Source organism: Nonomuraea sp. NPDC049655 (assembly GCF_044465465.1).
Taxonomy (GTDB): Bacteria; Actinomycetota; Actinomycetes; order Streptosporangiales; family Streptosporangiaceae; genus Nonomuraea.
Genome location: NZ_JBITLS010000017.1, coordinates 1 through 109,471 on the forward strand (window position 1 = coordinate 1; position 109,471 = coordinate 109,471).

Genomic DNA, 109,471 nt, shown 5'->3' on the forward strand with positions numbered 1-109,471 from the left:
GTCCGACCCCCGGCCCGAGCTGGCGTTCTTGTTGGTGGGGGGCATCGCCCGGGCGGGGGCCACGGCAACGGAACTGGCGGGTCGCTGACCCCCCTCGGGTCGCGGCCGGGGGGGCACACCCCGGCCCGCTACCTGATCGGAAAGGAACCTGACGAAGTGGCGAAGCTACGCGTAGGGGTTGTCTCACCCGAGCGTGAGATCTGGTCGGGCGAGGCCGACATGGTGATTGCCAAGACCGTTGACGGCGAGATCGGTATTATGCCGCAACACGCACCCGTGCTCGGCGTCCTCGTCGAGGGCGGCGTGCTGCGCGTCAAGCGGGAAGGTGAGCCCGAGCTCGTCGCGGCCGTTCACGGGGGGTTCATCTCCGTGGCCGATGATGAGGTGTCGGTGCTCGCCGAGGTCGCCGAGCTCGGTTCCGAGGTCGACGTCGCGGCCGCCCGAGACGCTCTCGACCGGGCTCAGGCCTCGATCGAGGCCAACCAGGAGGACGCCGACGCGGCGATCGAGGCGAAGCGGGCCAGGGCCCGGCTGCGCGCGGCGGGCGAAGAGGTTTAATACATACAACGGGATTCAGGGGGGCGGCCATGGTGGCGACGGTTTCGGTGTTGTTGTTGCTGCTGGTCGCCCTCGTGGTCCTTCGAGGGGTGACGCTCGCCCGTTCGCGCGGCAGCGTACCCTGCCGGCTGAAAGTGGGCAGCCGAGGGTGGCAGAGCGGGGTGGCCCGCTACGCCGACGGTGAGCTCCACTGGATTCCGCTCATGGGCGTCCGACTGAGGCCGCGCCACGCGATCGCGAGGCGCGGCCTCGTCGTTTCCGCCCGGCGTGAGATCGACGGCGGCCTCTACGCCGTCGACTGCGGCGGCACGACGCGCGGGTTGTCGCTGGCGATGAGCGCCGACGCCCTCACCGGCTTCCTCGCCTGGCTGGAGTCGGCGCCGCCCAGCGCGTACCTCGACGTCGCCTAACGGGTGCCGCCGGGCTTCCAGAGGATCTCGTTGCCGCCGTGGGCGATCCGGCAGGCGATGAAGAGCAGGTCGGAGAGCCTGTTGAGGTATTTGGCGGTCAGCGGGTTGACGTCGTCGTGGGCCTCTAGCGCCGCCCACGTGGTGCGCTCGGCCCGGCGTACCGTCACCCGGGCCAGGTGCAGCGCGGCCGTGGCCGGGTCGCCGCCGGGCAGGATGAAGCTGCGCAGCGGCTGGAGCTCGGCGTTGAGCCGGTCGCACTGCTCCTCCAGCCGGTCGATGTAGGACTGCTCCACCCGCAGCGGCGGGAACTCCGGCTCGTCCACCACCGGTGTGGCCAGGTCGGCCCCCACGTCGAACAGCTCGTTCTGGATGCGCACGAGGAGCGCCACGAGGTCGGCGGACAGGGTGCCGTGGGACAGGGCCAGGCCCAGGCAGGCGTTGGCCTCCTCGACGTCGGCGTAGGCGGCCAGCCGGGTGTCGGTCTTGGCCGCGCGGCTCATGTCGCTCAGGTTCGTGGTGCCGTCGTCGCCCGTACGGGTGTAGATGCGGGAGAGGACGACGGGCTTGTCCTTGTCGGCACGCGTCATGAGCCCAGCGTAATGACAAATGTCATCCGAACGGGACGCGCTTTCCATGTCGCGTCCATGATTTCCACGACTACCAGGGCGAACGCCGCCAAAGCCACAATCTACCCATGACGAGAGAGAGGACCTGATGCTCGAGATCAGCGAGCTGCGCAAGCGCTTCGCGGGCGGTCCCGACAACCCCGGCGGCAAGGTCGCCCTGGACGGGATCAGCTTCACGGTACGTCCGGGCGAGATGTACGGCTTCGTGGGCGCGAACGGTGCGGGCAAGACGACGACGATGCGCATCGTCATGGGCGTGCTCCAGGCCGACTCCGGTTCGGTGCGCTGGCGGGACCGCGCGCTGGGCTACGACGACCGCACGCGGTTCGGTTACATGCCCGAGGAGCGCGGGCTGTACCAGAAGATGCGGGTCAGCGAGCAGATCGAGTACTTCGGCCGGCTGCACGGGCTCGCCCCGGCGGCGGCGAAGAAGGCCGCCGACGAGCTCATCGAGCGGCTGGGGCTGACCGAGCGCAGAGGCGACGCGGTGCAGACGCTGTCGCTGGGCAACCAGCAGCGCGTGCAGCTCGCCGTGGCGCTGGTGCACGACCCGGAGGCGCTGGTCCTGGACGAGCCGTTCTCGGGGCTCGACCCGCTCGCCGTGGACGCCTTGGCCGGGGCGCTCCAGGAACGCTGCAGGAGCGGCGTGCCGGTGATCTTCTCCAGCCATCAGCTCGACCTGGTGGAGCGGCTGTGCGACTCGGTGGGCATCGTCTCCGGCGGCCGGATGGTCGCGACGGGCACGGTGGCCGAGCTGCGCGCCGCCGAGGGCGACACGTTGCGCGTGGAGGTCCGCGACCCCGCCCCGGGCTGGGCCGACGGCCTGCCGGGCACGGTGACCGTCCACGGCGACCTGCACACCCTGCGGACGACCGAGGGCGACGACCAGGAGATCCTGCGCCGCGCCATGAAGGCGGGCCGCGTCGAGCACTTCGGGGTCGAGCAGCCGACCCTCACCGAGATCTTCAAGGAGGCCGTGGCGTGAACGGACTGATGCTGGTCGCCCGCCGCGAGATCGTCACGCAGGTGCGCACGAAGACGTTCCTGGTCGGCCTGCTGGTGACCGCGCTGCTGGTGGCGGCCGTCTCCTTCGCGCCGAAGATCATGGGCGGGAACGACTCGTACACGCTGGGCACGGTCAACTCCCAGCAGCTCCCGCTGAAGGCCGCTGCGCCGGACGCCGAGTTCGAGTGGCGCTCCTTCCCCGACGAGGCCGCGGCCAAGAAGGCCGTGCTGGCCGGTGACGTGGACGCGGTGCTGGTCAACGGCGACAAGGTGCTCACCGACGGCGAGATCGACAGCAAGCTCGGCGTGCTCATGCAGAGCACCAACCGGGAGATGCGGCTCGGCGCGGCCGGGGTGACGATCCCGCCGCTGCAGATGGTCTCCGTGGGCGTGGACACCCGCTACCAGGCGGCCAGGACCGGCATCGCCGTGGTGCTGGTGCTCGTCCTGTTCATGCTGCTCATGGGCCAGGTCATGATGGTGGCGATGGGCGTGGTGGAGGAGAAGGGCAGCAGGATCGTGGAGATCCTGCTCGCGGCGGTGCGCCCGTGGCAGCTGCTCGGCGGCAAGATCGTCGGGCTGGGCGTGCTCGGGCTGATCAACCTGCTCACCATCCTCGCCGTCGGCCTGGTCGCCACGTCGGTGTCGGGGTTCGCCGCGGACTTCCCGCCGGGCGTGCCGGGGCTGGTGGTCGCCGTCCTGGTCTGGTTCGTGCTCGGGTACGCCTTCTTCGCCACGCTCGCGGCCGCGTTCGCCTCGCTGGTCTCCCGCCAGGAGGAGGTGAGCAGCGTGATGTCGCCGCTGACCATGCTCATCATGGTCACCTACTTCGTGGCCTTCTACGCCACCAACGATCCCACGGGCACGCTGGCCACGGTGATGTCCTACATCCCGCCGTTCTCCTCGATGATCATGCCGGTCCGGATGGCGGCGGCCGACGTGCCGATGTGGCAGGTGGCGGCGTCCATGGCGGCGATGGCCGTGGCCGTGCTGGCGGTGTTGTCGTTCGGCGCCAAGGTCTACGAGCGGGCGGTGCTGCGCACGGGCGCCCGGCTGAAGCTCGGCGACGTGCTGCGCGCGGGCTAGATGGACGCGATCACGCGGGCGCGGCGGCTGGCCCGCCGGATGCTGAACTCGACGCTCGTGATCATGTGGATTTTCCTGATCGCGTCGACCGTGTTCAGCCTCGGCTCGGGGGCGGCCGGCTGGCCGCGCCTGCTGCTCGCGACGATCGCGGCGCTCGCCTTCACCTGGCTCTACGTACGCGTCGTCGCCGCGGTCATGGAGCGCCGGTATCCCACGAGGGAGGTCGTGTGGACCGGCGCTCTGGCGTTCCTGGCGGCGGTGCTCGGCGGGGCCGACCCGATGGGCTGGGGGTTCGTGCCCATGGTCTGGCTGTCCGTGGTGGTGATCGGGCTGCCCGCGCGCCGGGCGCTGGCGCTGGGCGCGGCGACGTGCGCGGCCTGCGTCGGGCTCGGCGCACTGTCCGTGCTGGGCGGGACGGGCCTGCTGGCGCTGAGCGGTGACTCCTTCCTCGTCTCGTTGCTCGTCATCACCGCCCTCGACGTCGTGTGGGCCACGGCGCTGCCCTGCACCAACAGGATGTGGGCCTGGATCTGGTCGCTGGCCGTGCAGGCACACGACGGCCGCGAGGCGCACACCCGGCTGGCGCTGGCCGAGGAGCGGCTGCGCTTCGCCAGGGACCTGCACGACCTCGTCGGCCACCAGCTGTCCGCCATCGCCGTCAAGACCGAGCTGGCCGTACGCCTGGCCGACGCCGACGGCAGGGCCGCCAGGGACGAGATGGCGGAGGTGAACACGCTGACCCGCAAGGCCCTGCGCGAGCTGCGCCAGGCCGTGCGCGGCTACCGCGAACTTGACTTGACCGCTGAGCTGAATAGCGTGAAGGGAGTGCTCGAAGCGGCCGGCGTCCGCTGCGAGGTGCGCCTGCCGCACCGCGAGCTGCCCCACGGGGTCGCGCCGGTGTTCGCCTACGCGGTGCGTGAGGCGGTCACGAACGTGCTGAAGCACAGCGCCGCGACCTTCTGCGACATCACCCTGCGCTTCACCGACCAGGAGGCGGAACTGGCGGTGCGCAACGACGGCGTGGCCCGCAGGCAGGCCGACGACCTGGGCAGCGGGCTGACCGGCATGGGCGAGCGGGTGGCCGCCGTGGGCGGGCGCATGACGGCCCGTCCCACCGGCGACGGACAGTTCCTGCTGACGGCTGTCGTGTCACTCCCGATAGATGGGTAGGGGAGGAGAGCGGGGGTTTCGATCCCGGCGACCACGCCGTGTGCGTGATTGAGGAGGTGGCATGCGCGTCCGGCGCAATCCACGAGGCCAGACGGTGCGGATCGGTGCCCGGCTCGACGCCGGCACGTCGGCCGGCGTGCGTGAGCGGCTGCACGCCGCGCTCGACGCCGGCGAGGGCGACCTCATCCTCGACCTCTCCAAGCTGGAGATGATCGACGCCACCGGGCTCGGGGTGCTGGTCGGAGCGCATCGGCGCGCGATCAGCGTGCAACGCCGCCTCGTTCTTCGGGGGGTGCCCCCGCGGATCATGCGGATCCTGGCGGTGACCCGGCTGAATCGGGTCCTGCTCGTCGAGGTTCCCGCGGCCGCGGTGGCCTGAGGTCACATATCGGGGCCGGGCGCCGATCAGCCGTCGCCCGTGCCCTTTCACGAGCCGAATATAGAGGGAATGTAGATTTCGGCTGGCCCGCTATCACGGGCGTGGGCACTCGGAAAGAACTGTGAAAGTGATTATTCTGTGACCCCATCACTGCGGGTAATCGGCGGGTCACGACGGACTGAGGCTGCGGATGAAGATGTGCACCGCCACCTCGACCAGATCGTCGATGGCCGGCTGCTGGTCGGCCAGTATCCATTCGATCAGCAGCTCTTGCAGCGCGCCAATTACGCCAAGTGCAACCAGGCGCCGTTTCAGCGAGCGGGCCTGCAGGAAATCCGCCGACGCCTCCTCCACGAGCCGGGCGAAGGAGTCCACTGCCCGCTGACGCGAGGCTGTCAGGACGTCACCCGACCTGCGCACCTCCAGGTGCATGATGCGGGCCCGCCGCCAGTCGGCGGCGGCGAACTCGATATAGGCGCGAATCCCCGCCTTGACTCTTCCGTCAAGCGTGCCCGGCGCCTCCTGTAACGCTTTGGCCACAACCGCGAGGCTTTCCTCCACGCACCGCTCGTGCAGCGCCTGGAGCAACTCCTCGCGGCCGCCGAAACATTCGTAGAAGGCGCGGTTGGAGATCCGCGCCTCCGAGCACAATCTTTCGATGGTCGTCGCCGCGAAACCTGGTTTCGCGTATAGCGTGTAGGCGGCCGTCATCAGCCGCTCGCGTCTGTCCGCCAGCCTTTGCTCAGCCGACATTCCCCGGTAAGACCGGTTCACATTCCACCCGTCCAACATGATCGTGGCCCCCAGAGCACACAATTATGGACGGATGATCGGATTTGGGAAAGAGCGCGATGATTATCTTTTACGTCGTCCGTGCAAGAACGTGACAAGCCTGATCAGTCGCTCAAGCTCGTCGGGGCCTCTCCTGAAGGAGGTCAGGTTCATGCCGGGCAGGGCGAAGCGCTGGCGGGAGACCGCCTTCGGCCTGGTGAACTCGCGTAGGCCGTCGGCTCCGTGGATGCGGCCGAAGCCCGAGTCGCCGACCCCGCCGAACGGCAGGGCGGGCACCCCGGCGAAGGAGATGACCGAGTTGACGGCGGTCATCCCGGTACGCATCGCCCGCGCGAGCCGCGTCGCCCGGCGGGCGTCCCGCGAGAAGATCGTGCCCGCCAGCCCGTACGCCGAGGCGTTGGCCAGTTCCAGGGCCTCCTGCGCGTCGCGGGTGCGCCGGACGGTGATCGTCGGCCCGAACGTCTCCTCGCGCACGGCCGGGGAGTCCTCGGGCACGTCCGCCACGATGACCGGGTCGACGAACGGCGCCCGGACCGAGCCTGGGCCGCCGGTCACCACTTTTCCGGACTTGGTGGCGTCGTCGATGTGCCGCCGGATGATGTCGATCTGGGCGGGCATGGTGATCGGGCCGTAGTCCTGGCCGGCCTTGACCTCGGCGGCCCGCTCCGACAGCTCCCGCATGAACGGCTCGTACACCGCGTCGACCACGTAGACCCGCTCGACGCCCGCGCAGGTCTGGCCCGCGTTCGACATCGCGCCCCACAGGCAGGCGTCGGCCGCGGCGGGCAGGTCGGCGTCGGCGTCCACGATGAAGGCGTCCTTGCCGCCGCACTCGGCCACGAGGGGCGTGAGGTTCTCCGCGCACGCCGCCATGACCCGCTTGGCGGTGGCGGTCGAGCCGGTGAAGGCCACCTTCCGCACCCGGGGGTCGGCGGCCAGCGCCGCGCCGGTCTCGCCGAGCCCGGTCACCGTCTGCAACACCGGCTGCTCGGGCACCGACTCGGCGAACAGCTCCGCCAGTCGCACGCCCACGCCCGGGGTGAGCTCGCTGGGCTTGAACACGACCGCGTTGCCGGCGGCCAGCGCGTACGCGATGGACCCCATGGGGGTGAACACCGGGTAGTTCCACGGGCCGATCACGCCGACCACGCCGAGCGGCAGGTATTCCAGGGTGGCGGCCAGGTTGAGCCCCAGCATGCCGGTCGCCACGCGGCGGCGGCCCAGCACCTTGGCGGCGTTGCGGGCCGCCCAGTCGAGGTGCGTGACGGCCAGCACGATCTCCAGCGTGGCGTCGCCCACCGGCTTGCCGGTCTCCTCGTGCACCAGCGCGGCCAGTTCCCGCAGGCGCCGCGTGAGGACCGCCTTGTAGTCGAGCAGGCGGCGCCTGCGCTCGCCCGCGGGCAGGGCCGCCCACCACTCCGCGGCCGTCTCGGCCCTGGTCACGGCCTCGCGCACGGCCTGGGCGTCGTTCTTGGGGTGACTGCCGACGACCTCGCCGGTAGCCGGGTTCAGTGAGTCGAACGTCAGCGTGGTCATGGCGTCACGATAAACCGGTAAGCCGTCGCTTACTAGCTCCGGGGCGGACGCAGCATCCCCCACACCGGCGGCCCGTCCGGCAGCGTGAACCGCTCGGTGACCGCGAACCCGAACCGCTCGTAGAAGGGCACGTTCGACTCCTTGCTGCTCTCCAGGTAGACGGGCAGGCCGCCGCACCTGGCCAGGCCCGCGCGCAGCAGCGCGCCGCCCACGCCGGTGCCCTGGAGCTCGGGCACGGTGCCGAGCTGGGCCAGGTACCAGTAGGGGCCTTCCGGCTTGTGCCGGGCGAACTCCTCCTCCAGCAGCAGGCCCTGGCGCACCCGGTCGCCCATGGCCGCCACCAGGCCGGGCACGCCCGCCTCCGCGTCGGGCCGGTGGCCCGGCGGGTCCCACAGCGCGACCCCCGCCACGGCGCCGCCCCCGCTGAGCGCCGTATCGGTGAACGCGTGCATGTGACGGGCGATCGTGGTGAACATCCCCGCCGCGCCGCGACCGCCGGGCAGCAGCCAGCCGACCACCGGATCGTCGTGGAAGGCCCTGGCCAGCGCGTCGCCGGCGGCGTCGAAGTCGTCGGACTGCCTGATCTCCACCGGTCAGCCCTCCGCGAACCACGAGCCGTGGAAGCCCGCCGGCACCCGCCTGGGCAGCCGCACCGACGCGACGCCGGACAGGTCGCTCGCGTCCAGCACCAGCAGCTCGGACGACTCCCCGGAGGTGACGATCGACAGCAGCCACCCCTCGTCCTCGCCCGCGGCCCCCTCGGCCGGCACGAACACCGCCTCGCCGGTGGCGCCGCCGGTCTTCCTGACCTGGGCGGAACCGTCGCGCAGGTCGTACTTGACGACGGCGTCGGCGCCCACCGTGTACAGGTGGCGGCTGGGCCGGCCGAGCAGGTCCTCGTTGAACGTGGGGAACTCCACGCCGCGGTCGTCCAGCGCCTCCTCCGTGGCCGTGCCGGTGGCCGGGTCGAGGATCCAGCGGTGCAGGGCGGCCGCGCCGGCGGCGCCCGCGTGCCGGGCCGGGTCGGCGGCGCCGCCGATCTGCTTCCAGACGGCCGACCACGCGCCGGGGGAGTAGCGGGCGGCGTTCAGGACGACGCGCCCCCGCTCGTCCTCCCAGGCGTTGCCGACGTGGAAGACGTAGCAGGGGTCGACGTCGAACCAGCGGGTCGGGCCGCCCGTCCGGGGGGTGACGCCGATCCTGGCGCCGTAGTCGTCCTCCCACGCGTACGGCATGCCGCCGCGGTTCAGGTCGAACACCACCGGCAGGTCCAGCCAGATCAGGTGGTGCTCGGTGACGGCGAAGTCGTGCATCATCGTCGGCCCCGGCACCTCGATCTCCCTGCTCTCCACCAGCTCGCCGGCGGCCGAGAGCCGGTGGTAGGTGAGGAACGGCGGGAAGTACCCGTAGCCGAAGAAGTGCAGCTCGCCGGTGAGCGGGTCGTGCTTGGGGTGGGCGGTCATCGCGGTGGTCAGCCGTCCGCCGAAGTCGCACGGGCCCACGGTGGCCAGCTCGGGCGTCACCTCGTGCGGCAGGCCGTTCTCCACGAGCGCCAGGATGCGCCCGGCGTGCCGGACGACGTGCGTGTTGGCGGTCACCGCGGCGAGATCGACGCCGGTGTCGGAGACGAACGGCGCGTCGTCGGTGAACTTGCTGGTCCGCACCCACCGGTTGCGGTACCACTCGGCCCGCCCGTCCCGCAGGCGGACGCCGTGCAGCATGCCGTGCCCGGCGAACCAGTGGCCGGGATCCTCGCCCGGCCGCGGGTTGGGCCCGTTGCGGAAGTAGCGCCCGGTCAGCTCGGCGGGCAGCGCGCCCGTGACCTCCAGGTCGTGCGCCTCGATCTCGTCGGGGACCGGCGCCAGGTCGCCGCTGAGATACGCGGGAACGTCCATGAACACTCCAATCTCGATAGGTCGAAACTAGAACGTCCATGAGAGACGTGTCAACACAGGAATGTCAGACCATGGGAAGTCCCGGCCCGCTACGAGGCCGGGAGGAGCTAGAAGAGGGTCGGGTTCTCCGGCTCGATGCCGCGCAGGGCGGCGTAGTCGAGGGTGACGCAGTCGATGCCCCGGTCGGCGGCCAGCACGCGCGCCTGCGGCTTGATCTCCTGCGCGGCGAACACCCCGCGCACCGGCGCGAGCAGCGGATCGCGGTTGAGCAGCTCCAGGTAGCGGGTGAGCTGCTCGACGCCGTCGATCTCGCCGCGCCGCTTGATCTCGATGGCCACCGTCGCGCCCAGCGCGTCGCGGCACAGGATGTCGACCGGCCCGATGGCCGTCATGTACTCGCGGCGGATCAGCGAGTAGCCCTCGCCCAGGGTCGTGATGTGCTCGGCCAGCAGCTCCTGGAGGTGGGCCTCCACGCCGTCCTTGATCAGGCCGGGGTCGACGCCCAGCTCGTGGCTGGAGTCGTGGATGATCTCCGCCATGGTCAGGACCAGCTTCTCGCCGGTCTTGCCGTGGGTGACCGTCCAGGTCTCGCCGTCCTCCTTGAGCTTGCACGGAGGATTCATCCAGTTGAGCGGTTTGAAGGCGCGGTCGTCGGCGTGGATGCTGACGCTCCCGTCCGCCTTGATGAGGACGAGCCTCGGCGCCATCGGCAGATGCGCCGTGAGCCGTCCGATGTAATCCACGCTGCACCGCGCGATGACCAGCCGCATGACGGTCCACCTTAGCGGCTCTGGAAAACTGGTCGCATGGCGTTTGAAACGGTGGGAGTTGTCGGGCTCGGCACGATGGGCGCCGGGATCGCCGAGGTCTTCGCGCGTGCCGGGCTCCGGGTGATCGGCGTCGAGGCCGACGTCGAGGCGCTGGCCAGAGGGCGCGGGCACGTCGAGCGCTCCACGGCCAGGGCGGCCGACCGGGGCAAGCTGACGGACGGCCAGCGGGCCGAGATCCTGGGGCGCGTCACGCTGACCACCTCGCGCGAGGACCTGCGCGAGGCCGACCTCGTGATCGAGGCGATCCCCGAGGTGCTCGACCTGAAGATCTCGCTGTTCCAGGACCTCGACCGGATCTGCAAGCCCGAGACGGTGCTGGCCACCAACACCTCCTCGCTGCCGGTCACCGCCGTCGCCGCCGCCACGGGCCGGCCCGGGCGCGTGGTCGGCATGCACTTCTTCAACCCGGCGCCGGTGATGCGGCTGGTCGAGGTGGTGGGCACGGTGGTGACCGCGCCCGGAGTGGTCTCCGAGATCTGCGAGCTGGCCGGGCGGCTGGGCAAGACCGCCGTACCTGCGGGCGACCGGGCCGGGTTCGTGGTCAACCGGCTGCTGCTGCCCTATCTGAACCACGCCGCCGTCCTGCTGGAGCTGGGCATCGCCACGCGCGACGGCATCGACGACGCGATGCGGCTGGGCGTGGGGCTGCCGATGGGGCCGTTCGCGCTGCTCGACCTGATCGGGCTCGACACCGCGTACGAGGTGATGGAGGTGCTGTTCGACGAGACGCGCGACCGCCGGCACGCGCCCTCGCCGCTGCTGCGCGAGCTGGTCACCGCCGGGCGGCTCGGCCGCAAGAGCGGCCACGGCTTCTACGGGCCGCAGGAGCCGCCCAAGGAGCCGGAGAAGTCCACGGTCATCACGTTCGGCATCGACGGGCCCGACGTCCACGGGCTCGGTGAGCGGTTGCGGGCCTCCGGGTTCGGGCCGTCCGACGCGCCCGACACCGTGCTGCGCTGCACCGACCGTCCGGTGATCGAGCACGCCGTGCGCCTGTCCGACCCCACCAGGATGGTCGGCGTGCACGTCGTCGGCGACAAGGTGGCCGAGCTGGCCGGCACCGCGCTCACCTCGCCGGGGGCCGCCAAGGCGGCGCGCGACCTGATGCGGGTCGCCGGTCTGGTGCCCGTCTCGTGCAAGGACCGGGCCGGGTTCGTGGCCGACGCGCTGCTGTTCCCCTACCTCAACGACGCCGTCCGCATGTACGACTCCGGCTACGCCTCCATCGCCGACATCGACGCCGCCATGCGGCTGGGCTGCGGCTACCCGGCCGGCCCGTTCGAGATGCTGGGCTACCTCGGCCTGGCCAGGGTCCGCGACGGCCTCAGGGCCCTGTACGCCGAGTACCGCGAGCCCGCCTTCGCCCCCGCCCCCCTGCTCGACCAGCTCGTCACGGCCGGTGTGAGCGAGTTCCCCCGCTCATGAGCCCCCGCCGCGCCCGCCGGAGGGACGACTCCCGCCCGCTCGGCCTTCCCACCGGCAACGACAAGGTGGAGCAATGGCCGGACGGCGACTGGAAGGTGCGCATGCTCACGGGCGCGTCCTCGACCAAGACCTACCGCTGCCCCGGCTGCGACCAGGAGATCCTGGGCGGCAGGCCGCACCTGGTCGCCTGGCCCGACTGGCCGGGCGGCGACGAGGAGCGCCGCCACTGGCATCCGGCCTGCTGGCGCAAGAGACTCGACCGCGGCCCCGGCCGCAGCCGCTACTAGGAGGACCCCCGTGGAGATTCGCGCGGCCACCGTGCTGCCCGCCAGGCGTGAGCCGATCGAACTGCAGACGGCCGACGGCCTGACCCTGGTCGGCGAGCTGGCCCAGCCCCTCGACCGGCCGCCAGTGGCGACCCTGGTGACCCTGCACCCGTTGCCCACCCACGGCGGGTTCATGGACAGCCACGTCTACAAGAAGGCCGCCAACCGGCTGCCCGCGCTCGCCGACCTCGCCGTGCTGCGCTTCAACACGCGCGGCACCAGCTCCGAGCGCGGCACCTCCGGGGGCGCGTTCGACGGCGGCGAGGGCGAGCGGTTCGACGTGGCGGCGGCGCTGGAGTACGCCGAGTTCAACGACCTGCCGCGGGTGTGGGTGGTGGGCTGGTCCTTCGGCACCGAGCTGACCCTGAAGTGGGCCCACGACCCCCTGGTCGAGGGGGCGATCCTGCTCTCGCCGCCGCTCCACAGGGCCACCGACGACGACCTCGACGCCTGGGCCCGGTTCGGCCGGCCGCTGGTGGCGATGGTGCCCGAGTTCGACGACTACCTGCGTCCGGAGGAGGCCCGGCGGCGCTTCGCCAGGGTGCCGCAGGCCGAGGTCATCGGGGTCGACGGCGCCAAGCACCTGTGGGTGGGCGAGCCCTATGTCCGGATCGTGCTGAACGAGATCGTCCGGCGGGTCAATCCGGAGACGTACCCGCTGCCGACGGACATCTGACGGTCACCTCCAGCCCGCCCTGCGGCCGCGCGACCACCTCCAGCGTGCCGCGATGGGCCTGGACGACGGCGGCGACGATCGACAGGCCGAGCCCCAGCCCGTCGCCGACCGCCCGGCGGCCGCCCGCCAGCCGCTGGAACGGCTGGAGCAGCGTCGCGACCCGGTCGGGCGGGATCACCGGGCCGCTGTTGGCGACGCTGAGCGTGGCCAGGCCCGCCCGCACACCGGTGGCCACCGCTTGGGCAGGTAGTCGTCGGCCCCGATGCCCAGCCCGCTCACCCGGTCGTCGATGGTCCCGGCGGCGGTGAGCATCAGCACGCGCGCCGGATGGCCGCCGGCGGCCAGGCTGCGGCACACGTCGTCGCCGTGCAGGCCGGGCAGGTCGCGGTCGAGCACGACCACGTCGTAGTCGTTGACGGACGTGCGTTCCAGCCCGGCGGGCCCGTCCAGCGCCACGTCGACGGCCATGCCCTCGCGGCGCAGGCCGGCGGCGACGGTGTGGGCGGGCTCCTCGTGGTCTTCGACGATCAGCACCCTCATGGTCCGCCCAGCATGCCCAGAGCGGGGTTACAGCGGGGTAACCGCCGTCGTTCCCGGGCGGTAACCGGGGGCGGGGTTCGCTGGGAGCGTCGGACGAAACGGAGGAGTCATCATGAAGGGTTCGACCATCAGGCGGGTGGCCCTGGCCGCCCTGGGCTTCGCCGCCGTGGCGGGCGGGGCGGCGGCGTCGTACGGGGAGAGCGGGCCGGGCGACGGCGGGAAGGCGTTCACCGCCTGCGTGCGCGCGCACGGGCTGCCGGACTTTCCCGGGGTCACCGTCTCCGAGGACGGGCTGATCAACCTCAGCGTCGACGGCGAGTGGGTGGACGCGCTGTCGGCGACGTACGGGGCGGCGGTCAGGGCGTGCGAGTCGCTGCTGCCGCGAGGGGCGAGGCTGCCCGCCGCGCCGCAGGCTCCGGCCGCGCCAGCGGCGCCCGTCCTGTCGTGATTTGGGGCGGTACGGGCATAGCGCGGGCCGGGCAAGATTTGTAGAATCTTGTTCGGTTCCGAGCGAGGAGGCAGTGTGGGCGCGTTCGACCTGTCCGGCAGGACGGCTCTGGTCACCGGGGCGTCGAAGGGCATCGGGCGGGCCATCGCGCTCGCCTACGCCGCGGCGGGCGCCGACGTCGCCCTGGTCAGCAGGTCGGCCGAGCCCCTCGCCGAGGTGGCCAAGGAGGTCCAGGCGCTCGGCAGGCGGGCCGTCGTGATCCCGGCCGACCTCACCGACCGCGAGGCGGCCGCCGCGGCCGTCGCCGCCTCGATCGACGGGCTCGGGCACCTCGACGTCGTCGTCAACAACGCCGGCGGCTCGAACTTCCTGGTCGAGTTCAAGGACCTGCGCCTGTCCGGCTGGGACAAGCTGATGCGGCTCAACCTCGACTCCGCCATGGCCGTCTGCCACGCCGTCGCGCCCCACCTGCTGGGCCGCGGCTCCGGCTCGATGATCAACGTGGCCTCGGTGGCGGCGCGCGGCGCTCCGCTGCTCGCCCCGTACGCCGCCGCCAAGGCCGGGCTGGTGGCCCTGACCAAGACGCTCGCGGCCGAGTGGGCGCCGGCGGGCGTCCGGGTCAACGCCCTGTGCCCCGGCTGGACGGCCACCGACCTCAACCGCAACCTGTGGCAGGACGAGGCCGCCGCCGCGGCCACGGTCGCTGGCGTGCCCATGCGGCGCTGGGGCACGCCGGAGGAGATGGCCCAGCCGGCCGTGTTCCTGGCCGGGGAGGCGTCGGCGTACATGACCGGGCAGGTGCTGTTCGTCGACGGCGGGGCCACCGCGATCGGCTGAGCCCTCGTGCGCCGGGGGCCTCAGACGGCCCCGGGCTCGCCCGGTGGCTCGAACACGAAGACGACGTACGTCTCGAACGACCGGCCGCCGTTGCCCGCCACGCGGCCGGCGCCCATCCTGGTGGTGCCCGCCCGGACGAGCCGGCCGAAGTCGCCGGCGGCCTCCGCCCGGCCGTCACCGGCCGCCCGGTCGTGCCAGGCGGCGACCGCGTCCCCGGCGGTGGCGTCACCGGGGTGCCAGAAGAGGCTCTCGCCGGTGCCCGCGCGCAGGCCGTCGTGCCCGGCGCTCAGGCCCTCGTGCTCGGAGCGCGAGGCGGCCCTGGACCTGGCGTACCCGACCAGCAGCGGGTCCATCGTGAGCGGGGGCGCGTGGTGCTTGGCCCGGTGGGCGTTGACCTCGTTCAGCGCCTCCTGCAGGAAGGCGTTGTTGGTGGCGTCGGGGAGGGCGGGACGAATTCCGGCCATCGCTATCACCTCGCCTGGATTGTGCGTGCTGGGACCGCCGCAGGGCAACGTCCGGAAGCGGTCGGGCTTATCCCGGTATACCGGCATAGGTCAATAAGTGAATGTCTCCGTGAACCCGGCTACCGTGTGGTCCGTGCAGCTCTACACGAGATCGGCCGGGAGCGGACTCCCGGTTGTGCTGCTTCACGCGTTCCCGCTGTCGTCGGCGATGTGGCTGGCCCAGCGCGAAGGGCTGTCGACGGTCTGCCGGGTCATCACCCCCGACCTGCGCGGGTTCGGCGGCTCCAGGCTGGGCGACGACGAGCCCTCCCTCGATCTGATGGCCGACGACGTCGCCCGGCTGCTCGACGACGAGGGCATCGACCGGGCGGTGGTCGGCGGGTTGTCGATGGGCGGCTACGTGACCATGGCGTTCTGCCGCCGGCATCCCGACCGGGTGCTGGGCGTGGTCCTGGCCGACACCAAGGCCGGCACCGACCCGCCCGCCGCCAGGGACAACCGGGAACGCATCGCCCGCGCCGTGCTGGACGAGGGGAGCGAGGTGCTGGTCAGCGAGGTGCTGCCGGCGCTCATCGGGCCCACGACCAAGGAACGCAGGGCCATGGTGTTCGGCCGGGTCAAGGGTCTGGTGCAGTCGGCCCCGCCGGGGGCCGTGGCCTGGGCGCAACGGGCCATGGCCGCGCGTCCCGACTCCTTCGGCACGCTGGGCGAGCTGAAGGTGCCCCTGCTGATCGTCGTGGGGGAGGAGGACGAGCTGTCACCGCCCGCCGACGCCGAGGCCATGGCACGGGCCGCGCCCGAGGGCAGGCTGGAGGTCATCCCCAAGGCCGGTCACCTGAGCGCGGTCGAGCAGCCGGAGGCGTTCAACGCGACGGTGGCCGAGTTCCTCAGGACCGAGCTTGGCGGGGCAGCACGATCTCCCGGATGATCAGCGCGATGGCGGCGGCCACCGGGATCGCCAGCAACGCTCCGACGATGCCGAGCAGGGCGCCGCCGAACAGCGCGGCGATCACCGTCACGGCGGGCGTCACGTCCACCGAGCGCTTCATCACCCTGGGGTAGATGAAGTAGTTCTCGATCTGCTGGTAGACCACGAAGAAGATGGCGCAGGCGATGCCGGCGGGCAGCGACTGCAGCAGCGCGACCCCGGTGACCAGCACCGCGCCGATCGTGGCGCCCACCAGCGGGATCAGGTCGGTCAGGGCCACGACGAGGGCGAGCGCGAGCGCGTACTGCACCCCGGCGATCGACAGGAAGATCCAGGTCAGCACGCCCGCGATGACCGAGATGAGCACGTTGCCCGCGACGTAGCCGCCGATGCCGGTGAGGATCTGCTCGGTGATGGCCGTCGTACGCGGCCGGCGCGAGGCCGGGACGAGCTTGAGCAGGTACTCCTTGATCGTGTGCAGCGAGCCGAGGAAGTACAGCATGAGCACCAGCAGCGTCACGGTGGTGAACACGCCGTTGAGCACCACCAGGCCCGCGCCCATGATGCCGCTGGCCAGCGCGGGCCCGAGCGTGCTGGTCACGAACTGGCGCACCTGCGCCAGCACGTGGTACTCGGCCTCGATCTGGCGGACCGTCGGATGGTTGCTCAGATCGGTGATGTAGCCGGGCACGGCCGCGATGAACTCCGACAACTGCTGGCTGACCGGCGGCACCACGGCCAGGCCGAACAGCGCGAACGCCACGACCACCCCGGTGAACACGATCGAGATCGCCGGCCGCCTGCCCAGGCCGCGCCGCTGCAACGCCTCGACCGCCGGGTTGAGGCCCACGGCCAGGAACATCGCCACGACGATGAGGATGATCGTGCTGAGCGACTTCTCGATCATCTGCGCGAGCGCGATGGCGGTCAGCACGCCCAGCCCGCCCACCAGCCCGAACAGGAACGGCCCGCGGGCGAACGGCTTGCCCGGCAGCCCGTACGGCGCCGGCTCCTCGGCGGGCCCCTGCTCCTCGGCGGGACCGGGCTCCCGGGGCGCCTCGGCCTCCTCGGCGGTCCTGGGCTCGGCTTCTGCGGACACGGGGGGCTCCTAGGGGGACGGGAGGTGTCGGGAAACAGAAAGAGAGCCTAGCGACCCAAGGTCACCAGGCTCTCTCTCCAGCCGTTCGCTGCCCCCGTGTGCGGTCTCCCGTCTAGCCCGCCGTCACTCCTGCCACCACTCCGCGTCGTCCTCGCTCTTGGCCTCGACCTTGGGAGCGGGCGTCGTGGGCGGCGCGACCGGCTCGGCGGCCGGCGCGGCGATGGCCGGCTTGGCCGGGGCCGCGGCGACCGCGGGCTCCGGCTCCAGGCCCGGCAGGGCGGCGCCGCCGAGCAGCTGGCGCAGCTGGGCCAGGTGGCTGGTGATGCTGTCTCGCTGCCTGGTCAGCTCGTCGACCTGACGCTGCATCGTGGTGCGGGTGCGCTCGGCGTCGTTCTTCGCCTCGGTGACGATCGTCTCGGCGCTGGTCTTGGCCTCCGACATGATCGTCTCGGCGCTCTTGCGGGCGTTGGCGACGAGCTGCTTGGCGTGCAGGTCGGCCTCGCGGCGCGTCTGCTCGGCCTGCTGGGTGGCCTTCGTGGCGCGCGACTCGGCCGTGGCGGCCCGCTGCTCGGCCTCGGCGACCATCTTCTGCGTGTTGGCCTGGGCGGTGGCGTGGCGCTCGGCCTCCTGGCGCTCGGCCTCCTCCCGGCGGGAGGCGAGCTGGATCTCGAACTCCGCCTCGTCCTGGGCCCGCTTGGCCTCCGACTCCTCCAGCACCCGCTGAGCCTGCGCGCGCATCTCGTCGGCCTGCCGCTTGGCGGTGGTCAGCACCTCGTCGCGCTCGCGCTTGGTCGAGGCGCGCAGCTGCGCCACCTCGCGCTCGGTGGTGGTGCGCAGCTTGGCGATCTCGCGCTCGGCGTCGGCCCGCTTCTCGGCCACCTCGTGGTCGGCGGTGGCCCGCAGCTTGGCGGCCTCGCGCTCGGTGGTGTTGGTCAGCTCGTCGGCCTCGCGGCGGGCGGTGGAGCGGATCTCCTCGGCGTCCCGCTCGGCGGTGGAGCGCATGTCGTCGCTCTCCCGCGTGGCCTGGGCCCGCTTCTCGGCTGCCTCGGCCTCGGCGGCGGCCCGCAGGTCGGCGGCCTCGACCTTGGCGGCGGCCTTGATCTCGTTGGCCTCGGTCCGGGCGGCCTGCACGAGCTCGGTGGCCTGCTCCTCGGCCAGGCGCAGCAACTGCTCGATGCGGGCGCCGAGACCGGAGTACGTCGGACGCTCCTGCTCCTGCAGCTGGCGCTGGGAGTCGGACAGATCGCGCTGCAGGTTGGTGACCTGCTCCCTGGACTGGCGTAGCTCCAGGTCGAGCTGCTTGAGGTGGTCGTGCACCTGGTGCCGGTCGTAGCCCCTGAGCACGACGTCGAACTCGCGTGCCGGGGCGTCCTCGAAGAAGTTGTTGAGCTGGGCGTCGATGTCGGACTGCATGGAGGCTCGATCCTGGGTTGTCGAGACGGCTACACGGGCCGGACGGGGGGTTCGGGGCAGCCGAGCCAGGAGCCTGTGCCTCGCGGCAGGCTCCCTGTCCGGTGGGAAGCCAGCGTACTCCGCTGGTGCCACCTTCGGGCCCCGTCCAGCTTTCTGCGTGACTAGTTACTTATGTACGAAATTTCCGTTTGCTAGCGCGAGGCCGCTTGGACCAACTCGGTGAGCATTCCTCCCACATCTTTGGGGTGCAGGAACGCGATCTGTGACCCCATCGAACCGTGCCGCGGACGTTCGTCCAGCACCCTCACGCCCTTCTCGTTGATCTTAGTCATGGCCTCGGCGACGTCGGAAACCCCAAATGCCACATGGTGGACACCTTCGCCCCGTTTGGCGAGGAATTTCCCCACGGGCGAGTCGTCGGAAAGCGGTTCCAGCAGCTGGATGTAGGAGCCCCCGCCCTCGCCGTCGGCGATGTGCAGCATCGCCTCCTTGACGCCCTGCGCCTCGTTGACCTCGCGGGCCACGACGGTCAGCTCGAACGTCTCCGAGAAGAACGCGATCTTCTCCTCCAGGTCGTGGCAGGCGATCCCGATGTGGTCGATGCGCATGAACATTGTGTGGCCTACCTCCATAGCGGGCGAGCTCCTACTCGTGGGTATGGTGTCAAAGAACCCCTCGTGAGCACAGGAGGCCGCCGCCAATGTCCAGTTCCGTCATCGTCGCCGGAGCTCGTACCCCCATCGGCAAGTTGCTCGGCGCCCTGTCCGGGCTGTCCGGCGTGGAACTGGGTGGCATCGCCATCAAGGCCGCCCTGGAACGTGCCGGAGTGGCCCCCGAGGCCGTCGAGTACGTGATCATGGGTCAGGTGCTCCAGGCGGGCGCGGGCCAGATCCCCTCCCGCCAGGCCGCCGTCAAGGCCGGCATCCCGATGACCGTGCCCTCGCTGACGGTCAACAAGGTCTGCCTGTCGGGCCTCGACGCCATCGCCCTGGCCGACCAGCTCATCCGCGCCGGCGAGTTCGACATCGTGGTCGCGGGCGGCATGGAGTCCATGACCAACGCCCCCCACCTGCTGCCGGGGCTGCGCAAGGGCGTCAAGTACGGCGGCTCCGAGGTGGTCGACTCCATGGCCCACGACGGCCTGTTCTGCGCCTTCGACCAGTGCGCGATGGGCGAGTCGACCGAGCGGCACAACGCCCGGCTCGGCATCGCCCGCGACGAGCAGGACGCCCTGTCGGCCCGCTCCCACCAGCTCGCCGCCGCCGCCACCAAGAACGGCGTCTTCGAGGAGGAGATCGTCCCGGTCGAGATCCCGCAGCGCCGCGGCGAGCCGGTGATCGTCCGCGAGGACGAGGGCATCCGCGGCGACACCACCGCCGAGACGCTGGCCAAGCTGCGCCCGGCCTTCGCCGCCGACGGCACCATCACGGCCGGGTCGGCCTCGCAGATCTCCGACGGCGCCTGCGCCGTGGTGGTCATGTCGAAGGCCAAGGCCGAGGAGCTCGGGCTGCCGTGGCTGGCGGAGATCGGCCGGCACGGCAACGTGGCCGGGCCCGACGCGTCCCTGCAGTCGCAGCCGGCCAACGCCATCAAGCACGCGCTGTCCAAGCAGGGGCTGACCGCCGACGACCTCGACCTGATCGAGATCAACGAGGCGTTCGCGAGCGTGGTCCTGCAGTCGGCCAAGGAGCTCGGCGTGCCGCTGGACAAGGTGAACGTCAACGGCGGCGGCATCGCGCTCGGGCACCCGATCGGGGCCTCGGGGGCGCGGATCGTGCTGACGCTGGCGTACGAGCTGAAGCGGCGGGGCGGCGGCCTCGGGGCGGCCGGCCTGTGCGGCGGCGGCGGGCAGGGCGACGCGCTGATCATCCGCGTGCCCTGACCCGTCCAGGCCCCACCCCGTCGCTGTCGTCGGGTGGGCCTGTCTCCTGCCCCCTGTGCGCGGTCGCCGGTCAGGGCGCGGTCAATGAGCCGCGCCCTTGCCCGTGTGCCGCCCGCCCGCCGGGACCAGCTCGCACACGCCGTCGGTGCACTGGCGCTGCATGCGTCCCATCGAGACGAGCTGCACCAGCGCCATCACCCAGCACGCCGGGCACCCGCGCAGGGCGATCGCGCCGGGGACGGCGAGCACCAGGCTGACCGGCCCGGTCCACGGGATCAGCGCGATCGAGGCGATCAGCGCGCCGAAGCCCAGCGCGCCGCGGGCCAGGTGACGGGGCAGTGACGTCCCCGCGGTGGGCTCAGTCATGGAGGGCTCCTTGGGACAGCAGGCCGTGCACGGTCGCACGGGCGCGGTGCAGGCGGGACTTCATCGCCGGGACGCTCAGCCCGAGGGCGTCGGCGACCATGCGGCCGCTGAGTCCCTGGACGTCCCGCATGATGAGCACCCGCCGCTGGTCGGCGGGGAGTGCCGCGATGGCCTCGGCCACCCGCGCGGCCTCCAGCCGTTCGAACATCTCCTCCTCGGCCGACTGCGCGGCGGCCGAGGTGGGCGCGGGCGGTTCAGGACGCAGCATCAGGCGGGCCCGCCTGATGCACTCGTTGCGGATGATCCGGAACATCCACGAGGCCAGCGCTCCGGACGCGCGCAGGGTGCCGATCTTGCGGTACAGGACGATCAGCGCCTCCTGGGCGGCGTCCTCGGCGTCCTCCGGCGTGGCGCACAGCGTGTGGGCGAAGCGCCGCACGTGCGGGTGGGCGCCCGACACCAGCGCGGCGATCGAGTCGGCGTCGCCGGCCCGGGCCGCGTTGATCAGCTGCTCGTCCGACCAGGCGCGCCCGCCGCCGGCCGGCGCCGGCGCCGGGGCGCCGGGCGCGGCGGCCGTGCCGAGGCGCTGCGGGTCAGCCACGTTCCTTGCTCCTTCGCCGCAGTACGACGACGCACGTGCAGATCAGTACGGCCGCAGCGCCGGCCGCGATGGCGATCACCATGATGGTCTCCCATTGTCTCGTTCCGTTGTACGGACATGAGAGGCGCCGACCCCCGAAAAGGATTCAGGAGGCGCGGGTGAAGTCCGCCGTCCAGTTGGTCTCCCAGGTCGTCCCGCCGTCGGGGGAGAAGCGCTGCTCCCATCGGCACGACTCGGCGGTGATGTCCGACCAGACGTAGGCGACCTTGATCGGCCTGCCGTCGTACACGTCGTCGCAGGTGAACAAGCCGACTCCGGTGTCGTCGAAGCGGCCCACGACGGGCGGCAGGGACATGCCGGTGGCGCTGCCGGCCCAGTAGAGCGACCAGGTGCCGGCCGCCTTGTCGTACAGGCGCAGGGTGACCCCGGCCGAGCCCTCGCTGGGGAAGGTGACCTCGTCGATGTTGCCCGCGCCGTCCAGGACGCTCCAGCACCTGGTGCGGCCGGTGAACTCGTACCATTCGTCGCTGCCGGCCAGCGCCTTGCGCAGCCGTCGCTGCCGTGAGGTCCAGGTGCCGACGAAGAAGTCGAAGCTGTTGTCCATGCCCGGACGGTATGCGCCGATCCCTGACATCTTCCGTCAGTGTCCTGCCCACGCCGTACGAGCCCCCGCGACGTACGGCGTGAACGCGCGAAACCCCGGTCCGACCAGGAACGGGACCGGGGTGTCGCTGACGCTGCGCTCGCGCCGGCCAGGAATCCGGCGCCGGACGCGCCCCCTAAGGGGGCATCTCAGCCCGGCCGCGAGGGAGGTTGCGGCCGGGCTGCTTGTGGACGGTCATGAAGCCAGGAACTTGGCGAAGACCGAGCGGTGGCGACGCTCGGAACGCTGTCCCTTCAGCGCTTCCCGTACGCGCCGCTGCTCGGCGGCGGCCCGACGGAGTTCGGCGGCGTGGTGCTGCATGACGGAGTACTCGAGTTCGGCGTTCATCCGATGCTCCCGCTGTTCGTGTTTCCTTGTTCCCTGCACTCTTAAGACTCCTCCTAAGGCCCCTCCCGCCACATCGGGCGGATGTCCTATCTGCCGGGGTTCGGGCAGGTAGGGAGGTACTTAGGCAGACACGCCCATGGACTAAGGACGCCTCGGCATACCTAGGCGGGAACGCGGACGGGCCGCCCCACCCGAGGTGGAGCGGCCCGCAGGCAGGGTAAGGAGGCGCGTCAGGGCGCGTCGGTGAACTTCACGGTCACCTTGGCGAACCCGAGCGACTTGAGCATGCCGGTGAGCATCGCTCTGGTGTTGGCGTCGGCCCGCGCCCGCAGGTCGCTGGCCACGGCCGCCTCGGTGATCTTCTTCTCCGCCAGCAGGTAGAGCTCGCGCTGGTCGCCCGGGGAGCCCGACAGGAAGTCCTGGACGCGGTCGAGCAGGCCGCGCTGCTGGGCGAACACGTACGAGCGGCTGTTGTCCAGGTTGGGCTTCTCCAACTGGGCGCGCGGGAGGCGGACGGTGGCCTCGGTGCGCTCCTTGTTCACGGTCACCGCGCCCGCCCCCATGGCCGAGAAGTCGACGTAGGCGTCGACGCCGCCCGCGCCCACGAACAGCGTGCGGGTGCCCTTGACCGCGTCGGGCAGGAAGTTGGCGTCCTTCTCCAGGTCGACGACGACCTGGAAGGTGCCCGTGGCCGCCTCGAACCGGCTGAGGTCCTTGATGGACTGCAGCAGCACCGGCTGGCTGCGGTCGACGGTCTGCTCTCCGAACGGGTTGAGCCAGGTCCAGGCCAGCCGGCCGCCCACCACGAGCAGGACCGCCAGGACGAGGAACCCCGCCGCGTATCGCCACCTGCGCCGCCGCCGGGGAGCCAGGTCCGGCGACGTCGTCTGGGAAGTCGTCATGGGGCATGACTACCCGCTCGGCGATCATCAGTGCCACCCGCGGGGTGACATCTTCGTCCTCAGCCGGTGGTGCCCGCCGTGCCGGGGTCGGGATAGACCGGGTAGACGTGGCTGCTCTCGGGCGTGGCGCCGGTGGGGGGCGTGATGACGGCGGTGGGGGCCGGACCGCCGCCGAAGTGCGTGCTGGACAGGCGGCACGCCTGGAAGTCGCTGTAGAACATGCGCAGCCACTCCCTGCGCTGGTGCTCGTCGAGACCGGAGAACCAGGACGCGGCGTACTGGTGCTCGGGCAGCGGGCCACCGGGCAGCGGCTCGCCGCGCAGCCAGGCCATCACGATCTCCCGGTAGCCGTCGGCCGGCGTGCCGGGGCAGCGGGCGGCCAGCGCGTCGATGTACTCGTAGGCCGCCTCCTCGGCGAACCCCGCTGACAGGTCGGGCACGTGGATCGGCGCCAGGCCGTTGGAGGGCTTCAGCGGCTCGTCCAGCGGCCGCTGCTCCACCCGCGTGAACGCGGCCGGCGTGCCGGCCAGGCGCGAGGCGATCTGCGTGAACACCGCGCCCAGCTCGGTCTGCCCGGCCCGCATCCCGGGGTGCAGGCAGACCGTGATCGGCCACTCCTGGCAGGCGTAGGCGATGTCCTCGGCCGCGGCCGGCTTGGGATGGGCCAGCATCCGCGACACGCCCATGCCCGCGGCCAGCACGGCCAGCAGCGCGCACGCCAGCACCAGGGCCTGCCTGGTCACCAGCGCCGCCCAGCCGAGCAGCAGCGCGCAGGTGATGCCGAGCAGCCAGATCGTCTGGTCGAAGAACGGCGCCCCGCCCAGCCCCTGGAACAGGTCGTACGGCTCGCCCGTGCCCGGCACCAGCCGGTCGGCCAGCCCCCGGTCGTCGGCCAGCCAGGAGAAGGCGACGTAGCAGGCCAGCCCCGTGATCGGCGGCGTGAGCGCCTTGGGCACGACCCAGCCGGCCACCCACCCGATCACCGCGTAGAGCGCCAGGCCCGCCATGCCCATGCCCAGGCCGGACAGGCTGAGCCGCCCCGCCTGGTCGGTGAGCACGGTCTTGACCGCCAGCACCAGCACCGTCGCGCCGAACGAGCCCAGCACCACCACCACGATCGCCAGCGGCGCCTTGAGCGCCCGCCACGTCGTGAGCGACCGCCCGCGCAGGGCGCGCCGCTTGCGCAACGCCACCCACGCGGCGAACGCGGCCGCCACCGGCCCGGTCATCCGCAGCGAGCCGATGACCGCGGCCAGGATGTTCTCCCACGCGTCGACGCCGGGTATCAGGACGTTCCACGCCGCGACCAGGCCGAGAGCGAGCAGCACCGCCACTGTCACGGCCGCGCTGTGCTTCAGCTCCTCGCGTGTAACGCCCGAGTGCTCACGCACCCTGTATCCCGTTGATGTTCACCAAGCACCCCCCGTGCCCTCGGCAAAGCGGAAGAATGCCAGCCCAGACCCGTCCCCACGGCAGATGGACTTGGCTTCCGCGTCACCTTACGTGAGAGAACCATAACGGAGCGTGATGATTGACGGTCGGATTCTTGGTCAAGCGGTGAAGCCTGTCGCTCCAGGTAGCCCGACGAAACCGGGACGAGAGGCACGCTACCGTAGCGCTGTGTCCCAGCCGAAGCCGCTCAATCTGCCGTTCGATCCCATCGACCGCGCCGCGGAGAGCTGGCGTGCCCGCTTCGGGCCTTCCTCCGCGATGGCCGCGGTCACCTCGATCATGAGAGCGCAGCAGATCCTGCTGTCGCAGCTCGACTCGCTGCTGAAACCCCACGACCTCACCTTCGCCCGCTACGAGGCCCTGGTCCTGCTGACCTTCAGCCACACCGGCTCGCTGCCGCTGTGGAAGATCGGCGAACGGCTCATGGTCCACCCCACCAGCGTCACGAACACGGTGGACAGGCTGGAGAAGTCCGGGTTCGTCTGCCGCCTGCCCAATCCCCGCGACGGACGCGGCGTGCTGGCCGAGATCACCGGCAAGGGCAGGGAGGTCGTGCGCCGGGCCACCGACGACCTGATGGCCGCCGAGTTCGGCCTCACGATGTACGCCGAGGACGAACTCCGCCAGATCTTCGACCAGCTCCGCACGCTGAGGGTGGCGGCGGGTGACTTCGCGGGCCCGTCCATGCGGCAAGATGAGGAGCATGGCGGACTTCTCTAGGCCCGGGTCGCTCTACGGAGCTGTGGACCTGGGCGCGCGCAAACAGGCACTGGAGGCCCAGGCCCGGCGGGAGGCCGCCGGTCCCCAGGGGGCCACCTCGGCCTCGGTCGTCGACGTGACCGAGGAGACGTTCACGACGGACGTCATCGACCGGTCGATGACCGTGCCGGTGGTGCTCGACCTGTGGTCGCCGAGGGCGCCCGGCAGCGCCCAGCTCAGCCCGGTGCTGGAGAAGGTGATCGGCGACCTGGGCGGCCGGGCCGTGCTGGCCAAGGTCAACGTCGACGCCAGCCCCCAGATCGCGCAGGCGCTGCGGGTGCAGGCCGTGCCGACCGTGCTGGCCATCTTCCAGGGGCAGGCCGTCACCGGCTTCCAGCAGGTGCTGCCCGAGCAGGAGGTGCGCCGCTGGCTCGACGAGCTGATGGGCGCGGTCGAGCAGTTCTACCAGGCCAACCCCGACGCCCGGCCGCCGGCGGCCGAGGAGGGGCCGCAGGAGCCCGCCGGGCCGCCCGCCGACCCCGACCTGGTGGCGGCCGAGCAGGCCATCGACGCGGGCGACCTCGACGCGGCCGAGGCGGCCTACCAGCGCCTGCTGGCCCGCGTCCCCGGCGACGAGGACGCCAAGATGGGCCTGGCGGGCGTCGGCCTGATCAAGCGCACCTCCGCGGCCGACCCGGCCGACGTGCAGCGGCGCCTCCAGGACCCGTCCGACATCGACGCGCAGCTGCTGGCCGCCGACCTGGAGATGCTCTCCGGCGCGGTCGACGAGGCGTTCGAGCGTGTCGTGGCCGTGGTCAAGCGCACGTCGGGCGACGACCGCGACCGGGCCAGAAAGCACTTGCTCGGACTTTTCGACGCGTTGCCGTCAGACGACCCATCTTTGGCGAAAGCGCGTAGAGCATTGGCGAGCGCCCTGTTCTAACCTGGGGGTATGCGGGTCGTCACGATCTCCGCGACCTACGGCACGGCCGGCAGCCACATCGGCCCGGCCGTCGCCGAACGGCTCGGCGTGCCCTTCGTCGACCGTGCCATCCCCAGCGCCGTGGCCAAGGAGCTCGGCTGCACGCTGGAGGAGGCGCTGGCCCACGACGACCGCGCCGAGCACGGCCTGGGCAGGCTGCTGTCGGGCGCCATCCGGCTGCCCACGGTCACCTTCGGCGGCGTGGACATGTACGTGCCCGGCGCGATGCCGCTGCCGCCCGAGGAGTTCGTCCGGCGCACCGAGCGCATGATGAAGGAGATGGCCCTGGCCCAGGGAGGCGTCTTCCTGGGCCGCGCCGGCGCCCTGGTGCTGGCCGACCATCCCGGCGCCCTCCACGTCAGGCTCGACGCGCCGCTGAAGCGCCGGGTCCGCCAGACGGCCACGCTGAGCGGCACGAGCGAGCGGGAGGCGCGGGCCGTCGTCGAGGACAACGACCGGGCCAGGACGGCCTACGTCCGCCACTTCTACCGGGCGGATCCGGGTGATCCGTGCCACTATCACCTTGTGCTCGACAGCACGACGATTCCCGTCCCCGCGTGTGTCGATCTCATCGTCACCGCAGCGACGGCACTGGGTTGACCTGATGCCCCCTATCCTTGGATGACTTCTTGGTCAGTCCCGAAGGAGCGATTGACGTGGCGACCGTCCCGAGTGTGTCGTACTCCATAACCGTGCGTCTCGAGGTGCCCGCAGGCGGCAAGGCCGTGAGCCAGCTCACCCACGCCGTAGAGTCGGCCGGAGGCGTGGTGACCGCCCTCGACGTCACCAACGCGGGCCACGAGAAGCTCCGCATCGACGTCACCTGCGCCGCGCGTGACACCGACCACGCGCAGGCCATCGTCGACCAGCTGGAGGCGGTCGAGGGCGTCGTCATCCACAAGGTCTCCGACCGCACGTTCCTCATGCACCTCGGCGGCAAGATCGAGATGAAGTCGAAGGTGCCGCTGCGCAACCGCGACGAGCTGTCCATGGCCTACACCCCGGGCGTGGCGCGCGTGTCGATGGCCATCGCCAGGAACAAGGAGGACGCGCGGCGCCTGACGATCAAGCGCAACTCGGTGGCCGTGGTCACCGACGGGTCGGCGGTGCTGGGCCTGGGCAACATCGGGCCGGAGGCCGCGCTGCCGGTCATGGAGGGCAAGGCGGCCCTGTTCAAGCGGTTCGCGGGCATCGACGCCTGGCCGATCTGCCTCGACACCCAGGACGTCGACGAGATCGTCCGCACGGTGCAGCTGATCGCGCCCGGGTTCGGCGGCATCAACCTGGAGGACATCGGCGCGCCGCGCTGCTTCGAGGTCGAGCGCCGGCTGCGCGAGCTGCTGGACATCCCGGTCTTCCACGACGACCAGCACGGCACGGCGATCTGCGTGCTGGCGGCGCTGACCAACGCGCTGCGCGTGGTGAACAAGTCCATCGAGAACGTCAGGATCACGATGGCCGGCGCCGGCGCGGCCGGGAACGCGGTGCTGCGGCTGCTGCTGGCCGCCGGCGCCCGCAACGTGGTGGTCTGCGACTACCTGGGCGCCGTGCACAAGGGCCGCGACGACCTCGACGACTCGCTGCGCTGGATCGCCGAGCACACCAACGCCGACGGCTACGCGGGCGACCTGCGCGGCGCGGTCAAGGACGCCGACGTGTTCGTGGGCGTGTCCGCGCCCGGCATCCTGACCGGCGACGACATCGCGACGATGGCCAAGGACTCCGTGGTCTTCGCGCTGGCCAACCCCGAGCCCGAGGTCTCGCCCGACGACGCGCGCGAGCACGCCGCCGTGGTGGCGACCGGCCGCTCCGACTACCCCAACCAGATCAACAACGTGCTGGCCTTCCCGGGCGTGTTCCGCGGCCTGCTCGACGCGCAGGCCGGCGGGGTGACGCAGGAGATGCTGCTGGCCGCGGCGGGCGCGCTGGCGGCCGTGGTGACCCCGGAGGAGCTGGGCCCCAACTACATCGTGCCCAGCGTCTTCCACCCCGACGTGGCGACGGCGGTGGCCGCCGCGGTCCGCGAGAGCGCCGGCGGCCGGGCAAGAGGCTTCACCGAGGCGTGACGCGCAGGGGCCGACCCGGCAGGCTCGGCCCCGCACCCGGACGGCCCACAGAGCGAGCCGTCACGGCGGCGCGCCGGTGAAGGGTCAGCGGGCGTGACATGGAGGGCCACCAGCCGGAGTACGGCGGGTGGCTCGACCACGCGAAGCCGTGAAGACGGAAAGCGTGCAAGGGCCGTGAAGACGGAAAGCGTGCAAGGGCCGTGAAGACGGGAAAGCTCCCGCCTACCGGGTGACGGCGGGGATGAGGCGGTAGCTTTCCTGGAAGACCAGGTTGTGGGCGTCGGCGGCGGCGATGGCGCGCAGGGTGGTGAGCTGGCCCGCCGCGTCCGAGTGGTCGAAGACGTTCAGCGGCCAGTCGCCGACCGTGTTGCCGCGCAGGTGCGGGTGGTGGAAATCGGCGCCGTAGTGGGCCACGATCGCGATCGGCAGGATGTCCTTGTCGCGCTGCTCCGGCCACGTGAGCGACCACATGGCGTTGAGCCCGCCCTCCTGAGACCTGGTGAGCCCGCTGGCCACCACCTGCCCCGTGCCGAGGAGCAGGTCGGCGTTGAACTCGTCCAGCGTCGCCCGCGCCACCGGGTCGAGCAGCTCGACCGCTGTGGCGAACAGGCGTTCCTTGTCCTCCCGCGCGGTGACGCCGCCGTGGACGCCGTCGCGCAGGTCGGTGAAATGCCTGATCAGAGCCTCGTTCATGGCAGTGCGCATGCCTACCCCCTTCCCCCGGGACGGGGGCGACACCCCGTGCGGCGGCGATCCGCCGCACGGGACGCGCGGGTCAGGCGGCGAACGGCGCCGGACGCCGGTCGCGGATGCTCAGCTCGTAGATCTTCTCGTAGCCCATGGCCATGCCGAGCGCGTCGAAGTTGCGCTTGACGTGCATGCGGCAGTCGGCCGGGTTCAGGCCGCCCGCGGCCTCGACCGCCTCGGCCAGGTCGGCGGGGTCGTCGCAGACGTAACCGGTGATGCCGTCGACGAGGACCTCGCCCACGGCGCCGCCCCGCAGCGCGACCACCGGGGTGCCGCTCGCCATGGCCTCGATCATGACCATGCCGAACGCCTCCTCCCGGCGGCTGGGGAAGAGCAGGCAGTGGGCGTCGGCCAGCAGCTCGCGCTTGCGCGCTCCGTCGGCCTCGCCGACGTAGACGGCGTCGTCGCCGAGCCGGGGGCGGATGTGGCGGTCGAAGTACTCGTGCTCGGACGGCTCGTTCAACCGGCCGGCGAGCACGATGCGCCGGCCGGCCCGCCGGGCGGCGTCGATGGCCAGGTGGGCGCCCTTGCCGGGGCTGAACCGGCCGAGGAAGAGCGCGTAGTCCTCCTTGCGCTCGCGGAAGGGGAAGCTCTTCAGGTCCACGCCGTTGTGCACGGTGCCCAGCCAGTTGAGGTCGGGGGCCTGCATACGCTGGAACGTCGAGGTGGACACCAGGCCGATGGAGTCGCCGAGCCGGCGGTAGCGCTCGGCCTGCTCGCCCGAGGCCGGGCCGTGCACGGTCGTCACCGTCGGGATCCGGGGGTTCAGGGCGGTCACCGAGCCGGCCGGGGAGTGGTCGTGGACGACGTCCACGTCCAGGTCCGCCGGCCGGACGTCGGGGACCGCCGCCCTAGGGGCGGGTTCGTCGAGCGGGTGGGAAGGCGGCTCGGTGTAGGCGGCCAGGACGTGCGGGGACGTGCCCGAGCGGCCCGCGCCGATCAGGGTGACCTGGTGGCCCAGTCTGAGCAGGGACCGCGCGAGGTCGTCCATCATGACCTTGACACCGCCGTACGAGCGGGGCGGGTTCTCGAACCGCGGGGGAGCCACCATCGCGATGTGCAGCCGGGACTTGGCGGACATGACGTCACCTCCGTAGGGGCGGCAGAAGAGGGTTCGGCCGGTAGGCGGCCCGCCGCCTCGTCGGGAGGCGGCGGATGCGCCATCTCGGATTCCCCGTACCGGCCGCTTCGAACCTGTGAACTGCGGTGACGTTCGTCGCAGCCGCGGCGGCGGGGCGCCGCCGCGGCCCGGGTGACGGTCAGGAGAGGAGCTGCTCGATGCGGGTGCGGACGTCGGGCGTGTCGAGGCCGCGCACGGTGAGCGTGGTACGGCGGCGCACGACGTCGTCGACGGTGGCCGCCCACTCGTGGTCGCGGGCGTAGACGGCCTGGGCCCAGATGTCGGGCCCGTCGGGGTGGATGCGCTCGCCGAGCGAGGGGTCGTCGCGGATGAGCCGGGCCACGTCGAAGGCGATCGTGCCGTAGTGGGTGGCCAGGTTGCGGGCGACCAGCGGGTCCATGCGGGCGCCCGGCTCGCGTTCGGTCCACAGGCGCATGGCGACGGCGTCCGGGCTGGCCAGGCCCGGCAGCGGCACGGCGGGCAGGATGTCGGCCAGGTCGTCGCCGAGCGGCCGGCCCGGCAGGCGGGAGAGGGTCTCCAGGACGTGCCTGCCGATGTGCCGATAGGTGGTCCACTTGCCGCCCGCGACCGACAACATGCCGCCCGCGCCCCTGGTCACCACGGTCTCCCGCTTGGCGGCCGACACCTGCCCGGGGCCGCCGGGCAGCACGCGCAGCCCGGCGAAGGCGTAGGTGATGTCCTCACGGCGGAGCTGGCAGTCGCGTACGGCGTGACCGGCCTCGTCGAGGATCTGGGCGATGTCGGCGTCGGTGGCGCGCACGTCGGCCGGGTCGCCCTCGTAGGCCTCGTCGGTGGTGCCGAGCAGCAGGTGGTCCTCCCACGGGATGGCGAAGGAGACCCGGTACTTGTCGATCGGCGTGGTGAGCGCGGCCTTCCACGGGTCGTGGCGGCGCATGACCAGGTGGGCGCCCTTGGAGAGCCTGATGCTCGGCGCCGCGTGCGGGTCCTCCATCCGGCGCAGGTGGTCCACCCACGGGCCGGTGGCGTTGAGGACGAGCCGGGCGTCCACCCCGAACTCGGTGCCGTCGAGGCGGTCGCGCAGCTCGGCCCCGGTCACGTTGCCGGTCGCGTTGCCGCCCGACTTGCGCAGTCCGACGACCTCGGCGTGGTTGAGCACGACCGCCCCCGCGTCGACGGCCGCGCGCACGGTCATGACGGCGACGCGGCTGTCGTTCATCTGGTGGTCGCCGTAGACGGCGGCGGCGCGCAGACCCTCGCTGCGCAGCGCGGGGACGCGGGTCATGGCCTGGTGCGGCGTGATGACCTTGCCCATGCCGTCGCCGAACACCGACAGCGCGGAGTACAGGAAGACGCCGGCGCCGAGCTTGGCCGCGCCGTGCGGGCCGCCCTTGTAGATCGGCACCAGGAAGCTGAGCGGTTTGACCAGGTGGGGCGCGATGTCGGCGGCCAGGGCGCGGCGTTCGCGGTGGTTCTCGGCGACCAGCTTGACGTTGCCGGTCTGCAGGTAGCGCAGGCCGCCGTGGACCAGCTTGGACGACGCGCTGGAGGTGGCCCCGGCGAAGTCGCCCGCCTCGACCATCGCCACCCGCAGCCCGGCCTGCGCGGCCATCCAGGTGACGGAGGTGCCGAGGATGCCGCCGCCGATCACCAGCAGGTCGTACGTGGCGCGGGAGAGCTCGTGCCGGATCTCGGCCCGGTCGGCGCCGATGGCGATGTTCATGACGTGCTCCAGTCCTACTGTTCGACCCAGTCGAGGGTGCGGGCCACGGCCTTCTTCCAATTGCGGTACTCCCGCGCCCGGACCTGTTCGTCGATCTCCGGCCGCCACTCCGACGCCTTGTGCCAGTTGGCGCGCAGGCTGTCGAGGTCGGGCCAGTAGCCGGTGGCCAGGCCGGCGGCGTACGCGGCGCCGAGCGCGGTGGTCTCGGCGACCATCGGCCTGATCACGGGAACGGCCAGCACGTCGGCCAGCGTCTGCATGAGCAGGTTGTCGGCCGTCATGCCGCCGTCGGCGCGCAGCGTGGTCAGGTCGAGGCCGGAGTCGGCGTTCATCGCGTCGACGACCTCGCGGGTCTGCCAGGCGGTGGCCTCCAGGACGGCCCGTGCGATGTGGCCCTTGGTGACGAACCCGGTCAGCCCGGCGATCACGCCGCGCGCGTCGGAGCGCCAGTGGGGCGCGAACAGCCCCGAGAAGGCCGGGACGAAGTAGCAGCCGCCGTTGTCGTCGACGGTCTTGGCCAGCGTCTCGATCTCGGCGGCGCTGGAGATCAGGCCCAGGTTGTCGCGCAGCCACTGCACCAGCGAGCCGGTGACGGCGATCGCGCCCTCCAGCGCGTACGTGGCCGGGCCGTCGCCGATCTGGTAGCCGACGGTGGTCAGCAGGCCGTGCCGGGAGACGACGGGGTCCTGGCCGGTGTTCATCAGCAGGAAGCTGCCCGAGCCGTAGGTGCTCTTGGTCTCGCCGGGCTCGAAGCAGGTCTGGCCGAACAGCGCCGCCTGCTGGTCGCCGAGCGCGGAGGCCACCGGCACGCCGGCCGCGGTGTGGCCGTAGACCTCGGCGGACGGGCGGATCTCCGGCAGCATCGCGCGCGGCACGCCGAGGGCGGCGAGCAGGTCGTCGTCCCAGCTCAGCGTGTGGATGTTCATCAGCATCGTGCGGCTGGCGTTGGTCACGTCGGTCAGGTGGCGGCCGGTCAGGTTCCACAGCAGCCAGCTGTCCATCGTGCCGAACAGCACCTCGCCGCGCTCGGCCCGCTCGCGCAGGTCGTACGCGTCGAGCAGCCAGCGGATCTTGGGCCCGGAGAAGTACGTGGTCAGCGGCAGGCCGGCCTTCTCCTTGAACAGCCCCTCGTGCTCGGCGAGCGCGCGGGTGAGCGCGTCGGTCCTGGTGTCCTGCCACACGATCGCGGGGCAGACGGGACGCCCGGTCTCCCGGTCCCACAGGACGGTGGTCTCGCGCTGGTTGGTGATGCCCAGCGCGGCGATGTCGAGCCCCTCGGTGGCCTCGGCCATGACGGTCCGGACCGACTGCCAGATCTCCTCGGCGTCGTGCTCGACCCAGCCCGGCTTGGGGAAGATCTGGCGGTGCTCGCGCTGGGCGACGGTGACGATGTTGCCGGCCTGGTCGAAGACGATGCACCGGCTGGACGTGGTGCCCTGGTCGATGGCTGCGATGTAGTGCGGTCGAGGCACGAGGTTCCTCGCTTGGGAGTCGGGGTTCGACATTGTCGAACGATGTGAGCGATGTTACGTGTTTGCCCCGGTGTTGTTCAACCGGTCATCTGGCCAGATCGCGGGTGATCGCGCGGGCGGCGTCGCGGACGTAGGAGACGTACTCCATGGTCAGGGCGCCGTCGGAGGTCAGCCGTTCGACCGCGCCGCGGATGCCGATGGCGCCCACCACGAGGCCGCGCGGGTCCTTGATCGGGGCGGCGATGGCGACCTCGCCCTCGGTGAGCTCCTCCATCTCGGCCGCCCACCCCCTGGCCCGGACCTGCTCCAGGTCCTCCTCCAGCTTGGCGGCGTCGACCAGCGTCCGGTCGGTGTACGCCGGCAGCGGCGGGGCCGCGAGCGACTCCCCGTACGGGTCGTAGGCGAGCAGCACCTTGCCGAGCGCGCTGGCGTGCGTCGGCAGGTAAGTGCCGACCTGGAGGGTCTGCATGCTGTCGTCCGGGCGGAACACGTGGTGGATCACCAGCACGTGCCCCTCGTGCAGGGTGCCGATCCAGGCGCTCTCCCTGCTCCGCCCGGCCAGGGCGTCGGCCCAGTTGATCGAGCGGGTGCGCAGCTCGTTGACGTCGAGGTAGCTGCTGCCCAGGTGGAGCAGGGTGGCCCCGAGCCGGTACTTGCCGGTCGCGGCGTCCTGCTCGACGAAGCCGACGCGGACCAGCGTGCGCAGGATGCCGTGGAGCGTGCCCTTGGGCAGGCCCAGCGCCCTGGCCAGCTCCGCCACGCCGAGCTGGCGGGGGCCGGATGCGAGCAGCCGCAGGATCGCGGCCGCCCGTTCCACCGATTGAATCGTCTCTCCCACGGCGGCCACCCTAGCGCAGATCAGTTCGACATTGCCGAACGCTTGCGGGAAATCAGTGCTCCGCCGACCGTGAGTGCGGCGTTGACGAGCACCGCCACGATCACCCCCTGGAGCACGGTGCCCATCGCGGCCGTGGCCACGGCGCTCATGACCGGGATGCCCATGGTGATGCCGACCTGCTGCGTCATCGTCGCCAGGCCGGTGGCCAGACCCTGCTCGGAGTCCGGCAGACCGGACGTGGCCGTCACCATGAACCCGACGATCGCCACCATGTTCCCGATCCCGCCCGCGAACGTGGCCGCCAGCAGCAGCCAGATCCATCCGGGACCGGTGCCCAGCAGCGCAAGCGACGCCGTCGCGACGGCCTGAAGCCCGAACCCGGCCGCCAGCGCCCGCCCCCTGCCGAGCCGGCCGAGGACCCGGGGCGCGAGCACGCCGCCGAGCACGGTGCCGAGCCCCAGCACCCCGAACGCCAGCCCGGTCGCCAGGGCCGAGTAGCCGAGCACCTTCTGCAGGTAGAGGGTCATCAGGAAGACGAGGGACGTCTCCGTGGCGAAGGCGATCAGCCCGGCCAGGTTGCCCCAGGTGACGTTGGGCCGGGCCAGGATCGGGACGGGCACCAGGGGCGCGGCGGCCCGGCGCTCGACGTACCAGAAGGCGACGAGCAGGGCGGCGCCGGCGGCGAGCGCGCCCAGGCCGAGGAGGTCGGCGAAGCCGTGCTCGCCGGCCCTGGTCAGGCCGAAGACCAGCGCGAGCAGGCCGGCGGTCACGCTCACCGCGCCGGGCAGGTCCATCCCGGGCCGCTCGGCGGGACGGCTCTCCTTCAGCACCACGGGCGCGGCGACGACCACGGCCAGCGCGACGGGCACGTTGACGAAGAACGCCCACCGCCAGCTCAGCAACTCGGTCAGCAGCCCGCCCAGGATCGCGCCCGAGGTGAACCCGGCCGACATCAGCGCGCCGTTCAGGCCGAGCGCCCTGGCCCGCAGCGGCCCCTCGGGGAACGACGTGGTCAGCAGCGCGAGCCCGGCGGGCGTGACGACGGCCGTGGCCAGGCCCTGGGCGACCCGGGCGACCAGCAGCATGCCGGGTGAGACGGCCAGGCCGCCGGCCAGCGAGGAGACCCCCAGCAGCACCATGCCCGCCAGGAACAGCCGGCGCCGCCCGAACAGGTCGGCGATCCTGCCGAAGAGCAACGTGAACCCGGCGGCGGCCAACGCGAACGCCGTGGCCACCCACTGGAGGTCGGACAGCGCGAAGCCGAGACCTGAACCGATCACCGGCAGCGCCACGTTCAGAATGGAGAAGTCCACGGCGAGCATGAACTGGGACCCCAGCAGGAGCACCAGAACCAGCCGCTGCGCGGACGTCATGCGATCGGATCGGGGCCGATCGGCGAGCACGGTCATGCCATCCCCCTAATGGGACACTAGTTCCGTTAAGATGCGGCACGACGATAGCACGAAAGGGGCATTAATGGAACAAGAGTCCCGTTTGGCGGGGACTGTGCGGCCAGGGGGCCGCACCGCGCGCGTGCGCGCGGCCGTGCTGGAGGCCACTCAGGACGAGCTGGTCGAGCACGGTTTCCATGGGCTGACCATGGACCAGGTGGCGGCCAGGGCCGGCGTGGGCAAGACCACGGTCTACCGGCGCTGGGGCAGCAGGGCCGGGCTGGTGACGGACCTGATGACCGAGCTGGCCGAGCAGTCGTCACCGCACGCCGACACGGGATCCATCGAGGGCGACCTGCTGGCCAACGCCGGGGCCGTCGTGGGCGCGGTCACCGACCACCGGCTCGGGGCCACGTTCCAGGCGGTGATCGCGGCGGGCACCTCCGACGCGCAGGCCGTCCAGGCGTTGCGCGCGTTCTATCTGCGGCGCATCGAGGAGTGGGCGAAGGTCGTCGACCTCGCGGTGAAACGGGGTGAGCTGCCCGAGGGCACCGACGGCATGGAGGTGATCCGGGCGATCTCCGCGCCGCTCTACTACCGCCTGCTGGTCACCAAGGAGCCGGTGGACCTGGAGGTCGCCCGGGACGCGGCGCTGCGCACGCTGGCCGCGGCGCGGGCGGGCGCGTTCGTCCCGCGGGACGCCTGACGCGGCACGACGGGGCCTCTCGCGCCGGCGGGGGCACGGGCGGGGTCACAGGGGGCCGTCGGGGACCGAACGGGGCCAGACGGAGCCGTACCACCACATGATCCCGCCCATCACCACGAGCCCGGCCGCCGTCGCCAGCTTGCCCCACAGGTCGGACGGCGGCCCGGTGTACGGCAGGCGGCCGTGCCTGCGCTCCCGCCCCCAGGCGCAGTCGTTGCGCACCCGGGTGGAGTCGAGCAGCGTGTCGGGATGGGTGTCGGTGACCGAGAACGCCTCGATCTCGCGGGTGGTGCCCCGGTCGATCCGGACCGTCCTGACCACCTGCTTGCGGGCCGGGATCGAGCCGGTCGCCACGCTCCGCGCGTCCACCCGCAGGTCGAACCGGGCGAGCTGGGGGGTCTGGTTGCGCAGCGTGACCCGTACGGACCCCGAACCGCACGCGATCCGGTCGGTCGTCATCGTGAACGGATCACCCCGGTCGGGCAGCGGCCACGCCTGCGCGGACGACGGGAGCAGCACGGCCGCGCCCACGGGAAGGGCGGCCAGGACGAGGCGTGTACCGATGCGCATGTGCTCCTCCCGAGCCCCGCAAGCGTGATCTTTGCCACAGATCGTGCCCATAAGCGCACAGAAAGTAACATGGCCGAGCCGGGGGAGCGGAAGCCCGTCACACCCCTCATGATGGAGGTATGGCGGAAGCGATCTACGTCGGCGGTTTGTTGGTGGCGACGCCGCTTCTTGACGATCCCAACTTCCGGCGTAGCGTCGTGCTGATCCTGGAACACGACCACGACGGCGGCACGCTCGGCGTGGTGCTCAACCGGCCCAGCGACATCTCGGTCACGCAGGTGCTGCCGGTCTGGGACCCGCTGGTGACCGGGCCGCCGGTGCTGTTCGAGGGCGGTCCCGTGCAGACCGACAGCGCCCTCGCCCTCGCGGCGGTCCCGAGCGGGGAGGAGCCGCTCGGCTGGCGCAGGCTCCACGCCGGCACCCCGGCCGTCTCCCGCCTGGGCACGGTCGACCTCGACGCGCCCCCCGAGATCCTCCAGGGCGAGATCGCGCAGATGCGGATCTTCGCCGGGTACGCCGGCTGGACCTCCGGCCAGCTGGAGAGCGAGATCGCCGAAGGCGCCTGGTATGTCGTCGACTCCGAGGACGGCGACACCTTCCATGGCGACCCCGGCTCGCTCTGGCGGCACGTGCTGCGGCGCCAGCCGGGCGAGCTGGCCTTCGTGGCGACCTGCCCCGACGACCCCACGATGAACTAGGCCGCCGGGCGGGTGTCCCAGCCGGGCCGCAGCGACGCCTCGGCCAGCGCGACCGCCTCGGAGATGCGCGAGACGATCTCCGGCATGGTGGTCTCCCTGCGGGGGCACTCGAAGCCGATGCGCATGGTGGACATCGCGAACGCCACGATCAGGTACGTCAGCTGATCGTCCTCGGGGGCGACCCCTCTGCGGGCGGCGACGGCCTCGGCCAGCCGGGTCTCCGTCATGGCGCCCCGGGCCACCGACTGTCCCACCAGATGTGGATATTTATCGAATAGTTGCCGCAGCTTCAGGAACCTCTCGGTGTCCTCCGGCGTTGACCCCTGCATGTCGTCCACCATGGCCCGCAGGCCGTGCATGAGCGACGTGAACGGGGGCTCGTCCGCGGGACGAGCGGCGAACTCCTCCAGCAGGATCTCCTCGCCGTGGTCGTGGAACCACAGAACGAGATGGTCCTTGCTGGTGAAGTAGCGGAAGAAGGTGCGGGGAGAGACTTCGACGACCCCCGCTATCTGCTCGATCGTGGTGGACTCGTATCCTTGTTCGAGGAACAGGTCGAGCGCCGCGTCGAGGAGCGCGAGGCGCGTCTTCTCCTTCTTGCGTTCCCGTAGACCCACAGCGGACACCCCTTCGCCACCTTTCTGTCACAGTGTGCCAGAAGTCATGCGGCGTCTTTTTAAAATCGTTTGTCATAAGTCATCGCCTGACATACCCTACCTGAGGCTTACGAGACCTATGCCGCAGTTGAGCGGTATGTGACTGAGGGGGACCTTATGGCTAACGCGAAGGCGGTCGTCGAACCGTCGTCGCCCGGCCTCGGTAAGACGGGGACAGGTGGCGGAAACCCGTGGCTGGTGCTGTTGGCGGTCAGCCTCGGCGTCATCATGGTGATGCTGGACGGCACGGTGGTGGGCATCGCCAACCCCGTCATCCAGATGGAGTTGAAGGCGTCGTTGTCCGACCTGCAGTGGGTGACCAGCGGTTACCTGCTCGCGCTGGCCGTGTTCCTGATCACGGCGGGCAAGCTCGGCGACCTGTTCGGGCACAAGCGCGTCTTCCTGATCGGCGTGACCGGCTTCGCTCTGTCCTCGATCGGCATCGGTCTCAGCCAGGAACTGGCCGACATCGTTCCCGGCGTGTCGCCGGTCGGCGCGCTGATCGGCCTGCGGGTGCTGCAGGGCCTCTTCGGCGCCCTGCTCCAGCCGGCCGCCCTGGCCCTGCTGCGTGGCGCCTTCCCCGGTGAGAAGCTGAACCAGGCCATGGGGGCCTGGGGTGCGATCATCGGCCTGTCCAGCGCCGCCGGCCCGATCGTGGGCGGCGTGCTGGTGGAGAAGGTGAGCTGGGAGTCGGTCTTCTTCATCAACGCCCCGGTGGGCATCGTCGCGCTGATCATGGGCATTTTCCTGATCAAGGAGAACCGCGTCCAGACGTTCGCCAGGATCGACTGGCTCGGCGTGCTGCTGCTGTCGGGCGCGATGTTCTCGCTGGTCTGGACGATCATCAAGGCCCCCGAGTGGGGCTGGGGCGACTCGACGACGCTGACCTTCATCGGCGCGTTCGTGGTGCTCATCGCCGCGTTCATCTTCTGGCAGAGCAGGGCCAAGCAGCCGCTGGTGCCGCTGTCGCTGTTCAAGAACGCCTCGATCTCGATCGGCACCCTGCTGATGATGATGGTCGCGTTCGCCATGTTCGGCGCGATGTTCTTCCTGGGCTTCTTCTTCCAGGGCGTGCACGGCCTGACCCCGCTGGAGGCGGGTCTGCGGATGTTGCCGATGAGCGCGGGCATGATCGTGGCCTCGCCGCTGGCCGGCATGGCGATCGGCAAGCTGGGGCCGAAGATCACGATGGCCGCCGGTCTGCTGATCACCGCCTGCTCGATGTTCCTCATGTCGCGTCTCAGCATCGACGCCTCGTTCATCGAGAGCGGCCTGCCGTTCGTGCTGCTGGCCTTCGGTCTCTCGCCGGTGTTCGTTGGCGCGACCGAGATCATCGTGGGCAACGCGCCGGTCGAGCTGAGCGGTGTCGCGGGCGGCGTGCAGCAGTCGGCCATGCAGGTCGGCGGCGCGCTCGGCACCGCGATCCTGGGCGCCGTGATGGCCGGCGAGATCGCCGACACCCTGCCCGGCTACCTCGGCCCGGCGGCGCAGGCGATCCCGCCCGCGCAGCTCCCGCTGCTGGAGAAGGCAGCCGCGTTCGGCGCGGCGCCTCCCGGGCTGCCGCAGGTGGTCACCGACGCCGTGCACCACTCGTTCATGGACGGCATGCACCTCGCCTTCCTGGTCAGCACCGGTGTCGCGGTGCTGACGGCCCTGCTGACGCTGTTCGTCAAGGCCGGGCGGAAGAGCGAGGGCGCGCCGGTCCACATGGGCTGACCGCGTCCCGCCGGAACGGCCCCCGCCTGCGTGGCGGGGGCCGTTCCGCTGTCCGGGCCCAGTTGTGCGGGGTGACGGTTGTCCGGGTCCGGTTGTGCGGGGGTGACGGTTGTCCGGGTCCGGTTTATGCGGGGGTGACGGTCAGGACGACGCGGCCCGAGGTCTTGGTGGTGACGGTCAGGATGCGCCTGGCGGCGTTCCAGGCGGCGGTGCCGCCGTCCACCCGGGCGCCGTTCGGGAAGCCGCGCTCGGGCAGGTAGATCTCGGTGGGGCCGGTCTCGTTGGCGTCGAAGACCACCTGGAGGCGGTTCTCGCCGTAGCTCACGCCGACCGGGACGCCGCCGATCGCCCTCGGGTACGCCCTGACGTACGCGCCCGGCAACGCGGTGGCCTTCCCCTTCACGTCGTACGGCCCCCAGGCGTCGGCGTCCCGCGACCAGTAGGCCATGCCGGTGCCCACCTCGTCGCTCAGCCCCTGGACCTTCCGCACCAGGTCGGACGCGCCGGGCCGGGTCATGTCCAGCCCGAACTCGCCCAGCAGGACCGGCGCCCCCATGCGCTCGGCCGTCCGCGCGATGTTGTCGCGCCACCAGCCCAGCGTGCGGTCGGTCCACTCCTTGGAGCCCGCGGCGTAGTCGTCCCCGAGGTCCAGCGGCAGCGGGTAGACGTGCGGGGCGAAGGCGATGCGCGGCGGTCCGCCGCGCGGGTCGTCGAAGCGCGGCAGCGACGACGGCAGCCCCCAGTTGACGCCCACGGCCTGCGGCTCCAGGAAGATCCAGCTGTCCTGGTCGACCGCCCTGATCCGGTCGATGCTCTTGCGGTAGAGGGTGGCCAGGGGGCCGGTCTCGAACGCCGCGCCCTGGACCGAGCCGCCCCACGGCTCGTTCATCAGGTCGTACCCGAGAACGCCCGGCACGTCCTTGAAGCGGGCCGCGACCGCCGCCCACGCCTTGGCGTAGTGGTCCATCAGCTCGGGGTGCTCGCCGGTGGTGTTCCAGAAGTGGTCGAAGGCCCGGATGACGCCGGGTTCCAGGTAGTACATCTCCCAGGTGAAGTGGTCGGTGGCCACCGGCAGGCCGTCGGTGTGGGTGGCCCAGCCGGGCGCGCCGTTGCCGGCGACGCCGGTGGGGGTGATGCCGTTGCCCCACAGGTCCTGGTGCATGTCGAGCATGACCTGGTAGCCGCGGTCGGAGTACCACCGCACCCGCTCAGCCACCTTGTCCAGATATTTCGTGTCATAGGTGCCGGGGGAGGGCTCCACGGCCCGCCACTGGATGAGGAACCGCACGAAGTTGGTGCCCATGTCCCGGTACTCGCGGTCGATGTCGTCCGGGGTCAGCTCGGGCAGGGCGTCGGGGGCGCCCTTGGCGCTGCTCGCCGTGTTGAAGCCGTGCAGGATCAGCGCCCGTCCCCGGTCGTCGGTGACATAGCGGGGCGTGGACGGGGGAGCGTCCCTGGTCGCGGCGGCGACGGCGCCTCCGGCCAGCAGGACGAGCACGGCTGTCGTCGCGAGCAACCTGGCACGCTTCATCTGATCTCCGCGGATGCCGGGAAATGGGGTCTTCCATCAGAATCATGGACGCGGCTAGCCTGCCGAACATGAGCCTTGTTCGCAATAGCCTGCCGGCGATCGTCGCCTTCTTGATCGTCCTGGGGTTCGGTCTGTTCGGCGCGGCCCTGGTCACGAGGGTCGGCTACCTGGCCGTGCCGTCCGCGGTCGGGGCCCCGTACGCGCTGCCGGGCCTGCGCGTCGTCCCCCTCGGCGAGACGACGTGGCTGCTCACGCTCGCCGACACGGTCCTGGCGCTCGCCCTGGTCGGCGCGCTGGCGGCCACGCGCGGCGGCTTCTGGCGCACCTGGGGCAGGTTCCTGGCCGCCGCGGTCGTGGTGAACCTGCTGCGCGCGGCCCTGCTCGCCACGGTCGCGCAGGCCGGGATCGGCGCCTATCTGGGCTATCTCGGCGGCGGCCTGGCCGTGGGGCTGATCTGGGGAATCGTGCTCGGCTGGCTCCCCGGGCTCGCCGCGCTGCCACGCCGGCGCGGTACGCGGGACCGCTCGCCGGCGGGCATAAACTCGATGGGGTGAGCACGAAGATCCTCCCAGAGCAGGAGACCACGCCGCGCACCTCTCACGGTGACGGCGACCACGAGCGCTTCGCCCACTACGCGGACAAGCACAAGATCACCGAGAGCATGGTGACGGGCACACCCATCCGCGCCCTGTGCGGCAAGGTCTGGGTGCCCAGCCGGGACCCGAAGAAATACCCGGTCTGCCCCGAGTGCAAGGAGATCTACGAAGGTCTTCCGTCGGGCGGCGGGGGTGACGACAAGAAGCAGTGAGTGTTGCTGAAGCCCAATCCCCTCGGGTAAGGCTACGGTCGGTAATCTGACCAGCCCATACCGTCACGGGGGGATTGCATGGCCCGGCGCGCGACCGCCGTCTCGTTGGCATGCCTGCTGGCGGCCGGGCTCGCCCCGCCGCTCCCGCTCGACGCCACCCCGACGTCGCCCTGCCAATCGTCGGCCGCGCGCCTGAGCACGCGTCCGACTGCGCGCCCGACTGCGCGTCCGACCGCGCGCCCGACCGCGCGCCCGACCGCGCGCCCGACTGCGGGCGTGTCGAAGGCGACCGGCCCGCGCTCGCCGCTCCCCGAGGACGTCGCCAAGGTCATGGCCGAGCTGAAGGTGCGGCTGCGCGGGGTGGCCGTGCCTGCGCACATCACCGTGCCTACCCGGGTGGTCGTCCTCACCGACGGCCGCCGCAAGGTCTCCGAGCAGGCGGTCAAGGCCCAGATCGACGTGCTCAACGCCGCCTACGCCGGCCGCAACGGAGGCGTCGACACCGGCGTGCGCTTCAAGCTGGAGTCGGTCTCCGTCAAGGAGAACGCCGGCTGGTTCACCGACCCCGTCGGCGGCGAGAAGGACATGAAGACCCGCCTGCACCAGGGCGGCGCCCAGACGCTCAACCTCTACATCGCCCAGCTCAGCGAGCTCATGCTGGGCTTCGCCAGCTACCCCTACTGGTACGCCGGCGCCCCCGCCCTCGACGGCGTCGTGATCGACTGGCGCAGCCTGCCCGGCGGCCCGATGACCAACTACGACAAGGGCTACACCGGCGTCCACGAGATCGGCCACTGGCTCGGCCTGTTCCACACCTTCGAGAACGGCTGCGACGAGCCGGGCGACGGCATCGCCGACACCGCCCCCGAGGCCCGCGCGACCGAGGGCTGCCCCGAGGGCAAGGACACCTGCGCCCACGCCGGCTCCGACCCGATGCGCAACTACATGGACTACACCCACGACCGGTGCATGTCGGAGTTCACCCAGGGCCAGGCCGACCGCATGCACGAGATGTGGACGGCCTACCGACGCAGCGCAGATGCGTAGTTTGGGGGCAATTACGATGTGCAGGTGACAGCACCGAAGGCAATCGACGCTCCCGACACCTCACCCCCGATCCTCGGGCCCCAGTACCGCACCGCCACCTTGGGGATCCTTCTGGTGGTCACGCTGATCGCCTTCGAGGGCATGTCGGTCGGCGTCGTCATGCCGGCGGTCTCGGCCGACCTCGACGCGCTCAACCTCTACGGCATCAGCTTCTCGGCCTTCCTCATCGCCAGCCTGTTCGCCAACGTGGTCGCCGGGCTCTGGTCGGACCGGCGCGGCTACCCGCTGCCGTTCCTCGTCGGGGTGGTGCTGTTCGTCGCCGGGATGGCGCTGGCCGGCGCGGCGGACGCCAAGGAGCTGTTCCTGGTGGCGCGGGCCGTCCAGGGGCTGGGCGCCGGTTCCTCGATCGTGGCGCTGTACGTGATGATCGCCCGGGTCTACCCGGCGGTCGTGCGGCCCAAGGTCTTCGCGGCGCTGTCGGCCGCCTGGGTCGTGCCCTCGATGGTCGGGCCCGCCGTGGCGGGGGCCGTCGCGAAGGAGTGGGGCTGGCGTTTCGTCTTCTACGGGATCATCCCGCTGGTGGTGCCCGCGCTGGTGATGCTCGTCCCGGCGCTCCGGATGGCCTCGCCGGGGGAGGCCGACGAGAGCCCGCGCGGGCCGCGTTCGCAGCCGCTGGCGATGACGCTGGCCGCCACGTCCGCCGCCGGCGGCGCGGGCGTGCTGCTGTGGGGCGTGGACGAGCTGCACAAGCAGCCGGTGATCGGCGCGGCCACCACGCTCGGCGGGCTGGGCTTCCTCGTCTACGGCCTGCACCGGCTGCTGCCGCCGGGCGCGCTGCGGTTCGGGCGCGGGCTGCCCACCACCGTGCTGCTGCGCGGGTTCTTCTCGGCCGCCTTCTTCGGGGTCAACTCCTTCATCCCGCTGGTGCTCACGTCGGTCAAGCTCTTCGACGCCAGGGCCGCCGGGATCGCGCTGACCACGGGCGCGCTCGGCTGGTCGGCGGGCTCGTTCCTGCAGAGCAGGCGGACCGCCGAGCCGCACCGGCGGATCAGGCTCGGGGCGGTGTGCGTCACGGCCGGGATCGTGATCGCGCTGTTCGCGGCGCTGCCCGCGGTGAGCGGCTGGATCGCGGTGCCGGCCTGGATCGCGGCCGGGTTCGGCATGGGTCTCGGCATGACCACGGTCAGCGTGACCGCGCTCAGGCAGTCGCCGGTCAGCGAGCAGGGCGCCAACTCCGCCGCGCTGTCGGTCACCGACATGCTGGGCTCGGCCCTGACCGTGGGCCTGGGCGGCGCGGTGATCAACTTCATCGGGCACGGCTCCGGTCAGATCGCCGCCGGATTCGTGGTGATCTCGGTCCTCATGGCGCTCATCGGGCTGGCCGCCACGTTCCTGGCCGCGCGCACCCGCTGATCGTGTGATTCTGCCCCTCCCGCCACAGCGATCACGGATCGCCAGATCTTCGTCCCGAGGAGTGATAGGACAACGGGACGAGGAGGTGTCATGGAGGATGATCACCGGGTCTGGCCCCCCGCTTCCGGGCCCCGGCACCGCCGCACTCCTCCCCAGGACGCGGACTTCCCGGACGACCCCGACACCGACGACAGCGACAGCGACGACGACAGCGACGACGACAGCGGCGGCGGCGACGAGGAGGCCCCCTGGCCGCCGCGCCGGGGGCGCGACCCGTACGAGCGGACGGCGTGGAACCCGCGGATCCGCAGGACCGTCCCGTTCGACCCGCCGGCCGAGCCGCTGCCGCCCTCGGCCCGCCGCCACGCCACCCCCTCCGAGCCGCTGCCGCCCTCGGCCCGCCTCTACGGAACCCCCGCCGACCCCGGCCCGCTGGAGCAGGCGCCGCGGCGCGGACGGCGTCTGGCCGGCGTCCTGGTCGTGCTGGTGGCGGTGGCGGGGCTGGTCGCCGGGGTGAGCGCGGCGGCGTCCCGGCTGACCGCGCCGCCGCCGCGGCCCGACCGGCTGAGCGACGCCGTGGCCGGCGTGACGCTGCGGCTGCCGCCCGGCTGGAGCGCCGGGACGGTCCCGCCGGTCACCGGCTTCACCTCGGTCGCCAGGGACGGCAACGGCGCGCTGGTCATGGCCAGGCGGGTCGCCGAGCCCGTGCCGAACGCCAAGAAGGCCGCGGGGGAGGCCGCCGAGCTGTACTCCAGGCTGCTGCTCAAGGGCGACAAGGTCACGGTCGTCGACGACCGTGACATCCCGCAGGGACACACCCGGGCCCTGCGGGCCGAGTACCAGGACGTCGTCAACCGGCCCGCGTTCCTGCGCGTGATGCTTCTCACTCGCGCGGGCCGCGCCGTGCTGCTCGTCGGCCTGCTCCAGCCCGAGGCGGCCACCGGCAGACAGGCGCTCGACGCGGTGATGACGAGCTTCAGATAAGCCACATAGCACGTAGGGAAGACCTTGGCCAGAATCCTCGGTGCACGGCACGTCTTGTCGGTGAGCCCGATTACTCTTGGGTCACTGTGAGAGAGCGAAGCACACGAACCCCAGAGGTGATGCGGTGAGCACCTTCGCCGCGTCCCACCTTTCGCCTTCCTATCCAGACCGCGCCGCGTGGGGCACCGCGCCCAAACTGCGCGCCTGGCAGCAGCAGGCGTTCGACCTGTACTTCAGGCGCGAGCCGCGTGACTTCCTCACCGTGGCCACCCCCGGCGCGGGCAAGACGACCTACGCCCTGCGCATCGCCAGCGAGCTGCTGGCCAACGGGGTGATCAGGGCCGTCACCATCGTCACGCCCACCGAGCACCTCAAACGCCAGTGGGCCGACGCAGCCGCCCGGGTCGGCATCGGCATCGACCCGGAGTTCAAGAACAGCCAGGGCACGACCTCGCGCGACTACACCGGGGTGGCGGTGACCTACGCGCAGGTCGCGATGCACCCCGCGCTCCACCGGGCGCGCACCGAGGCCCGCAAGACGCTGGTCATCTTCGACGAGATCCACCACGCGGGCGACGCCAAGTCGTGGGGCGACGGCGTGCGCGAGGCGTTCGAGCCCGCCACCCGCCGGCTCCAGCTCACCGGCACGCCGTTCAGGTCCGACGACAACCCGATCCCGTTCGTCGGCTACGAGGAGGACGCCGAGGGCGTCAAGCGCAGCGTCTCCGACTTCTCCTACGGCTACGGCCCGGCGCTCGACGACGGCGTCGTCCGTCCGGTGATCTTCCTGGCCTACTCCGGCGAGATGAAGTGGCGCACCCGCGCGGGCGACGAGATCGCCGCGACGCTCGGCACCCCGCTCACCAAGGATCAGCTGTCCCAGGCGTGGCGGGCCGCGCTCGACCCCAAGGGCGACTGGATCCGCCAGGTCATGCAGGCCGCCGACCGCCGCCTGACCGAGATCCGCCGGGGCGTGCCCGACGCGGGCGGCCTGGTGATCGCCACCGACCACGAGACCGCCCGCGCCTACGCCCGCCACCTGCGTAACATCACCGGCGAGGGCGCGACCGTGGTCCTGTCCGACGACCCGGGGGCGTCCAAGAAGATCAAGCAGTTCGCCGCCTCCCACGACCGGTGGCTGGTGGCCGTCCGCATGGTCTCCGAGGGGGTCGACATCCCGCGCCTGTGCGTGGGCGTCTACGCCACCTCGACCTCCACCCCGCTCTTCTTCGCCCAGGCCGTGGGCCGGTTCGTGCGCGCCCGCAAGCGCGGCGAGACCGCCTCGGTCTTCCTCCCCTCGGTGCCCACCCTCATGGGGCTGGCCAACGAGATGGAGGTCGAGCGCGACCACGTGCTCAACAGGAAGCCCCCGGAGGACGGCCTCGACGACAGCCTGCTGGAGCAGGCCAACCGGCAGAAGGACAACCCCGACGTCCTGGGCGACGAGCTGCCGTTCGAGACGATGGAGACCTCGGCCACCTTCGACCGGGTGCTCTTCGACGGCGGCGAGTTCGGCACCGGCGCGGAGATCGGCTCGGCCGAGGAGGAGGACTTCCTCGGCCTGCCCGGCCTCCTGGAGCCCGACCAGGTGGCCACCCTGCTCCGCAAGCGCCAGTCCGACCAGCAGGCCGCCAAGCGCAGGCAGAGCCCGGCCGAGCAGCCCAAGGAGACGCTCGCCCCGCACGAGCAGATCGCCGAGCTCCGGCGCGAGCTCAACGGCCTGGTCGGCGCCTGGAACCACCGCACGGGCCAGCCCCACGGCGTCATCCACGCCGAGCTGCGCCGCACGTGCGGCGGCCCGCCGATCGCGCAGGCCACGGCCGAGCAGATCCAGGAGCGCATCGACGCCATCCGCCGCTGGGCCACCCAGCGGCGCTAGCCGCGCCCCCTTCGCCGGTTCCCCGCGAACCGGCGAAGGGGTCCGACGGGGGTTCGGCAGGGGACCCTGCACATTTGGACACAGAGCAGTGACCTTCCGTTAGAAGGCCGGCCAGAACGGCAACAACCCTCTTGGCTGTCTTGGGATACCAGAAGGATCTTGCCCATGTCGTCTGAGGCCCCCGGCAGGTCGACGCTCACCGTCGCTTCCGGCCTCTCCCGAAACGCCGTCATCATCCGGCTCGAAGGCGAGCTCGACGTCTACGCGATCCCGGTCCTGCGCGAGCACATGCAGCGCGTGTGGGAGCTGCCGGCCAAGCCGTTCCTGATCCTCGACCTCGGCGCGGTCGCCTTCTGCGACTCGATGGGCATGAACGAGCTCGTCGAGGTCATGCAGCGGTGCGAGTCGAGGGGCACCAGGCTGCTGCTCGCGGGGGTGCACGGGGTGATGGCGCGAGTGTTGTCGATCACGGGGCTGCGGCACGCGTTCGAGGTGTTCACCCGGTTCGACGACGCCCTGCGGCTGGCCGTGGCGACCCTCTAGGAGGCTCTAGAGGCCGGCGGGGGCCGGGATCCTCTTCCCGGAGCGGCCGTCCACCGGTATGTAGCGCTCGTCGCCCGGCAGCGGGACGGTCAGCGCGGCCCGGCCGTCCTTGACCCGGACGGGAAGGGTGCGCACACCCTGATGGTCACCGTTCAGCGGCCCCTCGTGCACCCACACCAGCAGCCGGCGGCCCTCCGGACGGGCGATCACCTTGGCCGTCGCGCACTCGCGCGGCGCGGCCGACCACGACAGCACGAGCTGCCGCCCGACCTTGGCCCACTGGGGGATCGGGGTGCGCTCGTCGCAGGCGGGCAGCGCGGGCGCCGGCGGCATGTCGTGGGCCACGACGGCGGGGCCGCGGCCGGAGGGCACGTCGCCCATCGCGACCGTCGCGACCTCCAGCAGCGCCAGCGTCACGACCGCCCCCACCCGCGCCCCCGGACGGCCCTTGACGAGCACCCAGAGGGCGAGAGGGGTGAGCAGCAGCCAGGCCACGCCCAGGGAGATGGCAAGCATGAGAAACCTCGCACAGGATGAAGAGTTATGACTCTACGTACTACTTCGACTGCGGAGAGGTTAGGTCATCCTTGAATATCACATGACCGCAGGGTTGCGCACTGTGTACCGTCCGTGATCCGGCTCGGTCGCGGCACAACCGCGGGTGGCCCCCGGGCGGGGCCGGTCAGCCCGCCTTGGGCGTGCCCTCCAGCGTCACGCCCGCGGCCTCCATCTGGGCCATGGCCGACTGCGTGGTCGCCGGGGAGACGCCCGCCGTGAGGTCGAGCAGCACGCGCACGGCCAGCCCGTTGGCCGCCGCGTCGAGCGCGGTCGCCCGCACGCAGTGGTCGGTGGCGATGCCCACCACGTCGACCTCGGTCACCCCGCGCTCGCGCAGCCAGTCGGCCAGCGGCGCGCCGTCGCCCGAGGCGCCCTCGAAGCCGCTGTAGGCCGCCGCGTGGGCGCCCTTGCTGAAGACCTCCTCCACCTCCGACACGTCGAAGGAGGGATGGAAGTCGGCGCCGGGGGTGCCGGCCACGCAGTGGGCGGGCCAGGACGTGACGTAGTCGGGGGTGTCCGAGAAGTGGGTGCCGGGGTCGACGTGGTGGTCACGGGTGGCCACGACGTGGTCGTAGCCGTGGTCGCCGAGATGGCGGGTGATCGCGGCGGCCACCTCCGAGCCGCCTGCCACGGCCAGGCTGCCACCCTCGCAGAAGTCGTTCTGCACATCGACGATGATCAACGCGGTGCCCATAAGAGCACGATACGTCAGACGAACTCCGTGGGGATCGCCGCGTACCCCCTCCCGAGGTGCAGCGCCTCCTGGGGGAGCAGCGCGACGGCCGCGGCGTGGCGGTCACGGGCGGCGGACAGGGGCTCCCGGCCGACGACCTCGCCGTCGCGCACCAGCTCGTGCAGCAGGGGGATGCCGCCGTCTGGGACGACGCCGCCGGTCGTGATCAGCTCGGTCTCGACGTGCCCGCCGTCGTCGAGCAGCCGGTACGCCTCCTTGCGCCCCCCGCGCGACGGCTTGCCCACCGACCGCTTGGCCACGGCCTCCAGCCGGCCCGCCCCGGTCTCCCGCGCCACCAGCTTGTACACCAGGGCCGCCGTGGGGACGCCGGACCCGGTCACCAGGGAGGTGCCCACGCCGTAGCCGTCCACCGGGGCGGCGGCGAGCGCGGCGATGGCGTACTCGTCGAGGTCGGAGGTGACCACGATGCGGGTGTCGAAGGCGCCGAGCGAGTCGAGCAGCTCGCGCACCTCCTGGGCGGCGGCGGCCAGGTCGCCGGAGTCGATGCGGACCGCGCCCAGCTTGTTGCCGGCCAGCTCGACCGCCGTGCGCACCGCCTGCTCGACGTCGTAGGTGTCCACCAGCAGCGTCGTGCCCACGCCGAGGGAGGCGATCTGGGCCTCGAACGCGTCCCGCTCGGAGTCGTGCAGCAGGGTGAACGCGTGCGCGGCCGTGCCCGCCGTGGGGACGCCGTACATGTGGCCGGCCATGAGGTTGGAGGTGGAGGCGAACCCGGCGATGTAGGCGGCGCGGGCGGCGGCGACGGCGGCGTACTCGTGCGTGCGGCGCGAGCCCATCTCGATGAGCGGGCGCTTGCCGGCGGCGTTGGCCATGCGGGAGGCCGCCGAGGCGATGGCGCAGTCGTGGTTGAGTATCGACAGCGTCAGCGTCTCCAGCAGCACGGCCTCGGCGAAGGTGCCCTCGACGATCATGATCGGGGAGGCGGGGAAGTACAGGTCGCCCTCGCGGTAGCCGTAGACGTTCCCGGAAAACCGGTAATCGGCGAGAAACGCCAGAGTCGATTCGTCGACCACCTCCTGCTCGCGGAGAAAGGTGAGTTCTTCGTCACCGAAACGGAAGCGTTCGAGCTCGTCCAGGACGCGTCCGATGCCGGCCACGACCCCGTACCGGCGGCCGCCCGGCAGGTGTCTGGCGAACACCTCGAAGACCGCGCGCCGGTGCGCCGCGCCGCTGCGCAGTGCCGCCTGGAGCATCGTCAGCTCATAGTGATCTGTGAGCAACGCAGTGCTCATGGTCATTCTCACGACTCGAAGACTACGACCCAGATAGGGCAGACTCGGGGATGTGGGTAGCACCGCTCCAATCACCGTCGAGCGTCCGTCATCGGACGTCCGGCCCGATCTGCCATGGGTGACCATCGTCTGGAACGACCCGGTCAACCTCATGTCCTACGTGACCTATGTCTTCCAAACCGTCTTCGGCTACACCAAGGAGAAGGCGGAGAAACTGATGCTGGACGTCCACCAAAAGGGCAAGGCGGTCGTGTCCAGTGGCACGCGCGAAGAGATGGAACGCGATGTGCAGATTCTTCACTCCTACGGCCTGTGGGCGACGGTCCAGCCGGATTCGGTCAAGTGAGGCGGCGGCAGTGAGTTCGGGGTTCTCGGCCGGGCGGAACGGCTCGGTCATCGCGCAGTTCGAGGCCGCGGAGGTCTCGCTGTTGCGCTCGCTCGTCTCGATGCTGCTCGGCCTGGTCGCGCCGGGGGAGACCAGCGACGATCCGCTGGAGCGGGCGCTCGGCATCGGGGCGGCCCAGGCGCCCACCGACCCGGTGCTGGCCCGGCTGTTCCCCTCGGCCTACGAGGACGAGCAGGAGGCCTCGGAGTTCCGCCGCTACACCGAGGCCACGCTGCGCGACGGCAAGCGCGCCGACGCCCAGACCGTCCTGGACACCGCGCGGCCGGGCGGCGCCGAGCTGACGCCGGAGCAGGCCCAGGCGTGGCTGCGCTCGCTCAACGACGTGCGCCTGACGCTCGGCACCAAGCTCGACGTGACCGAGGAGGTCCACGACGAGATCGCCATGATGTCCGAGGACGACCCCCGCTACCCGGCCTACGTCACCTACGACTGGCTGACCTACCTCCAAGACAGCCTGGTCCGCGCCCTCTGGTAGCTTCCGGGCATGCTCACGATCTCGCAGGAACTGGTGGACAAGATCGTCGCGCACGCGCGGGCCGACCATCCCGACGAGGCGTGCGGGGTGATCGCGGGCCGCGACGGCGTGCCCGAGCGGTTCGTCCCGATGGAGAACGCCGAGCGTTCGCCCACCTTCTACCGGTTCGACTCCATGGAGCAACTGCGCGTCTGGCGGGAGATGGACGACCGCGACGAGGAGCCCGTCGTGATCTACCACTCCCACACCGCCACCGAGGCGTACCCGTCGCGCACCGACGTGTCCTACGCCTCCGAGCCGCAGGCCCACTACGTCCTGGTCTCCACCAGGGACGAGAACGAGGTCGAGTTCCGCTCCTACCGGATCCTCGACGGAGTGATCGAGGAGGAAGAGGTAAGATTCCTCCCATGATGGTCCGGCCGGTGCAGAGCTACCTCTTCGCGCACACCCCGGCCGTCGTCGTCTACGACTGTCGCTGATCTGGAATCCGTACCAAGCCATCGGTGTTGCCGCCGATGGGACGACGACCAGATAAGAGGAGAATGACCGCGATGGCCATCGAGGTTCGCATTCCCACCATCCTGCGCACCTACACCGACGGCGCCAAGGCCGTCGACGCCGAGGGCGCCACCCTCGACGAGCTGATCAGCAACCTTGAGTCGCGCCACCCCGGCATCAAGGACCGCCTGGTCGACCAGGGCAGCCTGCGCCGATTCGTCAACGTCTACCTCAACGACGAAGACGTGCGCTTCCTCGGCGGCCTCGGCACCCCGGTGTCCGACGGCGACACGGTGACCGTGCTGCCCGCCGTCGCCGGCGGGTGACATGCGGTTCGACTCGCTGATCGACTCGGTCGGGCGCACGCCGCTCGTCGGGCTGCCCCGGCTGTCGCCCTCGCCCGAGGTGCGCGTCTGGGCCAAGCTTGAGGACCGCAACCCGACCGGGTCGATCAAGGACCGGCCGGCGCTGTGGATGATCGAGCAGGCCGAGAAGGACGGCCTGCTCACGCCCGGCTGCACGATCCTGGAGCCCACCAGCGGCAACACCGGCATCTCGCTCGCGATGTCGGCCAAGCTGAAGGGCTACCGGCTGATCTGCGTGATGCCGGAGAACACCTCCGAGGAACGCCGCCAGCTCCTGCGCATGTGGGGCGCGGAGATCATCTCCTCGCCCGCCGCGGGCGGCTCCAACGAGGCCGTCCGCGTGGCCAAGGGCCTGGCCGCGGAGAACCCGTCCTGGGTGATGCTCTACCAGTACGGGAACCCGGCCAACTGGCGCTCCCACTACGAGACCACCGGCCCGGAGATCCTGGCCGACCTGCCCACGGTCACCCACTTCGTGGCCGGGCTCGGCACGACGGGCACGCTCATGGGCGTCGGCCGCTTCCTGCGGGAACGGGTGCCCGGCGTGCAGATCGTCGCCGCCGAGCCGCGCTACGGCGAGCTGGTCTACGGCCTGCGCAACGTCGACGAGGGCTTCATCCCCGAGTTGTACGACGAGTCCGTGCTGACCACCCGGTTCTCCGTCGGCTCGGCCGACGCGCTGCGGCGCACCCGCGAGCTGCTGGCCGCCGAGGGCATCTTCGCCGGCGTCTCGACCGGCGCCGCGCTGCACGCCGCGCTGGGCGTGGCCGGGAAGGCCGTCAAGGCGGGCGAACGGGCCGACGTCGTCTTCGTGGTGGCCGACGGCGGCTGGAAATACCTGTCCACGGGCGCCTACGAAGGCACCCTGGAGGAGGCGGAAGACCGCCTCGAAGGCCAGCTCTGGGCCTGAGGACATGAAGAAGGGGGCGGCCGTCCCGGCCGCCCCCTTCTTTTCTTGCCTGGTCAGTTGAACAGGACCCGCAGCGAGAAGTCCGCCTCGGTGGCGCTCTGCTTGCCGCTCAGCCCGACGGCCCGCAGGACCTGCACGTTGGCCTTCTCGTCGCCCTCCATGCTCTGCAGGTACAGGTGCTCGACCTTGTCGAGGTCCACGAAGAGCGCGAAGGTGGCCTCGCCGGCGTCGGGGATGGCGGTCTGGAACGTCTCGGAGTCGCCCAGCGTGCCCTCCTCGGCCAGCTTCTTGGCGTACTCCTCGCTCGTCGCCGCCGTGAAGACGCCGTCACCGGGCACCTTGGCGAGCTGCGGAGCGGGCTGCCCACTGGCCGCCAGCGCCTTCTCGATCTTGCCGACGACCGCCTGGGCCTTGGCCGGGTCGGTGACCACGCGGACGCCCGCCTTGATCTGGTCGCCGTCCAGGCCCTGGCTGTCCACCGCGACCGTGAAGTTCTTGCCGAGCACCGTGGCGAGGTCGCCGGGCAGGTCGAGGCCGAACTTGGTCTTGGCCTGGTCGAGGAGCTGCTGCACCTCGGCGCCGCCGCCGGCCGCGGCCGACTTCTGGATCTGGGCCCACTGGCTGGTGATCAGCTGGTCCAGGCCGGAGACCGACAGGGCCCCGGCGGTGCCGGCGGGCAGCGTGCCCAAGGTGGCGGGCTGGAGGTCGTCCGAGGTCACGCCCTTGGCGCCCCTGACCAGGCCGGCCAGCTCGACGTAGGCGCTGTCGAAGCGCAGCGCGCCGGCGAACCGGGCGTCCTTGATGGGCTCGATGCTCGCGGCCTGCTCGGCGGGGATGGGGGTGAGCTTGGCCAGCCCGCCCATGTCCGCCCAGAACGACAACACGCCCTGCTCGCCGACGTCGCCCATGTCGTCGTTGAACTCGCTGTTGTCGGCGAGGGTGGCCTCGCCCTTCGCGAACTTGTCGGCCAGCGCCTGGGTCGAGGACAGCAGCGCGTAGTCGTCGCGGAAGGCGATGCCGTACTTGTCGCCGTCCATGAGCTTGGCGATGCCCGCCTTGGCCTGCGCCTGGTCCTTGACCTGCACGGCCACCGCGAAGTCGGGCTCGGACTTGCCGGAGGGCACGGCGGCGAAGCCGACCCTGCTGCCCAGCCACGGGTCCACGTCCTTGGCGAAGTCGACCTTCTTCTCGCCGCTGTCGTTGACCAGGTTGAACAGGGCCTGACGCGGGTCCTCGCCGGTGAAGGAGCCCTTGGTGACCGTGAACTTCCTGGCGAGCTGGAACAGCGCCAGCTTCTGGTTCGCGGCCGGGTCGAGGTCGAGGCGGGCGTAGGCGATCGCGTTGGCGGGCAGGACCTCGTCCGGCTGCGTGCCGCCCCCGCCGATCGCGCCCACGGCCCACACCGCGCCGCCGCCGAGCAGCACCACCGCGAGCGCGGCCGCGCCGGCGATCAGCCAGCCCTTGCGGCCGCCCTTCTTCGCCGGCTGGGGCGGGCCGAAGCCCTCGGGGCCCTGCTGCTGCCAACCTTGCTGCCCGTACTGGTCCTGCTGCTGCCAGCCCTGCTGCTGGTGCTGCTGCGCGTAGGGGTCCTGCTGCGGCCAGCCCTGTTGCTGGGCGTGCTGGTCCTGCGGCGGCCAGGTCGGCTGTTGTTGTTGCTGCTGTTGCCAGCCCTGCTGGGCCTGGCCGCCGTACGGGGCGCCGTAGGCGGGCTGCTGGCCGTAGGCGGATTGAGGGCTGTAAGCCGGCTGCCCGTACGAAGCTCCCTGCCCCGGCTGCGGGGCCTGCTGACCATACGGCTGCTGGTACGGCTGCTGCTGTTCCTGCGGCTGGTCCCAGCCTCCTCGGTACGCCGTCGTGCGCTCAGGATCCTGGCCAGGTGGGGGATTATTCGCAGACATCACTCAACTCACAATGTGGACTTTTGACCACAGAGAAGGTAGCTGATGTTGCTAGATGGCCGCTTGCAATGTGCTGAAGTCGGGATCAGGCCCGATTCAGCTCCTTTTTCAGCACATCGAGGTGGACTTCGCCATCTGTCCAGTCCGTCACGCAGGCCCAGGGCACGAACGTGCACCCGGCGTACACCGTCCGCGCCAGCGTCTTGGACAGCCAGGGCGAGCGGCCCTGACGGTCGCGGGTGAGCCCGAGCAGGACGGGTGCCCGCCGTCCCGAGACGACCAGGCCGTAGACCGTCTGGCTCTGCTGGAGGCCGCCCCTGTGCTTGTGGGCGCGGATGTCGACCACGTGGCCGACCCAGATCCCGTTGGAGTCCCACACCGACTGACCGATGAGTTCGGTGACAGTTGCCATGATCGAACTGTCCCATCCGGGTGGTGTTTCCGCAGGTAGGCGCGCTGATGTCGGAACGGCGTGGTGCGAACGCCGCAGCCCCGCGTAAAGTGGGGGACTACTAGAATATAGTTCCGTACGGTGAAGGCAGGGCGGGATGACCAAGTTCGACGAGGCCACACAGGCGATCAGGGTCGACGAGACCACCTATGACGTGTGCCTCGACCCCGGATACTCCATCGGCGGCCCGCTCAACGGCGGCTACCTGATGGCCGTGGTCCTGCGCGCCGCCGTGGACGCCTCGCCGTTCGAGCACCCGGTGAGCACCACCTCGCAGTTCCTCAAGTCGCCGGTCGCCGGGCCCGCCCAGGTCCGGGTCGAGCCGCTGAAGTCGGGCCGCACGGCCGCCTTCGCCAGGGCCACGCTCGTCCAGGACGGCGTGCCGCAGATCGAGAGCCTGATCACCACCGCCACCCTGACCGGCGCCGACCCCGTCTACACCGACGCGCCCTCGGTCGTCATGCCGTCCGTCGAGGAGTGCGTCAAGCTGCCCGACCCCAAGCCCGAGAACAACATGACCCTCAACGCCCAGATGGACATGCGCTTCGACCCGCCCACCATCGCCTGGCTGGCCGGCGAACCGAAGGGCAGGCCGGAGTCGCGGGCGTACTTCAGGATGGCCGAGCCGCAGGACGCCGACCCGTACGTGCTGGCCCTGGCCGTGGACGCGCTGCCGCCCGTGGTGTTCTCCGCCGGCGCCCGCGGCTGGGCGCCCACCGTCGAGCTCACCTGGCACCTGCGGGCCCTGCCCGCCCCCGGCTGGCTCACCCTGATCGGGAGCGGCCGCCTCATTTCGGACGGCTGGTTCGACGAGGAGGTCGAGGTCTGGGACTCCGCGGGCCGGCTCGTCGCCCAGTCGCGCCAGCTCGCCAGGGTCGGACGGGGCTGATGTGAGCAACCCGACAGTCGCGCCTTCATCAGGTGTGAGCATTCTTACGCGGTGTTGATCGAGCAGGTCGCCTACCCTCTAGAACGTGCCGGACGAGAGTATTGGGATCTTCGACAGCGGGGTGGGCGGCCTGACGGTCGCGCGCGCGATCATCGACCAGCTCCCCCACGAGTCGATCACCTACGTGGCCGACACGGCCCGCCAGCCGTACGGGCCGAAACCCATCGCGGAGCTGCGCGCCTACGCCCTTGAGGTGATGGACCACCTCGTCGAGCAGGACGTCAAGATGCTCGTCATCGCGTGCAACAGCGCCAGCGCCGCCGTGCTGCGCGACGCCCGCGAACGCTACGACGTGCCGGTCGTCGAGGTGATCCAGCCCGCCACCAGGCGCGCGGTGCGCGCCACCCGCACCGGCCGGGTCGGCGTGATCGCCACCCAGGCCACCATCACGTCGCTGGCCTACCACGACGCCTTCACCGCGGCCCCCGACGTGCAGCTCACCGGCGTGGCCGCACCCCGGCTGGTGGAGTACGTCGAGCGCGGGGAGACGATGAGCAAGGAGCTCATCGACGTCCTGCGCGACTACCTGGAGCCGATCAGGGCGGCCTGCTGCGACACGCTCATCCTCGGCTGCACCCACTACCCGCTGCTCACCGGCGCGATCTCCTACGTCGTCGGCGACGGGGTCACGCTGGTCTCCAGCGCCGACGAGACGGCCAAGGACGTCTACCGGATCCTGCACGACCGCGGACTGGCGGCGGGAGGCGAGGCCACCCCCCGGCACCGCTTCCGCGCCACCGGCGACTCCCAGCTCTTCGCCCGCCTCGGCAGGCGGTTCCTGGGCCCGGAGATCGACGTGGTCGAAGTCGCGCCAGTGGGGGGTACTACCTTGAGCGGGAGGCCCACATGAAGGTGACCATCGTCGGATGCTCGGGCAGCTACCCCGGCCCCGACAGCCCCGCGTCCTGCTATCTCGTCGAGGCCGAGGGGTTCAGGATGCTGCTCGACCTCGGCAACGGGTCGCTCGGCGCGCTCCAGCGCCACATCGGCCTCTACGACGTGGACGCCATCTGCCTGTCCCATCTGCACGCCGACCACTGCCTCGACGTCTGCGGCTACCACGTGGCCCGCACGTACGGGCCCGACGCGCCGTACCCGCCCGTGCCGGTCTACGCGCCCGAGGGGGCGCCGGCCCGGCTCGCGGCCGCGTACGGGATGCCGGACGAGCCCGGCCTGGAGACCGCCTTCGACTTCACGCCGCTGTCGCCCGGCTCGTTCGAGGTGGGGCCGTTCGTCGTCACCGCCGGCCTGGTGAACCATCCGGTCGAGGCGTACGGGTTCCGGGTGGCCAGCGACGACGTGTGCATGGCGTACTCGGGGGACACCGGGGAGTCGGCGGAGCTGGTCAAGCTGGCCGCGGGGGCCGACCTCATGTTGTGCGAGGCGTCGTTCGTCGAGGGGCCCGACCTGCCGCCCGACCTGCACCTGACGGGCCGTCAGGCGGCCGAGCACGCGGCCAAGGCCAACGCGGGCAAGCTGGTGCTCACCCACCTGGTGCCGTGGAACGACAACGCGAGAGTGCTGCAGGACGCGTCGAGGGGCGGCTACGCCGGGCCGATCGAGCTGGCCCGCAGCGGCGCGGTCTACGACCTGGCCTGAACGTCGTCGAAGTCGCGTAATCGGGGCAGCGGCGAGAACAGCAGCGGCACGAACGACACGACCCGGCCGATCATGAACACCCATAAGGCCGTCCGCACGCCGAACTGCTGGGCGACGATCCCGCCGAGCAGCGCGCCCAGCGGGACCGAGCTCCACATCAACGACCGGAACGAGGCGTTGACCCGGCCCAGCAGCTGCTCGGGGACCGTCGTCTGCCGGTAGGTGATCTGGCCGACCGTGCTCAGCGCCGCGCTCCACGACAGCGCGATCGAGGTGACGGCGAAGAACGCCACCCGCCAGTCGGCCTGGGTCATCGGCAGCAACAGGGCGAAGGGCGCCGGCACGGTGAGGGAGAGCCAGGTGATCCTGGCCGTGCCGACCTTCCTGGCCAGCAGCGCGCCGAGCAGGCCCGCGGCCACGCCGCCGAACCCGCCGGACATGAGCAGCACGCCGATGAGACCGGGCGCCAGCCCCACCTCATCGGCCAGGAACAACACCGACAGGCCGAGCACCGCGCCGACCGTCAGGTTCGTCAGCACCGAGGACGCGGCGAACATGCGCAGCAGGCGGTCGCGCCACACGTAGCGCAGCCCCACGCCGATGCCGCGCAGCAACGGCTCGGGCTCGCTCGCGGCCGGTGGCTTGTCCGGGGTCTTGATGGTGCTGAGGAACAGCGCCGACGTCAGCGAGCCCAGCGCGGTGGCGAACATCGTGAACGGCGCGCCGACGAGCTGCACCAGCAGGCCGCCGATGCCCGGCCCGGCCAGGAAGCCGCCGGAGCGCACCACCTCCAGCTTGGAGTTGCCGTCGCTGAGCTGCCGCGTGCTCACCAGGCTGGGCAGGTACGTCTGGTCCGCGACGTCGTTGAACACCTGCGCAGCACCCGCCAGGAAGGCGACCGCGAACATCATCCCGATCGACAGCAGGCCCAGGTGCGCCGCCAGCGGAATGCTCGCCAGCAGCACGAACCTGGCCAGGTCGGTGACCATCATCACGCGGCGCCGGCGCATCCGGTCGACCCACACCCCCGCGGGCAGGCCGAGCACGAGGAACGCGGCGGTCTGCAGCGCGGACAGCAGAGCCACCTGGGCCGGCTGCGCGTGCAGCGTGACGACCGCCACCAGCGGGAGGGCCACGCGCGAGATATTCGCTCCCAGTTCGTTCCCCACGTGCGACGTCAGGAACCGGAGGAAGTCAGGGTTTCGCAACACCCCCGTTGTCATTGCGTAAGGATCCATGTGTCGGACACATTTGGTCAAGAGTGTCGTGCCGCGGAGATAGGGTGATCTGCATGTCCCGACAGGATGGCCGCAACCCCGACCAGCTACGCCCCATCACCATCACCCGGCAGTGGCTGGCGCATGCCGAGGGTTCGGTCCTCGTCGAGTTCGGCGGCACGCGGGTGCTCTGCGCGGCCTCGGTGCAGGACAGCGTGCCGCGCTGGCGCAGGGGCAGCGGCCAGGGCTGGGTCACGGCCGAATACGCGATGCTGCCGCGGGCGACCAATACCCGTAATGATCGGGAATCGGTCCGCGGCAAAATCGGCGGGCGCACGCACGAGATTTCCCGGTTGATCGGAAGATCACTTCGCGCGTGCGTCGATTACAAGGCTCTGGGCGAAAACTCCATTGTGCTCGACTGCGACGTTCTCCAGGCCGACGGCGGCACCAGGACCGCCGCGATCACCGGCGCCTACGTCGCGCTCGCCGACGCCGTCGCCTGGATGAAGGCGCGCAAGATGTGCCCCGGAGACCCGCTGATCGGCTCGGTCGCGGCCGTCTCCGTCGGGGTCGTCGGCTCGGTCCCCATGCTCGACCTGTGCTACACCGAAGACGTCGCCGCCGAGACCGACATGAACGTCGTGATGACCGGCGAGGGCGCCTTCGTCGAGGTGCAGGGCACCGCCGAGGGCGTGCCCTTCGACCGCGCGGCCCTCGACCAGCTGCTCGACCTGGCCGCCGCCGGGTGCGAGGAGCTCACCCTGATCCAGCAGGAGGCGCTGAGCGCATGAAGATCGTGCTCGCCACCCGCAACCCGGGCAAGATCGCGGAGCTGCGGCGCATCCTCGCCGGGTTCGAGATCGTCGGCCTGGAGGAGTTCCCCGAGATCGGCGAGGTCGCCGAGACCGGCGTCACCTTCGAGGAGAACGCGCTGCTCAAGGCGCACGCCGTCGCCAATGGCTCCGGGCTGCCGGCCGTGGCCGACGACTCCGGGCTCTGCGTCGACGTGCTCAACGGCATGCCCGGCGTCTTCTCGGCCCGCTGGTCCGGCCGCCACGGCGACGACCAGGCCAACCTCGACCTGCTGCTCGCGCAGCTCTCCGACGTGCCCGCCGAGAAGCTGTCGGCGCACTTCGCCTGCGCCGCCGCGCTCGCGCTGCCGTCCGGTGAGCACCGGGTGGTGGAGGGCACGCTGCCCGGCCACCTGATCACCACCCCGCGGGGCACCAACGGCTTCGGCTACGACCCGATCCTGGTCCCGCTCGGCCACGACCGCACCACCGCCGAGCTGTCCCCTGACGAGAAGGACGCCATCAGCCACCGGGGCCGCGCCTTCCGCGCGCTGGCGCCGATCGTGCGCGACATCGTCGGCTCGTAACCACCGCGTAAGAACCTGCTGACCACGGGCGACGTAACGTCGTACCGTGCAGAAGAACGAGACGGCGCCCGCCTGGGCCGGCGCCCTGGCAGGGCTCACGGCGGGCGCGCTGGCGCTGGGGATCGCGCAGCTCGTCGCCGGGCTCGCCGGTCCTGAGACCTTTCCGGTGGTGGCGGTGGGGGACGCCGCGGTCGACCTGACGCCGGCGCCGGTCAAGGATTTCGCGATCAACACGTTCGGGGAGAACGACAAGACCGTCCTCATCGGGGGCGTGCTCGTGGTGCTCGCCGGGATCGCGGCCCTCATCGGCGTGCTGGCGCGGCGGCGGCTCGCGTACGGGTACGCGGGGCTGGCCCTGTTCGGGGTGGTCGGGGTGGCCGCGGTGCTCACCCGTCCTGGGGCGGCGGCGGCGGACGTGCTGCCCACGGTGGCCGGGGTCCTGTGCGGGGGGCTGGCGCTGGGGTGGCTGCTGCGGCGCGCGGGCGGTGGTCGCGGCACGGCCACGGCGGGCCCCGAGGTCGGTGGCGCGGTCGCGGGCGCTGAGGCCGGTGGCGAGGCGGCGCCTGGGGGCGGTGGCGAGGGGGCTGTGGAGCGGCCTGCCGTCATGCGGGCCGGGGCGGGGGAGCGCGGGTTCGACCGGCGGCGGCTGATCACCGGGGTGGCGGGCGGGATCGTGGTGGCGGGGGCGTCGGCCGCGCTGGGCCGGCAGCTCGGCGGGCGGCGGGAGCTGGCCGCGACGCGGGTGAACCTGGCGCTGCCCAGGCCCGCGACGCCCGCCCGCCCCCTTCCCCCCGGTACGGACTTCCGCATCCCCGGCCTGTCACCCTTCATCACGAAAAATCAGGACTTCTATAGGGTTGATACGGCGCTCGTCGTCCCCCAGGTGGACCCGCGCGCCTGGCGGCTTCGCATCCACGGCATGGTGGACAGACCGGTCGAGATCACCTACGCCGAGCTGCTGAACCTGCCGCTCACCGAGGCCGACATCACCCTGACCTGCGTCTCCAACGAGGTGGGCGGCCCGTACGTCGGCAACGCCCGCTGGCTCGGCGTGCGCATGGCCGACCTGCTGCGCCGTGCCGGGCTCCAGCCGGGCGCCGACATGCTGCTGTCCACCTCCGACGACGGCTTCACCTGCGGCACGCCCGTGGACGTCGTGATGGACGGCCGCGACGCCCTCTTCGCCATCGCCATGAACGGCGAGGCGCTCCCGTTCGAGCACGGTTTCCCCGTCCGCCAGGTGGTGCCCGGCCTGTACGGGTACGTGTCGGCCACCAAGTGGGTGGTGGACGTGAAGGTGACCCGGTTCGACCAGGACCAGGCGTACTGGACGCCACGCGGCTGGGCCGCCAAGGGGCCGATCAAGACGGAGTCGCGCATCGACGTCCCGAAGAACGGCGCCTCGCTCAAGGCCGGGCGCACGACCATCGCCGGGGTGGCGTGGGCCCAGCACACCGGGGTGGACGCCGTCGAGGTGCGGGTCGATCGCGGCGAGTGGCGGCAGGCGCGGCTGGCCGCCGTGCCGGGGCCCGACACCTGGCGGCAGTGGGCGCTCGACTGGGACGCCACTCCCGGGGAGCACACGATCGAGGCGCGGGCCACGGACGCGGCGGGTCACACCCAGACCGAACGGCAGGCGCCGCCCGCGCCCGACGGCGCCAGCGGGTGGCCGGCCGTGACGGTCCAGGTGGCCTGATTCGCGGACGTTTGTGCAGGTAAAGCCGTTCCCCCTGACGGATAATCTTCCCCACTTCCCCCTCTCGGACGCGACGGCGGCCCTACGATCGGTCGTCCAAGCAGGACAGGAGGCAGGACGTGGTCCGCGAACGCAAGTCGAGCGTCCGAGGGGTCCTTCCGGAGGGGCAGTACAACCCGGTGGTGGGGGAGGGGGTCCGGTGGCTCGACTACGAACGTGCCGCCGAGGACGTGCCCGGCGAAGCGCCCGCCACGACCGAGGTCCCCTCCTCCCGTGAGGGCTCGGCCCCCTTAACGCCCGCCGCCTCCAGCGCCCCCGACGAGGAGCCGCCGCCGCCACCCGGCCTCCGTACGCAGGCCCCTCCTCCTTCCCGCCCGTCCCCCCAGCCCGCCGCAGCCCCCGCCCCTGGCGTGGCCTCCGCCCTGGACGTGCTCACCGGTCTCGCCACGCGCCCGGCCCCGGCCCGCGCCGGCACGCCGTACGGCCTGACGTTCAGCCTGAACACCCTCAGCCGCCTCGCCCTCCCGGACGAACGGGAGGACGCACGTCCCGGCCTGCCGCCGACGGATGTGCCGGACGGTCCGGCGCCGCCTTCCACCGAGCCGACCGGCTGCGACGCCGACGCCGGCGCGGCGACCGACGGCCAGACCGCCACAGAAGTGCCGAACGCCGGGGAGACGCCGACCGGCACGTCCGGACATCGGGAGGGACGTCCTGACGCGCCCGACGCCCAGGAGCTCCCGGAGGAGGCGGCCGGTCGGGACATGGGCGGCCCGCCTGGGGCCGGTCCGGACGTGCGGGAGCCGGGGGAGTTCCCAGGGGGCGGGACCGGTGGGCCGGAGAGACCCGGGGGAGGGGTGACGCGGGGGTTCGGGGCGGCGGTCAGCGGGATGCGGCGGCTGGAGTTCGGGGAGAGGGACGGGGCTTGTGGCGCGGACGGACGGCATCCGCTGGAGGCCCGGATCGACCGGGCGAGGAACCGTGCCGCCGTCGACTGGTTCGAGGGCGAGCGGCGGCCGCCGAGGCTGGCCGACAGCCGGCCGTACGGGCTGCCCGGTGGGCTGGCACAGCCCGACCCGCAGGTGGAACGGGAGCTGAGGCAGGCGCTGGAGCTCGGCACCCGGTTCCCCGACCCGCGCGGCACCTGGGTCCGGCTGATCAACGGCGGCGGCCCGGCGGACGACCCGTTCCGGGCCTCCAACGCCGCCGACTGCGCCCTGGCCGTGCTGTCCACCTGGCACGGCGAGCCCGCCACCGCCGCCCCCAGGCTCCCCGAGTACGACGGGATCGGCCGTCCGCTGCTCACCGGCGAGAAGGGCGGAGCGGCCCGGATCGAGCGGTGGACCGGCCAGCGGTTCCAGTACGCGGGCCAGGGGCGGCACGCCTATCCCATGATCGCCCGGCGGCTGCTGGAGGCCGGGCACGGCGCGAGCGCGGTCATCGTGGTGCGCTGGCCGGGCGGCGGGTCGCACGTCTGGAACGCGGTCAACTCCGGCAGCGAGGTGATCTGGATCGACGCCCAGCGCGGGCACATGTCGGTCGAGCCGCCGTACGCGACGGTGACGGGGGTGTTCTGCATGATCCTCGACCGGCAGGGGCGGCCGCGATGAACATGGACCAGGCCAGGGCGCTGGCGGAGGAGTACGTCAACGGGACGCGTCCGCCGGACGAGCCGCTGTCGGTGGGCCTGTACGGCTTCCACGACGGCTACGTCGCCTGGATCCGGGAGCTCGACCCCGACGACCCCACCACCCTGCCGGACACGGTCGGCGGGGCGTGCATCGTGATCGACAAGGCGTCCGGGGAGGTCGTGGTGCGGCCGCTGCTGGACCCCGAGACCGTCGCCGAGCTCTGGCCAGGTCGCACCCCGCGCTGACCGCGTGGCACACGCGGGGCCGGGCGCCGCCCCCATGGGGCGCCCGACCTGGCGGCACGTACGCGGCCGCGCCCCCATGGGGCGTCCGACCCGGCGTCCGACCTGGCTTCTGGTCCGGCGGCACGCATGTGGCCGCGCGGCCTCGGCGTCCCCCACGACACCCGTCCCATGAGGCCGCGCAGCCCCTGCGCGTACCCTCTATCCTGATTTTTCGCTTTTATTCGCTTTTATCAGGGATTAGCCCGTAGCCAGCGAGCCGACGATCGACGCCCTGGCCGCCCGCCGGGCCGGCACCACGGCGGCCAGCACGCCCGCCAGCCCCGAGAGCGCCACGAACAGCGCGATCTGCCCGAGCGGCGCGGAGAACACCGCACCGGGCAACATCGCCCGTACCGCGGCCCAGCCGAACACGCCGCCGAGCACCACGCCGACCAGCGCCCCGATCAGGCCGAGCAGCAGCGCCTCGACCGAGAGCATCCGCCGCAGCTGCGGCCGGGTCAGCCCGAGCGCCCGCAGCAGCGCCGACTCCCTGGTGCGCTCGTGCACCGACAACGACAGGGTGTTGGCGATGCCGAGCAGCGAGATCAGGATCGCCAGCCCGAGCAGCCCGGTCACGATCATGAGCAGCATGTCCAGGGTCTCGTCGAACTGCCCGCGTACCTCGGTCGAGCTGGCCATCTGGACGGTGGGATGGGCCGCGATCGCGGCCTTGACCACCTGGCGGGCCTGGTCGGTGGCGACGCCGTCGCGGATGTTGATCATCACGCGGGAGTCGGGCACCCGGTCGTAGTAGGTGTCGAACGGCCGCTCGGCGACGGTGAGCGGCGGCAGGGTGGAGTTCGTCCCGGCGAGGACGGCGACCACCTTCAGTGGCACGGACCCGGCCAGCTCGGTCTTCACCGTGACCGTGTCGCCGACCTTGACGCCCAGCGCGGAGGCCGCGTAGTCGAGCAGCGCGACCTGCCCGGCCGACAGGCCCGCCATCGAGCCGGACAGCACCTCGGGGGTGACGGTCCCGTGGTAGGTGCCGATGTCGAAGCGCCGGTCGCCCACCTTGCCCGGGGTCTCGCGGATCTGCAGCACCGAGGCCAGCTCGGGACGGCCGCGCAGCTTCTCGGCCACCGACCTGGGCACCCCGCTGTCCTGCACCTGGCCGGCCAGCATGTAGTCGACCGGGAACTGCTCGTCGAGCTTGTTCCACACGGTCAGCCGGGTGGAGGCGCTGAGCACCGAGATCAGCGTCATCAGCGTGACGCCGATGGTGAGCGCGACCGTGGTGGTCGCGGCGCGCCGGGGGTTGCGGGCCGAGTTGTCCAGGGCCAGGCGTCCGGGCACGCCGAACAGCTTGGCCGGGACCCAGCCCACCACCGCGCTCAGCGGGCCGACCAGCACCGGCCCGAGGATCAGCACGGCCAGGAAGACCAGCGCGCCGCCGGCCATCACGACGAACAGCGTGCTCGTCTCGCCCGCCGGCAGCCCCGCCACGCCGTACGCGGTCAGGCCCGCCCCGGCCAGCAGGAACAGCCCCGCGAACACCGAGCGCAGCAGGCCGGTGCGGAAGGCCTGCTCCTCCGGCTGGGCGCGCAGCGCCGCGACCGGCGGCACGCGCGTGGCCGCGCGCGCGGGCAGCAGGGCCGCGAACAGGGTGACCACCAGGCCGACGGCCAGGCCGATCCCGACGGTGGCCGGCGTCAGCGCGACCGCCGCGTCCGTGGGCATGGGGGCGTCGAACGCGGCCAGCAGCGTCAGGGCGAGCATGGCCAGCCCGTAACCGGCCAGCAGGCCGAGCGCGGAGGCGAGCAGTCCGACCGCGACCGACTCCAGCACGATCGAGCCGAACACCTGCCCGCGGGTCGCGCCGATGCAGCGCAGCAGCGCCATCTCCCGGGTGCGCTGCGCGACCAGGATGGTGAAGGTGTTGTAGATGACCAGCGCGGCCACCATCATCGCCACCGCCCCGAACAGCAGCAGGCCGATGGTCAGCGTGCGCATCGACAGCCCGGCTGCGGCCGCCAGGTCGTCGGCCAGTTCCGCGCCGGACTTGACCTCGTACGCGTCGCCGAGCGCCGCGGCCACGGCCTGCTTCAGCCCTGGGGCCGAGCCGGCGACGTCGATCTCGCGGTAGCCCTTGGCGCCGGTCATGCGCTGCGCGGTGGCCGCGGTGAAGCCGACCGCGCCGGTGAAGGACAGCTCCTGGTCGACCCCGGGGTCGAGCAGGCCGACCAGCCGGAACTGGTGGCGGGCCTGCTTGCGGTCGAGCACGGTGATCGTGTCGCCGAGCCGCAGGCCCTGCGACTTCGCGGTGTTCTTGTCCAGCACGGCCGCCTGGTCGTCGGTGCCCGGCCCGGTGCCCGCGACGATCGCGGTGCGGTCCAGCGCGCCGGGGACGATGGACAGGGCCGTGGTCGGGCTGCTGCCGACCGCCCTGCCGTCCTTGCCGAGCAGCGGCGCGGGGTCGCGGATCAGGCCCTGCGCCTCGGTCACGCCGGCCAGGGCGCGCACCCGTTCCAGGGCCTTCTCCGGCAGCACGCCGTCGCGCTCCTTGGGCAGGACGGCCACGTCCACCTTGTCGGCGTCGGCGGTGACGCGCTGGGAGAAGCCCGCCTGGATGGTGTCGTTCAGCACGAACGTGCCCGCGATGAAGCCCACCCCGAGCGTGATCGCCAGCGAGGTGAGCAGCAGCCTGAGCTTGTGCGCGCGCAGCCCGGCCAGCGCCGTCTTCAGCACCTCAGCCCTCCAGCTTCACGAGCGTGTCCAGGACGGCCTGCGGCGACGGCGAGGTGATCTCGGTGACCAGCTCGCCGTCGCGCAGGAACACCACCCGGTCGGCGTAGGCCGCCGCGACCGGGTCGTGGGTGACCATGACGATGGTCTGGCCGAGCTCGCGGACCGAGGTGCGCAGGAAGGACAGGATCTCCGAGCCGCTGCGCGAGTCCAGGTTGCCCGTGGGCTCGTCGGCGAAGATCACCTGCGGCTTGCTGATCAGGGCCCTGGCCACGGCCACGCGCTGCTGCTGGCCGCCGGACAGCTCGGCCGGCCGGTGCCCGAGCCGGTTTCGCAGCCCGACGGTGTCGATGACCCGGGCGAACAGCTCCTCGTCCGCCTGCCGGGCGGCGATGTCCAGGGGCAGCCTGATGTTCTGCTCGGCGGTCAGCGTGGGCAGCAGGTTGAACGCCTGGAAGATGAAGCCGATCCGCTCCCGGCGCAGCAGCGTGAGCTGCCGGTCGGCCAGGCCGGTCAGCTCGACGTCGCCGATGTGCACCGTGCCCGAGGTGGCGGTGTCCAGGCCGGCCAGGCAGTGCATGAGCGTCGACTTCCCGGAGCCGGACGGGCCCATGATCGCCGTGAAGGCGCCGGTGGCGAAGGCCACGTCCACGCCGCGGAGGGCGTGGACCTGGGCGTCGCCCTGGCCGTACACCTTGGTCAGGGCCTTGGCCACCACCGCGGGCGGTGCCGCGCGCCAGGACTCGGTGAGGGTCACTTTCACTCCTTGTCGCAATTTCTCGTCGCGACCAACGTTAGGAGTGGAAATTTCAGGAATTGTGGGCCCTGAGGAGGGACTTCGTGTAGAACCTCAGACGACCCCCGTCAGCCTTTCGGCCGATGCGCGGGCACGACGAGCCCTGCCTCATAGGCGTACACGACCACCTGGGCCCGGTCCCGCAGCCCCAGCTTGGCCAGCACCCGGCCGAGATGCGTCTTCACGGTGGCCTCGGCGACCTCCAGGCGGCCCGCGATCTCCATGTTCGACAGGCCGCGGGCCACCATGAGCAGCACCTCCCGCTCGCGCGGGGTCAGCTCGGTCGCCGCCGGCAGCTCCTCCACCGGCAACTGGGCGGCGAAGCGGTCCAGCATCCGGCGCAGCGTGCGCGGCGAGACCACGGCGTCGCCCGCGTGCACCTGCCTGATGGCGTTGACCAGGTCGGCCGGCGGCACGTCCTTCAGCAGGAACCCGGCCGCGCCCGCCTTGATCGCGGCCAGGGCGTACTCGTCGAGGTCGAACGTGGTCAGGATCAGCACCTTCGGCCCGTCGATGCGCCTGGTCGCCTCGACGCCGTCCATGCGCGGCATGCGGACGTCCATCAGCACGACGTCCACCTCGACGCGGTCCAGCAGCTCCAGGGCCGTGACGCCGTCGGCGGCCTCGGCCACCACGTCGATGTCGGGCTGGGCGCCGAGCACCATCCGGAACCCGGCCCGCAGCAGCTCCTGGTCGTCGACCAGCATCACCCTGATCATCATGCCGCCCTGGCCGTCGGGAGGCGGGCCAGCACCTCGAAGCCGCCACCGGTCAGGGGACCGGCCGAGACCGCGCCGCCGTACATGCCGACGCGTTCGCGCATGCCGATCAGGCCGTGCCCGTCCGGGCTGCGCGGCGCGGCGGCCCCCCGGCCGTCGTCGGTCACCCGGACGACCAGCTCCGGCCCGCCGTAGTCGATCTCGACCCGCGCCTGGACGTGCGGGCCGCCGTGCTTGAGCGCGTTCGTCAGCGCTTCCTGGACGATGCGGTAGACGGCGAGCTGCTGCCCTTCGGGAAGCTCGCCGGGCACGCCGCCGATCCGCAGGCTGGCGGGCACGCCGGCGCCGCGTACCAGCTCTTCGAGCTGGCCCAGGCCGGGCTGCGGGGTGTAGTCGGTGCCGTCGTCCTCGTTCTCGCGCAGCACGCCGACCATCCTGCGCATCTCGGCCAGGGCCGCCCGCCCGGTCTTGGAGATGTTCCGTACGGCCAGCCGGGCCTGCTCGGGGTCGCTGTCGAGGGCGAAGCCCGCGCCGTCGGCCTGCACCACCATCACGCTGACATTGTGCGCCACCACGTCGTGCAGCTCCCTGGCGATCCTCGTGCGCTCGGCCGCCGCGGCCATCCTGGCCTGCTGGTCGCGTTCGCGCTCGGCCCGCTCGGCGCGTTCCTCCAGCCCTTCGAGGTAGCGCCGGCGGGTGTTGGCGTACAGGCCGGCCAGCCAGATGGTGACGACGAAGATCGAGCCGCTGAAGAACATGCCGAAGGTGGCGACGGACCAGTTCACCAGCGCCAGGAAGATCCCCAGCTCGGCCACCAGCCCGGCGGCCAGCGCCCACCGGAACGCGCACTCGGAGGCGACCGTCCACAGCGCCACCATGACCGCGAGGTTGGCGGGCAGCGGGTCGACGTGGGCCAGCCACTGCCCGAAGGAGGCCAGCGAGATCACCGCGTAGGCCGCCAGCGGCCTGCGCCGCCACAACAGCGGCGCGATCAGCAGCACCGAGAGCGCGACGTAGCCCGCCACGCCCAGGTACCGGCTGCCCCCCGCCGGGGTGAGCGAGGCGTAGGGGATCGCCAGAAGCAAGCTGAAGACGGCGAGGGGGGCGACCCGCAGGACGCTCACCAGCCCGCCGTGGCGCCTCGACCACGCCCGTACCCTGCCGAACACATCATCACGATATGTAAGCCACGCCGCGGGTTTGTCCGCCTGGAGGGGGAAGTCCGCCTACGACCCAGGTCTTACATGGGTCTTACGGGGGACCAGGCATGGTGGTACCTGGGAGCGCCCCTCGCGGGCGAGTAAAGGGAGATCGTGATGGCGGATCATGATCGAGACGCGGGTCGCGCGGTGAAGAGGAAGCACCGCGCGACCCGGCCTCCCGGACGGCGCGGCCCGCGCGGCCACTGCGTGTGCGGGCGGGGGGACTCGAACCCCCACAGTGTCTCCACCAACAGGACCTAAACCTGCCGCGTATGCCATTTCGCCACGCCCGCGATCCCGCCGAGGCGGGGTGGGAACAGCTTAGCGCTCCGGCCGTGGCCGGGCAGCCTTCCGCGACGACCGCGGGCCCCCTGTCGGCGGGGCCCGCGAGCCGGGGTCAGGCCAGGCCGAGCTTCTTCTTGAGCGAGGCCACGTGGCCGGTGGCCTTCACGTTGTAGAGCGCCTGCTCGATCTTGCCGTCGGCGTCGATGACGAACGTCGAGCGGATCACGCCGATCATCTCCTTGCCGTAGAGCTTCTTCGGGCCGTACGCGCCGTACGCCTGGTGGACGGCGAGCTCCGGGTCCGACAACAAGGGGAAGGTCAGGGCGTCGCGGGCGACGAACTTGGCCAGCTTCTCCGGCTTGTCCTTCGACACGCCGAGGACGACGAAACCCTCGCCGGTCAACTGGCTGAGGTTGTCGCGGAAGTCGCAGGCCTGTTTGGTGCAGCCGGGCGTCATGGCGGCGGGGTAGAAATAGAGGATCACCCTCTTGCCGCGCAGGCTGTCGAGGGAGACGGTGCCGCCGTCGGCGGTGGGTAGCGTGAACTCGGGCGCGGCGTCGCCGGGCGCGAGCTTGGTCTCTGTCATGGGCCCTCCTGAGTTCCTCCGGCAAACCTACCGGCCCGGCCGCTGTGCCGTACGGCACGCCGACCTGACAGACTGATCACGACCAGAACGGACGGAGCTCGCGACGGACAACGTAGCGGGCGCGACCACGCGTACGGTCGAAAGGAGAGCCATGGCTGACACCGATCCCGACGAGTTGGAGCGGCGGATCGCGCGCACGCGCGCGGAGTTGGCGCAGACGGTCGACGCCATCGCCGACCGGGTGAGCCCCAAGCGGGTCGCCGAGCGTACGGTCGCCGATGTCAAGAGCCGGGCGGGCCACTTCGTGGCGTCCGTGGGGGACGCCCTCGGGGTGACCGCCCGCCTGGTCGACTACGGCGACAAGCCCGAAGGGGTGTGGGAGAACGAGCAGCCCAACCTGGCGCCGGTGCTCATCGGCGTCGGCGCGGTGCTGGTCGTCGGCGCCGCGATCGTGCTGTTCCGGCGCAGGCGCCGCCGGCGCTGAGCGCGTGTGCCGGGGCGGGGGCCGGGGTCACAGGAACGTCCGGCCCTCGCCCCGGTACGTCGGCACCGACTCGGCCAGGGTGTCGCCGTCCACGAGGTGGAGGGTGTCGAAGCGCTCGCACATCTCGCCCGCCTTGGCGTGCCGGAACCACACCCGGTCCCCGACCCGCAGCTCCTGGGCCGCCTGGCCCAGCAGCGGGGTCTGCACCTCGCCCGCGCCCTCGTCCTGCGCGTACCGCAGGCCGGCGGGCAGGTACGGCTGCGGCAGCCGGCTCGGCCCGGGAGGGCCGGAGGCGAGGTAGCCGCCGCCCAGCACCGTCACCGTGTCCGGTCCGGGCCGCCGGACGACCGGCAGCGCGAACAGGGCCGCCGGACGGCCGGTGAAACGCCGGTAGAAGTCGAACAGCCGCGGGTGGAAGAAGCCCGATCCGGCGGCGACCTCCGTGATCGCCTTCTCCCTGACCGTCGTCTCGATCGAGCCCGTGCCGCCGCCGTTGACGAACTCCAGGTCGGCGACCTGGCGCACGGCGTTCACGACGCGGCCGCGGCGGAGGATCAGCTCGCGGGCCGAGCGGGCCTGCATGACCCGGACGACGCGGGCGAAGGCGGCGTTGCCCGGCGGGGCGTCGCCCACCCCGGCGATCTGCGCCTCGTAGGCCATGAGCCCCACCAGGCGCAGCCCCGGGCGCTTGGCGATGGCCGTGGCCAGGTCGGCGGCCTCGTGGGGCTCGCGCACGGGGGAGCGGAGCGCGCCGGCCCTGAACTTGCCGCCGAGGGCGACGTAGCCGGCGTCCAGGTCGAGGGAGAGCCGCAGCTCGGCCCTCGGATGCACGTCCGACACGGCCTGCTCGACGAAGTCGAGCTGCTCGCGGGAGTCGACGGTGATCGCGATCTCGGCGGCGGCCCGCGGGTCGGCGGCCAGGGCGGCGAGCGCGTGCCGGTCGGCCGTGGGGTAGGCGACCAGGATGTCGGTGAAACCCTGCCCGGCCAGCCACAGGGCCTCGGGGAGGGTGAAGGCCATGATGCCGCGGAAGCCGTCCATGGCCAGGATGCGTTCGAGGACCGCGCGGCTGCGCACGGACTTGCTCGCCACCCGGATCGGCTTGCCGGCGGCGCGGCGCACCAGGTCGGCCGCGTTGGCCCGCATGGCCGCCAGGTCGACGATCGCGAAGGGCGGTTCGAGCGCGGCGGTGGCGCGGTCGTAGCGCCGGCGGTCATCCATGTCAGCAGGGTAACGGCATATCGGGCGAATGAATATGAGTGGGGTTCATATTCCTTTCCGGAGCGCGGGAGAGGTTCACTTTCCTTGGTGCGGCCGTAATGATCGGGCAAATGGGCGGCGAGGGCGCGGTCGCGGCCCCCGCGCACCCATGTACGTCTGTCGTTGTGATGACCACGCTTCAGCAGATGGTGCCCGCAGCCATCACCGCCCAGCACCACACCGGGCTGCGCAGGGCGAGACGGGCGCTCAGACCGGCGCGCACGCTGCCCGGCGCGCTCGTCGCGCTCGTCCTGGCCGCCGTGCTCGGCGCGACGACCGCCGAGGTGGTGACGTCGCTGCTCGGCAAGCCGCTGGGCTGGGTCCCGGTGAACGAGGCGGTCGAGCTGGCCGGCGCGCGGACCTGGCCGCAGGTCTCCTCGGCCGCGCTGCTCACCGCCGGGGCCGGGCTGCTGATGCTGCTGCTCGCGATCGTGCCGGGACGGTCCAGGACGGTCCCGGTCGAGACGTCCGACCCACTGATCGTCATCGGCATCACCCGCGCCGGGCTGCGGCGCACCCTGCGCGCGGCCGCCCAGAAGGTCAGCGGCGTGGAGCGGGCCCGGGTACGGCTGCGCCGGCGCACCATCGAGGTCACCGTCGTGACCGGGCCGGAGAGCTCGGGCGCGATGCTCCGGCAGGTCGGCACGGCGGTCGGCGACCGGCTGGCCGGCGTCGGCACGCTCGGCACCGGCGAGGTCGTCGTCCGGCTGCGCAGGAAGGGCGTGTGATGCGGCAGTACACGGGCAACCGCGTCGGCCTGGCCCTGGTCGGCCTCGCCCTGCTCGCCGTGGGCGGCTACGGCTGGCTGCGCGGCCGGGGCCTGCTGTTCGACCTGCCGCGCAACGCCAAGGTGCTGCCCGCCGAGTTCGCCCGCACGCTGGCCGCCGACCCCTGGACGTTGTGGCTGCTGGCCTTCGCCATGCTGATCCTGGCCATGCTCGCCGTGCGCTGGCTGCTGCTGAGCCTGGGCTGGGGCCGCCGGGGCGCGGCCAGCGGCACCGGCACGGCCATGCTGTGCGTGGGCCTCAAGGGCGTGGACGGCCTGGGCCGGGCGGCCGTACGGGTCGCCGACAACGGCCTGCGCGTCGCCCTGACCTGCCCCTCCGACGCGGACGTCGGCGCGGTGGTGACCAAGCTCGACCAGGACATCGTCGGCCGCATCCGCCGTGAGGTGCGCGACGACGAGACGCCTGCGGTCGTCCGCGTGCACGTCCGCCGCCAACCGGCCGAGCGCCGCTGACCAGTCAACCGGCTGCTCGTAGCTGAAGGAAGAAGGCGCGACTCGGCGCCTTCGTCGTCGAATCCCATCGGGAGGTCGTCATTCACCGCATCATCGGCGCGTTCGCCGCCGCAACCCTCGCCCTCGCGCTAGCCGCGCCCGCCGCCCACGCGGCGACGGGCGACGGCTTTCCGCTGATCCCCTGCAAGATCGGGGAAGACGGCCAGATGCACTGCGTGGGGGACCACCTGCCCGGCCTGCTGGCCCAGGCGCTCAGCCCCGCGGTCGGCCTGATCTGCGTGGACAGCCACACCACCACGGTCATCTGCCGCTCATCCGCCTGAACCCCGGCCCCCCGGCCCTCTCCCACGCGGAGGGGGCCGGGCGGGTCAGCACTCGATGACGTTGACGGCCAGGCCGCCGCGGGAGGTCTCCTTGTACTTGTCGAGCATGTCGCGGCCGGTGTCGCGCATGGTCTTGATGGCCTTGTCCAGCGCCACGTAGTGGCGGCCGTCGCCGCGCAGGGCGATCCTGGCGGCCGTGATGGCCTTGTTGGAGGCCACCGCGTTGCGCTCGATGCACGGGATCTGCACCAGGCCGCCGATCGGGTCGCAGGTCAGCCCGAGGTTGTGCTCGATGCCGATCTCGGCGGCGTTCTCCACCTGCTCGGGGGTGCCGCCCATGACCTCGGTCAGCCCGGCCGAGGCCATCGAGCAGGCCGAGCCCACCTCGCCCTGGCAGCCGACCTCGGCGCCGGAGATCGAGGCGTTCTCCTTGAACAGCACGCCGATCGCGGCCGCCGTGAGCAGGAAGCGCACCACGCCGTCGTCGTCGGCGCTCGGGACGAACTTGGTGTAGTACGTCAGCACGGCCGGGATGATGCCCGCGGCGCCGTTGGTGGGGGCGGTGACGATGCGGCCGCCGGCGGCGTTCTCCTCGTTGACGGCCAGGGCGAACAGCGCCACCCAGTCCATCGCCTGCAGCGGGTCCTTCTCGGCCGACTCGGCCTGCAGCCGCCGGTGGAGCTGGTTGGCCCGGCGCTTGACCTTCAGGCCGCCGGGCAGCACGCCCTCCTTGCCGATGCCGCGCCGCACGCACTCCGACATCACCCGCCACAGGTTGAGGATGCCCGCGCGGATCTCCTCCTCGGTGCGCCCGAACGCCTTCTCGTTCTCCAGCATCAGGGCGGAGATCGACAGGCCGGTGTTCGAGCAGTGCTTGAGCAACTCCTCGCCCGAGGCGAACGGGTAGGGCAGGACGGTGTCGTCGGGCTTGATGCGGTCGGCTCCGGTGGCCTTCTCGTCCACGACGAAGCCGCCGCCGACGGAGAAGTAGACCTTCTCGCGCACGGTCTCGCCCTGCTCGTCGCGGGCGGTGAAGCGCATGCCGTTGGGGTGCTCGGGCAGGGAGATCTTGCGCTCGAAGACGAGGTCCTGACCCACGACGAAGGGGATCTCGTGCTCGCCGTAGAGCTTGACCGTGCCCGCGGCGCGCATCTCGGCCAGGCGGGCGTCGACGGAGTCGACGTCGACCAGTTCCGGCTTCTCACCGGACAGGCCGAGCAGCACCGCCTTGTCGCTGCCGTGGCCCTTGCCGGTCAGGCCGAGCGAGCCGTACAGGATGACCTCGACGCGGGCCACGCGGGGGAGCAGGCCGTCGTCGTGCAGCCCGCGGGCGAACTTGTGCGCGGCGGCCATCGGGCCGCCCGTGTGGGAGCTGGACGGTCCGATGCCGATCTTGAAGAGGTCGAAGACGCTGATCGCCATTGATGGCGCCCTTCAGTTCAGGAAGTGCCGGGGCCCGCGGCGGGCCCCGGCGTTGGTGTCAGGACTCGCCTGAGGTGAGCGCCGTGTACTCCTCGGCGGACAGCAGGTCCTCCGCGTCGCCCTCCATGCGGACGCGGAACATCCAGCCGTCGCCGTACGGGTCGCTGTTGGCCAGCGACGGGTCGTCGGCCACGGCCGAGTTCACCTCGACGATCTCGCCGCCGACGGGCGCGTAGATCTCGCTCACCGACTTGGTGGACTCGACCTCGCCGACCGAGTCACCCGCCTCGACGGTCGAACCGACCTCGGGGAGCTGCACGAAGACGACGTCACCAAGAGCCTCGGCGGCGAAGGCCGTGATGCCGACGGTCACGGTGATGCCGTCGTCCACGCCCGACACCCACTCGTGCTCCTTGGTGTAGTTCAGGTCGTCAGGGATGTTGCTCACTTGTTCCTCCTGTAGAAGGGCAGCTCGACCAGGTCCATAGGTTCATGGCTGCCCCGGATGTCCACGGCCAGACCTGTGTCGGCCCCGGCGTCCACGTAGGCCATCGCGATGGGCTTGCCCAGGGTCTGGGAGGGCGCACCGCTGGTGACCTCGCCGACGACGGCGCCGTCGCGGGTGACCGGGTAGCCGTGACGCGGCACCCGGCGGCCCTGGGCGACCAGGCCGACGAGGCGGCGGCGGGGCTGGTCGTCCTTGACCGCCTCCAGTGCCGCCCTGCCGACGAAGTCACCGGGCTTGTCGAATTTCACCACTCTGCCCAGCCCCGCGTCGAACGGGGTCAGGTCGGAGCTCAGCTCGTTGCCGTAGAGCGGCATGCCGGCCTCCAGCCTGAGGGTGTCGCGGCTGGACAGACCGGCGGCGCGCAGCCCGTGCGGCTCGCCCGCGGCCTCCAGGGCGCGCCAGAGCGGCACGGCGTCCTGGTTGGCGACGAACAGCTCGAAGCCGTCCTCGCCGGTGTAGCCGGTACGGGCGATGAGCGCCTGGCGGCCGTCGACCACGCCGGGCAGGCCCGCGTAGTACTTGAGACCGTCGAGGTCGGCGTCGGTGAGCGTGGCCAGGATCTCCTGGGCCTTCGGGCCCTGGATCGCGATGAGGGCGTACTGCTGGGAGCGGTCATCGACCGCCGCGTCATACGACTTAGTGCGATTTTTCAGCTCATCCGCGACCTTGTCAGAGTTCGAGGCGTTGGCCACCACCATGAACTCCTCGTCCGCCAGCCGGTAGACGATGAGGTCGTCGAGCACCCCGCCGCGCTCGTCCACGATCATCGTGTACCTGGCCCGGCCGGGCGCGAGCGCCGACAGGTGGCCGACCAGCGCGTAGTCGAGGGCCTCTCCGGCCTGCGGACCGGTCAGGAAGATCTCGCCCATGTGCGAGAGGTCGAACAGCCCGGCCGCCTCGCGGACGGCTTTGTGCTCCGCCGACTCGCTGCCGTACCGGAGCGGCATGAGCCAGCCGGCGAAGTCGGTCAGCGTGGCGCCTAGGGCCTCGTGGACGTCTCGTAGCGGCGTAGGTCGGGACATTTGTCGCACCTCAGGACAGGGTTGGATGCCAGCATCCTCCCCCTCTGTCATGGATGCCTGAGAGCTTCGCCCGAGTTTTACCGGACTTTCACCTTCGGCGAGGCCCCGAGGGCCTGCTTTCCAGAGGTCACCTCCCCGTAAGAACGCCTTACAGGGCTGCCGCGCGGTCCTTTGCCTTGAGAGGTTCGCGGGGAGGGCTTGCTCCTTCAGGGACCCTGACCGGCTGTCAGGGTGCTCTCCCGCACGGTTTCGCCGGTGATGTCCGTCAGCCTAGTGCCGTCATGGGGGTGTTGTCGCGCTTCGCCCCCCGCCATCCGCGGCATCCGCGACATCCCGCACGCAGCGAAAAGCGGCCGCGGCCCCGGAGAGGCGGGGTCGCGGCCGCGTTGGTGGCCGCGCGCGAGCCGGTCATGGCAGGTCAGCTCGCACGCGGCAGCTCGGGGCGGGCCGGCGGTGACCGGCCCGCGCGGGATCGAACCCGGAGATCAGGTCCGAGGGTCAGGCCCGCGCCCAGAGGGCGGGCACGTTCGGCGGCTCCCAGCCCGGCAGGCTGGTGTGCGCCTGGAGGCAGCGGTAGCTGACCCCCTGGTAGGTGACGACGTCTCCGGCCGTGTACGACTTGTAAGCCGTCCAGGTGGTGCCCTGGCCGTCCCCTCCGACGGTCAGGGTGAAGGACGCGGAGTGGTCCGCCGTCGTCCCGTCGCCGTTGATCCCTATGGTGTACGTCCCCGCCGCGACGCCGCTGGCGGTGGCGATCGTGACGGTGGACGACTGGCCCGCCTGAACCGTGGACGGGCTGAAGGAGACGGTGACCCCGCTCGGCACGTTCCCGGCGGAGAGCGCGACGCTCTGCGCCTGGCCGGACGTGACCTGGGTACTGACCGCCGCGGTAGCCGACTGACCGGCCTGGACCGATGCCGACGACGGGGTCACCGAGATCGAGTAGTCGTTCTCCGTGGGCGTGCTGGTGCCCACGGCGAGCTTCCATATGGCGTAGGCGATGGCGTCGGAGTTGCGGTCGAGCGCCGTGGTGTTGATGGCGCTCGGGTAGCTGTCGCACGCGCTGTGGTAGCAGCGGTCGAACGCCTGCCCGGCCGAGCCGCCCCACTTGGCGGCCTGGGCCGAGCTCTTGACCGCCCCGGCCCCCGTGGCCAGGCCGCCGACCCGGACGCCCGCGCTCTTGAACGAGGCATGGTCGCTGCGGCCGTCGCCCTCCCTGTCACCCTCGGTCTGCAGGCCGATGGTGGCGAAGTAGTCGTTGAAGGTGCGCTGGATCGCCGCGTCGTCGTCGTAGACGAAGTAGCCGGCGTTGGTCGAGGCGATCATGTCGAAGTTCAGGTACACCTCGACGCCGCTCGCGCCGCCGTTCTGCACGTAGTACCTGGACCCGACCATGCCCGCCTCTTCGGCGCCCCACCAGCCGAAGCGCACGTGCTTGGTGAGGGTGGGCTTGCGGGCGGCCAGGGTGAGGGCGTTCTCCAGGAGCGCGGCCGAGCCGGAACCGTTGTCGTTGATCCCGGGGCCGGCCGCGACGCTGTCGAGGTGGGCGCCGAGCATCACGGTCTGGTTGGCCGGGCCGCCCGGCCAGTCGGCGATCAGGTTGCTGCCGCCGCTGAAGTTCTGCACGCGGGTGGTGAAGCCGGCCGCGTCCAGCTTGCCCTTGATGTAGTTCATCGAGGCGGTGAAGCCCGGCCTGCCCGAGGCGCGGTTGCCGCCGTTGCTCGTGGCGATGGACTGCAACTGGCTCAGATGCGCCGTCACGTTCGCGACGGGGATGTCGGGCGCGGGGTCGGCGGCGGCGCCGGCCGGTCCGGCCGGCGTGGTGAGGGTCAGGGCCAACGCGGCGGTGGCCGCGGCGCCCAGCCTGAGCATGGCGTTCACGATCTGTGGCTCCTCAAGGGGGTTGGGCGGCCACCCCGGCGTGGCCGCCCAGGTCGTGCGACTTAGACCGGCTGCCAGAGGGCAGGGGTGTTGGGCGGCTCCCAGCCCGGCAGGCTGGTGTGCGCCTGGAGGCAGCGGTAGCTGGTGCCCTGGTAGGTGACGGTCTGTCCGGCCGTGTAGGCCGTGTACGTCTGCCACGTGGTGCCCTGGCCGCCGCCCACCGTCAGGCTGAAGGAGGCCGAGTGGTCGGCGCTCGCGCCGTCGGCGTTCAGGCTGATCGTGTACGTGCTGGGCGTCACGCCGCTCGTGGTCGCGAACGTCACCGTGGACGACTGCCCGGCGGTGATCGTGGACGGGCTGAAGCTGACCGTCACGCCCGCGGGCACGTTGCTCGCCGCCAGGGCGATGCTCTGCGCCTGACCGGCGGTGACCTGCGTGCTGACCGTGGCGGTGGCCGACTGACCGGCCTGCACCGAGGCCGACGACGGCGTCACGCCGAAGGAGTAGTCGTTCGGCGAGCTCTGCCCGATCTGCAGGTTGTAGGTGGCCTGGCGGTCCACGTCGGCGCCGTCGGCTGTGATGGCGATCGAGTGGCTGCCCTGCGGGCTGCTCGCCGAGGTGTTGATCGTCAGCGTCGAGCTCTGCCCCGCGGTGATGGTGGCCGGGCTGAACGAGGCGGTCACGCCGGCCGGCAGGGTGCCGGTCCGCAGGGTGATCGACTGCGCCGAGCCGCCGGTCACGGTGGTGCTCACCGTGGTCGTGGTGCTCTGGCCGGGAGTCACGCTGCCGGAGGCGGGGTTCAGGTTGACCGAGAAGTCGTTGCTGCCCTGGGTGCAGGTCGGCTCGCCGGACTGGGCCCGTACGCTGACGCCGTCCCAGGCGTTCTTGACCACGTTGAACTCGGTGCAGCTGCCCGGGTACAGGGTCTTGGCGGCCTGGAGGGTGGCGACCCTGGCCTTGGCGTGCGTCCACGGCTGGGTCTTCATGTTCAGCGCGGACATGAACACCTCACCGGCCTTGCGGATGCCGATGCCGGTGATCGCGGCGCCGTTGTCGCAGCGGGTGCTGGCGGGCTTGCCCGAGGGGTTGGTGCCCTCGGCCACCAGGTAGAACCAGTGGTTCTGCGGGCCGGCCGCCGCGTGCACCTCGGTGTTGGGGATGGAGGCGCTGTAGCAGTTCGGGTGGCTGAGGGCCGACGGGTTGTACATGTTGCGGATCGGCCCGGCCCCGGAGAGGTTGACCTCCTCGCCGACCAGGTAGTCCGGCGGGTCGTTCGGGTTGTTGGCGTACGCCTCGGTGAGCGCGCCGAAGATGTCGCCGGTGGACTCGTTCATGCCGCCGGTCTCGTTGCCGCTGCCCGAGCCGCCGCTGGTGAACTGGAAGATGCCGTGGCCGAACTCGTGGCCGACCACGTCCATCGACGTGAGCTGCTGGGAGTTGGCGGAGTTGTGGCCGAAGGAGCCGTACTGGCCGTTCCAGTAGGCGTTGACGTCGGCCAGGCCGACGCGGGCCGGGTAGCCGCCGCCCTGGCCGTTGATGCCGTTGCGGCCGAGCCAGGCGCTCAGCATGTCCCATTCCCGCTGCGCGGCGTAGAGCGCGTCGACGCAGGCGGTCTCCAGGTTCGTGCCCGAGCCGTTGCCCCAGGTGTCGGTGGTCTTCGTGTACGGCGAGCCGTTCTGGCCGCCGCACGCCACGCCGCTCCTGCGGGGGTCGCGCATCGTGTACGAGGGGCTGGTGTCGATGGTGACGGTGCCGACGTAGTAGCTGTTGCCGGTGCCGTCGCGCACCTCGTCCCAGTCGTCGATGACCTTGCCGGTCAGGGCGTCCACGTAGACGTGGAGCTTGGTCTCGTGACCGGCGGCGGTGGCGCCGGTGACGAGCACCTCCCAGGCCAGCCGCGGGGTCGTCGTGGTGGCGTGCACGGACAGCACGGGCGTGGCGACGGTCTCGACCCTGGCCACCTTGGCCCTGGCCGTCACGGCGGCCTGGGCCGCGGTGACCTTCGCCTTCGTGCCGATCCCGATCTTCGTGCGCTGCCCGGTGGCGACCGTGTCGACCACCGCGCCGGAGGCGTCCGTGGCGACGACCACTTCGCCGCCGTAGACGGGCAGGCCCGCGTGCTTACGGGCGTAGGTCAGGTACTGCAGGCCGCGGACGCCTTCGACGGTCGACGTCAGCGTGAACGTGTCCTGCTCGGATGCCAGCAATGCCGCCGAGTCGGCCAGGATCGCGTTGTGTGCGGTGGCGATCGCGTTCCTGCGCTCGTCGGGGCTGGGAGGATCGGCCGCCTGCGACGCTTGGGCTGTGGCGCTCGTGGCGCCCACCAGCGAGCTGGTGGTCAGGGCTAGCGCGAGCATTGCGGCAGCCCCCAACCTGAGTTTGGGGTTCACTCTCTGGCTCCTCAGGGGGGTGTGGAGTGGAAGAGCCCCGGCCGGCTGGGGATGAACACAGGGTGACACCGGGATGGCGCGACCCGGTACCCAACAAGTTTCCTATAACGCGGTGGTATGGCCCCTTGAGCTGGGATTTCGCGGGTTTTTAGGGCGCAGAAAAGGTAAAGAAGCTTTCCAGTAACGGTCTCAGCAGGCCGCCGTGAACGCCTCGAAGAGCGTCAGTCCGTCGCCCGCCTCCGGGTGCCACTGGACCGCCACCGCGAACCCGCCGGAGTCGAGCTCCACCGCCTCGATCGTCCCGTCGCCGGCCGTGGCGGTGACCGTGAGGCCCCGGCCGAGCCGGTCGATGGCCTGGTGATGGTAGTGCGGGACCGCCACCGGGTCCGTGCCGAGCACCTTCGCCAGGCGGCTGCCGGGGACGGGCGTGACCGGCAGGTGGCCGAACTCGCCGGGCGCGGGGGAGTGGCCGGTGTGCCCGGTCACGTCGGGCAGGTGCTGGTGCAGGGTGCCGCCGAGCAGCACGTTGAGCACCTGCAGGCCGCGGCAGATGCCCAGGAACGGCAGCCCGGCCTCCAGGGCCGCCGCCAGGAGGGCGAACTCGGCCTCGTCCCGGAACTCCCGGACGTAGCCGGTGCGCTCGTGCGCCGCCCGGCCGTACCTGGCCGGGTCGACGTCGCCGCCGCCGGCCAGGACGAGACCGTCGAGCCGGCCCACGACCTGGGCGGGATCGCCGGCCGGCGGCAGCAGCACGGGCTGCCCGCCGGCCTGGACGATCTTCTCGACGTACATGTACGGCAGCAGCGCGACGGGCAGGTCCCACACGGTGAACCGGGCGGGCTCGACGTACGTCGTGACGCCGATGACCGGACGGGTCACAGCGGCGTCACGTACGCGCCGGAGATGCCGCCGTCCACCAGGAACTCGGCCCCCGTGATGAAGGAGGCGTCGTCGCTGGCCAGGAACGCCACGGCGGCGGCGATCTCCGACGCCTCGGCGAAGCGGCCCACCGGAATGTGCACCAGGCGCCGCTGGGCCCGCTCGGGGTCCTTGGCGAACAGCTCCTGCAGCAGCGGCGTGTTCACCGGCCCCGGGCACAGCGCGTTGACCCGGATGCCCTCGCGGGCGAACTGCACGCCCAGCTCGCGCGACATCGCCAGCACGCCGCCCTTGGAGGCCGTGTACGAGATCTGCGACGTGGCCGACCCCATCACCGCCACGAACGACGCGGTGTTGATGATCGAACCCTTGCCCTGCCGCCGCATGTACGGGATGGCGTGCTTGCAGCACAGGTACACGCTGGTCAGGTTCACCTCCTGGACGCGGCGCCAGGCGTCCAGGCCGGTCTCCAGGATCGAGTCGTCGTCGGGCGGCGAGATGCCGGCGTTGTTGAAGGCGACGTCCACGCTGCCGTAGGTCTCGTGGGCCGTGGCGAACATCCGGGCGACGTCGTCCTCGCTGGTCACGTCGGCCTTGACGAAGAGGCCGCCGACCTCGCCCGCGGCCTTGGCCCCGGCCTCCTCGTCGATGTCGACGCAGACGACCTTCGCGCCCTCCTGCGCGAACCTGCGCGCCGTGGCCAGCCCGATGCCGCTGCCCGCGCCGGTGATCACGGCCACCCGGTCCTGCAATCGCTGCACTGTCACTCCCTGTCCGATTGGTCGTTCACCTTCCTCATTCGCTTCGCGAAGGGCTTCGTTCCTCAGCCCTTCACTCCGCTCACTGCGTCAGGTTCACTCCCATGAAATGAAGACGTTCTTGGTCTCGGTGAAGGCCGTCAAGGCGTCGGGGCCGAGCTCCCGGCCGAGGCCGGACTGCTTGAAGCCGCCGAACGGGGTCCAGTAGCGCACCGAGGAGTGCGAGTTCACCGACAGGGCGCCCGACTCCACCGCGCGGGCCACCCGCAGCGCCCGCCCGACGTCGCGCGTCCAGATGGAGCCGCTCAGCCCGTACGGGGTGTCGTTGGCGATGCGCACGGCCTCGGCCTCGTCGGTGAACGGCACCACCGACACGACCGGGCCGAAGATCTCCTCGGTGAAGGCGCGATCGGTGACCTTGGAGGTGAGCACCGTCGGCGGGAACCAGAAGCCCTTGCCCTGGGGGCAGTCGCCCTGGAGGTAGGGCGTGCCCTCGACGAAGCCGCGGACGCGTTCCAGGTGCTCGGCGCTGATCAGCGGGCCCATCTCGGTGGACTCGTCGAGCGGGTCGCCGACCTTGACGCCGCGCACCGCCGCCGACAGGCGTTCCAGGAACTCGTCGTACACCTCGGCCTGGACGAGGATGCGCGAGCGGGCGCAGCAGTCCTGGCCGGAGTTGTCGAAGACCGCGTAGGGAGCGGTCCGCGCCGCCTTGTCGAGATCGGAGTCGGCGAAGACGATGTTCGCCGACTTGCCGCCCAGCTCCAGCGTCACCCGCTTGACCTGCGCCGCCGCCTTGGCGGCGATCTCCTTGCCCACCTCCGTCGAGCCGGTGAACACGATCTTGGCCACGCCGGGATGCTCGACCAGCCGGGCCCCCGCGACCTCCCCTGCCCCAGGCAGCACCTGGAGCACCCCCTCGGGGAGGCCCGCCGCCAGGGCCAGCTCGGCCAGCCGCAGCGCCGTGAGCGGAGTCCATTCCGCCGGTTTGACGATCACCGTGTTGCCCGCCGCCAGCGCCGGGGCGACGCCCCACGACATGATCAGCATCGGGAAGTTCCACGGCACGATGACGCCCACCACGCCCAGCGGTTCCTGGAACGTGATGTCCACGCCGCCGGGCACCGGGATCTGCTTGCCGTGGTTGCGCTCGGGGGCGGCGGCGTAGAAGTGCAGCACGTCGCGGACGGCCCCGGCCGCCCAGCGCGCGTTGCCGATCGGGTGCCCGGCGTTGTCCAGCTCCAGCCGGGCCAGTTCCTCGCCGTGGGCGTCCACCAGGTCGGCGAAGCGGCGCAGCAGCCGCGCCCGGTCGCCCGGCGCCAACTCCCGCCAGCTCCGGTACGCCTTCGCGGCCCGCTCCACCGCCCGGTCGACCTCGGCCGCGTCGGCCATCTCGACCTCGGCGACGACCTCTTCCGTCGCCGGATTAACGATCCTCATGCCTACCGTCACATTCGCTCGAAACCACGGAACAGCTCCCAGTCCGTCACCGCCGCGTCGAAGGCGGCCAGCTCCACGCGCGCGTTGTTCGCGTAGTGCTCGACCACGTCGTCGCCGAACGCCTCCCTGGCCAGCTTCGACCCCTCGAACAGGGCGAGCGCGTCCCGCAGCGTGTGGGGCACGGTCTCGGCGCCGGAGTCGTAGGCGTTGCCCCCGAAGGCGTCCTCCAGCGGCAGCTCCCGGTCGATGCCGTCCAGCCCGGCCGCGATCAGCGCCGACACCGCCAGGTAGGGGTTGACGTCCCCGCCCGGCACCCGGTTCTCCACCCGCAGCGACGGCCCGTGGCCCACCAGCCGCAGGGAGCAGGTGCGGTTGTCCACGCCCCACTTGACGGCGGTGGGCGCGAAACTGCCGGGCACGTAACGCTTGTAGGAGTTGACGTTGGGCGCGTACAGCAAAGTGAGCTCGCGCATGCGGGCGAGCTGCCCGGCGATGAACCGCGCGCCGAGCTGTGAGAGCCCGTACGGCCCCTCGCCCGCCATCGCCAGGCCGCCGTCGAGGCCGCGCAGCGAGATGTGGATGTGGCAGGAGTTGCCCTCGCGCTGGTTCGGCTTGGCCATGAAGGTGATCGAGCGGCCCTCCTGGGCGGCGATCTCCTTGGCGCCGTTCTTGTAGATCGAGTGGTTGTCGCAGGTGCGCAGGGCCTCGTCGTAGCGGAAGGCGATCTCGTGCTGGCCGAGGTTGCACTCGCCCTTGGCCGACTCGACGTACATGCCGGCGCCCTCCATGTCGCGCCTGATGCGCCGGAGCAGCGGCTCGACGCGGGCGGTGCCGAGGAGGGAGTAGTCGACGTTGTAGAGGTTGGCGGGGGTCAGGTCGCGGTAGGCGCGCCGCCAGGCGTCCTCGTAACTGTCGTCGTAGACGACGAACTCCAGCTCGGTGCCCACGTACGCGGCCAGGCCCCGCTCGGTCAGGCGGGCGAGCTGGCGGCGCAGGATCTGCCGCGGCGAGGCGGTGACCTCGCCGCCCTCCTCCCAGGCCAGGTCGGCCATGACCAGGGCGGTGCCGTCCTGCCAGGGGACCCGGCGCAGGGTGGACAGGTCGGGCTTCATCGCGAAGTCGCCGTAGCCCCGGTCCCAGGAGGACATGTCGTAGCCGGCGACGGTGTTCATGTCCACGTCGACCGCGAGCAGGTAGTTGCAGCCCTCGGAGCCGTGGTGCAGCACCTCGTCCAGGAAGTAGCGGGCGGAGAGCCGTTTGCCCTGCAACCTGCCCTGCATGTCGGCGACGGCGAGCAGCACCGTGTCGATCCGGCCGGAGGCGACCTCGCCCCGCAGTTCCTCGACGGACAGGAATCCGTTGCCCGCTGGTTCGCTCACCCTAGGTCGCTCCGATCTGCTCTGAAGCGCTTTCCCGTTGATTGGGCTAGTCTCAGACCATTGATGTGCATGCCGGGATCGCTTGTCAAGACCTGAGGACACCTTGGACGATTCGGCGCGTTTGATGACAGTGCTGCGCCCGGTGAAGGCGGGAAACGCCTTCGAGGAGACCGTGGAACGGCTGCTCCAGGCGATCAAACTGGGCGTGGTGGCGTACGGCGACAAGCTGCCGCCCGAGCGCGAGCTCGCCGTGCGGCTGGGCATCAGCAGGGTCACCCTGCGCGAGGCCATCCGCGCCCTTCAGGACGCGGGCTACCTCGACGTGCGGCGCGGCCGGTACGGCGGCGCGTTCGTCACCTATGTCCCCCCGCGGCCCGACGCGGGCGACCTGCGGCAGGCGGTGGCCGACATGGGCATGGCCGAGCTGTCGGACGCGCTGACGTTCCGGCTGGCGGTCGAGTGCGGGGCGGCGCAGGTGCTGGCCGCGGCCGAGCTCACCCCCGCCCAGCGGGAGGTGCTGCTGCGCCGGCTGGCCGAGCTGGACGCGGCGCCCCTGGAGGACTACCGGCGCCTGGACACGGCCTTCCACCTGTCGATCGCCGAGCTGACCGGCTCGACGCTGCTCGCGGCGACGTGCGCCGACGCCCGCTCCCGGGTGAGCGACCTGCTGAACGCGATCCCGATGCTCCAGGTGAACATCGAGCACGCGGCCGCCCAGCACCGGGCCATCGTGGACGCCATCCTGGCCGGCGACCCGGACGCGGCGCGCCGGGCGATGGCCGAGCACCTGGAGGGCACGGCAGCCCTCCTGCGCGCCTTCCTGGCCTGAGCGTGGGCCGGGGCTGTCAGGCGGCGGTGTCCGGGGTGCGGACCTGGAAGGTGCTGCGGGTGCCGTCGGGCCAGGTCAGCGTGATCTCGTCAGCCGTCACCGCCGCCGACGGCACCGTCAGCGTGATGTCGGCCGCCGACGGCGTCCCGGCCTGGTCGCCGTCCAGGACGGCCGCGCTGACCGCCCAGCCGTCCGCCGCCACCCCCTCCAGCACCGGCACGGCCGCCGGAGCTCCGAAGGCGCTGCCCTCCGGCTCGTCGGCGACGTGGGCCCGGCTGTAGCCGCGCATCGCGACCAGCTCGGAGACCAGCCCGTCGCCGTCCCGGACCCCGACCCGGACGCCGGGCCCGCCGGCCTGGTGGGCGGCTGCGACGAGCGCCCAGCCGCTCTGCCGGACCGCCGAGCCGGGCGCGACCCGATGGACGCGCACCTCGACGGCCCCCCTGATCACGCTCAGGCTCTCCACACCGGCGCCCGCCGACGCGGCCCACGCCAGGTCGCCCGCCGAGCCCGTCCCCCGAGGGGTGATCGTGCCGCGCCCGGCGACCGTGCCGTCCGGGCCGACCACGCCGAAGTGGTTGTCGGGGACGCCCGTCGTCGGCGCGGTGCGGGTGGAGTAGGCGTAGCGGTCGTACAGGGGGTCGCCGGGGTGGTGCTGGCTGCCGTGGTTGAGCAGCCGGGCGACGTCGCCGGTGTGCTGGACGACCAGTCCTGGGCCGGGCAGCGCGGCCAGGCCGGTGGGTCCGGGCTCCTCGGGCGCGGTCCACACCGGATGGCCGGCCGGCAGCAGCAGCCCGAGGAACGCCTTCGACGCCCAGTACGGCGACGCCGAGCCGGAGTAGGACTGCAGCGAGGGCTCGTGGGGGCCGTGCCAGCCCAGCGTGAGCAGCCCCTCGGGGGAGAGCGCGCCCTCGTCGAGGAAGCGGCGCAGGACGCCGGAGGCGATGCGGCGGGTCTGGCCGGGGGAGAGCGGGGTGGCCTCCAGCAGGGCGCCGGCGAAGAGTGAGGTCGCCGCGGCGAAGCGGTAGGTGAGGGAGCGGCCGTGGTAGAGCATGCGGCCGTCCTGGTCGAAGGTGAGGGCGTAGCTCTCCAGGAAGCGGCGCAGGCGGGGGCCGGGGGAGCCCTGGCCCGCCAGGTGGGCCAGCAGGGCCGGGTAGAGGTGCATGGCCCAGCCGTTGTAGTGGTCGAAGGAGCGGTTGTCGCCGTCGGCGTACCAGCCGTCGCCGGCGTACCAGGGCTCGATGCGGGCCAGGCCGCGCTCCACCGCCGCGCCGGCCTCCTCGGCGTGCAGGCCGGCGGCCGACAGGAAGCCGCCCACCATGGCGGGGAACAGCCACCAGTTGTTGTCCACCGGCTCGTGGCGCAGGGCCCCGGCCAGGTAGGCGGCGACGCGTTCACGGGTGGCGGGGGACAGGCGGTCCCACAGGCGCTCGCGGGTCAGCCAGAGCGACAGGGCGATCGAGGCCGCCTCGACCATGGGCTGGGTGCGGTCCTCGATCGGCTGCCAGACGCCGGGGCCGGACTCCAGGCCGCGCGCGTACGGGGCCAGCAGCTCCTCGGGGCCGCCGCCGGCCACGCGGAAGGCGGCCAGCAGGAAGGTGCGCGCGTACCCCTCCAGGCCGTCGCAGCGCGACCAGCTCTCGCGTCCCGGCAACGTGATCACGGCGCCGTCCGCGGAGCGGTACGGTTCCACCGCGGCCAGCAGCCCGTCGGCCACCGCCTCCCAATGGGCGCGGGTCCAGCCGGTGTACGGGCTGAGCGTTCGATCCTCCGGCGGAAGCGGGAACATGCGGCACTCCAAAGGGACGTCCGGTCTCGGCCGGGACCTTAGCATCCTGATCGAACGAAAGCATCCGTTCAAAAACGAAAGCACTTCCCGCTAGGATCGTAGGGTCGAGTCAGAAGGAGTCGCGGTGTTCGCCGAACAACGTCATGAGCTGATCCTGCGCGAGGTGCGCGAGCGCGGTTCCGTACGCCTGGCCGAGCTGGTCGACCGGCTCAACGTCTCGATGGTCACCCTGCGCAGGGACGTCGAGCACCTGGCCGGCCAGGGCCTGGTCAACCGCGTGCACGGCGGCATCACCCGGCCCGAGTCCGTGCCAGCCCCGGCCAGGGAGCGCTCCCTGACCCTCGGCATGCTGGTGCCCTCGGCCACCTACTACTACCCCGCGGTCATCAGGGGCGCCCGCGAGCAGGCCGAACGGCTGGGCGCGCGGCTCGTTCTCGGCGTCTCGCGCTACGACGACGAAGAGGACCGCACCCAGGTCAGGCAGCTCGTGGACGGCGGCATCGAGGGCCTGCTGCTCACCCCGAGCAGGCAGCCGGACGCCTCGCACGAGGACTGGCTGGCCGAGCTGGGCGTGCCGGCGGTGCTCGTCGAACGGCGGGCCGAGCTGGGCGGGCCCGCCTCGCTGCTGGACGCGGCGGCCTCCCACCACGCCCACGGGGCCTTCCTCGGCACGCGGCACCTGGCCGAGCTCGGGCACCGGCGCCTGGCGATGGTCTCGCGGGACAGCCCGACGGCCCCCCGGGTGCGGCACGGGTTCCTCGCCGCCGTCCGCGACCTGGGGCTGGCCGAGCCCGTCCACCTCGACGTCGCGCAGGAGGGGCCCTCGCGCGAGCAGGTGGCCGACGTGGTCGCGGCGATCAGGGGCGGGGTCACCGCCATGCTCGTGCACAACGACGAGGACACGTTGCTGCTGGTCCAGCACCTGCGGACGGCCGGGGTGCGCATTCCCGAAGAGGTGTCGCTGGTCGCCTACGATGACGAGGTGGCGGCGCTCAGCGACCCCCCGCTCACGGCCGTCGCGCCCCCCAAGGCCGCGGTCGGCCGCTGTGCCGTCGACCTGCTGGTGAGCCGGATCCAGGAGGGCCCGCGGCGCCCTGCCCAGCACGTGGCGCTGCTGCCCGAGCTGAGGGTCCGGGAATCCACGGTCGCGCCACGTCCGTGACGTTACGCATCCATTTCGTTATTGATCGATTTGTGGCCTCTCTCTAGACAACCGATCGAGTATGAGCGAATGATGCCTTATCGATCGAAAGCGATGAGGAGCCATCGATGGGACGCAAGAGCGCCGGCATTGCCGGACTGCTGGCCGGTATGAGCCTGCTCGCCGCCGCGTGCGGCAGCACGGAGCCGGCGCAGCCCGCGGGCGAGGCGGGCAAGCCCGCCGAGGTCACCTTCTGGGGCTGGGCCAAGGGCACCCAGCAGGTCGTGGACGCCTTCAACAAGTCACACAAGGACGTCCAGATCAAGTACGAGGAGATCCCCTCGGGCAACGCGGGCGGCTACGCCAAGTTCTCCAACGCCGTCAAGGCCGGCAACGCCCCCGACGTCATGTCCGTGGAGTACCCGCAGCTGCCCGACTTCGTGAACCAGGGCGCCCTCCAGGACATCTCGGCCGACGTGGCCGACGTCAAGTCCAAGTACCCGGCCGAGGTCTTCGGCCTGGTCGAGCTGGGCGGCAAGGCGTGGGCGCTGCCCATGGACGCCGCGCCGCAGGTGTTCTTCTACCGCAAGGACCTGTTCGAGAAGAACAAGATCGAGGTCCCCAAGACCTGGGACGACTTCCGCGCCGCCGCCGAGAAGGTCAAGAAGGCCGACGGCAAGTCGCGCATCGCCACCTTCTTCCCCGACGACCCGAGCGTGCTGGCCGCGCTGTCGTGGCAGGCGGGCGGCAAGTGGTTCGGCACCGAGGGCGACGCCTGGAAGGTGACGATCAACGACGAGCCCAGCAAGAAGGTCGCCGAGTACTGGCAGGGCCTGGTCAAGGACGACCTGCTGAAGGTCCAGCCGTCCTTCAGCCAGGAGTGGAACGCCGCCTTCGAGGACGACACCCTCTGGGGCTACGTCGGCGCCAACTGGGGCGCGGGCGTCATGAAGGGCAACCACGCCGGCCAGGCCGGCAAGTGGGCCATCGCGCCGATCCCGAACTGGGGCACCCCGGCCAGCGGCATGCTCGGCGGCACCACGTTCGGCGTGAGCAAGGGGTCGAAGAACGCCAAGGCCGCCGTCGAGGTCGTCAAGTGGCTGACCGGCTCGGAGGAGGCGTGGACCGCCCGCCTGTCCTCGGGCACCTCCAGCGGCTTCCCGGCCATCGCCGACCTCGTGCCGGTCGCGGCCAAGAGCTTCGACGCCTCCTTCTACGGCGGCCAGGACATCTACGCGCTGTTCGCGGAGTCGTACAAGACGGTCCAGCCCGGCTGGACGTGGGGTCCGAGCATGGTCCAGACGCTGACCACCTTCAAGGACGCCCTCGGCAAGGTCTCCAGCGGCGGCACCACCATCCCCGGCGTGCTGGACGCCGCTCAGACGGCCACCGTCGGCGAGATCAAGAGCCGCGGCCTCAACGTCGCCCAGCAGTAGCACGACGCGCGCGGCGGAGCGCCGGCTCCGCCGCGACCCACTGAAAGGCAGCTTGTGACTTCTCCCCTAGGAAGCGGTCGCGGCGGCGAGGGGTGGCGGCGGCGGGGGGCGATCCTGCTGTTCGTCGGGCCGTTCTTCGCGCTGTTCGCGGCCGTGATCGTGGCCCCGCTGGCCTACGCGGTCTACCTCAGCCTGTTCAGCGAGAAGTCGTCGGGGCTCGGCTTCGGCGGCGCGGAGACCGTGTTCGTCGGGCTCGGCAACTACCTGGACACGCTGAAGGACTCCGCCTTCACCGACGGTTTCCTGGTCATCCTCGGCTACTGCGTGCTGTACATCCCGCTGATGATCGGCGGCGCGCTCACGCTGGCGCTGCTGCTGGACTCCGGGCTGGCCAGGCTGGGCAAGTTCTTCCAGCTCGCGCTGTTCATGCCGCACATCGTGCCGGGCGTGATCGCCGGGCTGATCTGGCTCTACCTGTACCTGCCCGGCATCAGCCCCATCGTGGACCTGCTCGGCGACGTCGACTTCCTCGGCGGCGACCACGTGCTCGGCTCGGTGGTCAACATCGCGCTGTGGGAGTGGGTGGGCTACAACATGATCATCTACTTCGCGGCGCTCCAGGCCATCCCGGCCGAGGTCGTCGAGGCGGCCAGGATGGACGGCGCGGGCCCGCTGCGCGTCGCCCTCCAGGTCAAGGTGCCGCTGATCCGCGGCGCCGTGGTCACCACCGTGCTGTTCACGATCATCGGCTCGCTGCAGCTGTTCACCGAGCCGATGGTGCTCGACAACGTCAGCGACGGCGTCGTCAGCACCTGGACGCCCAACATGTACGCCTACAACGAGGCGTTCGGCAACAACGACTACGGCCAGGCCGGCGCGGCCTCCATCCTGCTCGCGCTGCTCGCCGCCGTGCTGTCCTACGCCGTCACGAAGTGGGGGAACCGCCGGTGAAGTGGATGTCCCGCGCCACGGTCAACGTGCTGCTGATCATCTCCGCGCTCTACACGCTGCTGCCGCTGACGTGGCTGCTGTTCGCCTCCACCAAGTCGCTGTCCGACCTGTACTCGACGCCCGGCTTCTCCTTCGCCGGCTTCAACCTGTTCGAGAACATCAGGGCGGTCGCGCAGGAGGGCGACGGCGTCTTCTTCCGCTGGTACCTCAACAGCGTCCTGTACGCCGGGGTCGGCGCGGCGGTCAGCTCGTTCGTCACCGTGATGTGCGGTTACGCCTTCGACAAGTACTCCTGGTTCGCCAAGGAGAAGATGTTCGGGCTGGTGCTGCTCGGCGTGCTGGTGCCGACCACCGCCACCGCCGTGCCGCTCTACCTGCTGGCCTCCAAGATCGGCGTGGTGAACACGTTCTGGTCGGTGTTCGTGCCGGTGCTGGTCCATCCGTTCGGCGTCTACCTGGCGCGGGTGCTCTCCTCCGGGTACGTGCCCGGCGAGGTGCTGGAGGCGGCCAGGTCCGACGGGGCCGGCGAGCTGCGCACGTTCGTGTCCGTGGCGCTGCCCATGCTGCTGCCCGCGTACGTGACGATCTTCCTGTTCCAGTTCACCGCCATCTGGAACAACTTCTTCCTGCCCCTGGTCATGCTGAGCGACCAGCGGCTCTACCCGCTCAGCCTCGGCCTGTACGGCTGGGAGAAGCAGGGCAACGCCTTCCCCGAGTTCCACAGCCTCGTGATCACCGGGTCGCTGCTGTCCGTGGTGCCCCTGCTGCTGGTGTTCGTGTCCCTGCAGCGGTTCTGGAAGGCCGGGATGACGGCGGGCAGCGTCAAGTGAACGAGCTCTCGGGGGAGAACATGAACAAGCCGGTGACGGTCGTCGCCATGGCCGCCGAGGTCGCCGGGCGCATGCTCACCGGCGAGGTGCGCGCCCGGCTGGCCCGGGTGGCCGACGTCCGGGCCGAGGTCGCCGCCTTCGACGGCGCCGACCTGTCGCAGGCCGAGGTGCTGCTCACCTCGTGGGGCTGCCCGCCGGTGACGGCCGAGGTGCTGGCCCGCGCGCCCCGGCTGCGGGCGATCGTGCACGCGGCCGGCTCGGTCAAGCACCACGTCACCGACGCCTGCTGGGAGCGCGGCATCGTGGTCTCCTCGGCCGCCTCGGCCAACGCCGAGCCGGTGGCCGAGTTCACGCTCGCGGCGATCCTGTTCGCGAACAAGCGGGTGATCGACATCGCCCGCGCCTACCGGGCGCGGCGGGCCAACGACGACTGGGACGCCCGCTTCCCCGGCTTCGGCAACTACCGGCGGGTGGTCGGCGTCGTCGGGGCCTCCAGGATCGGGCGGCGGGTGATCGAGCTGCTGCGGCCGTTCGACTTCGAGGTGCTGGTCAGCGATCCGTACCTGGCGGAGGACCTGGGCGCGCGCCGGGTCGGGCTGGACGAGCTGGTCGCCCGCTCCGACGTGGTCAGCCTGCACGCGCCCGACCTGCCCGAGACCCGCCACCTGATCGACGCGGGCCGGCTGGCCGCCATGCGCGACGGCGCCACGCTGATCAACACGGCCCGCGCCGCCCTGGTCGACCAGGACGCGCTGATCGCCGAGCTGACCTCCGGACGGCTGTACGCGGTGCTCGACCACACCGAGCCGGAGTTCCTGCCCGCCGACTCGCCCCTCTACGACCTGCCGAACGTGCTCGTCACGCCGCACGTCGCCGGCTCGCTGGGCGGCGAGCTGGCCAGGATGGCCGACCTCGCGCTCGACGAGCTGGCCCGGCACGCCCAGGGCCTGCCCTTCGAGCACGGCGTCGAGCCCGGCACGCTGTCCCGGTCCGCCTGAAGCCCCCTCTGAACCGCTCTGAACCGCTCTGAACTGCTCTGAACTGCTCAGAGTTCGCCTGAAACACCCCCGGAGAGGAAACATGCGCCTTCAGTTAGTCGCGGCCCTGGTCGTGGCGGCCGGACTGGTCGCCACCCCCGCGGAAGCGGCCGCCGCCCGGAACATCTTCGTCGACTGTCAGGCGCCGGACGGCGGCTCGGGGCGCAATGCCGCCGGGCCGCTGAACAGCCTGGACGCCGTCAACGCCATCACCTTCCGCGAGAAGGACACGATCAAGTTCAGGGCGGGGACCGTCTGCGCCGGCCGGCTCGAACCGGTCGGCTCCGGCACGGCCGCGCACCCCGTCGTCTTCACCTCCTACGGCGAGGGCCCCAAGCCGATCATCCAGGGCGACGGCGGCGAGTGGGCCGTGCACCTGGTGGACAACAGCCACGTGACGCTGGAGAAGCTGCACATCACCAACCCGGCGGCCACCACGGCCAAGCGGACCGGCGTGCAGTACAACTCCACCACCCCCGAGCCGAAGGCCGGGCTGGTCCTGCGGGACCTGGAGATCTCCGACGTCGCCGGATGGGGCAACAAGACCGGGGCGAACGGCTCCTGGTTCGCCTACTCGGCGGGCATCAGCATCCAGGCGCTGCCCGAGGGCAAGGTCGGCTACCTCGACGGCATCACGATCACCGGCAACTACGTGCACGACACGGGCGGCGGCGGCATCAAGATCAGCCGCAAGGGCACCGACTACCACCGGAACGTGCTCATCGCCCGCAACACCATCCGCGCGGTCGGCGGCGACGGCATCGTGGTGCACGCCTCGGACCGGCCGCTGGTGGAGCAGAACCTGTTCGACGAGGGCGGCGCCGGTAAATACCCGTACGTAGACGGAAATTTCGCGGGAATGTGGCCGATCAACTCTGTTGACCCGGTATTTCAGTTCAACGAGGTGACCCGGCAGCGGCCCACCATCTTCGACTCCACCGCCTGGGACTGCGACGGCGGCATCAAGGGCTCGTGCGTCTACCAGTACAACTACTCGCACGACAACGCCGGCGGCTTCTACCTCGGCTGCCAGAGCTGCACCGAGTTCCCCAACTACAAGGCCACCGCCATCCTGCGGTTCAACATCGCCCAGGACGACTGCCGCATCGCGGGCAACGCCTCCGGCGACAACACGAGCCCGCTGTGGCTGTACAACAACACGTTCTTCTGCCCGTCGCAGAAGCTCGACGTGGCCGTGCCCACCGGGAACTCGAAGATCGTCAACAACATCTTCTACGCGCCGTCCGGCACGCTGCCCGCGGCCCCCGGCATCGGCTACGACTCCAACGTCTACCACGGCGGCGTGGCCGTGCCGGCGGCCGACGCCCGCGCGGTGACCGCCGACCCCGGACTCGCCGCCCCCGGCACCGCCGACGGGGCCGCCGACGTGAACGGCTACAAGCTGCTCGAAGGCTCGCCCGCGCTCGCGTCCGGCGCGGTCGTGGACGGTCTCGGCGACCGCGACTACTTCGGCAACCCGGTCGCCGGCACGGTCTCGCGCGGGGCCTACAACGGGCCGGCCACCGCGCCGGTCGTGGCGGGCTCGGTCGAGGAGGCGTACAACAACGTCGCGGTCAGCTCCGACCTCAACCCCAACGTCGGCGGCTTCTCCACCAGCGGCCGTAGCTACTCCGGCCAGGCGCTGGAGAAGGCGGGCCTGACGCCGGGCCGGACCGTGAACGTGCTCGGCGCCGACTTCGTCTGGCACCCGCGCCCGTACGGCATGACCGACAACGTCAAGGCCGCCGGGCAGACGGTCGCGCTGCCGGGGCAGGGCGCCAGGCTGGTCCTGCTCGGAGCCGGCGGCCTGAAGGCGCGCGAGGGCGTGTTCAAGGTCACCTACACCGACGGGACGACCGAGGACAAGACCGTCAGGTTCGGCGACCAGTGGGACGCGACCGCGCCCGCCGGTGGCGTGCTCGTGGCCCGCGCCGACTACCACAACATGACGCAGACCAGCTACAAGAACCCGGCCACCGGGCAGACGCGCGAGTCGGGCGTGTCGGTGTTCGGCTACGCGGTGCCGCTCGACGCGTCCAGGACGGTCGCCACGGTGACCTTCCCGGCGGGCAGCCCGCTGGCGAACGCGGGGTTCCACGTCTTCGACATGAAGATCGCGAGCTGACGCCGTGCCGAGCACCCCGGCCACCGGCCGGTCGCGCCGGGCGTCCGGCCCGCGTCCGGGGTTCCCGGCGCGCGGGCGGGTCCTGTGGGCGGCTCTCGCCCTGGCCGGGGTGCTCGTCGTCGGCATCGCGGTGTCGGGGAAGGAGACCGGGGGCGGGGTTCCGGCGCGGGCGGCGTCCGCGGGCGTGGCGGAGGTGCTCGGGATGCGTCCCGGGGACACGGTCGTCACGTTCGAGGGGGAGCCGGTGAGCGGGGCCGAGGTGCTCAGGGCGGCCGAGACCGTGCGCGCCGAGGTGATCTCCGAGTTCGCCGCCCAGGGGCTCGGCCCTGGCTTCTGGGACCGTCCCCGCGACGGCGTCACCCCGGCGCGGCGGCTCAGGGAGCGGGCGGTGCGGGCCGCCGTGCTGGACAAGGCGCGGCGGATCTGGGCCCGCGAGGCGGGCCTGCTCACCGACGTCAGCGAGCAGGGGTTCCAGCGCGAGCTGGCCGCCGAGAACGCCCGCCGCGCGCAGGCCGCGCGCTCCGGCCGCCCGATCCCGGGCGTGCCCTCCTACGACCAGTACACCTACGCGCAGGTGCGGGCCGCCGAGCTGGACTCGGCGCTCGGCAAGCTGCACGCGGCCACCCTCGACCTGTCCGAACGCCGCCTGCGCGACCGGTACGCCCGCACCGCGGCCCCCGGCGCGCCCCCTTTCGACCAGGTACGCGACAACATCAGGCGGCAGCTCGTCATCGAGGGCTACGAACGGGCCCTCCAGGCGAGAGCCGCCTCATGAGCCCTCCCGCAGCGGACATACAAGGCTGTTCCGGCTCGTACCATCGACTTCTAAGGTCATGGGGAACTGGTTCCAGAGCAACATCGTCACCACGGGACGGCTGCCGCTGTTCTGTTACTTCGTCACGCTCATCGTGGCGTTCATCGCCACCCGCATCAACGTCCGCCTGATCAGGGCCAAGGTCGGCTGGTTCCGCAACGTGAACGTGGGCGAGATGCACATCCACCACGTCGTGTTCGGCGTCGTGCTCATGCTCATCGGCGGCGTGACCGGGCTCATCGTCAACGGCGCCGCGCAGGCCGGGCAGGTGGTCGCCGCCTGCGTGTTCGGCGTCGGCTCCGCCCTCGTGCTGGACGAGTTCGCGCTGATCCTCCACCTTCACGACGTCTACTGGGAGGAGGAGGGGCGCACCTCGGTGGACGCGGTCTTCATCGCCGTCGCCGTGACCGGCCTGCTCCTCATCGGCCTGCGCCCCCTGACCTGGGACTACGGCACGCCGGTCAACCCGGCGGCGCTGATCGTGGCCAACCTCGCGCTGGCGGTGATCACGCTGCTCAAGGGCAAGATCTGGACCGGGATGGCGGGGCTGTTCCTGCCTTTGCTGCTCGTGGTGGGCGCCGTGCGCCTGGCCCGTCCCGGCTCGCCGTGGGCCCGCTGGTTCTTCCGCGGCGGACGCTCGCCCCGCAAGCTGGCCACCGCCGTCCACCGTGAGGAACGCTGGCGGCGGCCGGTCATCAGGGCCAAGATCGCGTTCCAGGAGTTCCTGTCGGGGCGGCACGACCTGCCCTCCAGCCGGCGCGGCCGTCGGCATACTTGACCCATGACACCGCTCGCGCCCCCCGCCGCGCTCTGATGCGCTTACCGCCGTTCCCCGAGCGCCTGCTGCGGGCCCTGTCCCCGGCCGGCGAGCGGCACGGGCTGCTGCTGGCGGGCGGCCACGCCCTGCGGGCCCACGGCTTCACCGACCGCCTGGTCGATGGCCTCGACCTGGTGACCGCCGCGGAAGGGCCCCTGCCGTCCGCCGCCGACGACGTCGTGGCCGCGTTGCGCGCCGGCGGGCTGGTCGCGCAGGTCGCCGAGAGCGCCGCGTGGGCGGCCCGCCTGACCGTCACGGACCCGTCCATCGGGCGCGACGCCGAGATCGTCCTCACCCGCGAGGCGCTGCGCGAGCCACCGGTCGTGTGCGACGGCCTGCCGGTGGCGGCCCCGGCGGACGTGATCGGGCTGCGGGTGCGCGACCTGCACGAGAGGGGGCTGCCGGCCGACGTCGCGGACGCGGCCTCGGCGGCGCACGTGTTCTCCTTCCGCGACCTCGAACGCCTCGCCGCCGTCCACCTCGACGACTTCTCGCCGCAGGAACTGCTCATGCGGCTGGAGTTCGTCGAGCTCATGAGCGACGAACGCTTCGAGGCCCACGGCCTGGACGAACGGCACATCGTGGATATCCGCGCCTTCGCCCGGGAGTGGGCCGAGGACATCAAGCTGCGCAGGGCCGACGACGGCGACGCCGACTACGACGACCCGGACCTGCCCGAGGTCGACTGATCCGGCAGGCCCAGAAGCACCGGCGCGAGCGCCGGGCGCTTGCACACCCGGCCGTCGCCGGAGGAGCGGCCCCGCAGGCGCCGGGCGATCCACGGCCCGGCGAACGAGCCCAGCCAGCGGGCCTCGGCCGCCGCCGTGCGCAGGCGGCCGGGCGGCGGCAGCACGGGCAGCGGCAGGTTCCAGCTGTCGTCGCTGCCGGGCAGCTCCAGCGCGTACGCCACCGACGCGGCGAACCTGGCGTGCCCGGCCGGGCTGGCGTGCAGCCGGTCGGGGCTCCACAACCGCGCGTCGGTCACCGCCGTGTCGGGGAAGGTGTCCACCAGCGTCACGCCGTGCCGGGCGGCGGACTCGCGGACGCGGGCGTTGAGGTCGAGCACGCGCGGCAGCAGCGGCCTGGCCAGCGGCGCGATCCGGCCGATGTCGGGGAAGGTCACGGTCACCACCCGCGCGCCCGCTCCGGTCAGCGCCGCGAACATGTGCTCCAGGTCGGCCGCGACGGCGGCGGCGTCGAAGCCGGGACGGATGACGTCGTTCATGCCCGCCATCACCGTGGCCAGGTCGGGACGGAGCTCCAGCGCGGCGGGCAGCTGCTCGGCGCGGATCTGGGCGGCCACCCGGCCGCGCACCGCGAGGTTGGCGTAGAGCAGGCCGGGATTGCCGCGGGCCAGGTGCTCGGCGAGCCGGTCGGCCCAGCCGCGGTGGCCGAGGACGTCGTCGCCGTCGCCGAGGCCCTCGGTCTGGCTGTCGCCGAGCGCGACGTAACGGGTGTAGGTCACGGGTTCTCCTCCGAGGTCCGGGCGGCGCGCTCGCCGAGCGTCCGGGCGGTGCTCAGGCACCAGTCGCGCATCTCCCGCTCCAGGCGGCAGCCCGCCAGGCAGGACAGGTACGGGCCGACCCGCTCGCCCTCGCGCAGGAACGACTCCTCGTCGCGGTCGCCGCGCAGGCGCAGCAGGGTCTGCTCGAAGAACTCGAGCTTGGCGGCGGCCTCCCCGGCGCGGTCGAGGAGCTGGGCGATCAGCGGCGCCGGGTCGAGCCGGTCGGCCGCGTGGACCTTGACGGCCAGGTCGTCGCGGAGCAGCAACGGCTTGGCCGGGGCCGCGGCGAAGGCGGCCAGCTCGTCCAGGCCGGCCGGGGTGACCGAGAACAGGCGCTTGTTCGGACGGCCGCGCTGGACCACCTCCCGGCCGGTGACCAGGCCGTCGGCCTCCAGCCTGGTGAGCTCGGCGTAGAGCTGCTGGGGGGCGGCGTACCAGAAGTTGGAGACGCCCACGTCGAAGATCTTGGTGAGTTGGTAGCCGCTGTACTCGCCGTCGAGCAGCGCCGCCAGCACGGCATGCCGCAACGCCATCAGCGACGCTCAAGAGCATGACTACTCATGGACATGACTATAGGGCCGCCGCCGATCCCGGTGCCAGGGGGCGGCGATCGCCCGTGCGTCTCCTTCTCAAGGAGGAGGCGTCAACGAAAGTTGACATACTTTGGTCGTCAATCTAAGTTGACCCTGGCGTGGCGGTGCGGATCGCGTTGCGCCATTCGTTGGGCAATTTCGAGAAATGTCGTGAGAGGAGTTGGGGTGCTCAAAGAGCTGCTGGCCTACCTCAGGCCGCATCGGAAAGTTCTGATCGCGGGCGGTCTGCTCGGGTTGATCGGCTCGGTGGCGGGGCTGGCGATGCCCCTGCTGGCCAAGTACGTCGTGGACGCCTTCGGAGAAGACCAGTCGCTGGCCGCGCCGCTGTTAGGACTGACCGTGGCGGTGCTCGTCGGAGCCGTCGTCTCGGCCGGGGGCACCTACCTGATGGAACGCACCGGCGAGGGCGTCGTGCTGGGCGCCCGGCGCAGGCTCGTCGACCGGATGCTCCGGCTCAGGGTCGCCGACGTCGACCGGCTCAAGCCCGGCGACCTGATGTCGCGGGTGACGAGTGACACGACGCTGCTGCGCGCGGTGCTGACCAACGGGATCGTGGAGTCGGTCAGCGCGGTCTTCATGCTGATCGGCGCGATCGTCATGATGGCCACCATGGACGGCGTGCTGCTGCTGGTCACGCTGCTCGTCGTGGTGGTGATCGGCGGCCTGGTCGCGCTCATCATGCCGCGCATCCAGCGGGCGCAGACGCAGGCCCAGGAGGCCGTCGGCGAGATGGGGGCCGTGCTGGACCGGGCGCTGCAGGCGTACCGGACGGTCAAGGCCAGCGGCGCGGAGGAGCGGGAGATCGCGGTCGTCGGGGAGGCGGCCGAGCGCGCCCGTGACCGCGGGCTGCAGGTGGCCGGCTGGACGTCGCTGGCCGGCGTGGCGACCTGGATGGCCGTGCAGATCGCCTTCCTGTGCGTGCTGGCCGTCGGCGGGTCGCGGGTGGCGTCGGGCGTGCTGGAGGTCTCGTCCCTGATCGCGTTCCTGCTCTACCTGTTCTACCTGGTGCCGCCGATCGGGCAGCTCGTCCAGGGCGCCGTCCAGCTCCAGAACGGGCTGGCCGCGATGCGGCGCATCAAGGAGATCGAGGACCTGCCCGGCGAGCCGGTCAGCACCGCCGTCCCGGTCGCGGGCACGCCGGTGGGCCTGCGGTTCCAGGACGTCGTCTTCCGGTACGGCGACGACCGTCCCGCCGTGCACGACGGCGTCACCTTCGAGGTGCCCGCGGGCGGGCTCACGGCGCTGGTCGGGCCGTCCGGCGCGGGCAAGTCCACGGTGTTCGCCCTGCTCGAACGCTTCTACGAGCACCAGGACGGCCTGATCTCCATCGGCGGCCGGGACATCCGCGACTGGCCGCTCGGCGAGCTGCGGGCCGCGCTCGGCTACGTCGAGCAGGACGCCCCCGTCCTGGCCGGCACGCTGCGCGAGAACCTGCTCTTCGCCGCCCAGGACGCCACCGAGGACGAGCTGCGCCGCGCCGTCACCCGCACCCGGCTCGACGACCTGGTCGCCCGGCTGCCCGAAGGGCTCGACACGGCGGTTGGCCACCGCGGCGTGCTGCTGTCCGGCGGCGAGCGGCAGCGCGTCGCCATCGCCAGGGCCCTGCTGCGCAGGCCCAGGCTGCTGCTGCTCGACGAGGCCACGTCCCAGCTCGACGCGGTCAACGAGCTGCGGCTGCGCGAGGTCATCGCCGAGGTGGCGGCCGAGACGACCGTGCTGGTCATCGCCCACCGGCTGTCCACCGTGACGAACGCCGACCGGATCGTGGTGATGGAGGCGGGCGGCGTACGGGCGGTCGGCACCCACGCCGAACTCGTCGCGGACGACGACCTCTACCGCGAACTCGCCGCCACCCAGTTCCTCACGAGCTAGAGGAAAAACAGTGGACCGCTGGACGCTTCGGGGACCGTAGGCGCGGGCTTCGCCTGCTGCCTACGGTGGACCGCCGGACGCTTCGGGGACCGTAGGCGCAGGCTTCGCCTGCTGCCTGCGGTGGACCGCTGGACGCGGTCCACCGTAGTCTTCGGGTGACAAAGGTGAATGTGTTCATTCAGGAGGGTCACCATGAGCCGCAGCGTGCGCGCACCGCGAGGCACCACGATCACCGCGAAGGGGTGGCCGCAGGAGGCGGCGCTCCGCATGCTCCAGAACAACCTGGACCCCGAGGTCGCCGAGCACCCCGAGCAGCTGGTCGTCTACGGCGGCTCCGGCCGGGCCGCCCGCGACTGGCCCTCCTTCGACGCCATGGTCAGGACCCTGACCACGCTGGAGGGCGACGAGACGCTGCTGGTCCAGTCGGGCCGCCCGGTGGGCGTCTTCCGCACCCACGAATGGGCCCCCCGGGTGCTCATCGCCAACTCCAACCTGGTCCCCGACTGGGCCAACTGGGAGGAGTTCCGCCGCCTGGAGGCGGCCGGCCTCACCATGTACGGCCAGATGACCGCCGGTTCGTGGATCTACATCGGCACCCAGGGCATCCTCCAGGGCACGTACGAGACGTTCGCCGCGGTCGCCGCGAAGCGGTTCGGCGGCTCGCTGGCCGGCACGATCACCCTCACGGCCGGCCTCGGCGGCATGGGCGGCGCCCAGCCGCTGGCCGTCACCATGAACGGCGGCGTCGCGATCTGCATCGACTGCGACCCCCGCTCGGTCACCCGCCGCATCGAGCACCGCTACCTCGACGTGCAGGCGGCCTCCCTGGAGGAGGCGCTGCGGCTGGCCTACGAGGCCCGCGACGCGCGCCGCCCGCTGTCCATCGGCGTCGTGGCCAACGCCGCCGAGGCCCTGCCCGAGCTGCTGGCCGGGGGCGCCGAGATCGACATCGTCACCGACCAGACCTCCGCGCACGACCCGCTGATGTACCTGCCGGTCGGCGTCGCCTTCGAGGACATGGGCGCCGAACGCGACAAGGACCCGGCCGGCTTCACCGAGCGGGCGCGCACGTCGATGGCCCGGCACGTCGAGGCCATGGTCGGCTTCAAGGACGCCGGCGCCGAGGTGTTCGACTACGGCAACTCCATCCGCGGGGAGGCCCAGCTCGCCGGGTACACGCGGGCCTTCGACTTCCCCGGGTTCGTGCCGGCGTACATCAGGCCGCTGTTCTGCGAGGGCAAGGGGCCGTTCCGGTGGGCCGCGCTGAGCGGCGACCCGGCCGACATCGCCGCGACCGACCGCGCGATCCTGGAGCTGTTCCCCGACAACGAGCCGCTGGCCAGGTGGATCGCGCAGGCCGGCGAGAAGGTGCACTTCCAGGGGCTGCCCGCGCGCATCTGCTGGCTCGGCTACGGCGAGCGCAACGTCGCGGGCGAGCGGTTCAACGACATGGTGGCCTCCGGCGCGCTCCAGGCGCCGATCGTGATCGGCCGCGACCACCTGGACAGCGGATCGGTGGCCTCGCCGTACCGGGAGACCGAGGCCATGGCCGACGGCTCGGACGCCATCGCCGACTGGCCGCTGCTCAACGCCATGCTCAACACCGCCTCCGGCGCGGCCTGGGTGTCCATCCACCACGGCGGCGGCGTGGGGATCGGCCGGTCCATCCACGCCGGGCAGGTCACGGTCGCCGACGGCACCGCGCTGGCCGGGGAGAAGCTCAACCGCGTCCTGACCAACGACCCCGGCACGGGCGTGATGCGCCACGTCGACGCGGGGTACGAGGAGGCCGCCGAGGTGGCCGAGGCCCGTGGCGTGCGCATCCCCATGCGCGAGTCCTGACCTCGCCGTCGCCGTCCCCCGCGCGGCGCGGGGGATGAGAATGCCGGTGGCGGAGTGTTGGAGGTGGCGTGGCTGACGGATATCACGGTGGGCTCGGCGTGCTGCTCGACGGCCGGAGGTTGTCGCCGGTGCAGCGCAGGATCGCCCATTACCTGGGCGAGCACCTCGACGAGGCGATCTTCCTGTCCAGCGTCGAGCTGGCCGAGCGGGCCGGGGTCAGCCAGCCGTCGGTGACCAGGTTCGCCATGGTGCTCGGCTTCGCCGGCTATCCCGAGCTGCGCCAGGCGCTGCGCCCGCTGGTGCTCGGCGGCGGCGTGGTCGCGCCCCAGGAGAGCCTGCTGCGCAACGCGATCGACAGCGAGATCCGCAACCTCGCCGCGGTCCGCGAGCGGCTGGCCGCCCTCCCGCTCAAGGAGCTGGGCGAGCAGCTCGCCGCCACCGAGCCGCTGCCGGTGCTGGGCCTGCGGGTCTCCTGCGGCCTGGCCACCACCTTCGCCTACTACGCCAGGCGCATCCACCCCGACGTGCGCCTGCTCACCCACGGCGGCTCCGAGCTGGTCGAGGGGCTGCACGCGGCGCGGCGGGCGGGCGCGGAGTGGGTGGTGGCGGTGGTGCTCCCGCGTTATCCCGCCGAGGTCGTGCAGGCGCTGGAGTACGCCGGGAAGCTCGGCCTGCGCGTCGCCGCCATCACCGACAAAGCGGACTTCCCGGCCGAGGTCGTGCTCGACGGCCCGGTCGGGGACCGCCTGGTGTTCGACTCCCACGCGGCCCCCCTGGCCCTGGCCATGGCCCTGGTCGAGGCCATGGCCGACGCCGCGCCGCTGCGTACCAGGGCCAGGCTGGAGGAGTACGAGCGGATGACCGACGAGGCCGGCACGTTCCTACCCGGCGATCCTGCGTAGCGACCGCGTCGACCAGAGCGTCGTGAGCACCGCGAGCACGATGAACAGCGCGAAGGCGATCGGGATCGACGAGTCGTCCAGCCGTCCGGCGAACAGCGCCCGCCCGGCCTCGACCGCGTGGTAGAGCGGGTTGACCGGCGCGATCGCCCGCATCCAGCCGGGCGCGAACGCGATCGGGATGAACAGCCCGGCCAGCAGCATGATCGGCAGCATGAACAGGTTGAGCGTCTGCGACATGCCGTTCTCGTCGCGCACGGTCAGCGCCAGCCCCTGCGACAGCCCGGAGGCGAACAGCCCGGTGGCCGCCATGAGCGCCAGCACCAGCACCAGCTCGACGCCGCCGATGCGCACGCCCATGGCCACGGCCACGACCAGCACCAGGACCGCCTGGCACACCAGCACGACCATGTCCTTGGCCACCCGCCCGAGCACGATGGCCGGCCGCCAGGCGGGGCTGACGGCGTACCGTTCGAGCGAGCCGTTGCGCAGCTCGGCGATCAGGCCGAACCCGGAGAACAGCGAGCCGAACACGGCGATCATCATCATCGACGCGGGCGTGAACATGCGCAGGGCGTCGACCGTGCTGCGGCCCGGCGTCAGGTCCTTGAGCAGCGGCGCGAACATCAGCAGGTAGAGCACCGGCTGCAGGATGCCGAACAGCGGCCAGACGGGGTTGCTGAAGGACTTCTTCAGCTCGTAGCCGGTGAACAGGGCGATGTGGCGGATCATGCGGCGGCTCCGGTGTCGCGCAGGGACCGGCCGGTCTTGGCCAGGAAGACGTCGTCGAGGGTGGAGCGGTCGAGCGCGATCGAGCGCAGGCCGATGCCCTGCTCCTCAAGGACGCGCAGCAGCGCGGGCAGGGTGTGCTCGCCGTCGTCGACGTAGACGCGCAGGGCGTCCTCGTCCAGGCGGACCTCGCGGGCCAGGGGCCGCAGCGCCTCGGCGGCCCGCTCGGGCTCGGCCAGCCGCAGCGTGACGACGTCGCCGGAGACCTCGCGCTTGAGCTCGCCGGGCGTGCCCTCGGCCACGATCCGCCCGTGGTCGACGATCACCAGCCGGTCGCAGAGCGCGTCGGCCTCGTCGAGGTAGTGGGTGCTGAGCAGCACGCTCGTGCCGGCCTCGCGGAGCTGCCTGATGCGGTCCCAGAGATTGGCGCGGTTCTGCGGGTCGAGGCCGGTGGTGGGCTCGTCGAGGAAGAGCAGCGGCGGGGCGTGCACCAGCCCCAGCGCGATGGCCACCCGCCGTTTCTGGCCGCCGGAGAGCGTGCGGCCGGGCCGGTCGGCCATCTCGGCGAGGTCGAAGCGGTCGAGCACGTCGGCCGTGGCCTGCTTCGGGTCGGCCACGCCGTGGATCTTCGCGGCCATCATGATCTGGGCGCGGGCGCTCGTGGTGTCCTCCACGCCGCCCGCCTGGCTGACGTAGCCGAGCCTGCGGCGCACGGCCTCGGGCTCCTTGCGCAGGTCGTGGCCGGCGACGACGGCGGTGCCGGAGTCGGGCGTGATCAGCGTGGCCAGCATGCGGATCGTCGTGGTCTTGCCGGCGCCGTTGGGGCCGAGCACGCCGAAGATCTCGCCCTTCTCGACGTCGAGGTCGATGCCGCGCACGGCCTCGACGGTCTGCGAGCCCTTGCGGCTCCTGGTGGTGAACGTCTTGCGTAACTCACGTGCCTCAATGATCATTTTTCTCCTCAGGGCAGTTCGTCCTTCTCGACCCGGCCGATCGCGCCTTCGACCCAGTCGAGCTGGGCCTGGAGCATGGCTTGGGTCAGGCGGAGGTTCTCGTCGAGGTGGCGGGGTTCGCCGTAGCGCTGCTTGGTGCCGTACGCGTGGTCGATGGTCTCGATGTTCAGTCGCAGTTGCCGAATCCTGCCATGCAGGGCGTCGAGAATCTCCTGCTTTTTCATCCGGTGCATGAACGTCAGCGCGACCTGGAAGGGGTCGACGACGGGTCTCACCTCGGACCAGCTGTGCATGAGCAGCCGGTGGAACTCGTAGCGGCCGGCCTCGGTCAGCTCGTAGACGACCTTGCCGCCCTTGCCGGCCTCGACGACCGCGAGCAGCCCCTCGTCGGCCATCTTGCCCAGGCCGTGGTAGATCGAGCCGAAGGCGACGTTGGCCCAGGTGTCGGCGCCCATCATCTCCAGCCGGCGGCGTACGCCGTAGCCGTTCATGGGGCCGTCGAGCAGGGAACCGAGGATCAGGATGCGCGTGGACGCCGACATGTGCTCAAGTTTGTACTCAAATTTGTATGACCGTCAAGGTCATAAACTCGGCCCCATGACTGAACGACCGACTGCGCTGGTCACCGGCGCTTCCCGTGGTGTGGGCGAGGCCGTGGCGCGGGCGCTGGGCTCCACGCATCACGTCATCCTCGGCGGCAGGGACGAGTCCGCGCTCGCCAGGCTGGCGGCCGAGCTGCCGGACGCCCGGCCCTGGCCCGTCGAGCTGACCCGGCTCACCGAGGCCGACGTCGACGGCGTCGAGCGGCTCGACGTGCTCGTGCACAGCGCCGGGATCGCCCTGCTCGGCCGGATCGCCGACCAGCCCGCCGGCAACTGGCGCACGACCATGGAGCTCAACGTCGTCGCGGTCGCCGAGCTGACCCGGCTGCTGCTGCCCGCGCTGCGCCGCGCCCGGGGGCACGTCGTCTGCGTGAACTCAGGGGCGGGGCAGCGGGCCAACCCCGAGTGGGCTTCGTACGCGGCCAGCAAGTTCGCCCTGCGCGCCTTCGCCGACGCGCTGCGCCTGGAGGAGCCCGAGCTGCGGGTCACCACCGTCTACCCGGGCCGGGTGGCCACCGACATGCAGCGCGGCGTGCGCGCCCAGGAGGGCGGCGCGTACGAACCGGACAAGTACCTCACCCCGGAGACCGTCGCGCGGGCCGTGCTCGCCACGATCAACGCCGGACCCGACGCCCACCTCACCGAACTGACCATCAGACCGAGTGCGGGCCCGGCCAACTGACATCTGAATGAATCCATTCACTACAGTGGACCCATGCTTGAACCACTCGCGCACATAGGACGAGATCCCCGCTCCGGCGGATACGTGAGAGACGCCTGGTCGGCCGCCGACATGGAGCTACGCGGGTGGTTCGCGGGCGAGGCCGCGCGCCGCGGGCTCGACCTGCGGGAAGACCGCAACGGCAACCTCTGGGCCTGGTGGGGCGACCCGTCGCGCCGGCCCGGCGTGGTCACCGGCAGCCACCTCGACTCCGTGCGCCACGGCGGCGCCTACGACGGCCCGCTCGGCGTGGTGTCCGCCTTCGCCGCCCTCGACCTGCTGCGCGAACGGCAGGTCACGCCGGGCCGGCCGATCGGCGTCGCCTGCTTCACCGACGAGGAGGGCGCCAGGTTCGGCGTGCCGTGCATGGGCTCCCGGCTGCTCACCGGCGCGCTGACGCCGGAACGCGCGCTCGCGCTCACCGACGACGACGGCGACACGCTGGCCGACGTCATGACGCGGGCCGGCCGCAAGCCGGCGGACGTGGGCCACGACGCCGAGACCCTGGCCACCGTCGGCACGTTCGTCGAGCTCCACGTCGAGCAGGGCCGCGGCCTGGTGCACGAGGGCCGCCCGGTGGGCGTGGCCAGCGCCATCTGGCCGCACGGCCGGTGGCGGTTCGACTTCCACGGCAGGGCCGACCACGCGGGCACCACCCGGCTGGCCGACCGCGACGACCCGATGCTGCCCTTCGCCCGCCTGGTGCTGGCCGCCCGCGAGGCGGCCGAGCGGCACGACGTGGTGGCCACGGTCGGTAAGACCCGCGTCTCGCCCGGCAACGCCAACGCCGTCCCCGGCCTGGTCACGGCCTGGCTGGACGCCCGAGGCCCGGCCGAGCCCGCGGTCCGCGCCCTGGTCGAGGAGCTGTCCGCGGGGGCCGGCGCGGACGTGCGTGAGGAGTCGTGGACCCCCGAGGTCGCCTTCGGCGCGGCGCTGAGGGACCGGCTGGCCCGCGTGGCCGGCGGCGACACGCCCGCGCCGATCCTGCCGACCGGAGCGGGCCACGACGCCGGAATCCTCGCCACGGCGGGCGTCCCGAGCGCGATGTTGTTCGTACGCAACCCCACCGGCGTGTCCCATTCCCCCGAGGAGCACGCCGACCAGGCAGACTGCCATGCGGGAGTGGTGGCACTCGCGGACGTGCTGGAGGATCTGTGTCGCTGACCTACTGGTGCGAGCAGGCCTGGTTGCCCGACGGGGTCGCCCACGGCGTCCTCATCGAGGTCGAGGGCGCCCGGATCGCCCGGATCGGGCGGGGTGAGCCCGGCTCGGCCGAGCGGCTGCCCGGCCTGACCATCCCCGGCCTGGCCAACGCCCATTCCCACGCCTTCCACCGGGCCCTGCGCGGCGCCACCCAGCGCGGCAAGGGCGACTTCTGGACCTGGCGCGACCAGATGTACGAGGTCGCGGGCAAGCTCGACCCCGACACCTACTTCCAGCTCGCCAGGGCCGTCTACGCCGAGATGGCGCTGGCCGGGGTGACCTGCGTGGGCGAGTTCCACTACCTGCACCACGGCCCCGGCGGCCGCCCGTACGAGGACAGGAACGTGATGAGCCACGCGCTCGTCCAGGCCGCGCGCGAGGCCGGGCTGCGCATCACGCTGCTCGACACCTGCTACCTGTCCGGCGGCATCGGCGTGCCGCTGTCGGGCACGCAGTTGCGCTTCAGCGACGGCAGCGCCGACGGCTGGGCGGCCAGGGCCGACGAGCTGGCCGCCGCCTACGAGGGGCAGCACGACGTGGAGATCGGGGCCGCCGTCCACTCCGTGCGCGCGGTGCCGCCCGAGCAGATGCCGGTGGTGGCCGAGTTCTCCCACCGGCACGGCGCCCCGCTGCACGCGCACGTCTCCGAGCAGCGCGCCGAGAACGCGGCCTGCGCCGAGACGTACGCCGCCACGCCGGTCCAGATCCTGCACGAGCGCGGCGTGCTGGGCCCGCGTTCGACCGCGGTGCACGCCACCCATCTGACCGACTCCGACGTGGAGCTGCTCGGCCAGTCGGGCACGTACATCTGCATGTGCCCCACCACCGAGCGCGACCTCGCCGACGGCGTCGGCCCGGCCAGGGCGGCGGCCGACCGCGGCACCCCGATCACGCTCGGCTCCGACGGCCACGCCGTGATCGACCTGTTCGAGGAGGCCCGCGCGGTCGAGCTCGACGAGCGGCTGACCAGCGAGCGGCGCGGCCACTGGAGCGCCGCCGACCTGCTCACCGCCGCC

The 109,471-nt window shown here is 71.7% G+C and carries 112 protein-coding genes, 1 tRNA gene, 2 pseudogenes and 2 riboswitches (1 of these 117 cut by a window edge); of the genes and pseudogenes, 60 read left to right on the forward strand and 55 right to left on the reverse strand.

Annotation, left to right across the window (positions count from 1 at the left end):
* Positions 1-156 precede the first annotated feature (156 nt).
* Positions 157-558, forward strand: a complete 402-nt coding sequence (locus ACIBQ6_RS42320; protein ID WP_080042501.1) for a F0F1 ATP synthase subunit epsilon — start codon at positions 157-159, stop codon at positions 556-558.
* Positions 559-587: 29 nt separating this feature from the next.
* Positions 588-968, forward strand: coding sequence for a DUF2550 domain-containing protein (locus tag ACIBQ6_RS42325; RefSeq protein ID WP_358283445.1), 381 nt, complete (start codon positions 588-590; stop codon positions 966-968).
* Here ACIBQ6_RS42325 and ACIBQ6_RS42330 read toward each other — a convergent pair.
* Positions 965-1,555 (reverse strand): cob(I)yrinic acid a,c-diamide adenosyltransferase, encoded by a 591-nt coding sequence (locus ACIBQ6_RS42330; protein WP_358283447.1) that lies wholly within the window; start codon positions 1,553-1,555, stop codon positions 965-967. The genes ACIBQ6_RS42325 and ACIBQ6_RS42330 overlap by 4 nt on opposite strands.
* 127 nt (positions 1,556-1,682) lie before the next feature.
* Between ACIBQ6_RS42330 and ACIBQ6_RS42335 the strand changes: the two genes are divergently transcribed.
* The 4 genes from ACIBQ6_RS42335 to ACIBQ6_RS42350 all read left to right on the forward strand — a co-directional run bounded on the left by ACIBQ6_RS42335 (position 1,683) and on the right by ACIBQ6_RS42350 (position 5,234).
* Entirely contained in the window at positions 1,683-2,579 is an 897-nt protein-coding gene (locus tag ACIBQ6_RS42335; protein ID WP_352350010.1) for an ATP-binding cassette domain-containing protein, read from the forward strand.
* On the forward strand, positions 2,576-3,685 hold the full coding sequence (locus ACIBQ6_RS42340) for an ABC transporter permease (protein WP_397218612.1): 1,110 nt from the start codon (positions 2,576-2,578) through the stop codon (positions 3,683-3,685). The genes ACIBQ6_RS42335 and ACIBQ6_RS42340 overlap by 4 nt, the downstream gene beginning before the upstream one ends.
* On the forward strand, positions 3,686-4,855 hold the full coding sequence (locus ACIBQ6_RS42345; RefSeq protein WP_358283453.1) for a histidine kinase: 1,170 nt from the start codon (positions 3,686-3,688) through the stop codon (positions 4,853-4,855). It abuts the gene before it with no gap.
* Positions 4,856-4,916: 61 nt separating this feature from the next.
* Positions 4,917-5,234: an STAS domain-containing protein gene (locus ACIBQ6_RS42350; RefSeq protein WP_352350014.1), complete on the forward strand. Its 318-nt coding sequence runs from the start codon at positions 4,917-4,919 to the stop codon at positions 5,232-5,234.
* A 168-nt stretch (positions 5,235-5,402) separates the two neighbouring features.
* Here ACIBQ6_RS42350 and ACIBQ6_RS42355 read toward each other — a convergent pair whose 3' ends face one another.
* From ACIBQ6_RS42355 to nucS, 5 genes are all read right to left on the reverse strand, one after another.
* Complete coding sequence (locus ACIBQ6_RS42355; protein WP_397218613.1) at positions 5,403-5,945, reverse strand: TetR/AcrR family transcriptional regulator; 543 nt, start codon at positions 5,943-5,945, stop codon at positions 5,403-5,405.
* Between the two features lie 144 nt (positions 5,946-6,089).
* The gene (locus tag ACIBQ6_RS42360) at positions 6,090-7,562 is read right to left on the reverse strand and encodes an aldehyde dehydrogenase family protein (protein WP_387667993.1); all 1,473 of its coding nucleotides are present in this window, start codon (positions 7,560-7,562) and stop codon (positions 6,090-6,092) included.
* Positions 7,563-7,594: 32 nt separating this feature from the next.
* Positions 7,595-8,152 carry a GNAT family N-acetyltransferase gene (locus tag ACIBQ6_RS42365; protein ID WP_358283459.1) on the reverse strand — a complete coding sequence of 186 codons (558 nt, stop codon included), beginning with the start codon at positions 8,150-8,152 and terminating at the stop codon, positions 7,595-7,597.
* Positions 8,153-8,155: 3 nt separating this feature from the next.
* Entirely contained in the window at positions 8,156-9,457 is a 1,302-nt protein-coding gene (locus ACIBQ6_RS42370; RefSeq protein WP_397218614.1) for a carotenoid oxygenase family protein, read from the reverse strand.
* Between the two features lie 107 nt (positions 9,458-9,564).
* Positions 9,565-10,227, reverse strand: a complete 663-nt coding sequence (gene nucS / locus ACIBQ6_RS42375) for an endonuclease NucS (protein WP_358283463.1) — start codon at positions 10,225-10,227, stop codon at positions 9,565-9,567.
* Positions 10,228-10,263: 36 nt separating this feature from the next.
* Here nucS and ACIBQ6_RS42380 point away from each other — a divergent pair, with 36 nt between their 5' ends.
* From ACIBQ6_RS42380 to ACIBQ6_RS42390, 3 genes are read left to right on the forward strand one after another with little or no spacing between them, the layout of a single operon-like run.
* Complete coding sequence (locus tag ACIBQ6_RS42380) at positions 10,264-11,712, forward strand: 3-hydroxyacyl-CoA dehydrogenase family protein (RefSeq protein ID WP_397218615.1); 1,449 nt, start codon at positions 10,264-10,266, stop codon at positions 11,710-11,712.
* Positions 11,709-11,999 (forward strand): ATP/GTP-binding protein, encoded by a 291-nt coding sequence (locus ACIBQ6_RS42385; protein WP_387667978.1) that lies wholly within the window; start codon positions 11,709-11,711, stop codon positions 11,997-11,999. Before ACIBQ6_RS42380 ends, ACIBQ6_RS42385 begins: the two co-directional genes overlap by 4 nt.
* Before the next feature lie 10 nt (positions 12,000-12,009).
* The gene (locus ACIBQ6_RS42390) at positions 12,010-12,714 is read left to right on the forward strand and encodes an alpha/beta hydrolase (RefSeq protein ID WP_397218616.1); all 705 of its coding nucleotides are present in this window, start codon (positions 12,010-12,012) and stop codon (positions 12,712-12,714) included.
* On the opposite strand, the gene ACIBQ6_RS42395 is transcribed toward ACIBQ6_RS42390, so the two are convergent.
* Entirely contained in the window at positions 12,677-12,892 is a 216-nt protein-coding gene (locus ACIBQ6_RS42395; RefSeq protein WP_397218617.1) for a sensor histidine kinase, read from the reverse strand. The two genes, ACIBQ6_RS42390 and ACIBQ6_RS42395, sit on opposite strands and share 38 nt — an antisense overlap.
* Positions 12,893-12,951: 59 nt before the next feature.
* Positions 12,952-13,254: pseudogene (locus tag ACIBQ6_RS42400) on the reverse strand (response regulator); the annotation flags it as partial.
* Between the two features lie 112 nt (positions 13,255-13,366).
* Here ACIBQ6_RS42400 and ACIBQ6_RS42405 point away from each other — a divergent pair.
* Together ACIBQ6_RS42405 and ACIBQ6_RS42410 are read left to right on the forward strand one after the other, a co-directional pair.
* The gene (locus ACIBQ6_RS42405; protein ID WP_397218618.1) at positions 13,367-13,702 is read left to right on the forward strand and encodes a hypothetical protein; all 336 of its coding nucleotides are present in this window, start codon (positions 13,367-13,369) and stop codon (positions 13,700-13,702) included.
* Between the two features lie 75 nt (positions 13,703-13,777).
* Complete coding sequence (locus tag ACIBQ6_RS42410) at positions 13,778-14,539, forward strand: SDR family NAD(P)-dependent oxidoreductase (RefSeq protein ID WP_397218619.1); 762 nt, start codon at positions 13,778-13,780, stop codon at positions 14,537-14,539.
* A gap of 20 nt (positions 14,540-14,559) precedes the next feature.
* Here the strand turns inward: ACIBQ6_RS42410 and ACIBQ6_RS42415 are convergent, their stop codons facing one another.
* On the reverse strand, positions 14,560-15,003 hold the full coding sequence (locus ACIBQ6_RS42415; RefSeq protein WP_397218620.1) for a CAP domain-containing protein: 444 nt from the start codon (positions 15,001-15,003) through the stop codon (positions 14,560-14,562).
* Between the two features lie 175 nt (positions 15,004-15,178).
* Between ACIBQ6_RS42415 and ACIBQ6_RS42420 the strand changes: the two genes are divergently transcribed.
* Positions 15,179-15,931 carry an alpha/beta fold hydrolase gene (locus ACIBQ6_RS42420; protein WP_358283479.1) on the forward strand — a complete coding sequence of 251 codons (753 nt, stop codon included), beginning with the start codon at positions 15,179-15,181 and terminating at the stop codon, positions 15,929-15,931.
* On the opposite strand, the gene ACIBQ6_RS42425 is transcribed toward ACIBQ6_RS42420, so the two are convergent.
* The 3 genes from ACIBQ6_RS42425 to mce form a co-directional block, all read right to left on the reverse strand.
* Positions 15,891-17,030, reverse strand: a complete 1,140-nt coding sequence (locus ACIBQ6_RS42425; protein ID WP_358283481.1) for an AI-2E family transporter — start codon at positions 17,028-17,030, stop codon at positions 15,891-15,893. The genes ACIBQ6_RS42420 and ACIBQ6_RS42425 overlap by 41 nt on opposite strands.
* Positions 17,031-17,153: 123 nt before the next feature.
* Positions 17,154-18,443: a DivIVA domain-containing protein gene (locus ACIBQ6_RS42430; RefSeq protein WP_352350042.1), complete on the reverse strand. Its 1,290-nt coding sequence runs from the start codon at positions 18,441-18,443 to the stop codon at positions 17,154-17,156.
* A 191-nt stretch (positions 18,444-18,634) separates the two neighbouring features.
* Positions 18,635-19,057: a methylmalonyl-CoA epimerase gene (mce, locus tag ACIBQ6_RS42435; protein ID WP_352350044.1), complete on the reverse strand. Its 423-nt coding sequence runs from the start codon at positions 19,055-19,057 to the stop codon at positions 18,635-18,637.
* Between the two features lie 86 nt (positions 19,058-19,143).
* Here mce and ACIBQ6_RS42440 point away from each other — a divergent pair, with 86 nt between their 5' ends.
* On the forward strand, positions 19,144-20,325 hold the full coding sequence (locus tag ACIBQ6_RS42440) for an acetyl-CoA C-acetyltransferase (RefSeq protein ID WP_358283483.1): 1,182 nt from the start codon (positions 19,144-19,146) through the stop codon (positions 20,323-20,325).
* A gap of 81 nt (positions 20,326-20,406) precedes the next feature.
* Here ACIBQ6_RS42440 and ACIBQ6_RS42445 read toward each other — a convergent pair whose 3' ends face one another.
* The 6 genes from ACIBQ6_RS42445 to ACIBQ6_RS42470 form a co-directional block, all read right to left on the reverse strand.
* Entirely contained in the window at positions 20,407-20,691 is a 285-nt protein-coding gene (locus ACIBQ6_RS42445) for a hypothetical protein (RefSeq protein WP_358283485.1), read from the reverse strand.
* Positions 20,684-21,292, reverse strand: a complete 609-nt coding sequence (locus ACIBQ6_RS42450) for an RNA polymerase sigma factor (protein WP_397218621.1) — start codon at positions 21,290-21,292, stop codon at positions 20,684-20,686. The genes ACIBQ6_RS42445 and ACIBQ6_RS42450 overlap by 8 nt, the downstream gene beginning before the upstream one ends.
* A 145-nt stretch (positions 21,293-21,437) precedes the next feature.
* A complete protein-coding gene (locus ACIBQ6_RS42455; RefSeq protein ID WP_358283488.1) occupies positions 21,438-21,896 on the reverse strand; it encodes a hypothetical protein in 459 nt (152 codons plus the stop codon).
* 234 nt (positions 21,897-22,130) lie between these two features.
* Positions 22,131-22,283, reverse strand: a complete 153-nt coding sequence (locus tag ACIBQ6_RS42460) for a hypothetical protein (RefSeq protein ID WP_352324303.1) — start codon at positions 22,281-22,283, stop codon at positions 22,131-22,133.
* Positions 22,284-22,513: 230 nt separating this feature from the next.
* Complete coding sequence (locus ACIBQ6_RS42465; protein WP_397218622.1) at positions 22,514-23,185, reverse strand: DUF4230 domain-containing protein; 672 nt, start codon at positions 23,183-23,185, stop codon at positions 22,514-22,516.
* 59 nt (positions 23,186-23,244) lie between these two features.
* Entirely contained in the window at positions 23,245-24,576 is a 1,332-nt protein-coding gene (locus ACIBQ6_RS42470) for a hypothetical protein (RefSeq protein WP_358283491.1), read from the reverse strand.
* Between the two features lie 229 nt (positions 24,577-24,805).
* Here ACIBQ6_RS42470 and ACIBQ6_RS42475 point away from each other — a divergent pair, with 229 nt between their 5' ends.
* The 4 genes from ACIBQ6_RS42475 to ACIBQ6_RS42490 are packed head-to-tail and all read left to right on the forward strand — an operon-like array spanning position 24,806 to position 28,384.
* Complete coding sequence (locus ACIBQ6_RS42475) at positions 24,806-25,357, forward strand: MarR family transcriptional regulator (RefSeq protein WP_358283492.1); 552 nt, start codon at positions 24,806-24,808, stop codon at positions 25,355-25,357.
* Positions 25,341-26,279: a tetratricopeptide repeat protein gene (locus tag ACIBQ6_RS42480; RefSeq protein ID WP_358283494.1), complete on the forward strand. Its 939-nt coding sequence runs from the start codon at positions 25,341-25,343 to the stop codon at positions 26,277-26,279. Before ACIBQ6_RS42475 ends, ACIBQ6_RS42480 begins: the two co-directional genes overlap by 17 nt.
* A 9-nt stretch (positions 26,280-26,288) precedes the next feature.
* Entirely contained in the window at positions 26,289-26,918 is a 630-nt protein-coding gene (locus tag ACIBQ6_RS42485) for an AAA family ATPase (protein ID WP_397218623.1), read from the forward strand.
* Between the two features lie 56 nt (positions 26,919-26,974).
* A complete protein-coding gene (locus tag ACIBQ6_RS42490; RefSeq protein ID WP_352326154.1) occupies positions 26,975-28,384 on the forward strand; it encodes an NAD-dependent malic enzyme in 1,410 nt (469 codons plus the stop codon).
* Between the two features lie 222 nt (positions 28,385-28,606).
* Here ACIBQ6_RS42490 and ACIBQ6_RS42495 read toward each other — a convergent pair whose 3' ends face one another.
* The 6 genes from ACIBQ6_RS42495 to ACIBQ6_RS42520 form a co-directional block, all read right to left on the reverse strand.
* A complete protein-coding gene (locus ACIBQ6_RS42495) occupies positions 28,607-29,089 on the reverse strand; it encodes a hypothetical protein (protein ID WP_352326153.1) in 483 nt (160 codons plus the stop codon).
* 70 nt (positions 29,090-29,159) lie between these two features.
* On the reverse strand, positions 29,160-30,212 hold the full coding sequence (locus tag ACIBQ6_RS42500; RefSeq protein WP_397218624.1) for a glycosyltransferase family 4 protein: 1,053 nt from the start codon (positions 30,210-30,212) through the stop codon (positions 29,160-29,162).
* 178 nt (positions 30,213-30,390) lie between these two features.
* Positions 30,391-31,953: an FAD-dependent oxidoreductase gene (locus ACIBQ6_RS42505; RefSeq protein ID WP_397218625.1), complete on the reverse strand. Its 1,563-nt coding sequence runs from the start codon at positions 31,951-31,953 to the stop codon at positions 30,391-30,393.
* A gap of 14 nt (positions 31,954-31,967) precedes the next feature.
* Positions 31,968-33,458: a glycerol kinase GlpK gene (gene glpK / locus ACIBQ6_RS42510; protein ID WP_397218626.1), complete on the reverse strand. Its 1,491-nt coding sequence runs from the start codon at positions 33,456-33,458 to the stop codon at positions 31,968-31,970.
* A 52-nt stretch (positions 33,459-33,510) separates the two neighbouring features.
* Positions 33,511-34,263 carry an IclR family transcriptional regulator gene (locus tag ACIBQ6_RS42515; protein WP_352350074.1) on the reverse strand — a complete coding sequence of 251 codons (753 nt, stop codon included), beginning with the start codon at positions 34,261-34,263 and terminating at the stop codon, positions 33,511-33,513.
* A gap of 20 nt (positions 34,264-34,283) precedes the next feature.
* Positions 34,284-35,636, reverse strand: a complete 1,353-nt coding sequence (locus ACIBQ6_RS42520) for an MFS transporter (RefSeq protein ID WP_397218627.1) — start codon at positions 35,634-35,636, stop codon at positions 34,284-34,286.
* A 103-nt stretch (positions 35,637-35,739) separates the two neighbouring features.
* On the opposite strand from ACIBQ6_RS42520, the gene ACIBQ6_RS42525 reads away from it, so the two are divergent.
* Positions 35,740-36,360, forward strand: coding sequence for a TetR/AcrR family transcriptional regulator (locus tag ACIBQ6_RS42525; RefSeq protein ID WP_358283510.1), 621 nt, complete (start codon positions 35,740-35,742; stop codon positions 36,358-36,360).
* 45 nt (positions 36,361-36,405) lie between these two features.
* Here the strand turns inward: ACIBQ6_RS42525 and ACIBQ6_RS42530 are convergent, their stop codons facing one another.
* Positions 36,406-36,930, reverse strand: a complete 525-nt coding sequence (locus ACIBQ6_RS42530; RefSeq protein ID WP_358283512.1) for a hypothetical protein — start codon at positions 36,928-36,930, stop codon at positions 36,406-36,408.
* Positions 36,931-37,049: 119 nt separating this feature from the next.
* Here ACIBQ6_RS42530 and ACIBQ6_RS42535 point away from each other — a divergent pair, with 119 nt between their 5' ends.
* Positions 37,050-37,628: a YqgE/AlgH family protein gene (locus ACIBQ6_RS42535; RefSeq protein ID WP_358283513.1), complete on the forward strand. Its 579-nt coding sequence runs from the start codon at positions 37,050-37,052 to the stop codon at positions 37,626-37,628.
* Here the strand turns inward: ACIBQ6_RS42535 and ACIBQ6_RS42540 are convergent.
* Positions 37,625-38,254 (reverse strand): TetR family transcriptional regulator, encoded by a 630-nt coding sequence (locus tag ACIBQ6_RS42540; RefSeq protein WP_358283515.1) that lies wholly within the window; start codon positions 38,252-38,254, stop codon positions 37,625-37,627. The two genes, ACIBQ6_RS42535 and ACIBQ6_RS42540, sit on opposite strands and share 4 nt — an antisense overlap.
* A 147-nt stretch (positions 38,255-38,401) precedes the next feature.
* Here ACIBQ6_RS42540 and ACIBQ6_RS42545 point away from each other — a divergent pair, with 147 nt between their 5' ends.
* Entirely contained in the window at positions 38,402-40,000 is a 1,599-nt protein-coding gene (locus tag ACIBQ6_RS42545; protein ID WP_352350086.1) for an MFS transporter, read from the forward strand.
* Positions 40,001-40,124: 124 nt separating this feature from the next.
* On the opposite strand, the gene ACIBQ6_RS42550 is transcribed toward ACIBQ6_RS42545, so the two are convergent.
* Complete coding sequence (locus ACIBQ6_RS42550; protein WP_397218628.1) at positions 40,125-41,531, reverse strand: cellulase family glycosylhydrolase; 1,407 nt, start codon at positions 41,529-41,531, stop codon at positions 40,125-40,127.
* Between the two features lie 68 nt (positions 41,532-41,599).
* Here ACIBQ6_RS42550 and ACIBQ6_RS42555 point away from each other — a divergent pair, with 68 nt between their 5' ends.
* The 8 genes and pseudogenes from ACIBQ6_RS42555 (at position 41,600) to ACIBQ6_RS42590 (ending at position 48,205) form a co-directional block, all read left to right on the forward strand.
* Positions 41,600-42,085 carry a hypothetical protein gene (locus ACIBQ6_RS42555; RefSeq protein WP_387667931.1) on the forward strand — a complete coding sequence of 162 codons (486 nt, stop codon included), beginning with the start codon at positions 41,600-41,602 and terminating at the stop codon, positions 42,083-42,085.
* Complete coding sequence (locus tag ACIBQ6_RS42560) at positions 42,082-42,339, forward strand: DUF3039 domain-containing protein (RefSeq protein WP_358283521.1); 258 nt, start codon at positions 42,082-42,084, stop codon at positions 42,337-42,339. The genes ACIBQ6_RS42555 and ACIBQ6_RS42560 overlap by 4 nt, the downstream gene beginning before the upstream one ends.
* Before the next feature lie 78 nt (positions 42,340-42,417).
* Positions 42,418-42,579: pseudogene (locus tag ACIBQ6_RS42565) on the forward strand (hypothetical protein); the annotation flags it as partial.
* A 36-nt stretch (positions 42,580-42,615) separates the two neighbouring features.
* Positions 42,616-43,386, forward strand: coding sequence for a zinc metalloprotease (locus ACIBQ6_RS42570; protein ID WP_358283523.1), 771 nt, complete (start codon positions 42,616-42,618; stop codon positions 43,384-43,386).
* 24 nt (positions 43,387-43,410) lie between these two features.
* Positions 43,411-44,799: an MFS transporter gene (locus ACIBQ6_RS42575; RefSeq protein WP_397218629.1), complete on the forward strand. Its 1,389-nt coding sequence runs from the start codon at positions 43,411-43,413 to the stop codon at positions 44,797-44,799.
* Positions 44,800-44,889: 90 nt separating this feature from the next.
* Positions 44,890-45,783, forward strand: coding sequence for a hypothetical protein (locus ACIBQ6_RS42580; RefSeq protein ID WP_397218630.1), 894 nt, complete (start codon positions 44,890-44,892; stop codon positions 45,781-45,783).
* Positions 45,784-45,907: 124 nt separating this feature from the next.
* Positions 45,908-47,662, forward strand: coding sequence for a DEAD/DEAH box helicase (locus ACIBQ6_RS42585; protein WP_358283529.1), 1,755 nt, complete (start codon positions 45,908-45,910; stop codon positions 47,660-47,662).
* Between the two features lie 165 nt (positions 47,663-47,827).
* A complete protein-coding gene (locus ACIBQ6_RS42590) occupies positions 47,828-48,205 on the forward strand; it encodes an STAS domain-containing protein (protein ID WP_358283531.1) in 378 nt (125 codons plus the stop codon).
* A 6-nt stretch (positions 48,206-48,211) separates the two neighbouring features.
* Here the strand turns inward: ACIBQ6_RS42590 and ACIBQ6_RS42595 are convergent, their stop codons facing one another.
* The 3 genes from ACIBQ6_RS42595 to ACIBQ6_RS42605 form a co-directional block, all read right to left on the reverse strand.
* Entirely contained in the window at positions 48,212-48,721 is a 510-nt protein-coding gene (locus tag ACIBQ6_RS42595) for a hypothetical protein (RefSeq protein ID WP_358283533.1), read from the reverse strand.
* Positions 48,722-48,887: 166 nt separating this feature from the next.
* Positions 48,888-49,457, reverse strand: a complete 570-nt coding sequence (locus ACIBQ6_RS42600) for a nicotinamidase (RefSeq protein WP_397218631.1) — start codon at positions 49,455-49,457, stop codon at positions 48,888-48,890.
* Between the two features lie 14 nt (positions 49,458-49,471).
* The gene (locus ACIBQ6_RS42605) at positions 49,472-50,755 is read right to left on the reverse strand and encodes a nicotinate phosphoribosyltransferase (protein ID WP_397218632.1); all 1,284 of its coding nucleotides are present in this window, start codon (positions 50,753-50,755) and stop codon (positions 49,472-49,474) included.
* A gap of 46 nt (positions 50,756-50,801) precedes the next feature.
* Between ACIBQ6_RS42605 and clpS the strand changes: the two genes are divergently transcribed.
* From clpS to ACIBQ6_RS42630, 5 genes are all read left to right on the forward strand, one after another.
* Positions 50,802-51,095, forward strand: a complete 294-nt coding sequence (gene clpS, locus ACIBQ6_RS42610) for an ATP-dependent Clp protease adapter ClpS (protein ID WP_352350112.1) — start codon at positions 50,802-50,804, stop codon at positions 51,093-51,095.
* Between the two features lie 10 nt (positions 51,096-51,105).
* Positions 51,106-51,630, forward strand: a complete 525-nt coding sequence (locus tag ACIBQ6_RS42615) for a DUF2017 domain-containing protein (protein WP_352350114.1) — start codon at positions 51,106-51,108, stop codon at positions 51,628-51,630.
* A gap of 9 nt (positions 51,631-51,639) precedes the next feature.
* Positions 51,640-52,041 carry a M67 family metallopeptidase gene (locus ACIBQ6_RS42620; protein ID WP_352327704.1) on the forward strand — a complete coding sequence of 134 codons (402 nt, stop codon included), beginning with the start codon at positions 51,640-51,642 and terminating at the stop codon, positions 52,039-52,041.
* 140 nt (positions 52,042-52,181) lie between these two features.
* Positions 52,182-52,454, forward strand: a complete 273-nt coding sequence (locus ACIBQ6_RS42625) for a MoaD/ThiS family protein (RefSeq protein WP_352350116.1) — start codon at positions 52,182-52,184, stop codon at positions 52,452-52,454.
* A 1-nt stretch (position 52,455) separates the two neighbouring features.
* Positions 52,456-53,403, forward strand: coding sequence for a cysteine synthase (locus ACIBQ6_RS42630; protein ID WP_358283538.1), 948 nt, complete (start codon positions 52,456-52,458; stop codon positions 53,401-53,403).
* 53 nt (positions 53,404-53,456) lie between these two features.
* Here the strand turns inward: ACIBQ6_RS42630 and ACIBQ6_RS42635 are convergent, their stop codons facing one another.
* Both ACIBQ6_RS42635 and ACIBQ6_RS42640 read right to left on the reverse strand, forming a co-directional pair.
* On the reverse strand, positions 53,457-55,301 hold the full coding sequence (locus tag ACIBQ6_RS42635; RefSeq protein ID WP_397218633.1) for a DUF3352 domain-containing protein: 1,845 nt from the start codon (positions 55,299-55,301) through the stop codon (positions 53,457-53,459).
* Between the two features lie 85 nt (positions 55,302-55,386).
* On the reverse strand, positions 55,387-55,713 hold the full coding sequence (locus tag ACIBQ6_RS42640; protein WP_352350122.1) for a hypothetical protein: 327 nt from the start codon (positions 55,711-55,713) through the stop codon (positions 55,387-55,389).
* A gap of 136 nt (positions 55,714-55,849) precedes the next feature.
* On the opposite strand from ACIBQ6_RS42640, the gene ACIBQ6_RS42645 reads away from it, so the two are divergent.
* From ACIBQ6_RS42645 to ACIBQ6_RS42655, 3 genes are all read left to right on the forward strand, one after another.
* A complete protein-coding gene (locus tag ACIBQ6_RS42645) occupies positions 55,850-56,641 on the forward strand; it encodes a thioesterase family protein (RefSeq protein ID WP_397218634.1) in 792 nt (263 codons plus the stop codon).
* Between the two features lie 85 nt (positions 56,642-56,726).
* Positions 56,727-57,551, forward strand: a complete 825-nt coding sequence (gene murI, locus ACIBQ6_RS42650) for a glutamate racemase (RefSeq protein ID WP_358283544.1) — start codon at positions 56,727-56,729, stop codon at positions 57,549-57,551.
* The gene (locus tag ACIBQ6_RS42655; RefSeq protein WP_357971117.1) at positions 57,548-58,300 is read left to right on the forward strand and encodes an MBL fold metallo-hydrolase; all 753 of its coding nucleotides are present in this window, start codon (positions 57,548-57,550) and stop codon (positions 58,298-58,300) included. Before murI ends, ACIBQ6_RS42655 begins: the two co-directional genes overlap by 4 nt.
* Here ACIBQ6_RS42655 and ACIBQ6_RS42660 read toward each other — a convergent pair.
* The gene (locus tag ACIBQ6_RS42660) at positions 58,285-59,538 is read right to left on the reverse strand and encodes an MFS transporter (RefSeq protein WP_397218635.1); all 1,254 of its coding nucleotides are present in this window, start codon (positions 59,536-59,538) and stop codon (positions 58,285-58,287) included. The two genes, ACIBQ6_RS42655 and ACIBQ6_RS42660, sit on opposite strands and share 16 nt — an antisense overlap.
* A 53-nt stretch (positions 59,539-59,591) precedes the next feature.
* Between ACIBQ6_RS42660 and rph the strand changes: the two genes are divergently transcribed.
* The 5 genes from rph to ACIBQ6_RS42685 all read left to right on the forward strand — a co-directional run bounded on the left by rph (position 59,592) and on the right by ACIBQ6_RS42685 (position 64,470).
* A complete protein-coding gene (gene rph, locus ACIBQ6_RS42665; protein ID WP_358283918.1) occupies positions 59,592-60,311 on the forward strand; it encodes a ribonuclease PH in 720 nt (239 codons plus the stop codon).
* Positions 60,308-60,898 carry an RdgB/HAM1 family non-canonical purine NTP pyrophosphatase gene (gene rdgB, locus ACIBQ6_RS42670; protein ID WP_358283548.1) on the forward strand — a complete coding sequence of 197 codons (591 nt, stop codon included), beginning with the start codon at positions 60,308-60,310 and terminating at the stop codon, positions 60,896-60,898. The genes rph and rdgB overlap by 4 nt, the downstream gene beginning before the upstream one ends.
* A 46-nt stretch (positions 60,899-60,944) precedes the next feature.
* Positions 60,945-62,594 carry a molybdopterin-dependent oxidoreductase gene (locus ACIBQ6_RS42675; RefSeq protein ID WP_397218636.1) on the forward strand — a complete coding sequence of 550 codons (1,650 nt, stop codon included), beginning with the start codon at positions 60,945-60,947 and terminating at the stop codon, positions 62,592-62,594.
* A 119-nt stretch (positions 62,595-62,713) separates the two neighbouring features.
* The gene (locus ACIBQ6_RS42680) at positions 62,714-64,204 is read left to right on the forward strand and encodes a toxin glutamine deamidase domain-containing protein (protein WP_397218637.1); all 1,491 of its coding nucleotides are present in this window, start codon (positions 62,714-62,716) and stop codon (positions 64,202-64,204) included.
* Positions 64,201-64,470 carry a hypothetical protein gene (locus tag ACIBQ6_RS42685; protein ID WP_357971121.1) on the forward strand — a complete coding sequence of 90 codons (270 nt, stop codon included), beginning with the start codon at positions 64,201-64,203 and terminating at the stop codon, positions 64,468-64,470. Before ACIBQ6_RS42680 ends, ACIBQ6_RS42685 begins: the two co-directional genes overlap by 4 nt.
* A gap of 237 nt (positions 64,471-64,707) precedes the next feature.
* Here the strand turns inward: ACIBQ6_RS42685 and ACIBQ6_RS42690 are convergent, their stop codons facing one another.
* The 6 genes from ACIBQ6_RS42690 to bcp all read right to left on the reverse strand — a co-directional run bounded on the left by ACIBQ6_RS42690 (position 64,708) and on the right by bcp (position 70,782).
* Positions 64,708-67,197 carry an ABC transporter permease gene (locus ACIBQ6_RS42690; protein WP_397218638.1) on the reverse strand — a complete coding sequence of 830 codons (2,490 nt, stop codon included), beginning with the start codon at positions 67,195-67,197 and terminating at the stop codon, positions 64,708-64,710.
* Position 67,198: 1 nt separating this feature from the next.
* Complete coding sequence (locus tag ACIBQ6_RS42695) at positions 67,199-67,951, reverse strand: ABC transporter ATP-binding protein (protein WP_352326179.1); 753 nt, start codon at positions 67,949-67,951, stop codon at positions 67,199-67,201.
* Between the two features lie 107 nt (positions 67,952-68,058).
* Entirely contained in the window at positions 68,059-68,709 is a 651-nt protein-coding gene (locus tag ACIBQ6_RS42700) for a response regulator transcription factor (protein ID WP_397218740.1), read from the reverse strand.
* Entirely contained in the window at positions 68,709-69,878 is a 1,170-nt protein-coding gene (locus ACIBQ6_RS42705; RefSeq protein WP_358283558.1) for a histidine kinase, read from the reverse strand. Before ACIBQ6_RS42705 ends, ACIBQ6_RS42700 begins: the two co-directional genes overlap by 1 nt.
* Before the next feature lie 243 nt (positions 69,879-70,121).
* Positions 70,122-70,204 (reverse strand) — tRNA-Leu (locus tag ACIBQ6_RS42710).
* Between the two features lie 104 nt (positions 70,205-70,308).
* Positions 70,309-70,782 carry a thioredoxin-dependent thiol peroxidase gene (gene bcp, locus ACIBQ6_RS42715; RefSeq protein WP_352350148.1) on the reverse strand — a complete coding sequence of 158 codons (474 nt, stop codon included), beginning with the start codon at positions 70,780-70,782 and terminating at the stop codon, positions 70,309-70,311.
* Between the two features lie 151 nt (positions 70,783-70,933).
* On the opposite strand from bcp, the gene ACIBQ6_RS42720 reads away from it, so the two are divergent.
* Positions 70,934-71,266 (forward strand): DUF3618 domain-containing protein, encoded by a 333-nt coding sequence (locus ACIBQ6_RS42720; protein ID WP_397218639.1) that lies wholly within the window; start codon positions 70,934-70,936, stop codon positions 71,264-71,266.
* A gap of 27 nt (positions 71,267-71,293) precedes the next feature.
* On the opposite strand, the gene ACIBQ6_RS42725 is transcribed toward ACIBQ6_RS42720, so the two are convergent.
* The gene (locus tag ACIBQ6_RS42725; RefSeq protein WP_397218640.1) at positions 71,294-72,487 is read right to left on the reverse strand and encodes an amino acid deaminase/aldolase; all 1,194 of its coding nucleotides are present in this window, start codon (positions 72,485-72,487) and stop codon (positions 71,294-71,296) included.
* 185 nt (positions 72,488-72,672) lie between these two features.
* On the opposite strand from ACIBQ6_RS42725, the gene ACIBQ6_RS42730 reads away from it, so the two are divergent.
* The gene (locus ACIBQ6_RS42730; protein WP_358283563.1) at positions 72,673-73,254 is read left to right on the forward strand and encodes a DUF6286 domain-containing protein; all 582 of its coding nucleotides are present in this window, start codon (positions 72,673-72,675) and stop codon (positions 73,252-73,254) included.
* Positions 73,254-73,766: a hypothetical protein gene (locus ACIBQ6_RS42735; protein ID WP_358283565.1), complete on the forward strand. Its 513-nt coding sequence runs from the start codon at positions 73,254-73,256 to the stop codon at positions 73,764-73,766. Before ACIBQ6_RS42730 ends, ACIBQ6_RS42735 begins: the two co-directional genes overlap by 1 nt.
* 368 nt (positions 73,767-74,134) lie before the next feature.
* On the opposite strand, the gene ACIBQ6_RS42740 is transcribed toward ACIBQ6_RS42735, so the two are convergent.
* The 9 genes from ACIBQ6_RS42740 to ACIBQ6_RS42780 all read right to left on the reverse strand — a co-directional run bounded on the left by ACIBQ6_RS42740 (position 74,135) and on the right by ACIBQ6_RS42780 (position 85,768).
* Entirely contained in the window at positions 74,135-75,511 is a 1,377-nt protein-coding gene (locus tag ACIBQ6_RS42740) for an L-serine ammonia-lyase (RefSeq protein WP_358283570.1), read from the reverse strand.
* Positions 75,512-75,569: 58 nt separating this feature from the next.
* On the reverse strand, positions 75,570-75,959 hold the full coding sequence (gcvH, locus tag ACIBQ6_RS42745) for a glycine cleavage system protein GcvH (protein WP_352324995.1): 390 nt from the start codon (positions 75,957-75,959) through the stop codon (positions 75,570-75,572).
* Entirely contained in the window at positions 75,956-77,041 is a 1,086-nt protein-coding gene (gene gcvT / locus ACIBQ6_RS42750; protein WP_358283572.1) for a glycine cleavage system aminomethyltransferase GcvT, read from the reverse strand. Before gcvT ends, gcvH begins: the two co-directional genes overlap by 4 nt.
* Positions 77,042-77,075: 34 nt before the next feature.
* Positions 77,076-77,175, reverse strand: a riboswitch (glycine riboswitch).
* 20 nt (positions 77,176-77,195) lie between these two features.
* Positions 77,196-77,293, reverse strand: a riboswitch (glycine riboswitch).
* 246 nt (positions 77,294-77,539) lie between these two features.
* Positions 77,540-78,913 carry a M28 family peptidase gene (locus ACIBQ6_RS42755; RefSeq protein ID WP_397218741.1) on the reverse strand — a complete coding sequence of 458 codons (1,374 nt, stop codon included), beginning with the start codon at positions 78,911-78,913 and terminating at the stop codon, positions 77,540-77,542.
* 71 nt (positions 78,914-78,984) lie between these two features.
* Entirely contained in the window at positions 78,985-81,279 is a 2,295-nt protein-coding gene (locus ACIBQ6_RS42760) for a M4 family metallopeptidase (RefSeq protein WP_397218641.1), read from the reverse strand.
* 222 nt (positions 81,280-81,501) lie between these two features.
* Positions 81,502-82,191, reverse strand: a complete 690-nt coding sequence (locus tag ACIBQ6_RS42765; RefSeq protein WP_358283577.1) for a gamma-glutamyl-gamma-aminobutyrate hydrolase family protein — start codon at positions 82,189-82,191, stop codon at positions 81,502-81,504.
* Positions 82,188-82,952 carry a 3-oxoacyl-ACP reductase gene (locus tag ACIBQ6_RS42770; RefSeq protein ID WP_397218642.1) on the reverse strand — a complete coding sequence of 255 codons (765 nt, stop codon included), beginning with the start codon at positions 82,950-82,952 and terminating at the stop codon, positions 82,188-82,190. The genes ACIBQ6_RS42765 and ACIBQ6_RS42770 overlap by 4 nt, the downstream gene beginning before the upstream one ends.
* A gap of 93 nt (positions 82,953-83,045) precedes the next feature.
* Positions 83,046-84,389, reverse strand: coding sequence for an aldehyde dehydrogenase family protein (locus ACIBQ6_RS42775; protein ID WP_397218643.1), 1,344 nt, complete (start codon positions 84,387-84,389; stop codon positions 83,046-83,048).
* Positions 84,390-84,397: 8 nt separating this feature from the next.
* Positions 84,398-85,768: a glutamine synthetase family protein gene (locus ACIBQ6_RS42780; RefSeq protein ID WP_397218644.1), complete on the reverse strand. Its 1,371-nt coding sequence runs from the start codon at positions 85,766-85,768 to the stop codon at positions 84,398-84,400.
* A gap of 124 nt (positions 85,769-85,892) precedes the next feature.
* Between ACIBQ6_RS42780 and ACIBQ6_RS42785 the strand changes: the two genes are divergently transcribed.
* Positions 85,893-86,597, forward strand: coding sequence for an FCD domain-containing protein (locus tag ACIBQ6_RS42785; RefSeq protein WP_358283588.1), 705 nt, complete (start codon positions 85,893-85,895; stop codon positions 86,595-86,597).
* A gap of 16 nt (positions 86,598-86,613) precedes the next feature.
* Here the strand turns inward: ACIBQ6_RS42785 and ACIBQ6_RS42790 are convergent, their stop codons facing one another.
* A complete protein-coding gene (locus ACIBQ6_RS42790; protein ID WP_397218646.1) occupies positions 86,614-88,386 on the reverse strand; it encodes a DUF2264 domain-containing protein in 1,773 nt (590 codons plus the stop codon).
* A gap of 124 nt (positions 88,387-88,510) precedes the next feature.
* On the opposite strand from ACIBQ6_RS42790, the gene ACIBQ6_RS42795 reads away from it, so the two are divergent.
* The 9 genes from ACIBQ6_RS42795 (at position 88,511) to ACIBQ6_RS42835 (ending at position 98,226) form a co-directional block, all read left to right on the forward strand.
* Positions 88,511-89,548 carry a substrate-binding domain-containing protein gene (locus ACIBQ6_RS42795; protein ID WP_358283593.1) on the forward strand — a complete coding sequence of 346 codons (1,038 nt, stop codon included), beginning with the start codon at positions 88,511-88,513 and terminating at the stop codon, positions 89,546-89,548.
* A 107-nt stretch (positions 89,549-89,655) separates the two neighbouring features.
* Entirely contained in the window at positions 89,656-90,963 is a 1,308-nt protein-coding gene (locus tag ACIBQ6_RS42800) for an extracellular solute-binding protein (protein ID WP_352350182.1), read from the forward strand.
* A 54-nt stretch (positions 90,964-91,017) separates the two neighbouring features.
* Entirely contained in the window at positions 91,018-91,914 is an 897-nt protein-coding gene (locus ACIBQ6_RS42805; RefSeq protein WP_358283596.1) for a sugar ABC transporter permease, read from the forward strand.
* A 5-nt stretch (positions 91,915-91,919) separates the two neighbouring features.
* A complete protein-coding gene (locus ACIBQ6_RS42810; protein WP_352324996.1) occupies positions 91,920-92,744 on the forward strand; it encodes a carbohydrate ABC transporter permease in 825 nt (274 codons plus the stop codon).
* Complete coding sequence (locus tag ACIBQ6_RS42815; RefSeq protein ID WP_397218648.1) at positions 92,741-93,742, forward strand: hydroxyacid dehydrogenase; 1,002 nt, start codon at positions 92,741-92,743, stop codon at positions 93,740-93,742. Before ACIBQ6_RS42810 ends, ACIBQ6_RS42815 begins: the two co-directional genes overlap by 4 nt.
* An 82-nt stretch (positions 93,743-93,824) precedes the next feature.
* Positions 93,825-95,906 carry a right-handed parallel beta-helix repeat-containing protein gene (locus tag ACIBQ6_RS42820; RefSeq protein ID WP_397218650.1) on the forward strand — a complete coding sequence of 694 codons (2,082 nt, stop codon included), beginning with the start codon at positions 93,825-93,827 and terminating at the stop codon, positions 95,904-95,906.
* 4 nt (positions 95,907-95,910) lie between these two features.
* A complete protein-coding gene (locus tag ACIBQ6_RS42825) occupies positions 95,911-96,681 on the forward strand; it encodes a hypothetical protein (protein ID WP_397218651.1) in 771 nt (256 codons plus the stop codon).
* Positions 96,682-96,739: 58 nt separating this feature from the next.
* Positions 96,740-97,498 carry a hypothetical protein gene (locus tag ACIBQ6_RS42830; RefSeq protein WP_387667845.1) on the forward strand — a complete coding sequence of 253 codons (759 nt, stop codon included), beginning with the start codon at positions 96,740-96,742 and terminating at the stop codon, positions 97,496-97,498.
* Positions 97,499-97,533: 35 nt separating this feature from the next.
* Complete coding sequence (locus tag ACIBQ6_RS42835; RefSeq protein ID WP_358283608.1) at positions 97,534-98,226, forward strand: hypothetical protein; 693 nt, start codon at positions 97,534-97,536, stop codon at positions 98,224-98,226.
* Here ACIBQ6_RS42835 and ACIBQ6_RS42840 read toward each other — a convergent pair.
* Both ACIBQ6_RS42840 and ACIBQ6_RS42845 read right to left on the reverse strand, forming a co-directional pair.
* Positions 98,193-99,002 carry an SGNH/GDSL hydrolase family protein gene (locus ACIBQ6_RS42840; protein ID WP_397218652.1) on the reverse strand — a complete coding sequence of 270 codons (810 nt, stop codon included), beginning with the start codon at positions 99,000-99,002 and terminating at the stop codon, positions 98,193-98,195. The genes ACIBQ6_RS42835 and ACIBQ6_RS42840 overlap by 34 nt on opposite strands.
* The gene (locus ACIBQ6_RS42845) at positions 98,999-99,574 is read right to left on the reverse strand and encodes a PadR family transcriptional regulator (protein WP_397218653.1); all 576 of its coding nucleotides are present in this window, start codon (positions 99,572-99,574) and stop codon (positions 98,999-99,001) included. Before ACIBQ6_RS42845 ends, ACIBQ6_RS42840 begins: the two co-directional genes overlap by 4 nt.
* A gap of 225 nt (positions 99,575-99,799) precedes the next feature.
* On the opposite strand from ACIBQ6_RS42845, the gene ACIBQ6_RS42850 reads away from it, so the two are divergent.
* The 3 genes from ACIBQ6_RS42850 to ACIBQ6_RS42860 all read left to right on the forward strand — a co-directional run bounded on the left by ACIBQ6_RS42850 (position 99,800) and on the right by ACIBQ6_RS42860 (position 104,250).
* Complete coding sequence (locus ACIBQ6_RS42850) at positions 99,800-101,506, forward strand: ABC transporter ATP-binding protein (protein ID WP_397218654.1); 1,707 nt, start codon at positions 99,800-99,802, stop codon at positions 101,504-101,506.
* A gap of 192 nt (positions 101,507-101,698) precedes the next feature.
* Positions 101,699-103,348, forward strand: coding sequence for a urocanate hydratase (hutU, locus tag ACIBQ6_RS42855; RefSeq protein WP_397218655.1), 1,650 nt, complete (start codon positions 101,699-101,701; stop codon positions 103,346-103,348).
* A gap of 68 nt (positions 103,349-103,416) precedes the next feature.
* On the forward strand, positions 103,417-104,250 hold the full coding sequence (locus ACIBQ6_RS42860; RefSeq protein WP_358283619.1) for a MurR/RpiR family transcriptional regulator: 834 nt from the start codon (positions 103,417-103,419) through the stop codon (positions 104,248-104,250).
* Here ACIBQ6_RS42860 and ACIBQ6_RS42865 read toward each other — a convergent pair.
* Genes ACIBQ6_RS42865 through ACIBQ6_RS42875 form a run of 3 tightly spaced genes read right to left on the reverse strand, consistent with a single transcriptional unit; the run spans position 104,230 to position 106,471 of the window.
* Positions 104,230-104,979: an ABC transporter permease gene (locus tag ACIBQ6_RS42865; RefSeq protein ID WP_364324563.1), complete on the reverse strand. Its 750-nt coding sequence runs from the start codon at positions 104,977-104,979 to the stop codon at positions 104,230-104,232. The two genes, ACIBQ6_RS42860 and ACIBQ6_RS42865, sit on opposite strands and share 21 nt — an antisense overlap.
* Positions 104,976-105,926 carry an ATP-binding cassette domain-containing protein gene (locus ACIBQ6_RS42870; protein ID WP_387669264.1) on the reverse strand — a complete coding sequence of 317 codons (951 nt, stop codon included), beginning with the start codon at positions 105,924-105,926 and terminating at the stop codon, positions 104,976-104,978. Before ACIBQ6_RS42870 ends, ACIBQ6_RS42865 begins: the two co-directional genes overlap by 4 nt.
* An 11-nt stretch (positions 105,927-105,937) precedes the next feature.
* Complete coding sequence (locus tag ACIBQ6_RS42875) at positions 105,938-106,471, reverse strand: PadR family transcriptional regulator (RefSeq protein ID WP_352326833.1); 534 nt, start codon at positions 106,469-106,471, stop codon at positions 105,938-105,940.
* Between the two features lie 55 nt (positions 106,472-106,526).
* Here ACIBQ6_RS42875 and ACIBQ6_RS42880 point away from each other — a divergent pair, with 55 nt between their 5' ends.
* The 3 genes in view from ACIBQ6_RS42880 to ACIBQ6_RS42890 are tightly spaced (at most 33 nt apart) and all read left to right on the forward strand, a layout consistent with a single transcriptional unit that may run on beyond the window.
* Entirely contained in the window at positions 106,527-107,213 is a 687-nt protein-coding gene (locus tag ACIBQ6_RS42880) for an SDR family oxidoreductase (RefSeq protein ID WP_397218656.1), read from the forward strand.
* A gap of 33 nt (positions 107,214-107,246) precedes the next feature.
* Positions 107,247-108,416, forward strand: coding sequence for an allantoate amidohydrolase (locus ACIBQ6_RS42885; protein WP_358283627.1), 1,170 nt, complete (start codon positions 107,247-107,249; stop codon positions 108,414-108,416).
* On the forward strand, positions 108,407-109,471 hold the 5' portion of the coding sequence (locus ACIBQ6_RS42890) for a formimidoylglutamate deiminase (protein WP_397218657.1). 258 nt of this gene lie beyond the right edge of the window; the window shows 1,065 of its 1,323 coding nt (coding positions 1-1,065); the start codon lies at positions 108,407-108,409; the stop codon falls past the right edge of the window. The genes ACIBQ6_RS42885 and ACIBQ6_RS42890 overlap by 10 nt, the downstream gene beginning before the upstream one ends.

Excerpts from the sequence above, each read along its gene's own strand:
- ACIBQ6_RS42325 (WP_358283445.1), top strand. The coding sequence starts at position 588 with ATGGTGGCGACGGTTTCGGTGTTGTTGTTGCTGCTGGTCGCCCTCGTG.
- ACIBQ6_RS42885 (WP_358283627.1), top strand. The coding sequence starts at position 107,247 with ATGCTTGAACCACTCGCGCACATAGGACGAGATCCCCGCTCCGGCGGA.
- mce (WP_352350044.1), bottom strand. The coding sequence starts at position 19,057 with ATGTTCATGCGCATCGACCACATCGGGATCGCCTGCCACGACCTGGAG.
- ACIBQ6_RS42555 (WP_387667931.1), top strand. The coding sequence starts at position 41,600 with ATGAGCCTTGTTCGCAATAGCCTGCCGGCGATCGTCGCCTTCTTGATC.
- ACIBQ6_RS42605 (WP_397218632.1), bottom strand. The coding sequence starts at position 50,755 with ATGACCATGAGCACTGCGTTGCTCACAGATCACTATGAGCTGACGATG.
- ACIBQ6_RS42405 (WP_397218618.1), top strand. The coding sequence starts at position 13,367 with ATGAAGGGTTCGACCATCAGGCGGGTGGCCCTGGCCGCCCTGGGCTTC.
- ACIBQ6_RS42740 (WP_358283570.1), bottom strand. The coding sequence starts at position 75,511 with ATGGCGATCAGCGTCTTCGACCTCTTCAAGATCGGCATCGGACCGTCC.
- ACIBQ6_RS42655 (WP_357971117.1), top strand. The coding sequence starts at position 57,548 with ATGAAGGTGACCATCGTCGGATGCTCGGGCAGCTACCCCGGCCCCGAC.
- ACIBQ6_RS42525 (WP_358283510.1), top strand. The coding sequence starts at position 35,740 with ATGGAACAAGAGTCCCGTTTGGCGGGGACTGTGCGGCCAGGGGGCCGC.
- rdgB (WP_358283548.1), top strand. The coding sequence starts at position 60,308 with ATGAAGATCGTGCTCGCCACCCGCAACCCGGGCAAGATCGCGGAGCTG.
- ACIBQ6_RS42725 (WP_397218640.1), bottom strand. The coding sequence starts at position 72,487 with ATGGATGACCGCCGGCGCTACGACCGCGCCACCGCCGCGCTCGAACCG.
- ACIBQ6_RS42800 (WP_352350182.1), top strand. The coding sequence starts at position 89,656 with ATGGGACGCAAGAGCGCCGGCATTGCCGGACTGCTGGCCGGTATGAGC.
- ACIBQ6_RS42760 (WP_397218641.1), bottom strand. The coding sequence starts at position 81,279 with ATGCTCGCGCTAGCCCTGACCACCAGCTCGCTGGTGGGCGCCACGAGC.
- ACIBQ6_RS42580 (WP_397218630.1), top strand. The coding sequence starts at position 44,890 with ATGGAGGATGATCACCGGGTCTGGCCCCCCGCTTCCGGGCCCCGGCAC.
- ACIBQ6_RS42485 (WP_397218623.1), top strand. The coding sequence starts at position 26,289 with ATGCGGGTCGTCACGATCTCCGCGACCTACGGCACGGCCGGCAGCCAC.
- nucS (WP_358283463.1), bottom strand. The coding sequence starts at position 10,227 with ATGCGGCTGGTCATCGCGCGGTGCAGCGTGGATTACATCGGACGGCTC.
- ACIBQ6_RS42700 (WP_397218740.1), bottom strand. The coding sequence starts at position 68,709 with ATGATCAGGGTGATGCTGGTCGACGACCAGGAGCTGCTGCGGGCCGGG.
- ACIBQ6_RS42345 (WP_358283453.1), top strand. The coding sequence starts at position 3,686 with ATGGACGCGATCACGCGGGCGCGGCGGCTGGCCCGCCGGATGCTGAAC.
- ACIBQ6_RS42685 (WP_357971121.1), top strand. The coding sequence starts at position 64,201 with ATGAACATGGACCAGGCCAGGGCGCTGGCGGAGGAGTACGTCAACGGG.
- hutU (WP_397218655.1), top strand. The coding sequence starts at position 101,699 with ATGAGCCGCAGCGTGCGCGCACCGCGAGGCACCACGATCACCGCGAAG.
- ACIBQ6_RS42640 (WP_352350122.1), bottom strand. The coding sequence starts at position 55,713 with ATGGCAACTGTCACCGAACTCATCGGTCAGTCGGTGTGGGACTCCAAC.
- ACIBQ6_RS42595 (WP_358283533.1), bottom strand. The coding sequence starts at position 48,721 with ATGCTTGCCATCTCCCTGGGCGTGGCCTGGCTGCTGCTCACCCCTCTC.
- ACIBQ6_RS42845 (WP_397218653.1), bottom strand. The coding sequence starts at position 99,574 with ATGGCGTTGCGGCATGCCGTGCTGGCGGCGCTGCTCGACGGCGAGTAC.
- ACIBQ6_RS42415 (WP_397218620.1), bottom strand. The coding sequence starts at position 15,003 with ATGGCCGGAATTCGTCCCGCCCTCCCCGACGCCACCAACAACGCCTTC.
- ACIBQ6_RS42865 (WP_364324563.1), bottom strand. The coding sequence starts at position 104,979 with ATGATCCGCCACATCGCCCTGTTCACCGGCTACGAGCTGAAGAAGTCC.
- ACIBQ6_RS42775 (WP_397218643.1), bottom strand. The coding sequence starts at position 84,389 with ATGAGGATCGTTAATCCGGCGACGGAAGAGGTCGTCGCCGAGGTCGAG.
- ACIBQ6_RS42875 (WP_352326833.1), bottom strand. The coding sequence starts at position 106,471 with ATGTCGGCGTCCACGCGCATCCTGATCCTCGGTTCCCTGCTCGACGGC.
- ACIBQ6_RS42820 (WP_397218650.1), top strand. The coding sequence starts at position 93,825 with ATGCGCCTTCAGTTAGTCGCGGCCCTGGTCGTGGCGGCCGGACTGGTC.
- ACIBQ6_RS42620 (WP_352327704.1), top strand. The coding sequence starts at position 51,640 with ATGCTCACGATCTCGCAGGAACTGGTGGACAAGATCGTCGCGCACGCG.
- ACIBQ6_RS42370 (WP_397218614.1), bottom strand. The coding sequence starts at position 9,457 with ATGGACGTTCCCGCGTATCTCAGCGGCGACCTGGCGCCGGTCCCCGAC.
- ACIBQ6_RS42810 (WP_352324996.1), top strand. The coding sequence starts at position 91,920 with ATGTCCCGCGCCACGGTCAACGTGCTGCTGATCATCTCCGCGCTCTAC.
- ACIBQ6_RS42465 (WP_397218622.1), bottom strand. The coding sequence starts at position 23,185 with ATGACGACTTCCCAGACGACGTCGCCGGACCTGGCTCCCCGGCGGCGG.
- rph (WP_358283918.1), top strand. The coding sequence starts at position 59,592 with ATGTCCCGACAGGATGGCCGCAACCCCGACCAGCTACGCCCCATCACC.
- ACIBQ6_RS42385 (WP_387667978.1), top strand. The coding sequence starts at position 11,709 with ATGAGCCCCCGCCGCGCCCGCCGGAGGGACGACTCCCGCCCGCTCGGC.
- ACIBQ6_RS42500 (WP_397218624.1), bottom strand. The coding sequence starts at position 30,212 with ATGTCCGCCAAGTCCCGGCTGCACATCGCGATGGTGGCTCCCCCGCGG.
- ACIBQ6_RS42625 (WP_352350116.1), top strand. The coding sequence starts at position 52,182 with ATGGCCATCGAGGTTCGCATTCCCACCATCCTGCGCACCTACACCGAC.
- ACIBQ6_RS42445 (WP_358283485.1), bottom strand. The coding sequence starts at position 20,691 with ATGACTGAGCCCACCGCGGGGACGTCACTGCCCCGTCACCTGGCCCGC.
- ACIBQ6_RS42520 (WP_397218627.1), bottom strand. The coding sequence starts at position 35,636 with ATGACGTCCGCGCAGCGGCTGGTTCTGGTGCTCCTGCTGGGGTCCCAG.
- ACIBQ6_RS42545 (WP_352350086.1), top strand. The coding sequence starts at position 38,402 with ATGGCTAACGCGAAGGCGGTCGTCGAACCGTCGTCGCCCGGCCTCGGT.
- ACIBQ6_RS42590 (WP_358283531.1), top strand. The coding sequence starts at position 47,828 with ATGTCGTCTGAGGCCCCCGGCAGGTCGACGCTCACCGTCGCTTCCGGC.
- ACIBQ6_RS42380 (WP_397218615.1), top strand. The coding sequence starts at position 10,264 with ATGGCGTTTGAAACGGTGGGAGTTGTCGGGCTCGGCACGATGGGCGCC.
- ACIBQ6_RS42835 (WP_358283608.1), top strand. The coding sequence starts at position 97,534 with ATGCGCTTACCGCCGTTCCCCGAGCGCCTGCTGCGGGCCCTGTCCCCG.
- ACIBQ6_RS42600 (WP_397218631.1), bottom strand. The coding sequence starts at position 49,457 with ATGGGCACCGCGTTGATCATCGTCGATGTGCAGAACGACTTCTGCGAG.
- ACIBQ6_RS42660 (WP_397218635.1), bottom strand. The coding sequence starts at position 59,538 with ATGGATCCTTACGCAATGACAACGGGGGTGTTGCGAAACCCTGACTTC.
- ACIBQ6_RS42735 (WP_358283565.1), top strand. The coding sequence starts at position 73,254 with ATGCGGCAGTACACGGGCAACCGCGTCGGCCTGGCCCTGGTCGGCCTC.
- ACIBQ6_RS42635 (WP_397218633.1), bottom strand. The coding sequence starts at position 55,301 with ATGTCTGCGAATAATCCCCCACCTGGCCAGGATCCTGAGCGCACGACG.
- ACIBQ6_RS42480 (WP_358283494.1), top strand. The coding sequence starts at position 25,341 with ATGGCGGACTTCTCTAGGCCCGGGTCGCTCTACGGAGCTGTGGACCTG.
- ACIBQ6_RS42630 (WP_358283538.1), top strand. The coding sequence starts at position 52,456 with ATGCGGTTCGACTCGCTGATCGACTCGGTCGGGCGCACGCCGCTCGTC.
- ACIBQ6_RS42785 (WP_358283588.1), top strand. The coding sequence starts at position 85,893 with ATGACAGTGCTGCGCCCGGTGAAGGCGGGAAACGCCTTCGAGGAGACC.
- ACIBQ6_RS42645 (WP_397218634.1), top strand. The coding sequence starts at position 55,850 with ATGACCAAGTTCGACGAGGCCACACAGGCGATCAGGGTCGACGAGACC.
- ACIBQ6_RS42535 (WP_358283513.1), top strand. The coding sequence starts at position 37,050 with ATGGCGGAAGCGATCTACGTCGGCGGTTTGTTGGTGGCGACGCCGCTT.
- ACIBQ6_RS42460 (WP_352324303.1), bottom strand. The coding sequence starts at position 22,283 with ATGAACGCCGAACTCGAGTACTCCGTCATGCAGCACCACGCCGCCGAA.
- ACIBQ6_RS42360 (WP_387667993.1), bottom strand. The coding sequence starts at position 7,562 with ATGACCACGCTGACGTTCGACTCACTGAACCCGGCTACCGGCGAGGTC.
- ACIBQ6_RS42755 (WP_397218741.1), bottom strand. The coding sequence starts at position 78,913 with ATGCTCAGGCTGGGCGCCGCGGCCACCGCCGCGTTGGCCCTGACCCTC.
- ACIBQ6_RS42550 (WP_397218628.1), bottom strand. The coding sequence starts at position 41,531 with ATGAAGCGTGCCAGGTTGCTCGCGACGACAGCCGTGCTCGTCCTGCTG.
- ACIBQ6_RS42730 (WP_358283563.1), top strand. The coding sequence starts at position 72,673 with ATGGTGCCCGCAGCCATCACCGCCCAGCACCACACCGGGCTGCGCAGG.
- ACIBQ6_RS42335 (WP_352350010.1), top strand. The coding sequence starts at position 1,683 with ATGCTCGAGATCAGCGAGCTGCGCAAGCGCTTCGCGGGCGGTCCCGAC.
- ACIBQ6_RS42720 (WP_397218639.1), top strand. The coding sequence starts at position 70,934 with ATGGCTGACACCGATCCCGACGAGTTGGAGCGGCGGATCGCGCGCACG.
- ACIBQ6_RS42330 (WP_358283447.1), bottom strand. The coding sequence starts at position 1,555 with ATGACGCGTGCCGACAAGGACAAGCCCGTCGTCCTCTCCCGCATCTAC.
- ACIBQ6_RS42495 (WP_352326153.1), bottom strand. The coding sequence starts at position 29,089 with ATGCGCACTGCCATGAACGAGGCTCTGATCAGGCATTTCACCGACCTG.
- ACIBQ6_RS42790 (WP_397218646.1), bottom strand. The coding sequence starts at position 88,386 with ATGTTCCCGCTTCCGCCGGAGGATCGAACGCTCAGCCCGTACACCGGC.
- ACIBQ6_RS42455 (WP_358283488.1), bottom strand. The coding sequence starts at position 21,896 with ATGGACAACAGCTTCGACTTCTTCGTCGGCACCTGGACCTCACGGCAG.
- ACIBQ6_RS42350 (WP_352350014.1), top strand. The coding sequence starts at position 4,917 with ATGCGCGTCCGGCGCAATCCACGAGGCCAGACGGTGCGGATCGGTGCC.
- ACIBQ6_RS42430 (WP_352350042.1), bottom strand. The coding sequence starts at position 18,443 with ATGCAGTCCGACATCGACGCCCAGCTCAACAACTTCTTCGAGGACGCC.
- ACIBQ6_RS42880 (WP_397218656.1), top strand. The coding sequence starts at position 106,527 with ATGACTGAACGACCGACTGCGCTGGTCACCGGCGCTTCCCGTGGTGTG.
- ACIBQ6_RS42530 (WP_358283512.1), bottom strand. The coding sequence starts at position 36,930 with ATGCGCATCGGTACACGCCTCGTCCTGGCCGCCCTTCCCGTGGGCGCG.
- bcp (WP_352350148.1), bottom strand. The coding sequence starts at position 70,782 with ATGACAGAGACCAAGCTCGCGCCCGGCGACGCCGCGCCCGAGTTCACG.
- ACIBQ6_RS42440 (WP_358283483.1), top strand. The coding sequence starts at position 19,144 with ATGTCCAGTTCCGTCATCGTCGCCGGAGCTCGTACCCCCATCGGCAAG.
- ACIBQ6_RS42355 (WP_397218613.1), bottom strand. The coding sequence starts at position 5,945 with ATGACGGCCGCCTACACGCTATACGCGAAACCAGGTTTCGCGGCGACG.
- gcvT (WP_358283572.1), bottom strand. The coding sequence starts at position 77,041 with ATGTCCCGACCTACGCCGCTACGAGACGTCCACGAGGCCCTAGGCGCC.
- glpK (WP_397218626.1), bottom strand. The coding sequence starts at position 33,458 with ATGTCGAACCCCGACTCCCAAGCGAGGAACCTCGTGCCTCGACCGCAC.
- ACIBQ6_RS42505 (WP_397218625.1), bottom strand. The coding sequence starts at position 31,953 with ATGAACATCGCCATCGGCGCCGACCGGGCCGAGATCCGGCACGAGCTC.
- ACIBQ6_RS42830 (WP_387667845.1), top strand. The coding sequence starts at position 96,740 with ATGGGGAACTGGTTCCAGAGCAACATCGTCACCACGGGACGGCTGCCG.